98 protein-coding genes, 7 tRNA genes and 1 other annotated feature (1 of these 106 running past the window's edge) are annotated in these 115,343 nt (G+C 55.9%); of the genes, 81 read left to right on the top strand and 24 right to left on the bottom strand.

Annotation, left to right across the window (positions count from 1 at the left end; translation table 11 throughout):
• From ptsP to recD, 11 genes are all read left to right on the top strand, one after another.
• A protein-coding gene (gene ptsP, locus GVJ63_RS12510) for a phosphoenolpyruvate--protein phosphotransferase (protein WP_010248647.1) crosses the window boundary here: on the top strand, positions 1–1,226 show its 3' portion. It extends 1,021 nt beyond the left edge of the window; the window shows 1,226 of its 2,247 coding nt (coding positions 1,022–2,247); its start codon lies off the left edge, out of view; it ends in the stop codon at positions 1,224–1,226.
• Between the two features lie 327 nt (positions 1,227–1,553).
• Positions 1,554–2,435 (top strand): prolipoprotein diacylglyceryl transferase, encoded by an 882-nt coding sequence (lgt, locus tag GVJ63_RS12505; protein ID WP_010248645.1) that lies wholly within the window; start codon positions 1,554–1,556, stop codon positions 2,433–2,435.
• The gene (gene thyA, locus GVJ63_RS12500) at positions 2,432–3,226 is read left to right on the top strand and encodes a thymidylate synthase (RefSeq protein ID WP_159226956.1); all 795 of its coding nucleotides are present in this window, start codon (positions 2,432–2,434) and stop codon (positions 3,224–3,226) included. Before lgt ends, thyA begins: the two co-directional genes overlap by 4 nt.
• A 187-nt stretch (positions 3,227–3,413) precedes the next feature.
• Entirely contained in the window at positions 3,414–3,884 is a 471-nt protein-coding gene (locus tag GVJ63_RS12495; protein WP_033785646.1) for a prepilin-type N-terminal cleavage/methylation domain-containing protein, read from the top strand.
• Positions 3,881–4,408, top strand: coding sequence for a prepilin peptidase-dependent protein (locus GVJ63_RS12490; RefSeq protein ID WP_022623818.1), 528 nt, complete (start codon positions 3,881–3,883; stop codon positions 4,406–4,408). The genes GVJ63_RS12495 and GVJ63_RS12490 overlap by 4 nt, the downstream gene beginning before the upstream one ends.
• Complete coding sequence (locus tag GVJ63_RS12485; protein WP_033769930.1) at positions 4,405–4,809, top strand: DUF2509 family protein; 405 nt, start codon at positions 4,405–4,407, stop codon at positions 4,807–4,809. The genes GVJ63_RS12490 and GVJ63_RS12485 overlap by 4 nt, the downstream gene beginning before the upstream one ends.
• Positions 4,769–5,095 (top strand): prepilin-type N-terminal cleavage/methylation domain-containing protein, encoded by a 327-nt coding sequence (locus GVJ63_RS12480; protein ID WP_235038355.1) that lies wholly within the window; start codon positions 4,769–4,771, stop codon positions 5,093–5,095. The genes GVJ63_RS12485 and GVJ63_RS12480 overlap by 41 nt, the downstream gene beginning before the upstream one ends.
• A gap of 101 nt (positions 5,096–5,196) precedes the next feature.
• On the top strand, positions 5,197–8,574 hold the full coding sequence (gene recC, locus GVJ63_RS12475; protein ID WP_159226955.1) for an exodeoxyribonuclease V subunit gamma: 3,378 nt from the start codon (positions 5,197–5,199) through the stop codon (positions 8,572–8,574).
• A gap of 108 nt (positions 8,575–8,682) precedes the next feature.
• Positions 8,683–11,580 carry a pitrilysin gene (gene ptrA / locus GVJ63_RS12470; protein ID WP_159226954.1) on the top strand — a complete coding sequence of 966 codons (2,898 nt, stop codon included), beginning with the start codon at positions 8,683–8,685 and terminating at the stop codon, positions 11,578–11,580.
• On the top strand, positions 11,577–15,116 hold the full coding sequence (recB, locus tag GVJ63_RS12465; protein ID WP_159226953.1) for an exodeoxyribonuclease V subunit beta: 3,540 nt from the start codon (positions 11,577–11,579) through the stop codon (positions 15,114–15,116). Before ptrA ends, recB begins: the two co-directional genes overlap by 4 nt.
• Complete coding sequence (gene recD / locus GVJ63_RS12460) at positions 15,113–16,954, top strand: exodeoxyribonuclease V subunit alpha (protein WP_010671032.1); 1,842 nt, start codon at positions 15,113–15,115, stop codon at positions 16,952–16,954. Before recB ends, recD begins: the two co-directional genes overlap by 4 nt.
• Before the next feature lie 50 nt (positions 16,955–17,004).
• Here the strand turns inward: recD and argA are convergent, their stop codons facing one another.
• Positions 17,005–18,333: an amino-acid N-acetyltransferase gene (argA, locus tag GVJ63_RS12455; protein WP_010248624.1), complete on the bottom strand. Its 1,329-nt coding sequence runs from the start codon at positions 18,331–18,333 to the stop codon at positions 17,005–17,007.
• 232 nt (positions 18,334–18,565) lie between these two features.
• Between argA and amiC the strand changes: the two genes are divergently transcribed.
• Positions 18,566–19,810 carry an N-acetylmuramoyl-L-alanine amidase AmiC gene (amiC, locus tag GVJ63_RS12450; protein WP_010248623.1) on the top strand — a complete coding sequence of 415 codons (1,245 nt, stop codon included), beginning with the start codon at positions 18,566–18,568 and terminating at the stop codon, positions 19,808–19,810.
• 110 nt (positions 19,811–19,920) lie between these two features.
• On the opposite strand, the gene GVJ63_RS12445 is transcribed toward amiC, so the two are convergent.
• The 3 genes from GVJ63_RS12445 to GVJ63_RS12435 all read right to left on the bottom strand — a co-directional run bounded on the left by GVJ63_RS12445 (position 19,921) and on the right by GVJ63_RS12435 (position 20,270).
• Positions 19,921–19,997: transfer RNA gene (locus GVJ63_RS12445), tRNA-Met, on the bottom strand.
• A 54-nt stretch (positions 19,998–20,051) separates the two neighbouring features.
• Positions 20,052–20,128, bottom strand: a tRNA-Met gene (locus tag GVJ63_RS12440).
• Between the two features lie 65 nt (positions 20,129–20,193).
• Positions 20,194–20,270 (bottom strand) — tRNA-Met (locus GVJ63_RS12435).
• 203 nt (positions 20,271–20,473) lie between these two features.
• On the opposite strand from GVJ63_RS12435, the gene mltA reads away from it, so the two are divergent.
• Together mltA and tcdA are read left to right on the top strand one after the other, a co-directional pair.
• Entirely contained in the window at positions 20,474–21,622 is a 1,149-nt protein-coding gene (gene mltA / locus GVJ63_RS12430) for a murein transglycosylase A (RefSeq protein WP_010248620.1), read from the top strand.
• Positions 21,623–21,670: 48 nt separating this feature from the next.
• Positions 21,671–22,483, top strand: coding sequence for a tRNA cyclic N6-threonylcarbamoyladenosine(37) synthase TcdA (gene tcdA, locus GVJ63_RS12425; RefSeq protein ID WP_010248618.1), 813 nt, complete (start codon positions 21,671–21,673; stop codon positions 22,481–22,483).
• On the opposite strand, the gene csdE is transcribed toward tcdA, so the two are convergent.
• A complete protein-coding gene (gene csdE / locus GVJ63_RS12420; protein WP_045139661.1) occupies positions 22,462–22,917 on the bottom strand; it encodes a cysteine desulfurase sulfur acceptor subunit CsdE in 456 nt (151 codons plus the stop codon). The two genes, tcdA and csdE, sit on opposite strands and share 22 nt — an antisense overlap.
• A gap of 2 nt (positions 22,918–22,919) precedes the next feature.
• Complete coding sequence (gene csdA / locus GVJ63_RS12415; RefSeq protein ID WP_159226952.1) at positions 22,920–24,128, bottom strand: cysteine desulfurase CsdA; 1,209 nt, start codon at positions 24,126–24,128, stop codon at positions 22,920–22,922.
• Between the two features lie 209 nt (positions 24,129–24,337).
• Between csdA and GVJ63_RS12410 the strand changes: the two genes are divergently transcribed.
• From GVJ63_RS12410 to rlmM, 4 genes are all read left to right on the top strand, one after another.
• Positions 24,338–24,562: a YgdI/YgdR family lipoprotein gene (locus GVJ63_RS12410; RefSeq protein WP_010248613.1), complete on the top strand. Its 225-nt coding sequence runs from the start codon at positions 24,338–24,340 to the stop codon at positions 24,560–24,562.
• Between the two features lie 334 nt (positions 24,563–24,896).
• Positions 24,897–25,814, top strand: a complete 918-nt coding sequence (locus tag GVJ63_RS12405) for a transcriptional regulator GcvA (RefSeq protein WP_003854641.1) — start codon at positions 24,897–24,899, stop codon at positions 25,812–25,814.
• 50 nt (positions 25,815–25,864) lie between these two features.
• Positions 25,865–26,260: a DUF423 domain-containing protein gene (locus GVJ63_RS12400; protein ID WP_010248611.1), complete on the top strand. Its 396-nt coding sequence runs from the start codon at positions 25,865–25,867 to the stop codon at positions 26,258–26,260.
• Complete coding sequence (gene rlmM, locus GVJ63_RS12395) at positions 26,253–27,353, top strand: 23S rRNA (cytidine(2498)-2'-O)-methyltransferase RlmM (RefSeq protein WP_010248609.1); 1,101 nt, start codon at positions 26,253–26,255, stop codon at positions 27,351–27,353. Before GVJ63_RS12400 ends, rlmM begins: the two co-directional genes overlap by 8 nt.
• Positions 27,354–27,377: 24 nt before the next feature.
• Here the strand turns inward: rlmM and xni are convergent, their stop codons facing one another.
• From xni to queF, 3 genes are all read right to left on the bottom strand, one after another.
• Positions 27,378–28,133 carry a flap endonuclease Xni gene (gene xni / locus GVJ63_RS12390; protein ID WP_159226951.1) on the bottom strand — a complete coding sequence of 252 codons (756 nt, stop codon included), beginning with the start codon at positions 28,131–28,133 and terminating at the stop codon, positions 27,378–27,380.
• Between the two features lie 34 nt (positions 28,134–28,167).
• Entirely contained in the window at positions 28,168–29,532 is a 1,365-nt protein-coding gene (ppnN, locus tag GVJ63_RS12385) for a nucleotide 5'-monophosphate nucleosidase PpnN (protein WP_010672144.1), read from the bottom strand.
• 169 nt (positions 29,533–29,701) lie between these two features.
• Positions 29,702–30,547 carry an NADPH-dependent 7-cyano-7-deazaguanine reductase QueF gene (queF, locus tag GVJ63_RS12380; RefSeq protein ID WP_061901167.1) on the bottom strand — a complete coding sequence of 282 codons (846 nt, stop codon included), beginning with the start codon at positions 30,545–30,547 and terminating at the stop codon, positions 29,702–29,704.
• Positions 30,548–30,609: 62 nt separating this feature from the next.
• On the opposite strand from queF, the gene syd reads away from it, so the two are divergent.
• The 4 genes from syd (at position 30,610) to GVJ63_RS12360 (ending at position 33,313) form a co-directional block, all read left to right on the top strand.
• Complete coding sequence (gene syd, locus GVJ63_RS12375) at positions 30,610–31,158, top strand: SecY-interacting protein (RefSeq protein WP_010672142.1); 549 nt, start codon at positions 30,610–30,612, stop codon at positions 31,156–31,158.
• A gap of 587 nt (positions 31,159–31,745) precedes the next feature.
• Positions 31,746–32,075, top strand: coding sequence for a YqcC family protein (locus GVJ63_RS12370; protein ID WP_010248600.1), 330 nt, complete (start codon positions 31,746–31,748; stop codon positions 32,073–32,075).
• Positions 32,075–32,854, top strand: a complete 780-nt coding sequence (gene truC / locus GVJ63_RS12365; RefSeq protein ID WP_033769942.1) for a tRNA pseudouridine(65) synthase TruC — start codon at positions 32,075–32,077, stop codon at positions 32,852–32,854. The genes GVJ63_RS12370 and truC overlap by 1 nt, the downstream gene beginning before the upstream one ends.
• 12 nt (positions 32,855–32,866) lie before the next feature.
• Complete coding sequence (locus GVJ63_RS12360; protein ID WP_010248594.1) at positions 32,867–33,313, top strand: flavodoxin; 447 nt, start codon at positions 32,867–32,869, stop codon at positions 33,311–33,313.
• Positions 33,314–33,390: 77 nt separating this feature from the next.
• Here the strand turns inward: GVJ63_RS12360 and garD are convergent, their stop codons facing one another.
• The gene (garD, locus tag GVJ63_RS12355) at positions 33,391–34,950 is read right to left on the bottom strand and encodes a galactarate dehydratase (protein ID WP_010672140.1); all 1,560 of its coding nucleotides are present in this window, start codon (positions 34,948–34,950) and stop codon (positions 33,391–33,393) included.
• Positions 34,951–35,524: 574 nt separating this feature from the next.
• Here garD and GVJ63_RS12350 point away from each other — a divergent pair.
• From GVJ63_RS12350 to GVJ63_RS12325, 6 genes are all read left to right on the top strand, one after another.
• Positions 35,525–36,886: an MFS transporter gene (locus GVJ63_RS12350; protein ID WP_010248591.1), complete on the top strand. Its 1,362-nt coding sequence runs from the start codon at positions 35,525–35,527 to the stop codon at positions 36,884–36,886.
• Positions 36,883–38,229, top strand: coding sequence for an enolase C-terminal domain-like protein (locus GVJ63_RS12345; RefSeq protein ID WP_010248589.1), 1,347 nt, complete (start codon positions 36,883–36,885; stop codon positions 38,227–38,229). The genes GVJ63_RS12350 and GVJ63_RS12345 overlap by 4 nt, the downstream gene beginning before the upstream one ends.
• 10 nt (positions 38,230–38,239) lie before the next feature.
• Complete coding sequence (gene gudD, locus GVJ63_RS12340; RefSeq protein WP_010248587.1) at positions 38,240–39,571, top strand: glucarate dehydratase; 1,332 nt, start codon at positions 38,240–38,242, stop codon at positions 39,569–39,571.
• 45 nt (positions 39,572–39,616) lie between these two features.
• Entirely contained in the window at positions 39,617–40,387 is a 771-nt protein-coding gene (gene garL / locus GVJ63_RS12335; RefSeq protein WP_159226950.1) for a 2-dehydro-3-deoxyglucarate aldolase, read from the top strand.
• Positions 40,388–40,406: 19 nt separating this feature from the next.
• Positions 40,407–41,291, top strand: coding sequence for a 2-hydroxy-3-oxopropionate reductase (gene garR / locus GVJ63_RS12330; protein WP_010248583.1), 885 nt, complete (start codon positions 40,407–40,409; stop codon positions 41,289–41,291).
• A 75-nt stretch (positions 41,292–41,366) separates the two neighbouring features.
• The gene (locus tag GVJ63_RS12325; RefSeq protein WP_031291930.1) at positions 41,367–42,506 is read left to right on the top strand and encodes a glycerate kinase; all 1,140 of its coding nucleotides are present in this window, start codon (positions 41,367–41,369) and stop codon (positions 42,504–42,506) included.
• Positions 42,507–42,560: 54 nt separating this feature from the next.
• Here GVJ63_RS12325 and barA read toward each other — a convergent pair whose 3' ends face one another.
• A complete protein-coding gene (gene barA, locus GVJ63_RS12320) occupies positions 42,561–45,290 on the bottom strand; it encodes a two-component sensor histidine kinase BarA (protein ID WP_010248580.1) in 2,730 nt (909 codons plus the stop codon).
• 94 nt (positions 45,291–45,384) lie between these two features.
• On the opposite strand from barA, the gene rlmD reads away from it, so the two are divergent.
• The 6 genes from rlmD to queE all read left to right on the top strand — a co-directional run bounded on the left by rlmD (position 45,385) and on the right by queE (position 54,220).
• Positions 45,385–46,701 carry a 23S rRNA (uracil(1939)-C(5))-methyltransferase RlmD gene (gene rlmD / locus GVJ63_RS12315; RefSeq protein WP_159226949.1) on the top strand — a complete coding sequence of 439 codons (1,317 nt, stop codon included), beginning with the start codon at positions 45,385–45,387 and terminating at the stop codon, positions 46,699–46,701.
• Positions 46,702–46,730: 29 nt separating this feature from the next.
• On the top strand, positions 46,731–48,962 hold the full coding sequence (gene relA / locus GVJ63_RS12310) for a GTP diphosphokinase (RefSeq protein ID WP_010248576.1): 2,232 nt from the start codon (positions 46,731–46,733) through the stop codon (positions 48,960–48,962).
• A 158-nt stretch (positions 48,963–49,120) separates the two neighbouring features.
• Positions 49,121–49,909, top strand: coding sequence for a nucleoside triphosphate pyrophosphohydrolase (mazG, locus tag GVJ63_RS12305; protein ID WP_050680051.1), 789 nt, complete (start codon positions 49,121–49,123; stop codon positions 49,907–49,909).
• Positions 49,910–50,138: 229 nt separating this feature from the next.
• Entirely contained in the window at positions 50,139–51,776 is a 1,638-nt protein-coding gene (gene pyrG, locus GVJ63_RS12300; protein ID WP_010248572.1) for a glutamine hydrolyzing CTP synthase, read from the top strand.
• A 76-nt stretch (positions 51,777–51,852) separates the two neighbouring features.
• Positions 51,853–53,148: a phosphopyruvate hydratase gene (gene eno, locus GVJ63_RS12295; RefSeq protein WP_010248571.1), complete on the top strand. Its 1,296-nt coding sequence runs from the start codon at positions 51,853–51,855 to the stop codon at positions 53,146–53,148.
• 400 nt (positions 53,149–53,548) lie between these two features.
• Positions 53,549–54,220 carry a 7-carboxy-7-deazaguanine synthase QueE gene (gene queE / locus GVJ63_RS12290; protein WP_010248569.1) on the top strand — a complete coding sequence of 224 codons (672 nt, stop codon included), beginning with the start codon at positions 53,549–53,551 and terminating at the stop codon, positions 54,218–54,220.
• Positions 54,221–54,329: 109 nt separating this feature from the next.
• Here queE and queD read toward each other — a convergent pair whose 3' ends face one another.
• A complete protein-coding gene (queD, locus tag GVJ63_RS12285; RefSeq protein ID WP_010248568.1) occupies positions 54,330–54,689 on the bottom strand; it encodes a 6-carboxytetrahydropterin synthase QueD in 360 nt (119 codons plus the stop codon).
• A gap of 299 nt (positions 54,690–54,988) precedes the next feature.
• On the opposite strand from queD, the gene cysJ reads away from it, so the two are divergent.
• The 3 genes from cysJ to GVJ63_RS12270 are packed head-to-tail and all read left to right on the top strand — an operon-like array spanning position 54,989 to position 59,252.
• On the top strand, positions 54,989–56,800 hold the full coding sequence (cysJ, locus tag GVJ63_RS12280) for an NADPH-dependent assimilatory sulfite reductase flavoprotein subunit (protein ID WP_022623799.1): 1,812 nt from the start codon (positions 54,989–54,991) through the stop codon (positions 56,798–56,800).
• Positions 56,800–58,521 carry an assimilatory sulfite reductase (NADPH) hemoprotein subunit gene (gene cysI / locus GVJ63_RS12275; RefSeq protein WP_022623798.1) on the top strand — a complete coding sequence of 574 codons (1,722 nt, stop codon included), beginning with the start codon at positions 56,800–56,802 and terminating at the stop codon, positions 58,519–58,521. The genes cysJ and cysI overlap by 1 nt, the downstream gene beginning before the upstream one ends.
• Entirely contained in the window at positions 58,518–59,252 is a 735-nt protein-coding gene (locus GVJ63_RS12270) for a phosphoadenylyl-sulfate reductase (RefSeq protein WP_010248562.1), read from the top strand. The genes cysI and GVJ63_RS12270 overlap by 4 nt, the downstream gene beginning before the upstream one ends.
• Before the next feature lie 60 nt (positions 59,253–59,312).
• Here GVJ63_RS12270 and GVJ63_RS12265 read toward each other — a convergent pair whose 3' ends face one another.
• Together GVJ63_RS12265 and GVJ63_RS12260 are read right to left on the bottom strand one after the other, a co-directional pair.
• Positions 59,313–59,597: a YciI family protein gene (locus tag GVJ63_RS12265; protein ID WP_010248560.1), complete on the bottom strand. Its 285-nt coding sequence runs from the start codon at positions 59,595–59,597 to the stop codon at positions 59,313–59,315.
• Positions 59,598–59,606: 9 nt separating this feature from the next.
• A complete protein-coding gene (locus tag GVJ63_RS12260) occupies positions 59,607–60,620 on the bottom strand; it encodes an aminopeptidase (protein WP_010672132.1) in 1,014 nt (337 codons plus the stop codon).
• Positions 60,621–60,983: 363 nt separating this feature from the next.
• Here GVJ63_RS12260 and cysG point away from each other — a divergent pair, with 363 nt between their 5' ends.
• The 13 genes from cysG to rpoS all read left to right on the top strand — a co-directional run bounded on the left by cysG (position 60,984) and on the right by rpoS (position 72,356).
• Entirely contained in the window at positions 60,984–62,399 is a 1,416-nt protein-coding gene (gene cysG, locus GVJ63_RS12255) for a siroheme synthase CysG (RefSeq protein ID WP_159226948.1), read from the top strand.
• A gap of 9 nt (positions 62,400–62,408) precedes the next feature.
• Positions 62,409–63,317 carry a sulfate adenylyltransferase subunit CysD gene (gene cysD, locus GVJ63_RS12250; protein ID WP_010248554.1) on the top strand — a complete coding sequence of 303 codons (909 nt, stop codon included), beginning with the start codon at positions 62,409–62,411 and terminating at the stop codon, positions 63,315–63,317.
• An 11-nt stretch (positions 63,318–63,328) separates the two neighbouring features.
• Positions 63,329–64,756 (top strand): sulfate adenylyltransferase subunit CysN, encoded by a 1,428-nt coding sequence (gene cysN, locus GVJ63_RS12245; protein WP_010248552.1) that lies wholly within the window; start codon positions 63,329–63,331, stop codon positions 64,754–64,756.
• Positions 64,756–65,361: an adenylyl-sulfate kinase gene (gene cysC / locus GVJ63_RS12240; RefSeq protein ID WP_010672130.1), complete on the top strand. Its 606-nt coding sequence runs from the start codon at positions 64,756–64,758 to the stop codon at positions 65,359–65,361. The genes cysN and cysC overlap by 1 nt, the downstream gene beginning before the upstream one ends.
• Before the next feature lie 54 nt (positions 65,362–65,415).
• Positions 65,416–65,736 (top strand): DUF3561 family protein, encoded by a 321-nt coding sequence (locus GVJ63_RS12235; RefSeq protein WP_010248547.1) that lies wholly within the window; start codon positions 65,416–65,418, stop codon positions 65,734–65,736.
• A gap of 177 nt (positions 65,737–65,913) precedes the next feature.
• Positions 65,914–66,231 carry a cell division protein FtsB gene (gene ftsB / locus GVJ63_RS12230; protein WP_010248545.1) on the top strand — a complete coding sequence of 106 codons (318 nt, stop codon included), beginning with the start codon at positions 65,914–65,916 and terminating at the stop codon, positions 66,229–66,231.
• Between the two features lie 3 nt (positions 66,232–66,234).
• Positions 66,235–66,951 (top strand): 2-C-methyl-D-erythritol 4-phosphate cytidylyltransferase, encoded by a 717-nt coding sequence (gene ispD, locus GVJ63_RS12225; RefSeq protein WP_010248543.1) that lies wholly within the window; start codon positions 66,235–66,237, stop codon positions 66,949–66,951.
• Positions 66,951–67,433 (top strand): 2-C-methyl-D-erythritol 2,4-cyclodiphosphate synthase, encoded by a 483-nt coding sequence (ispF, locus tag GVJ63_RS12220; RefSeq protein ID WP_010248541.1) that lies wholly within the window; start codon positions 66,951–66,953, stop codon positions 67,431–67,433. Before ispD ends, ispF begins: the two co-directional genes overlap by 1 nt.
• Entirely contained in the window at positions 67,430–68,470 is a 1,041-nt protein-coding gene (gene truD, locus GVJ63_RS12215) for a tRNA pseudouridine(13) synthase TruD (RefSeq protein ID WP_124890294.1), read from the top strand. Before ispF ends, truD begins: the two co-directional genes overlap by 4 nt.
• Positions 68,471–68,661: 191 nt before the next feature.
• A complete protein-coding gene (surE, locus tag GVJ63_RS12210) occupies positions 68,662–69,423 on the top strand; it encodes a 5'/3'-nucleotidase SurE (protein ID WP_003849099.1) in 762 nt (253 codons plus the stop codon).
• The gene (locus GVJ63_RS12205) at positions 69,417–70,043 is read left to right on the top strand and encodes a protein-L-isoaspartate(D-aspartate) O-methyltransferase (protein WP_010248537.1); all 627 of its coding nucleotides are present in this window, start codon (positions 69,417–69,419) and stop codon (positions 70,041–70,043) included. The genes surE and GVJ63_RS12205 overlap by 7 nt, the downstream gene beginning before the upstream one ends.
• Before the next feature lie 162 nt (positions 70,044–70,205).
• Positions 70,206–71,306 carry a murein hydrolase activator NlpD gene (gene nlpD, locus GVJ63_RS22250; RefSeq protein ID WP_033772486.1) on the top strand — a complete coding sequence of 367 codons (1,101 nt, stop codon included), beginning with the start codon at positions 70,206–70,208 and terminating at the stop codon, positions 71,304–71,306.
• A 57-nt stretch (positions 71,307–71,363) separates the two neighbouring features.
• A complete protein-coding gene (gene rpoS / locus GVJ63_RS22245) occupies positions 71,364–72,356 on the top strand; it encodes an RNA polymerase sigma factor RpoS (RefSeq protein WP_003849090.1) in 993 nt (330 codons plus the stop codon).
• A gap of 139 nt (positions 72,357–72,495) precedes the next feature.
• Here rpoS and mutS read toward each other — a convergent pair whose 3' ends face one another.
• The gene (gene mutS / locus GVJ63_RS12195; protein ID WP_010248533.1) at positions 72,496–75,057 is read right to left on the bottom strand and encodes a DNA mismatch repair protein MutS; all 2,562 of its coding nucleotides are present in this window, start codon (positions 75,055–75,057) and stop codon (positions 72,496–72,498) included.
• A gap of 306 nt (positions 75,058–75,363) precedes the next feature.
• Positions 75,364–76,011, bottom strand: coding sequence for a two-component system response regulator NarL (gene narL, locus GVJ63_RS12190; RefSeq protein ID WP_010248531.1), 648 nt, complete (start codon positions 76,009–76,011; stop codon positions 75,364–75,366).
• A 316-nt stretch (positions 76,012–76,327) separates the two neighbouring features.
• On the opposite strand from narL, the gene GVJ63_RS12185 reads away from it, so the two are divergent.
• The 7 genes from GVJ63_RS12185 (at position 76,328) to GVJ63_RS12155 (ending at position 86,170) form a co-directional block, all read left to right on the top strand.
• A complete protein-coding gene (locus GVJ63_RS12185) occupies positions 76,328–77,719 on the top strand; it encodes a NarK family nitrate/nitrite MFS transporter (RefSeq protein ID WP_010672126.1) in 1,392 nt (463 codons plus the stop codon).
• Positions 77,720–77,820: 101 nt separating this feature from the next.
• Positions 77,821–81,582 carry a nitrate reductase subunit alpha gene (locus GVJ63_RS12180; RefSeq protein WP_064690372.1) on the top strand — a complete coding sequence of 1,254 codons (3,762 nt, stop codon included), beginning with the start codon at positions 77,821–77,823 and terminating at the stop codon, positions 81,580–81,582.
• Positions 81,579–83,123, top strand: a complete 1,545-nt coding sequence (narH, locus tag GVJ63_RS12175; RefSeq protein WP_060680820.1) for a nitrate reductase subunit beta — start codon at positions 81,579–81,581, stop codon at positions 83,121–83,123. The genes GVJ63_RS12180 and narH overlap by 4 nt, the downstream gene beginning before the upstream one ends.
• Positions 83,120–83,848 (top strand): nitrate reductase molybdenum cofactor assembly chaperone, encoded by a 729-nt coding sequence (gene narJ, locus GVJ63_RS12170; protein ID WP_010672124.1) that lies wholly within the window; start codon positions 83,120–83,122, stop codon positions 83,846–83,848. Before narH ends, narJ begins: the two co-directional genes overlap by 4 nt.
• Positions 83,845–84,522 (top strand): respiratory nitrate reductase subunit gamma, encoded by a 678-nt coding sequence (gene narI, locus GVJ63_RS12165; RefSeq protein ID WP_010248521.1) that lies wholly within the window; start codon positions 83,845–83,847, stop codon positions 84,520–84,522. The genes narJ and narI overlap by 4 nt, the downstream gene beginning before the upstream one ends.
• Before the next feature lie 149 nt (positions 84,523–84,671).
• A complete protein-coding gene (mltB, locus tag GVJ63_RS12160; protein ID WP_010248519.1) occupies positions 84,672–85,754 on the top strand; it encodes a lytic murein transglycosylase B in 1,083 nt (360 codons plus the stop codon).
• Between the two features lie 80 nt (positions 85,755–85,834).
• Entirely contained in the window at positions 85,835–86,170 is a 336-nt protein-coding gene (locus tag GVJ63_RS12155; protein WP_010248517.1) for a zinc ribbon domain-containing protein YjdM, read from the top strand.
• A 34-nt stretch (positions 86,171–86,204) separates the two neighbouring features.
• On the opposite strand, the gene GVJ63_RS12150 is transcribed toward GVJ63_RS12155, so the two are convergent.
• Complete coding sequence (locus tag GVJ63_RS12150) at positions 86,205–87,092, bottom strand: dihydrodipicolinate synthase family protein (RefSeq protein WP_159226947.1); 888 nt, start codon at positions 87,090–87,092, stop codon at positions 86,205–86,207.
• 167 nt (positions 87,093–87,259) lie between these two features.
• On the opposite strand from GVJ63_RS12150, the gene tam reads away from it, so the two are divergent.
• The 14 genes from tam to luxS all read left to right on the top strand — a co-directional run bounded on the left by tam (position 87,260) and on the right by luxS (position 98,588).
• Entirely contained in the window at positions 87,260–88,036 is a 777-nt protein-coding gene (tam, locus tag GVJ63_RS12145; protein WP_033772480.1) for a trans-aconitate 2-methyltransferase, read from the top strand.
• 105 nt (positions 88,037–88,141) lie between these two features.
• Complete coding sequence (gene pncC / locus GVJ63_RS12140) at positions 88,142–88,636, top strand: nicotinamide-nucleotide amidase (RefSeq protein WP_159226946.1); 495 nt, start codon at positions 88,142–88,144, stop codon at positions 88,634–88,636.
• A 95-nt stretch (positions 88,637–88,731) separates the two neighbouring features.
• Entirely contained in the window at positions 88,732–89,799 is a 1,068-nt protein-coding gene (recA, locus tag GVJ63_RS12135; protein ID WP_010248510.1) for a recombinase RecA, read from the top strand.
• Positions 89,800–89,922: 123 nt separating this feature from the next.
• The gene (locus tag GVJ63_RS12130) at positions 89,923–90,441 is read left to right on the top strand and encodes a regulatory protein RecX (protein ID WP_010248508.1); all 519 of its coding nucleotides are present in this window, start codon (positions 89,923–89,925) and stop codon (positions 90,439–90,441) included.
• A gap of 133 nt (positions 90,442–90,574) precedes the next feature.
• Positions 90,575–93,202, top strand: a complete 2,628-nt coding sequence (gene alaS, locus GVJ63_RS12125; RefSeq protein WP_010672120.1) for an alanine--tRNA ligase — start codon at positions 90,575–90,577, stop codon at positions 93,200–93,202.
• Positions 93,203–93,452: 250 nt separating this feature from the next.
• On the top strand, positions 93,453–93,638 hold the full coding sequence (csrA, locus tag GVJ63_RS12120) for a carbon storage regulator CsrA (protein WP_008927091.1): 186 nt from the start codon (positions 93,453–93,455) through the stop codon (positions 93,636–93,638).
• A 283-nt stretch (positions 93,639–93,921) separates the two neighbouring features.
• Positions 93,922–94,014 (top strand) — tRNA-Ser (locus GVJ63_RS12115).
• A gap of 8 nt (positions 94,015–94,022) precedes the next feature.
• Positions 94,023–94,099: transfer RNA gene (locus tag GVJ63_RS12110), tRNA-Arg, on the top strand.
• A gap of 209 nt (positions 94,100–94,308) precedes the next feature.
• Positions 94,309–94,385 (top strand) — tRNA-Arg (locus GVJ63_RS12105).
• A gap of 222 nt (positions 94,386–94,607) precedes the next feature.
• Positions 94,608–94,684 (top strand) — tRNA-Arg (locus GVJ63_RS12100).
• Between the two features lie 607 nt (positions 94,685–95,291).
• Positions 95,292–95,858 carry a fructose-1-phosphate/6-phosphogluconate phosphatase gene (yqaB, locus tag GVJ63_RS12095; RefSeq protein WP_022623783.1) on the top strand — a complete coding sequence of 189 codons (567 nt, stop codon included), beginning with the start codon at positions 95,292–95,294 and terminating at the stop codon, positions 95,856–95,858.
• Positions 95,855–96,283, top strand: a complete 429-nt coding sequence (locus GVJ63_RS12090; RefSeq protein WP_010248498.1) for a YqaA family protein — start codon at positions 95,855–95,857, stop codon at positions 96,281–96,283. The genes yqaB and GVJ63_RS12090 overlap by 4 nt, the downstream gene beginning before the upstream one ends.
• Before the next feature lie 31 nt (positions 96,284–96,314).
• Positions 96,315–97,922, top strand: a complete 1,608-nt coding sequence (gene gshA, locus GVJ63_RS12085) for a glutamate--cysteine ligase (RefSeq protein ID WP_159226945.1) — start codon at positions 96,315–96,317, stop codon at positions 97,920–97,922.
• A gap of 150 nt (positions 97,923–98,072) precedes the next feature.
• The gene (gene luxS / locus GVJ63_RS12080; RefSeq protein WP_010248493.1) at positions 98,073–98,588 is read left to right on the top strand and encodes an S-ribosylhomocysteine lyase; all 516 of its coding nucleotides are present in this window, start codon (positions 98,073–98,075) and stop codon (positions 98,586–98,588) included.
• Positions 98,589–98,649: 61 nt separating this feature from the next.
• Here the strand turns inward: luxS and GVJ63_RS12075 are convergent, their stop codons facing one another.
• Positions 98,650–99,936, bottom strand: coding sequence for an HlyC/CorC family transporter (locus GVJ63_RS12075; RefSeq protein ID WP_159226944.1), 1,287 nt, complete (start codon positions 99,934–99,936; stop codon positions 98,650–98,652).
• Between the two features lie 15 nt (positions 99,937–99,951).
• Positions 99,952–100,752, bottom strand: a complete 801-nt coding sequence (locus GVJ63_RS12070; protein ID WP_010248489.1) for an inner membrane protein YpjD — start codon at positions 100,750–100,752, stop codon at positions 99,952–99,954.
• A gap of 166 nt (positions 100,753–100,918) precedes the next feature.
• On the opposite strand from GVJ63_RS12070, the gene ffh reads away from it, so the two are divergent.
• The 5 genes from ffh to rplS all read left to right on the top strand — a co-directional run bounded on the left by ffh (position 100,919) and on the right by rplS (position 104,430).
• A complete protein-coding gene (ffh, locus tag GVJ63_RS12065; RefSeq protein WP_010248486.1) occupies positions 100,919–102,280 on the top strand; it encodes a signal recognition particle protein in 1,362 nt (453 codons plus the stop codon).
• Positions 102,281–102,422: 142 nt separating this feature from the next.
• Positions 102,423–102,671: a 30S ribosomal protein S16 gene (gene rpsP / locus GVJ63_RS12060; protein WP_003849041.1), complete on the top strand. Its 249-nt coding sequence runs from the start codon at positions 102,423–102,425 to the stop codon at positions 102,669–102,671.
• A gap of 18 nt (positions 102,672–102,689) precedes the next feature.
• Positions 102,690–103,238, top strand: coding sequence for a ribosome maturation factor RimM (gene rimM / locus GVJ63_RS12055; RefSeq protein WP_010248480.1), 549 nt, complete (start codon positions 102,690–102,692; stop codon positions 103,236–103,238).
• Positions 103,239–103,273: 35 nt separating this feature from the next.
• The gene (gene trmD / locus GVJ63_RS12050) at positions 103,274–104,038 is read left to right on the top strand and encodes a tRNA (guanosine(37)-N1)-methyltransferase TrmD (RefSeq protein ID WP_010248477.1); all 765 of its coding nucleotides are present in this window, start codon (positions 103,274–103,276) and stop codon (positions 104,036–104,038) included.
• Positions 104,039–104,082: 44 nt separating this feature from the next.
• Positions 104,083–104,430, top strand: a complete 348-nt coding sequence (gene rplS, locus GVJ63_RS12045) for a 50S ribosomal protein L19 (protein WP_003849035.1) — start codon at positions 104,083–104,085, stop codon at positions 104,428–104,430.
• A 96-nt stretch (positions 104,431–104,526) separates the two neighbouring features.
• Here rplS and GVJ63_RS12040 read toward each other — a convergent pair whose 3' ends face one another.
• Entirely contained in the window at positions 104,527–105,063 is a 537-nt protein-coding gene (locus GVJ63_RS12040) for a GNAT family N-acetyltransferase (protein WP_010248470.1), read from the bottom strand.
• A gap of 288 nt (positions 105,064–105,351) precedes the next feature.
• Between GVJ63_RS12040 and GVJ63_RS12035 the strand changes: the two genes are divergently transcribed.
• The gene (locus GVJ63_RS12035; protein ID WP_010248468.1) at positions 105,352–106,431 is read left to right on the top strand and encodes a 3-deoxy-7-phosphoheptulonate synthase; all 1,080 of its coding nucleotides are present in this window, start codon (positions 105,352–105,354) and stop codon (positions 106,429–106,431) included.
• Between the two features lie 5 nt (positions 106,432–106,436).
• Positions 106,437–107,558 (top strand): bifunctional chorismate mutase/prephenate dehydrogenase, encoded by a 1,122-nt coding sequence (gene tyrA, locus GVJ63_RS12030; protein ID WP_033758683.1) that lies wholly within the window; start codon positions 106,437–106,439, stop codon positions 107,556–107,558.
• A 56-nt stretch (positions 107,559–107,614) separates the two neighbouring features.
• On the opposite strand, the gene pheA is transcribed toward tyrA, so the two are convergent.
• The 4 genes from pheA to bamD all read right to left on the bottom strand — a co-directional run bounded on the left by pheA (position 107,615) and on the right by bamD (position 110,375).
• Positions 107,615–108,778, bottom strand: coding sequence for a bifunctional chorismate mutase/prephenate dehydratase (gene pheA, locus GVJ63_RS12025; RefSeq protein WP_010248448.1), 1,164 nt, complete (start codon positions 108,776–108,778; stop codon positions 107,615–107,617).
• A 22-nt stretch (positions 108,779–108,800) separates the two neighbouring features.
• Positions 108,801–108,925 (bottom strand) — a sequence feature (Phe leader region).
• On the bottom strand, positions 108,877–108,924 hold the full coding sequence (gene pheL, locus GVJ63_RS22240) for a pheA operon leader peptide PheL (RefSeq protein ID WP_187507180.1): 48 nt from the start codon (positions 108,922–108,924) through the stop codon (positions 108,877–108,879). Its footprint overlaps the feature before it by 48 nt.
• Before the next feature lie 101 nt (positions 108,926–109,026).
• A complete protein-coding gene (gene raiA / locus GVJ63_RS12020) occupies positions 109,027–109,362 on the bottom strand; it encodes a ribosome-associated translation inhibitor RaiA (protein ID WP_003849030.1) in 336 nt (111 codons plus the stop codon).
• Positions 109,363–109,643: 281 nt separating this feature from the next.
• Positions 109,644–110,375: an outer membrane protein assembly factor BamD gene (bamD, locus tag GVJ63_RS12015; RefSeq protein WP_010248444.1), complete on the bottom strand. Its 732-nt coding sequence runs from the start codon at positions 110,373–110,375 to the stop codon at positions 109,644–109,646.
• 129 nt (positions 110,376–110,504) lie between these two features.
• Between bamD and rluD the strand changes: the two genes are divergently transcribed.
• From rluD to clpB, 3 genes are all read left to right on the top strand, one after another.
• The gene (rluD, locus tag GVJ63_RS12010) at positions 110,505–111,482 is read left to right on the top strand and encodes a 23S rRNA pseudouridine(1911/1915/1917) synthase RluD (RefSeq protein ID WP_064690415.1); all 978 of its coding nucleotides are present in this window, start codon (positions 110,505–110,507) and stop codon (positions 111,480–111,482) included.
• A complete protein-coding gene (yfiH, locus tag GVJ63_RS12005) occupies positions 111,482–112,210 on the top strand; it encodes a purine nucleoside phosphorylase YfiH (RefSeq protein WP_159226943.1) in 729 nt (242 codons plus the stop codon). Before rluD ends, yfiH begins: the two co-directional genes overlap by 1 nt.
• A gap of 113 nt (positions 112,211–112,323) precedes the next feature.
• Complete coding sequence (gene clpB, locus GVJ63_RS12000; protein ID WP_029519628.1) at positions 112,324–114,909, top strand: ATP-dependent chaperone ClpB; 2,586 nt, start codon at positions 112,324–112,326, stop codon at positions 114,907–114,909.
• Positions 114,910–115,343: the final 434 nt, after the last annotated feature.

Here is a 115,343-nt window from a genome sequence, read left to right as displayed (position 1 = left end):
AGCGGCTGGCGGGCGTGGTGGTGCGTGACGGCGCAGCCAACTCCCATGCGGCGATTCTGACCCGCGCGATGGGGATCCCGACGGTCATGGGCGCTGACATCCAGCCTCATCAGCTCAACAAACGTTTGCTTATCGTCGATGGGTATCGCGGTGAGCTGTTGATCGATCCCGAGCCGGTGCTGGTGCAGGAGTACCAGCGTTTGATCAGCGAAGAGAATGCGCTTAGCAAAATGGCGGAAGGCGTGGTCGATCAGCCCGGTGAGCTGAAAAGTGGCGAGCGCGTGCAGGTGATGCTGAATGCCGGCTTAAGCCCGGAGCATGAGCAGACGCTGGGCAACTGGGTGGATGGCATCGGTCTCTACCGCACCGAAATCCCGTTTATGCTGCAGAACGGCTTCCCGTCGGAAGAGGAGCAGGTGGCACAGTATCAGGGCATGTTACAGCTGTTTCACAACAAGCCTGTGACGCTGCGTACCCTGGATGTGGGAGCAGATAAACAGCTACCCTACATGCCTATCAGTGAAGAGAATCCCTGTCTGGGCTGGCGCGGCATCCGCCTGACGCTTGATCAGCCGGAAATTTTCCTGGTGCAGGTGCGCGCGATGCTGCGTGCCAACGCCGCATCCGGCAACCTCAGTATTCTGCTGCCGATGATCAGCCATATCGATGAGATCGACGAAGCGAAAAAGCTGATCGATCGCGCAGGACGCGAAGTCGAAGAGATGCTGGGCTATACGATCCCCGCGCCGCGCATCGGCATCATGATTGAAGTGCCGTCGATGCTGTTTATGATCCCGCATCTGGCGTCAAGGGTCGATTTTGTCTCGGTTGGCACCAACGATCTGACCCAGTATCTGCTGGCGGTGGATCGCAACAACACCCGCGTGGCCAATCTCTACGACTCGCTGCATCCGGCGATGCTGCGTGCACTGAATACGATTGCGCAGGAAGCCCGTCTGGCCAATCTGGAATTGTGCCTGTGTGGTGAAATGGCCGGCGATCCAATGTGCGTGGCGCTGCTGGTCGGGCTGGGGTATCACCATCTCAGCATGAACGGCAAAAACGTACCACGGGTGAAATACCTGCTGCGCCATCTGGATCACGAAGAAGCACAGCAGCTCAGCGAGCAGGGGATGAATGCTCATACCGCCACTGAGGTTCGTCATCTGGTCTCGACCTTTATGGAGCGTCGCGGGCTGGGTGGATTAATCCGCGGCGGTCGCTAAGCGCTACTTCAGGCTATTTTATTTGCCATTCTGGCCCCGGGCAGTGCTCACACAGGCTGCTTTAGCAACCTGAACGCCCGTCAGGGCGGCCCTGAAGGGGCGAGCACAGCGAGTAATCCTCACGTACTACGTGTACGCTCCGGTTGTTGCGCGCTGTCCGTGACCAGTCTGGCTGCAACAATGTATGCCTGACGAGTCAGACTCTGGGCGTTATCCGCGTTTACATTTGCGGGACAATTCACAAAACCGGCTGTGCTATGATGCGCAGCCTTAATTTATGTGCCTGACAACACCCCCTTTTCAGGGTTGAAAAATAGACGGTGAATGATGAATAACGGCTATATTGCATTTCCGCAGTTCGATCCGGTGATCTTCTCGATTGGACCGGTTTCGCTTCACTGGTACGGTCTGATGTATCTGGTGGGCTTTGTTTTCGCCATGTGGCTGGCTGTCCGCCGCGCCAATCAGCCGGGCAGCGGCTGGAAAAAAGAGGAAGTGGAGAACCTGCTTTATGCCGGTTTCCTGGGGGTCTTCCTGGGTGGACGCATCGGCTATGTGCTGTTCTACAACTTACCGCTGTTCCTGGAAAATCCACTCTATCTGTTCAAAGTCTGGGATGGCGGCATGTCGTTCCACGGTGGCCTCATCGGGGTGATTGTCGTCATGCTGGTCTTTGCCCGCCGCACCCGACGTAATTTCTTCCAGGTGGCTGATTTCATCGCGCCGCTGATCCCGTTCGGTCTGGGTGCCGGTCGTCTCGGCAACTTCATTAACGGTGAGCTCTGGGGCCGTGTCGATCCGGGCTTCCGCTATGCCATGCTGTTCCCTGGCTCCCGCAGCGAAGATGTCGCGCTGGCCGCCACCAATCCGCAATACCAGGCGCTGCTCAACACCTACGGCGTGCTGCCGCGTCATGCTTCGCAGCTCTATGAACTGGTGCTGGAAGGGATAGTGCTGTTTATCATCCTGAATCTGTTTATTCGTAAGCCACGCCCGATGGGCAGCGTCTCTGGCCTGTTCCTGATTGGCTATGGCGCCTTCCGTATTATCGTTGAGTTCTTCCGCCAGCCGGATGCCCAGCTTGGCCTGTTTGAAGGCGGAATCAGTATGGGACAGATTCTCTCTGTGCCAATGATTATTGCCGGTATTATTATGATGATCTGGGCGTATCGTCGTCGCCCGCAGCCACAATTTCGCGAGGAAAAATGAAACAGTATCTGGATTTAATGCAGCATGTGCTGCACGAAGGCACGCCAAAAGCTGACCGTACCGGCACCGGTACGCTTTCAATTTTTGGTCACCAGATGCGTTTCAATCTGCAGGATGGTTTTCCGCTGGTCACCACCAAGAAATGTCATATCCGCTCGATTATTCATGAGCTGCTGTGGTTTCTGAAAGGCGATACCAACATCGGTTATCTCAAAGAAAACAACGTCTCCATCTGGGATGAGTGGGCGGATGAGAATGGCGATCTCGGCCCGGTGTATGGCAAACAGTGGCGCAGCTGGGGAACGGCCAGCGGCCAGGAGATTGACCAGCTAAGCCAGGTGATGGAGCAGCTGAAGCGCGATCCCGACTCACGCCGGATTATCGTTTCTGCCTGGAACGTCGGCGAGCTGAACGAGATGGCGCTGGCTCCTTGCCACGCGTTCTTCCAGTTCTACGTGGCGGACGGCAAACTCTCCTGCCAGCTCTATCAGCGCTCATGCGACATCTTCCTGGGCCTGCCGTTTAACATCGCCAGCTATGCGTTGCTGGTACATATGGTGGCGCAGCAGTGCGATCTGCAGGTGGGCGACTTTGTCTGGACCGGCGGTGATACCCACCTCTACAGTAACCATCTGGAGCAGGCGCGCCTGCAGCTGACCCGTGAACCGCGTCCGCTGCCATCACTTGTTATCAAACGCAAACCATCGTCGCTGTTTGACTATCAGTTCGAAGATTTTGAGATTGAAGGCTACGATCCGCATCCCGCGATCAAAGCCCCTGTCGCCATCTGATTCGCGATAAAAGATAACGCCCTGGCTTCATCGCCGGGGCTTTTTTTTGCCCGCCAACCGGTAAATCTACGGCAACGCTCGCACGCTTCTGCCAATTCATGCTGTTGGGGAAGATTCTCTGCGACGTGCTTTCCAGCCTGCCAAACCGCGCCTTGTTTCATCTGTTCATCACCCGCATTCTGACGCTATGAAAACAGCACACTTACGCGGTTTTACCCTGCCGGAACTGCTGCTGGTGATGGTGATTGCCGGCATGCTGAGTCTTGCCGCGCTGCATGGCTGGCAGCGCTGGCAACAGCGGCTGCAACTGCGCGACAGCGTCCAGCAACTGCAGGGATTCCTGCTTCGGCTGCGTGCCCAGGCCAACCGGCAAAATAGCGATCTGGTTTTATGGTCACGGCCTGGCGATCCCTGGTGCATCGGTGCCGGAAGTCCCCCCGTTGCAGGGTGTGATAGCCGAAAACGGCTGCAATTCGTGGCGCCGCACGCTGGCGTTTCGCTCTATGGCATCCGGGGTGAACCGGGCTTCTATGGCCGACGTAATGTGGCCCGGGCGGGCAGCATTGAGCTGGGTAACAGCGCCGGACGAATGCGGCTGATTATCTCGGCCAGAGCCCGTATTCGCCTCTGCATGACGGATGAGGAGACGTGTCGTTGAAAATGGCCGGATTCAGCCTGCTGGAGATGCTGATCGCCCTGGCAATCAGCGCCGTCGTGATGTTAAGTGCTGGCCGTTTTCTGCCGCTGCTGCTGGCAGAGAACGCCGGCGTGATGCAACGGGCGCAGCTGCGTCAGGAGTTACAGCAGATGATGGCGACGCTGGAAAAAGCGGTGCGGCGTGCCGGTTATTGTCACGGTGAGTGTGGCAGTGGGGCGCTGCAAATCAGAGAGAACTGCCTGCTGCTGCGCTGGGATGAGAACAGCAACGGTAAATGGGAAGGGGTGAGCCATGCAGAGAGTGACTATTACGGTTATCGCCTGCGACAACAGCAGCTTGAGATGCAGCGAGGTGTTGATCAGTGTCAGTCAGCGGGCTGGGAGCGGCTCTCCGATCCCGTGTTTATGACGCTGGAGCAGTTCAGCGTCAGCCAGCAGGGCACGCAGGTCAGGATAGTGCTGCAGGCACGGGCCGGACGCTGGCTTGAAACGATGGAGAGCTGGGTTGAGGCAGATAACCTGTGAAGCAGCGAGGCAGCAGCGCTCTGGGCATGGTGTTGATGATTATGGTCATCGGCAGCTTTACGCTGCATGCCAGCCGTAAGATGTCTGAGCAGGGAATGCGACTGCTGGCGGATGAGCAGCAGTTTATTCAGGGTTTCTGGCGGGCGCAGTCTGCGCTGCAATGGGGCTTCTCCCTGAGCTGGTCAGCCAGTGAGGCGGCCAGCTGTCAGCAGGATGATCGCCAGGGCTGGCGCAGCTGTTTACAACGAGGTGAAAAGGATGAAGGTCTGCTTAAAGGGGAGGCCAGCGGCAGTGGCATGGCAGTCTGGCAGTGGGTGCGGTTACGGGGCAATCAGATTACCGCGTTGCCGCACGGCTGGATTGACTACTGCCCGCTCACGCCCCCGGCCACCTGCCAGTAAGCGCGGTGGATTCAGCCTGCCGGAAGTGTTGTTTGCTCTGCTGTTAATGGCATTAAGCAGCAGCACGCTGTTGCACTATCATCGCGCACTGGCACTGGGATTCAGCCAGCAGTGGTATCAGCGTGAGGCATGGCGGGTGGCTGAGCAGCAACTGATGGGACATGAGAGTCCCGGCTGGACCTCAATACTGCAACAGCAGAGCAGCCCTTCAGGTTGCACACTGGATCGGGCTGACGTGACGGGACCTTATCAGCGCCGTGCCACCCTGACGCGGCTGCGATGTTAACTCTCCCCGGTCGCCCTTTTGATGGGTTTCAACCGCGATACGCGGTAAAGTGACAGAGCCGCAATACCGCAGTCACGTTCTGAGTTATCACAGGAGTTTTCATGTTTCACGTTTATCACTCAAATCAGCTTGATGTGCTGAAGATTCTGGCGGCTGCGGTGATTAAACATGACCCTCTTGATGATCCTTTCGCCTCAGAAATGGTGCTGGTGCAGAGTCCGGGTATGGCGCAGTGGCTGCAGATGGAGCTGGCGCAAACCTTTGGTATTGCTGCTAATATCGAATTTCCGCTGCCCGCCAGTTTTATCTGGGAGATGTTCGTCCGCGTACTGCCCGATATCCCGGTAGAGAGTGCTTTCAGTAAGGCCAGCATGGGCTGGAAGCTGATGCACCGGCTGCCGGAGATGCTGAAGCATGAAGAGTTTACCTCTCTGCGCCACTATCTCCATGACGACGGCGACAAGCGTAAACTGTTTCAGCTCAGCTCCCGCGTGGCCGATCTGTTCGACCAGTATCTGGTCTATCGTGCCGACTGGCTCAACAGCTGGGAGCGCGGCGAAACCATTGAGGGGCTGGGCGAGGCGCAGCGCTGGCAGGCCGCACTGTGGCGCGATCTGGTGAGTTATACCCAGGCCCTGCGCCAGCCTGAATGGCACCGCGCCAACCTCTATGCGCGATTTATCCAGACGCTGGATCAGGCGAAAAGCACGCCGGAAAATCTGCCCAAACGGGTCTTTATCTGTGGCATCTCTGCGCTGCCGCCGGTCTATCTGCAGGCGTTGCAGGCGCTGGGACGTCACATCGACATCCATCTGCTGTTCACCAATCCCTGCCGCGATTACTGGGGCGATATTCAGGATTATGCGTTTCTGGCGAAACTGCAAAGTCGTCAGCGCCGACGCCATGGTGCTGATGAATCACGCGGACTCTTCCGGGATGCAGAGCAGGCACCGGCGCTGTTTAACGACGCTGGTGAACAGCAACTGACCAACCCTTTGCTCGCCTCCTGGGGCAAGCTGGGGCGTGACAACCTGTTTCTGCTCAGTCAGATGGAGTCAAACGACGACATCGATGCTTTTGTCGATGTGGAGCCGGACAACCTGCTGCACTGTATGCAGCACGATCTTCTTAATCTGCAGGATAACGCCATCATCGGACTGAATGCGGCGGAACTGGCACACAGCGATCAGAAGCGCTGCCTGGATCCGGAGGATCGATCAATCGCGGTGCAGGTCTGCCACAGTGCCCAGCGCGAAGTTGAAGTGTTGCAGGATCATCTGCTGGCGATGATGGAGGCCGATCCGACGCTGAAAGCGCGTGACATCATCGTCATGGTGGCGGATATCGACGCCTACGCCCCTTTTATTCAGGCGGTGTTCGCCAATGCACCTGCCGATCGCTATCTGCCGTTTGCGATTTCAGATCGCCGTGCCAGTCAGGCTCATCCGGCCATTGTGGCGTTTTTGCATCTGCTGGCACTGCCGGACAGCCGTTTTGTCTCGGAGGATGTGCTGGCGCTGCTCGATGTCCCGGCGCTCGCTTCCCACTTCGCCATTGATGAAAGCGGCCTGCGTTTACTGCGGCGCTGGGTCAGCGAATCGGGGGTACGCTGGGGGCTGGATGATGCCAGCGTAGAAGCCCTGTCACTTCCGGTTACCGGCCAGCACACCTGGCGCTTTGGCCTGCAGCGTATGCTGCTGGGTTATGCAATGGAGAGCCACAACGGTGACTGGGAAGGAATTCTGCCTTATGACGAGTCGGGTGGTCTGGTGGGGGAGCTGGCGGGACATCTGGCTGAGCTGCTCTCCCGGCTTAATCACTGGCGGCAGCTGCTTGCCGAACCCCGGCCACTGGCGGCCTGGCTGCCCATGTGCCGGGAACTGCTCAATGCCTTTTTCAGCCCCGATGCAGAAACCGAGGCCGCCTTACTGTTGGTGGAAGAGCAGTGGCAGCAATTGATTGAATATGGCATGGATGCGCGGTTTGAAGAGGCGATTCCGGTGGCGCTGTTGCGCGATGATCTGCGTAGCCGGCTTGATCAACAGCGCATCAGTCAGCGTTTCCTGGCGGGGCAGATTAACTTCTGTACCCTGATGCCAATGCGCTCCATTCCTTTTCAGCTGGTCTGTTTGCTGGGCATGAACGACGGCGTCTATCCCCGTACTTTAGCACCGTTAGGTTTTGATCTGATGCAGCAGCAGTCCCGCAAAGGCGACCGCAGTCGCCGCGATGATGACCGCTATCTCTTCCTGGAGGCGATGATTTCGGCGCAGCAGCAGCTCTATATCAGTTATATCGGCCGGGCGATTCAGGATAATACGGAACGCTACCCCTCGGTGCTGGTCACAGAACTGCTGGATTACATTGGACAGAGTTTTTATCTGGACGGTGATGGCCATCTTGAGCTGGATGAGAGTGCCGAACGGGTGCGGATGCACCTGCAGCACCTGCACAGCCGGATGCCGTTTGCCGCCGAGAATTTCCAGCCTGCTGCCAGACTGCAAAGTTTCGCCCGTGAGTGGCTGCCTGCTGCGCGAGGCGCGGGGCAGCCGCAGCCCGATTTTGTGCAGCCGCTGGAGGCGCCGTTAATTGACGCGCTGACGCTGGAGGCGTTCCTGCGCTTCTGGCGACATCCGGTCCGGGCCTGGTTCCACCAGCGGCTTGGCGTGAGTTTCTGGCTGGAGGAGAACGAACTGCCCGACAGCGAGCCGTTTGCGCTCGACAACCTTGAGCGTTATCAGATCAACGCGCAGTTGCTGAATGCGCTGGTCGAAGGCGAGGATACTCAGCGGCTTTATGCGCACCATCGTGCGGCCGGTAATCTGCCTTATGGCGCGTTCGGTGAGCTGTTCTGGCAGGCGCAGCGCGATGAAATGCAGGAAGTGGCGGCAGAAGTGGTCACCCAGCGCAGCGACGGCGAGAGCTGGGAAGTGAATCTGCAACTGGAGCAGGTCAGCTTAACCGGGTGGCTGACGCAGGTTCAGAGTGATGGATTGCTGCGCTGGCGGCCTGGCATACTCAACATGAACGACGGACTGCTACTCTGGCTGGAACATCTGGTCTACTGCGCGCTGGGCGGCACCGGCAGCAGCCGGATGTTTGGCCGGCAGCAGAGCCGCTGGTGCTTCCTTGCCGTGCCGCAGGCAGAGGCGATTACAGCGCTGAATGAGTATGTCACGGGATATCTCGCGGGTATGCGTCAGCCGCTGATGCTGCTTAACAAAAGTGGCGGCGCGTGGCTGACCGCCAGCTACGATAAAAAAAGTCAGCAGTTACTGACCGATGAGGCAACCCAGCTTAAGGCGCGTAATCGCCTGCTGACGGCCTGGTCAGGCAGCTATCAGGTTGAGGGTGAAGGCAGCGATCCCTATCTGCAACGTCTTTGCCGGGTGCTGGATGAGCCACAACTACAGCAGATAACTGAGGCGGCACAGCGCTGGTATTTACCGGTGCTGGCTGCACATCAGGATGATGAATAGCCGATCAGAAGGCGTTTTTGCTGACTGACTCATTACACAGAAATTTTGCTCTGCTTTGAGCCGCCGCGTCCGACATTGGCGGTTTATCGGGAAACGAGAGGGGTTTACATGCGGGTACACGCACGCTGGATAGCGGCGCTAATGTTAAGCCTGATGGCTTGCACAGCGCAGGCGCAGGAGCAGGCATCATCAGGCTGGCAGCCGGTTAACGACACTATTCGCAAAAGTGAACAGGATCCCCGCCACTATCAGGCTATCCGGCTTGATAATGGGATGACGGTATTACTGGTTTCCGATCCTGTGGCACCGAAATCGCTGGCGGCGCTGACGCTGCCGATAGGATCGCTGGACGATCCCGATCAGCAGGCGGGACTGGCGCACTACCTTGAGCATATGGTGCTGATGGGTTCAAAGCACTACCCGCAGCCCGACAACCTGGCTGAATTCCTGAAAAAGCATGGCGGCAGCCACAACGCCAGCACAGCCTCTTACCGCACCGCCTTTTATCTGGAAGTGGAAAATGACGCGCTGGAACCGGCGGTTGATCGCCTGGCGGATGCGGTGGCTGAGCCGCTGCTGGATCCGGTTAACGCTGACCGCGAGCGCCACGCCGTGAATGCCGAGCTGACCATGGCGCGCTCGCGCGATGGCCTGCGTATGGCACAGGTCGGCGCGGAAACCCTGAACCCGGCGCATCCGGCGTCACGTTTCTCGGGCGGCAATCTTGAGACCCTGAAAGATAAGCCAGGCAGCAAACTGCATCAGGCGCTGCAGGACTTTTATCATACGCATTACTCCGCCAATCTGATGAAAGCGGTGATCTACAGCAACAAACCGCTGCCGGAGATGGCGTCGATTGCGGCTAAAACCTTTGGCCGGGTACAAAATCATGACGCCAGCGTGCCGGAGATTACGGTGCCGGTGGTGACCGATGCGCAGCAGGGCATCATCATCCATTACGTTCCGGCTCAGCCGCGCAAGCAGCTCAAAATTGAATTCCGCATTGCCAACAACAGCGATCGGTTCCGCAGTAAAACCGACACGCTGATCAGCTATTTAATCAGTAACCGCAGCAAAAACACGCTGACTGACTGGTTGCAAAAACAGGGGCTGGCCGACGGGGTGAATGCGGGCGCTGACCCGATGACCGAGCGTAACAGCGGCGTGTTTGCGATTACCGCGTCACTGACTGATAAAGGTCTGGCGCAGCGCGACCAGGTCGTGGCGGCGATATTCAGCTACATCAATCTTCTGCGTCAGCAGGGGGATGATAAGCGCTATTTCGATGAAGTTTCGCATGTGCTGGCGCTCGACTTCCGCTATCCCTCAATTACCCGCGATATGGATTACATTGAATGGCTGGCCGACACCATGCTGCGCGTACCGGTTGAACATACGCTGGATGCACCTTATCTGGCGGATCAGTACGATGCCGCCGCGATTAATGCCCGGCTGAAAGAGATGACCCCGCAGCATGCGCGTATCTGGTACATCAGTCCGCAGGAGCCGCACAACAAAAAAGCCTATTTTGTGGATGCGCCTTATCAGGTTGAGAAGATCACTCCACAAACCTTTGCAGACTGGCAGCAGCGCGCCAGCCAGATTACGCTGGCGATGCCCGTGCTGAACCCCTATATCCCGGACGACTTCACCCTGTTACCGTCAGACGGCAAAACGTATCAGCATCCGGTGAGACTGGATAACCAGGATGATATGCGTATTTACTGGATGCCCAGTCGTTATTACGTCAGCGAGCCAAAAGCGGCGATCACCCTGGCGTTACGCAATAAGCACACCATCAGTGATGCCCGTCAGCAGGTGCTGTTTGGCCTGAATGACTACCTTTCCAGCCTGGCGCTGGACGAGCTTAATTCACAGGCTTCAGTGGGCGGCATCAGCTTCTCAACGGGTGAAGATGAAGGGCTGGTATTCAGCGCCAACGGCTTCACTCAGCGTCTGCCGACCCTGCTGAAGAAACTGGTGGAAGGTTACGCCACTTTCCAGCCGACAGAACAGCAGCTGGAGCAGGCGAAATCCTGGTATCTGGAGCGGCTGGACGCGGCGGAAAAGGGCAAAGCGTTTGAACAGGCGATTCAGCCGATGCAACTGCTGTCGCAGCTGCCATATACCCAGCGCGAGGCTCGCCGCAAGCTGGTAAGCACACTCTCACTTAAGGATGTCACTGACTATCGCGATACGCTGTTCCGCGACGCGACGCCGGAGATGCTGGTAGTGGGCAACCTCAGTGCTGACAGCGTGACGCAGCTGGGGCATGAGCTCAAACAGCAGATGCAGAGTCATTCGACCCGCGACTGGCATAGTCAGTATGTCTTGATTAAAAAACCGCTGAAAGCCAACCTGCAACAAAAAGGCAGCAGCACCGACTCCGCCCTTGCCGCGCTCTATGTTCCACTGGGATACAGTGAATATCAGAGCATGGCGCACAGCTCCATGCTGAGCCAGATTGTGCAGCCGTGGTTCTACAATCAGCTGCGGACCAAAGAGCAGCTCGGCTACGCGGTGTTTGCCTTCCAGATGCCAGTGGGTCGCCAGTGGGGGATCGGCTTCCTGCTGCAAAGTAACAGCAAACAACCGGGCTGGCTGTTGCAGCGCTATCAGGCCTTCTACCCGCAGGCGGAAAAACGTCTGCGCAGTATGAGCCAGGCAGACTTTGCCCAGTATCAGCAGGCGATGATCAATGATTTGCAGCAGCGTCCTCAGACGCTCTTTGAGGAAGCGGATCGCTTTAGCCGCGACTTTGATCGGCAGAATGATCAATTTGATACCCGGCAAAAAATGACAGAGCAGGTTCAGCGGTTAACCCCGGCGAGCCTGGCAGACTTTTTCCGGCAGGCCGTGATCGAACATAAGGGCATGGTGATGACCTCGCAGATTGCAGGCACCGGCAATGGCAAAGTTGAGTTTGCCCGTCAGCCTGGCTGGAAAACCTGGAGTGAAGTGGCACAACTGCAGCAGTCGCTGCCGGTAAAGAGTGAGACCCAATGACGCAGTTACCTCCCGTATCGCTGAATCCTTTAACGCTGCCGCTCAGAGGCGAGCGGCTGATTGAGGCGTCAGCGGGCACCGGAAAAACCTTTACCATTGGTCTGCTCTATCTGCGCCTGCTGCTGGGGCTGGGCGGTGAAAACGCCTACAGCCGGCCGCTCTCTGTCGAAGAAATTTTAGTCGTGACCTTTACCGAGGCCGCGACCGCCGAATTGCGCGGGCGCATCCGCGAGAATATTCATCAGCTACGTCTGGCCTGTATCCGCGGCAAAAGCAGCAATCCGATGCACCAGTTACTGCTGGAGCAGATGCCTGATCTGGCTCAGGCCGCCGCGCAGCTGCTGGCTGCCGAGCGGCAGATGGATGAAGCCGCCATTTTTACCATTCACGGCTTCTGTCAGCGGATGCTGAATCTCAATGCCTTTGAGTCGGGCATGCTGTTCGAGCAGGAGTTGATTGAAGATGAGCAGGCGCTGCTGAAGCAGTCGGCCGCCGATTTCTGGCGTCGTCAGTGCTATCCACTGAGTCTGGATGTGGCACGGATCATCGCCGCAGAGTGGAGCGGGCCGGACAGCCTGCTGACCACGCTGCGCCCCTGGCTGCAGGGGGAGTCGCCGGGGCTGAAACGTCCGCCTGCCGCCGATGAGACGCTGGCATCACGCCACGCACGCAATCTGGCGCGCATCGAGGCCATCAAGCAGCAGTGGCAGGCGCTCAGCGCCGATGTTGAGGGCATTATCACTGCATCTGGCGTTGATAAGCGCAGCTACAGCAGTAAACATCTGCCCAACTGGGTCGCCCGCGTCACGCAGTGGGCCAGCAGCGACACGCTGGATTATCAGCTGCCCAAAGAGCTGGAGCGCTTTGGACAGCAGGTGCTGGAGGAGAAAACTAAAAAGGGTGAAGCGCCGCGTCATTCGCTGTTTGAGGCGATCGATCAGTTTCTGGCAGAACCGCTGTCGCTGCGGGATGTCATCATTGCGCAGGCGCTGACCGATGTGCGCGCCACGGTGCAGCGCGAGAAACGGTTACGTGCACTGTTAGGCTTCGACGATCTGCTCAGTAAACTGGATGAAGCGCTGCAGCAGCCAGGTGGCGTTTTGCTGGCAGAAACCATCCGGGCGCGTTACCCGGTGGCCCTGATTGATGAATTCCAGGATACCGATCCGCAGCAGTACCGCATCTTCCGCACGCTCTATATTAATCAGCCTGAACAGGCACTGTTTCTGATCGGCGATCCTAAGCAGGCGATCTATGCGTTTCGCGGTGCGGATATTTTTACCTATCTGCGGGCCAGAAACGAAGTCAGCGCTCACTACACGCTCGATACCAATTGGCGTTCATCACCTGAGATGGTCGGGAGCGTCAACCGCCTCTTTTCTCAGCTCGATTCGCCTTTTCTGTTCTCGGCGATCCCCTTTCAGCCAGTTAAGCCTGCTGCGCCCAATCAGTCGCTGAAACTGATTTTTGACGAGCAGCAGCAACCGGCGTTACGGTTCTGGCTGCAGCCTGGCGAGGGCGTGGGTAACAGCGATTACCAGCAGTTTATGGCACAGCAGTGTGCGGCCGATATCAGCCGCTGGCTGGTGGCCGGACAGCAGGGGCGCGCCCGCCTGGGCAAAGGCGAGGCGCTGCAGCCGGTGCGGGCTTCCGATATCACCGTGCTGGTGCGCAGTCGTAATGAGGCCGGTTTAATCCGCGACGCGCTGAATGCGCTGTCGATTCCTTCGGTCTATCTCTCCAGCCGGGACAGCGTCTACACCACGCCGGAAGCGCGCGAACTGCTCTGGTTACTGCAGGCGATACAGGCACCTGAGCAGGAACGTCTGCTGCGCAGCGCGCTGGCGACCTCAATCTTTGCTATTGATGCAGCAACGCTAGACGCGCTGACACAGAATGAACGCGAGTGGGATGCGCTGGTGGAGCAGTTTGCCGTCTGGCAGCAGCTCTGGCATCAGCGCGGCGTGTTACCGATGCTGCGTGACGTGATGATCAGGCGGCAGCTGGCAGAGAATATGCTGGCCTCGGAGAACGGTGAACGTCGCCTGACCGATCTGATGCATCTGGGTGAACTGCTGCAGGAGGCTTCGGTGCAGCTGGAGAGTCCGCACGCCCTGGTGCGCTTCCTGGCGCAGCAGATTGCCCGGCCAAACAGCCAGGCCTCCAGCCAGCAGTTGCGTCTGGAAAGCGACCGCCATCTGGTGCAGATCATCACCATCCATAAATCGAAAGGACTGCAATATCCGCTGGTCTGGCTGCCATTTGCTGCCGGGTTCCGCGAGGCGGCCAGCTCGCTTTATCACGATCGCGACACGTTCACGGCACTGCTGGATGTGCAGGGTGATGCACAAAGTCTGGCGCTGGCCGAAGAGGAGCGCCTGGCGGAGGATCTGCGTCTGCTCTACGTGGCGCTGACCCGTTCGGTCTATCACTGCAGCGTCGGCATTGCGCCACTGATCAAAGGCACCCGCAAAAAAGAGGGCGAAAGCGATCTGCACAAGAGCGCGCTGGGCTACCTGGTGCAGCAGGGTGAGGCGGCGGATGCGCAGCAGCTCAGTCAGCGATTGAATGCGTTAACCGGTGAAGGGATTGCGCTGGTTGAAGAGGCTCTGCTGCCGGGAGAAATGTGGCAGGATGCGCAGCAGGGCGATGAGGTTTTAAGCAGTCGCGACATTACGCGCGCGCTGGCTGACGTCTGGCGGGTAACCAGTTATTCAGGCCTGCAACAGCATCACAGCTCGCCGCTGCTGGATGCGATGCCCAATTTTGATATTGATGCAGCGGGCGAAGAAGAGAAGGGTGAAGAGGCTGCATTGACACCCCACCACTTTCCGCGCGGAGCGGCACCCGGTACGTTTTTGCACGGTCTGTTTGAGTCGATCGACTTTACCGAACCGCCGGACAGCGTCTGGCTGGAAGATCAGCTGCAGCATAATGGCTATCCGCTGACCTGGTTGCCGGTTCTGGAACAGTGGATTGACCGGGTCTTACATACGCCGCTCAATGCTGAGGGGCTGACGCTGTCGGCGATAAAAAGCAGCGAACGCCTGATTGAGATGGAGTTCTATCTGCCGATCAACAATCTGCTGACTGCGGCGGATCTTGACGCTCTGCTGCGCCGGCACGACAGCCTCTCTCAGCAGGCCGCCCCCCTGGATTTTCGTCAGGTGCGGGGCATGCTGAAGGGCTTTATCGATCTGGTCTTCCGCTGGCAGGGAAAATATTATCTGCTCGACTACAAATCGAACTGGCTGGGGGATAGCCACGCCGCTTACACGCCAGAGGCGATGGCGCAGGCGATGATTGGCCACCGCTACGATCTGCAGTATCAGCTCTATACGCTGGCGCTGCATCGCTATCTGCAGCATCGCCTGCCGGACTACGACTATCAGCGTCACTTTGGTGGGGTGTTTTATCTGTTTTTGCGCGGGATGGATGGCAGCTCGCCGGACAACGGCATTTTCGCCACCCGACCTGCTGAAGCCTTTGTGGAAGAAATTGATGCACTGTTTGGTGAAACCGGGGAGATGTTATGAGTGACATGCTGAGTCTGCTGCTGCAGGCGGTAGAGAAGCGTCTCCTGCGGCCGCTGGATATACAGTTTGCCCAACTGGTGGCCCCGGAATCACAGCCTGGGCTGCTGCTCGCTGCGGCCTGCGTCAGCGCTGACGCGGGTGAGGGGCACGTCTGTTTACCGCTGAGCAACCTCTGCGAAGCGAATCTGTTCGCTGGTCGCCAGCCTGCGCTGGCTCAGGCGATCTGGCACGCTGCTGGTGCGCCGGAAGACTGGACAGCACGCTTTGCTGACTGGTCGGCTGTGAGTGATGGCAGCCTGGTTACGCCGCTGGTGCTGAGCAATCAGCGTTTATATCTGCATCGGCTGTGGCAAAGCGAAGGCCGGGTCGCCGACTTCTTCGCTGCGCAGGAAGTGAAAACTGCGTTTGATATGCATGCTGCAGGCGACGTGCTGAACAGCCTGTTTGACGACCAGCCGGAGAACTGGCAGAAAATTGCGGCGGCCGTGGCGCTGACCCGCAAGACTGCGGTTATTTCCGGCGGGCCGGGTACCGGTAAAACCACCACAGTGGCGAAACTCCTCGCTGCCCTGATTCGCCTGAATCCCGGTGCACTGCGGATTCAGCTGGCGGCACCGACCGGCAAAGCCGCCGCGCGACTGACCGAGTCACTGGGCAGTGCACTGCAGGAACTGGCGGTCAGCGACGAAGAACGCCGGCGTTTTCCTGCCGAAGCCACCACGCTGCATCGCCTGCTGGGCGCACAGCCCGACACTCAGCGGCTGCGCTACCATGCCGGTAACCCACTGCACCTTGATGTGCTGGTGGTTGATGAAGCGTCGATGGTCGATCTCTCAATGATGGCAAAACTGATCGCCGCGCTGCCTGCCCATGCCCGCGTCGTGTTTCTGGGCGATCGCGATCAGCTGGCCTCGGTCGAAGCCGGTGCGGTGCTGGGCGACATCTGCCGCTGCACCGAAAGCGGCTACAGCCTGGCACGGGCTGAACAGCTCGCGCTGCTGACCGGCTGCACACTGCAGGGCAGTGACGATGTGCAGGCACCCGCAGTCCGCGACAGTATCTGTCTGCTGCAGAAGAGTTATCGTTTTGATGACTCATCAGGCATCGGCCAGCTGGCAAAAGCGATCAATCGTGGCGATGCAGAGCAGGTCAGGGCGGTGTTTGCTGCGGCTTATGAGGATATCAGTTACCAGCCGCTGAACAGCGCTGACGCTTATCAGGCGATGCTGGATGAGGTAGCCCAGGGTTATCAGCCCTTCCTGCAGTTGATCAGACAGCAGTCGTCGCCCGCAGAAGTGATTGCCGCTTTTGGCCGTTATCAGCTGCTGTGTGCATTACGTGACGGGCCATTTGGCGTGCAGGGTCTGAACCAGCGTATTGAGCAGCGACTGATGCAGCTGCAGCGCATCCGTCGTCCTGGCATGGGCAGCCGCTGGTATGAAGGGCGTCCGGTGATGATCACCCGAAATGACAGCGCGCTCGGCCTGTTTAATGGCGATATCGGCATGACGATGCGGGATGAAGAGGGCAACCTGAAGGTCTTTTTCCCGCTGCCGGATGGATCGATCAAGGCGATTCAGCCGAGCCGGTTACCCTCACATGAAACGGCCTGGGCGATGACGGTGCACAAATCACAGGGCTCGGAGTTTGATCATACCGCGCTGGTGATGCCCACGCAGTTTCTGCCGGTGCTGACCCGTGAACTGGTCTATACCGCGATTACACGTGCACGGCGGCAACTGACCATCTACAGCGAACCCGGCGTATTTCAGCGTGCCGTGCAGCTGCAAACGCAGCGACGCAGCGGTCTGGTGGAGCGACTGGGGGAATCTGGCTGAGAAGAGAGGGGACAGACCACGCGGGGGGTGCCTGTCCCTTACGGATTGAATCAGGTGAGATCGGCCATCAACACTTTTGAACGGCGCTGATAGTTATACATCTCTTTCTTACTCTCGGGCAGGGACTCAATATCTACCGGCGTAAAGCCGCGTTCCTGGAACCAGTGGATGCTGCGGGTGGTTAACACAAACAGTTTTTCCAGCCCCATCTGGCGTGCCTGAAGTGCCACGCGTTGCAGCAACATCTCACCGCGTGAAGAGCTGCGATAGTCAGGATGAACCGCCACACAGGCCATTTCGCCAATCTTCTCATCCATAAACGGATAGAGTGCTGCACAGGCGATGGTCAGATTATCGCGCTGAATGATGGTGAACTTATCAATTTCCATTTCCAGCTGCTCGCGCGAGCGACGCACCAGAATACCCTGCTGCTCCAGCGGACGGATCAGTTCGAGGATGCCGCCGATATCATTGATATTGGCGCGACGGATCTGCTCTGCCGACTCCATAACGATCTGGGTACCGATACCGTCGCGTGAGAAGAGTTCCTGCAACAGCGCGCCATCTTCCTGATAACTGATTAAATGGCTGCGGCGTACACCACTGCGGCAGGCTTTCACCGCCCCACGCAGGAAGCGGACAGTCCCGGAAAGATAATCGCCTTCCTTTTCAATCTCATCGATACGGGCCTGCGCATCATTCGGGAAAAGCTCGGAGATGATTTCACCTTCGCTGTTCAGCACGCCCTGCTCAGAGCAGAAGCCGATCATTTTTTCCGCTTTGAGTTTAATCGCCAGCTGGGTAGCCACTTCTTCCGAAGTCAGGTTAAAGCTTTCGCCGGTAACAGAAACCGCAACCGGGCCCATCAGCACAATCGCATCGTTATCCAGCTGACGATGAATGGCCTCTTCATCAATACGACGGATACGGCCGCTGTGACAGTAATCCACGCCATCATCCACGCCCAGCGGCTGTGAAATAATGAAGTTGCCGCTGACCACGTTGATATGCGCGCCCTGCAGCGGCGTGTTGTTGAGACTCATTGAGAGGCGGGCCGTGATATCTAACTGCAGTCGGCCAGCGGCCTGCTTCACTAACTCCAGCGATTGCGCGTCGGTGACCCGGGTAAACTTATGGTAAACCGGCTCCAGCTGCTGCTGAGCCAGGCTGGCATCAATCTGCGGTCGTGCGCCATACACCACGACGAGGCGAATGCCCAGGCTGTGCAGCAGGCCGATATCATTAACGATGCCAGAGAAGTTCTCATGCTCAATCGCTTCGCCACCCAGCATGATGACAAAGGTTTTACCCCGGTGGGCATTGATATAGGGAACGGTATGGCGAAAACCCTGAACCAGTTCGGTACTACGTTCCTTCACGGCCAACCCTCAGTGAATGTTTATTCGTATTTTTTGTATTTTTATGCTTTTACGTCCGGTTTTGCAAGTCTTAATCCTGACGAAAATTTACGTTTTTCTGGGTGTCAAAGCCGCTAACAGCCTGCATTATTTAGGGTTTCCGGGGTGACATCATGCTGCGGATTGGATAAAGTTTTCGCCGCCATTTTAGTAACTGGCGCTTTTTTAGACATTACACAGCAGCTGGAGCGGCATGTCAGACGTTAATTCCCATTTTTCACGCAGACGATTTTTACAGGGGACGGGCGCCTTACTGCTGTTAAGCGTCAGCCGGACAGGGTTGGCGGCGAAGAACCACATTGTGGCGGTGCGTATCTGGCCCTCATCGACCTACTCGCGGATGACGCTGGAGTCCAATGTCGCGCTGAAGTACAAGCAGTTTGCGCTGAGCAATCCCGAACGCCTGGTGATTGATATTCAGGGGCTGCATCTCAATCCGGTTCTGAAAGGGGTAGATAAGCAGGTTCGGGTCGACGATCCCTTTATTAAAAATGCCCGTGTCGGTCAGTTCGACAGCAACACGGTGCGCGTGGTACTGGAATTAAAGCGCAACGTCGCGCCGAAGATCTTTAATCTCTCGCCGGTCGCCGGGATCAATCACCGGCTGGTGGTCGATCTCTATCCGAGCCAGAACCAGGTTGAGGACGATCCTCTGCTGGCCCTGCTGAAAGATTACAACCAGGGCGATCTGGAGAAAGATGAAGGGGTGCAGGCGCCCTTACCCGGCAAAGCGGGGCGCGATCGTCCGATCATTATCATGATCGATCCCGGTCACGGTGGGGAAGATCCGGGCGCGCACGGCAAATATAAGACCCGCGAGAAAGATATTGTGCTGAAGATTGGACGGCGACTCAAAGCGCTGATCGATAAAGAGTCCAATATGAAAGCCTATATGACGCGTAATGAAGATGTCTTTATTCCGCTGCGCGTCAGGGTTGCCAAAGCCCGTAAACAGCGTGCCGACCTTTTTGTGTCGATCCATGCGGATGCCTTTACCAGCCGCGCGGCACGTGGCTCTTCAGTGTTTGCCTTATCAACCAGCGGCGCCACTTCGGCGGCGGCTCGTTTCCTGGCTCAGACTCAGAATGAATCAGACCTGATTGGCGGCGTCAGCAAAAGCGGTGACCGCTATCTCGATCACACCATGTTCGATATGGTGCAGCGTCAGACGATTCATGACAGCCTTAAATTCGGCAAAGAGGTGCTGCATCGCATGGGGCGCATCAACCATCTGCACAAACGCACCGTGGATCAGGCCGGATTTGCGGTGCTGAAAGCGCCTGATATCCCGTCAATTCTGGTCGAGACGGCGTTTATCAGTAATGTGGAGGAGGAGCGCAAGTTGCGAACCACCCGTTACCAGCATCAGGTGGCAGAGGCGATTCTGAACGGCATCAAAGCGTATGTGGAGAGTGGGGCGGCACTGGCTCATCGGTAAAAGAGTGCGGGTAGCCGGGCTATCCGCGCGCTTTTCAGGGCAGAAAGAGGCTAAAGCGGCTTTTGGGAACGTCAGAAACAAAAAAACACCCTTTCAGGTGTTTAAATGATTGGTTGCGGGGGCCGGATTTGAACCGACGACCTTCGGGTTATGAGCCCGACGAGCTACCAGGCTGCTCCACCCCGCGTCCGTATCATACTTTTTTCACATTGTGACTTCTGTAAAACAACTGCAGAAGTATTGGTTGCGGGGGCCGGATTTGAACCGACGACCTTCGGGTTATGAGCCCGACGAGCTACCAGGCTGCTCCACCCCGCGTCCGTATTGCTTCTATTACTTTTACTTCTCACATTGTGACTTCTGTAAAACTGCTGCAGAAGTATTGGTTGCGGGGGCCGGATTTGAACCGACGACCTTCGGGTTATGAGCCCGACGAGCTACCAGGCTGCTCCACCCCGCGTCCGTGGAAGCGCACTATACTCTCCGCGCTAATTCATGCAACCCCTTTTTGCAGATAAAAGCCAAATTAACAGCCAGTTGCTGAAGGATTCAACCATCTGGTTAATTATTAAACTGATATGCGTGACGTCTGAGCGGATGCATTTCATTCTGTCGGGGGCTTTGCTATCGTCGCGGGGCGAACAGTTATAAAAAGAGAAGATAATGAAATCACATTGGGTGAAGTATGCACTCACTGGCGCGTTAATTACGCTGCTGGCGGCCTGTAGCTCCAAACCGACCGATCGCGGTCAGCAATATAAAGATGGCAAACTGGAACAACCGCTGGCGCTGGTGAATCAGCCCAATGCCAAAGGCGCACCGGTTAATGGCAGAGACTTTGGCGAGCAGGTCCGTCAGATTCAGTCCGCCTCATCCGCCCTGTATAGCCGTCAGAACGGCACCTATAGCGCGATTGAGAGCTGGCTGATGGCGGGTGCCGATACCCGACAGCTTCGTCAGTATGGGCTTAACGCCTGGCAGATGGAGGGTACGGATAACTACGGTAACGTGCAGTTCACCGGTTACTACACGCCGGTAGTGGAAGCGCGCTACACCCGTCAGGGTGAATTCCAGTATCCCATCTACCGCATGCCACCGCGCAAACGCGGAGAAAAATTACCGAGCCGCGCCTCTATCTATAGTGGCGGACTCGATGACCGCTACATCATCGCCTACAGCAATTCCCTGATTGATAACTTCATGATGGATGTGCAGGGCAGTGGTTATGTCGACTTTGGCGATGGCCGCCCGATGACCTTCTTTGGTTACGCCGGTAAAAATGGCTGGGGTTATCACAGCATTGGCAAAGAGCTGATCGATCGCGGTGAAGTGAAGCGCGAAGATATGTCGATGCAGGCGATTCGTCAGTGGGCGCAGGAGCACTCACCGCAGGAGGTCCGTGCGCTGCTGGAAACCAACCCATCATTTGTCTTCTTTAAGGCTGAGCCGTTTACGCCGGTGCGCGGTGCCAGCGCAGTTCCGCTGGTGGCGAAAGCCTCCGTTGCGTCTGACCGCTCAATTATTCCGGCGGGCACCGTACTGCTGGCTGAAGTGCCGCAGTTAAATGAGAAGGGCAAATTCAACGGCAAATATGAGATGCGCCTGATGGTGGCACTCGACGTGGGTGGCGCGATTAAAGGCCAGCACTTTGATATCTATCAGGGTATCGGCCCCGACGCTGCGCATCTGGCGGGCTTCTATAATCACTACGGACGCGTCTGGGTAATTAAAGCCGCGCCGGGTGCCGGACAGCCGCTGTTCTCCAGCCCGCAAAACGGTAATAATGGTTCACTGCTTCTCGGCGCTAACTAATTTCTTCTCTGCGGGCCTTCGGGCCCGCACGACGTAACAGGTTCAACTATGAAAGTGTTAAATGACGCCTGGCATCAGCGCTTTGGCGGCACGGCGCGTCTCTATGGCCAGGATGCGCTGCAACGTTTTGCTGACGCACACTTCTGCGTCATCGGTATTGGCGGTGTCGGATCCTGGGCGGCGGAAGCGCTGGTGCGCACCGGGATTGGTAAAATCACCCTGATTGATATGGATGATGTCTGTATTACCAACACCAACCGACAGCTTCATGCGCTGCAGGGCAACGTCGGCAAAGCTAAAACAGAAGTGATGGCAGAACGGCTGCGTGCGATTAATCCTGACTGCGAAGTGATTTGTATTGATGACTTTATTACGCCAGAGAACACCGCCGAACTGATGGCAGCCGGTTTCGACTATGTGATCGACGCTATCGACAGCGTGCGACCGAAAGCGGCGCTGATCGCCTGGTGCCGCCGGAATAAGATCCCGCTGATCACCACCGGTGGCGCGGGTGGGCAGATCGATCCGACTCAGATCCAGGTCGCCGATCTGGCGAAAACCATCCAGGATCCGCTGGCGGCGAAGCTGCGCGAACGACTGAAAAGCCTGGGCGTGGTGAAAAACAGCAAGGGCAAACTTGGCATCGACTGCGTCTTTTCTACCGAAGCGCTGGTCTATCCGCAGGCTGATGGCAGCGTCTGTGCTTCACGCAGCACAGCGGAGGGGCCGAAGAGAATGGATTGCACATCCGGCTTTGGCGCGGCCACCATGGTAACCGCCACCTTCGGCTTTGTTGCCGTCTCGCATGCGCTGAAGAAGTTTCTGGCGCGTGCTGCCCGTCAGGACGCCGTCAGCGCCTGACGCGCGGCGTGCTCCACAGCGGCGGCCAGCGCCTGCAGGCCGCTGCTGCGGGAGGCACTGAGCTGGGCGCGCAGGCCCAGTTCATCAAACAGTTTTAAGGGATCCATCGCCAGCAGCTGTTGCGGCGTCTGGCCCTCAGCGGCGGTCAGCAGCACGGCCAGCAGGCCGCGCACAATACGTCCTTCACTGTCACCATAGAAATGCAGCGTGCCATCTTCGCGTAACTGGCTGCCCAGCCAGACCCGATTTTCACAACCGCTCAGTTCAATTTCTGCTGTTTTCAGTTCCCCGGGTAAGGCAGGCAACTGGCGGCTCAGCTGGATCAGCTGACGATAACGATCTTCCCACTGATGAAAGCGGCCAAAGCTCTCTTTCAGGCTGGCAACGGTAATCTCTTCGCCAAACGGGTGTGGCGCTAACGGCGATGAATGCATAATCAAAACTCCGATAACAGCGAGATGGCGCTCTTCATGGCGCGCACCAGCGCATCAACATCCTGCAGATTATTATAGGGTGCAAAAGAGGCCCGCAGCGTGCCGCTGACGCCCAGCGCCGCCAGCAACGGCTGCGCGCAGTGCTGGCCAGCGCGCAGGGCGATTCCCTGCTCAGCCAGCAGCGTCACCAGATCGCTGTGATGCAGGCCAGCGAATTCAAATGCCAGCAGGCTGGCATTTGAACAGCGGAAGCTGCGGAAACCGGGTAATTCCGCCAGCTGCTCTTCCGCCAGCGTCGCAAGCTGCTGACTCCAGCGCTCCGCTTCGGGCAGATCGTACTGCACCAGCCAGCTCAGTGCTGCACTCAGGCCCACCACGCCCGCCACATTCGGGGTGCCAGCCTCAAAACGCCACGGCACCGGCTGCGGCGTAAATCCGTTGAAATCGACATCCGTTATCATTTTACCGCCGCCCTGCCAGGGCTCCATCGCCTCCAGCAGTTCCGCTTTGCCATATAACGCGCCAATGCCCATCGGACCGTAAATCTTATGTCCGGAAAAGGCGTAAAAGTCGATATCCAGTGCCTGTACGTCAGGCGGACAATGCACCACACCCTGTGCGCCATCGACCATCACTTTCGCGCCCACGGCGTGAGCCAGCGGGATCGCCTGAGCGAGTGCGGGACACCCGCCGGTGACGTTCGACATCTGTCCGACCGCCAGCAGGCGGGTACGGCTGTTGAGCAGGGCGGGCAGCTGGCTGATATCCGGCAGGCGATCCGCGCCTAACGGCCATTTTACGACGCGGGCACCGCACGCCTGCGCGGTCATCAGCCAGGGCACCAGGTTGGCGTGGTGTTCTGCCTCGCTGACCACAATCTCATCACCAGGCTGTAAGCGCGGGCGCAGCCAGCTGTTTGCCACCAGGTTTATCGCTTCGGTGGTGCCGCGCGTCCAGACAATCTCACGATCGTCAGCGGCATTAAGCCAGCGGGCAACCTGGTTGCGCGCCTGCTCATAGCGATGGGTTAAGGCCTGGGCGGCGGCAAACTGGCTGCGATGGACTGTACCCGCGCTGAGGCTGTAAAACTGCTGCGTGCTGTCAATGACGGCCTGCGGCTTCAGCGTGGTCGCTGCGCTGTCGAGATAAACGCCTGCATCGGCGAGTGCGGGAAACTGCTGGCGAAATGCGGTGGGATTAAATGCGGTCATGCCTGGTCCATGATAAGAAAAATTAGGACCACACTGAAAGAATGGTCTGCGTCTGGCAAAGCTGGAAAAGCGCGTTATGCTGAATATTGCAAGGTTTGAACCAAACCCGCATAACGATCGGACGTTTACTAGTCGATCTCACTTATCGGCTGCCTCTGGTTAGCGTAACGCGGGTGGTTTGATGCAATCAATCTACAAGGAGATAGCAGATGAAAAAATTAACCGCAGTACTGGCCGTGTGTACCCTGGCTTTTACCCTGAGTGCCTGTTCTAGCAATTACGTGATGCATACCAATGATGGTCGCACCATTGTGGCTGCCGGCAAGCCTAAAGTCGATAACGATACCGGCATGATCAGCTATAAAGATGCGAATGGCAACGAGCAGCAAATCAACCGCTCTGATGTCAAAGAGATGGTAGAGTCTGGCAACTAAGCAGCAAAAAAAAAGCACCGCAATTTGCGGTGCTATTTAAAAATCACTATGGACAGACAGGGTAAATCTACAGGAATTAAGAGTTCGATCCGCAATCGTCGGATCAAAAATTGCAAACACAACATCACGACCACAAGCCAAAAGCTTTCAGAAAATCTGCGAACTCACTCACAAATCTAAAAACTTTTCGTTCCGGCTCAGGAAGTGCGGCAACTATAGGTATTTGCTGGAGGTTCCTCAACGGACAAATTATAATGCCTCGGATTAAAAATTCTAATACGTAAACGCTTTGTATAAGCCAGCGTATTTTTTGCCGATCCGGATACGGAAAACCATGTCGAAACGCCTTCCTCCTCTCAACGCACTGCGTGTTTTTGATGCAGCTGCACGCCATTTAAGCTTTACCAAAGCCGCAGAAGAGCTGTTTGTCACCCAGGCTGCTGTAAGCCATCAGATTAAATCTCTGGAAGATTTTCTGGGGTTAAAGCTATTTCGCCGGAGGAATCGTTCGCTATTACTGACCGAAGAAGGACAAAGCTACTATCTCGATATCAAAGAGATTTTCTCGGCAATCAACGAAGCGACCCGCAAACTGCAGGCACGCAGTGCCAAGGGTGCGCTGACCGTTAGTTTACTGCCGAGCTTTGCCATTCAGTGGCTGGTTCCCCGCCTCTCCAGCTTTAATATGGCTTATCCGGGAATCGACGTGCGTATCCAGGCGGTTGACCGCGACGAAGAGAAACTGGCCGACGATGTCGACGTGGCGATTTTTTACGGCCGGGGTAACTGGCCCGGCCTGCGGGTTGAAAAACTTTATGCCGAATATCTGCTGCCGGTCTGTTCACCGTCGCTGATGACCGGGGATAATCCGCTGAAAACACCGATGGATCTGTCGCGTTTTACTCTGCTGCATGATGCCTCCCGCCGGGACTGGCAATCTTATATCCGGCAACTGGGCCTGCAGCATATCAATGTGCAGCAGGGGCCAATCTTCAGCCACAGCGCCATGGTATTGCAGGCGGCGATTCATGGTCAGGGCGTGGCGCTGGCGAATAACGTCATGGCGCAGAGCGAAATAGAAGCCGGGCGATTAATCTGCCCGTTTAATGATGTATTAGTCAGTAAAAACGCTTTTTATCTGGTTTGTCATGACAGTCAGGCAGAACTGGGTAAAATAGCCGCCTTCCGGCAGTGGATCCTGGAAAAAGCTGCAACCGAACAAGAAAAATTCCGCTTTCGCTATCAACAATAACATATTGATTTATTTGCATTCAGATGCAAAAGGACTCTGAGGATCGGTTAATGTCCAGTCGTGCCATGTTTGTTTTTTCGGCTATCAGCGGATTTCTGCTGGTGGCTTTTGGCGCATTTGGTGCCCACGTTTTAAGTCAGTCGCTTGGTGCGGCTGAAATGGCCTGGATTCATACCGGGCTGGAATATCAGGCTTATCACACCTTAGCGGTGATGGGGCTGGGTGCTGCGATGTTACGCCGCGCCAATATCTGGTTTTACTGGAGCAGTGCGCTGATGGCGCTCGGCACCGTGCTGTTTAGTGGCAGCCTCTATTGTCTGGCGCTGTCACATCTGAAGTTTTGGGTTTTTATCACACCCGTGGGCGGGGTCTGTTTCCTCGCCGGTTGGGTATTGATGTTGATTGGCGCGCTGCGTCTTAAACGAAAGGCAGAACGCCATGAATAAAGTTTTACTCTATTGTCGCCCCGGTTTTGAAAAAGAGTGTGCGGCGGAAATCAGCGCCAAAGCGGCTGAACGTGAAATCTACGGCTTTCCACGGGTTAAAGATGACTCTGGCTACGTGCTGTTTGAGTGCTATCAGTTTGAAGATGCCGAGCGGCTGGCACGTGAGTTGCCATTTGACGAGCTGATTTTTGCCCGTCAGATGCTGGTCGTCGGCGAAATGCTGCGTGACCTGCCGCAGGAAGATCGCATTACCCCGATTGTCGGCATGCTGACCGGCGTAGTGGAAAAGGGCGGCGAACTGCGTGTTGAAGTGCCAGACACCAACGAAGCCAAGGAGCTGACTAAGTTCTGCCGCAAGTTCACCGTGCCGCTGCGCTCGGCACTGCGGGAAAGCAAAATCCTGTTGAATTATGAGAGCCCGAAACGCCCGGTCGTGCATGTGTTTTTCATCGCGCCGGGCACCTGCTACGTCGGCTACTCCATCCGGGAAAACAGCTCGCCGTTTTACATGGGTATTCCACGCCTTAAGTTCCCCTCCGATGCGCCAAGCCGTTCCACCCTTAAGCTGGAGGAGGCGTTTCACGTCTTTATCCCTGCGGATGAGTGGGATGAGCGTTTAGCCAGCGGCATGTACGCCGTGGATCTCGGTGCCTGTCCGGGCGGCTGGACTTATCAGCTGGTGCAGCGCAGCATGATGGTATATGCGGTGGACAACGGACCGATGGCACCGAGCCTGATGGATACGGGCCAGGTGATGCACGAGAAAGCGGATGGCTTTAAATTCCGTCCGCCACGCACCAACATCAGCTGGCTGGTGTGTGACATGGTGGAGAAGCCGGTGCGCGTGGCTAACCTGATGACCGACTGGCTGGTTAACGGCTGGTGCCGTGAAGCGATCTTCAACCTTAAGTTGCCCATGAAAAAGCGCTATGAAGAGGTGACGCAGAATCTGGCCATGATGCAGGAACGATTCGATGATAATGGTATTAACGTGCAGATTCGCGCTCGTCAGCTTTACCATGACCGCGAAGAGGTGACGGTACATGTGCGCCGAATCTGGGCGGCTGCCGGTGGTCGTCGCGACGAACGTTAATCGCAGGGCTGAGTGCAAGGGCACTCAGCCGGTATAACGCAGCGTATTCAGATTGCCCTGCAGCACCAGATCCCGCTTCAGGGTTGCGACCTGACGGCTGGTCTCTGCCATCTGCCGACCCTCAGCGAGCTTCTCCCGCCATCTGGCTGGCACCTGATCCAGTTGCTGATAGATTCCCTCAAGCGTGTGAAACTCTGTCAGCAGCTGTTTCGCGCTTTTCGGACCGATGCCGGTGATGCCCGGAATTTTACTGCTGCTGATGCCGCACAACCCCCAGTAGTCGGGTAACCGCTGTGGCGCCACACCAAATTCAGCCTCAATAAAAGGCAGATCAAGCCAGCGTTTCTGGAAGTAGTCGCGGATGCGGATCTCGGGTGCCAGCAGCTGACAGTAGCCTTTGTCGGTTGAAACAATGGTGGCCTGATGTCCGGCCTGAGCCATTTTCACCGCCAGCGTCGCCGCTAAATCGTCCGCTTCATCCTCGCCCGCTATCCAGCAGCTTACGCCTGCGGCGCGAAAGGCCTCCTGTAACGCCGGCATCTCTGCCTGTAAATCGTCTGGCATCGGCGGGCGACCGCTTTTGTAATCGGGTAGCAGCTGATGACGCCAGCCCTGATGACGCGCTTCGCCATCAAATACCGCCACCGCATGAGTCGGATGGGCGTGACCCAGTATCTGGCGCAGCGCGGCCAGGCAGCCTTCGACACAGGGTGAGCCCTGTACCGCATGCAGACGGCGAATCAGATTCAACGCGTCAACAATAACAAGATGAAGAGCCATGAGAGTATGGGCAGCCCGGGGGCTGCCTCCTGGTTTATTTGATAATTTCGTAGCAGGGAATGTAGGCGGTGCCTGGCAGTTTCATGCGTTGCTGTGCAACGAATCCCTGAAGCAGCTCATCCATGCGGTGCATGATGTCGGGGTCGCCATGGAGTTTGTAGCGTCCCTTCTCACGGATTTCGCGGATGCCCATCTCTTTGACGTTACCGGCTACGATACCTGAGAAGGCGCGGCGCAGGTCAGCAGCCAGCTTTTCGGGTGGCTGATTGGTGTAGAGATTGAGATTCGCCATATTTTCATGGGTTGGCAGGAACGGCACCTGCAGATCGGGTTCAATGCGAATCGACCAGTTAAAGCTGTAAGCATCGCCGGTTTCGCGACGATTCTCTTTTACCTGCGGCATCGCTTTCTTCATCAGACGCGCCACTTCGGCTGCATCGTTGATGATGATCTGATAATGCTTACGCGCCTGTTCGCCCAGGGTGTTAACGATGAAATCATCCAGCACGCGGAAGTAGTCGGCGCTCTCTTCCGGCCCGGTCAGGATCAGCGGTAATACCTGATCGCTGTTCTGCGGATTCATCAGGATGCCCAGCAGATAGAGCAACTCTTCTGCGGTCCCTACGCCGCCCGGGAAAATGATGATGCCATGGGCAATGCGCACAAAAGCTTCCAGACGTTTTTCGATGTCCGGCATGATGATCAACTCATTCACCAGCGGATTCGGCGGTTCTGCCGCAATGATGGAGGGTTCGGTCAGGCCGATAAAGCGGCTGTCACGATAGCGCTGCTGAGCATGGCCTACGGCGGCCCCTTTCATTGGCGCTTCCATCACGCCCGGCCCGCAGCCGGTACAGATGTTCAGTTCACGCAGTCCAAGCTGAGTTCCGACATTGCGGCAATACTGGTACTCAACGGCGTTGATCGAGTGACCGCCCCAGCAGACCACGGTGTTGGGATACTCGCCGATATGCAGCGCCCGCGCGTTACGCAGAATGGAAAACACGGTGTTGGTGATAGTGGCGGAGTCATTTTCTTCAGCCGCAGTGAACCGACCCGGCATGTTGAGCTGACCGCTGACAAACAGGATGTCACGCAGCACCGCAAACAGGTTAGCCTGCAGTGAACGGATGATGCGGCCATCCACAAACGCCTCTTCCGGTGGATTGATCAGCTCCAGTTTGACGCCGCGCTCACGGCGCAACACATTGATGTCGAAATTTTCAAAGCGGGAGAGCAGCTCCTGGCTGCTGTCAGTCTGGCTGCCGGAGTTAAGCACGGCAAGAGAGCAGTTGCGAAACAGCTGGTAGAGGTCGCTGCTGGCTGTGCGCTTGAGCATATCGACTTCCAGCTGTGAAAGCAGATCCATTGAGCCAAGAGGGCTGATATGGGTAATCAAATGAACTCCTTTACACCCGCCTGGGTGCGTGTTGGCACTGCAACGGCAGTGACGAAAATCCCTGGTCGGCCACCCGCAGGTAGCCGCCATCACCAGAGTAGCCTTGTCGGCCCGCACAGCTCAAGCGGAACTGCGCTTAGTGCATGCAGCCTGCGAGAAGTCTCGCAAACTACTGACGGACCAGCCGCGAAAAACCGGGCGAGAAGGGCACATTAGTGCGCCATGGATTGATATCCAGCCCGCCACGACGGGTGTAGCGTGCATACACCGTCAGCGCTTCCGGATGGCAGAAACGCATCAAATCATTAAAAATACGTTCGACACACTGCTCGTGAAATTCGTTGTGCTGGCGGAATGAGACCAGATAGCGCAGCAGCGCTTCACGGTCGATACGCGGGCCTTTATAACGAATCATCACGGAGCCCCAGTCGGGCTGATTGGTAATCAGACAGTTTGACTTGAGCAGGTGGCTGACCAGCGTCTCTTCAACGATTTCGCTGCCCGCAGCATCGGCCAGATAGTCAGCATTGAAGCGGTAATCCTCTATGGCGATATCCTGCTCATCAATACAAACCCCCTCAAAATGGCCGATGGGCTGACCTTCCACTTCATTGAGACGGAACAGCGCGACCCGCGCTTCACCTTCAGCACAGGCACTCAGGTCCCGCTCCAGCGTCTGACGAACCTCGCCCCAGTCGGCAAAGCGGGTCTGGTTGAAACTGTTAAGGTAGAGCTTGAAGCTTTTTGACTCGATAAGGTTGCGGCTCTGCGCATCGAGCACCACTTCGCCAACGGCAACCTGTGGCAGACCTTTGCTGTTGAGCCACGAGAGTTCATACAGGGTCCAGATATCACTGCCGGTAAAGGGCAGGCTGTCGGGAAACAGGCCAAGGGGTTCACGATTCAGGCTGCGCGGTACCGCCTGCAGTAAGCTGTTGTCATAATGATCGTGATAGGCTGTGGGTTTGCCCAGCGTCAGGTTGCTGAGTGCCTGATCCTGTTCGTGAGTAGTCATTGCGGTTACCACCAAAATTAATCAAAGTGGCTAAGTGTAACCCATCAGAAGTGAGAATATGAATGATGCAGCAAACTGCCGCCGCGTTGCGCGACTTTACCACCCGATACTGCCAGCACTGGCTTCAGCAGGCCGGGCATGCGCCGGCCAGCAGCGATCTCTTTGGTGTACCTTCGCCCTGTGCCCTGGAGGATCGCGATCAGCGGGTCGTCTGGCAGCCGCAGCCTTTTACTCTGCCACAGACGCTGGATGCGGTTGAGCGGGCGATCGACATCCAGCTCCAGCCGCAGATTACAGCTTTCTATACCACGCAGTTTGCCGGCGATATGCAGGCCAGTTTTGGTGAGAATCAGCTGACACTCTTACAGGTCTGGAGTGAGGATGATTTCCTGCGGTTACAGGAGAATCTGATCGGGCATCTGGTGATGCAGCGACGCCTTAAACAGTCGCCTACGCTGTTTATCGCCACCACCGAGTCAGAACAGGAGATCATCTCGCTTTCTAATCTCAGCGGCGAAGTTATTCTGGAGCAGCCCGGCGGTAAACAGCGTGTGAAATTAGCGGAAACGCTTGAGATATTTCTTAAGTCATTACAACCGGTTATCATCTGAGTTGCAGTGATTTGCCTCTGACCTTGTGAGACATCTCTTACATGTGATGTGAGAGATCGCTATATAACAGGTGAGACTTCCGGAAGGCTGAGATGTAAAAATATTGTGAATCATCAACTTAATGGCGTTTATCTGAATTTACGCCGCACATTTCGTAAAGTTCTGCTGTGAGTACCTTGTGCGCGTAACGAGTTCTGTCAAAATGTTTCGCACTGCAGGAGGCTCAGGAAAAAGATATCGTCAGGATGATGATAAGCCATGAGGCAGGAACGTAACGGAGCTTACGGCACAAGGAAGGTTTCAGGATGAAACAGGATCGCTCAGGATTGAGCAAGGGACACCTCCAGGATGGAGAATGAGAACCCCCTCAGAAGAGGTGGTGGGCCAGGATGCTAAGGATACATCAGGACGATGCGCGACAGGAGTTCGCACTGGACAAGTTGTCATGGAAGAGCAGGGAGCATTAACGTGGCGGGATGGCTGCAAACGAACCGGGAGCACTGTTTATACAGTGCTCCCTTTTTTTGTGCCTGTGCCAACAAGTGATATGCTTGCCGCCCATTTTTGACTGCTCGCGGAGGTGGCGCATGGCGCATGAACAATTGATTACGCAACGGCTGGAACAACTGGAAGCAGTGATGCGTGAGCATCATCTCTGGCAGAGTACCCCGCCGGCCGAGGGCGCGCTCGAGAGCCGCGAACCCTTTTGCCTGGATACGCTGGAGCCGCTGCAGTGGCTCCAGTGGGTGTTAGTCCCGCGGATGCATGCCCTGATTGCGGCCCGACATCCGTTACCACAAAATTTTGCCGTGGCCCCCTATTATGAGGTGGCTCTGGTGCCTGACCAGCCGGGTATTGCGCCGCTGTTGCTGACCCTGCGTCAACTTGATGCGTTAATCACGGATGCTGCCCACTGATGCTGGAGATACTCTATCAGGATGAGTGGCTGGTTGCCGTCAACAAGCCCAGCGGCTGGCTGGTTCATCGCAGCTGGCTGGATCGCCATGAAACGGTGTTTGTGATGCAGACCGTTCGTGATCAGATTGGGCAGCATGTGTTTACGGCGCATCGTCTCGACAAGCCCACGTCAGGGGTACTGCTGATGGGGCTCTCCAGTGAAGTCGGACGTCTGCTTTCCCAGCAGTTTGAACAGCACCAGATGCAGAAAACCTACCACGCTGTGGTTCGCGGCTGGCTGGAGAGCAGCGGGACGCTCGATTATCCGCTGGTGGAAGAGCTTGATAAGATTGCCGATAAACACGCCACGGAAGCGCGCACCGCACAGCCCGCGGTCACCGATTATCAGTCACTGGCAACGGTCGAGATGCCGGTCGGCATTGGCCGTTATCCCACTTCGCGTTATAGCCTGGTTGAACTGGCTCCTAAAACCGGTCGCAAGCATCAGCTGCGTCGTCATATGTCACACCTGCGTCATCCGATTATTGGCGATTCGGCGCACGGCGATCTGCGTCAGAACCGGGGTGCTGCCGAACATTTTGGCGCTAACCGCCTGATGCTGCACGCCAGCAGCCTGGCATTAACTCATCCGGTAACCGGTGAACCGTTGCTGCTTCGCGCCGGACTGGATGGCGTCTGGCAGAATCTGATGAACCAGTTTGGCTGGCAGGATCGCATTCCTGAGGTGCCGCGGGTTGAGTTTGACGCAGCGCCAGGACAGGATAACGTTTCAGAATAAGGGAGAAAGCAGATGGCAAAGATTGGCATTTTTGTAGGTACGGTATATGGCAATGCGCTACTGGTCGCGGAAGAAGCAGAGCCCATTCTGCAGCAGCAGGGGCACAGCGTAACGGTGTTTGACGATCCGACGCTGGCTGACTGGCAAAACTATGCCAGCGACGTGGCGTTAATTGTCACTTCTACTACCGGGCATGGCGATTTTCCCGACACGATTTCAGGTCTGTTCCATGCGATTAAAGATCAGCTCGGTCATCAGCCCGCGCTGCGCTATGGCGTGATTGCGCTGGGTGACAGCAGCTATGACCATTTCTGTGGCGCGGGTAAAACCTTTGACGCGCTGCTGCAGGAGCAGGGCGCTCAGCGGGTTGGTGAGGTGTTACTGGTTGATGCCACTGAAAATCCGGAACCGGAGGCGGTAACCTCGCCGTGGGTTGAAGCCTGGGGCGCGCAGCTCTGATTGCAAGGCCAGGCTTATCTCTGCCTTACAGAGATAAGCCTGTAGTGTGCGCACGGCGATATCCGTTGAGTGCACTGTCAGGTGACAGGCGCCGGGTTAAACACCGCCAGCTGATTACGAATGCCCCAGCGATCGGACCAGGTCTGCTTCCTGCCACTGGCGATATCCAGAATCAATTCAAACAGTCGCCAGCCCACCTGCTCAATACTCTCTTCACCGGTAGCAATCGTCCCGGCATTGATGTCCATCAGATCGTGCCAGCGCTCTGCCAGCGCATTACGCGTCGCCATCTTGATCACCGGAATCGCGGCCAGACCGTAAGGCGTACCGCGACCAGTAGTAAACACCTGCAGGGTGATACCGGATGCCAGCTGCTGTGTACCGCAGACAAAATCGCTGGCGGGCGTGGCCGCGTAGATCAATCCGCGTCGCGTGGGCCGCTGGCCGGGCGAGAGCACTTCAACAATGGCGCTGCGTCCCGATTTTGCGATCGAGCCAAGCGCTTTTTCCACCACGTTCGCCAGCCCGCCTTTCTTATTGCCCGGCGACGGGTTAGCGCTGCGATCGGTCTGGCCCTGGTCGAGGTAATTATCATACCAGGCCATCTCCTCCAGTAAGCGCTTACCGACTTCCTGATTAATCACCCGCGGCGTCAGCAGGTGAATCGCATCACGCACTTCCGTGACTTCCGAGAACATCACGGTGGCACCGCAACGCACCAGCAGATCAGAGGCGAAGCCCACTGCCGGATTTGCCGTCACGCCCGAAAACGCATCGCTGCCACCACACTGCATGCCGACAATCAGTTCTGCTGCGGAGCAGGTTTCGCGCTGGCGCTGATTCAGCCGCTGGAGATGACGCTCCGCCACCTGCAGAATCTCATTGACCATCGCGCCAAAGCCCACCAGCTTTTCATCCTGCAGACGCACGATGTCATGATCGTCCAGCGAAATCGCCTGCACGTCGGGGGTGCCAGTCAACAGACGCTCTGGCTGTAACTTTTCACAGCCGAGGCTGACGATCATCACTTCGCCGCCGAAATTCGCATTCAGCGCCAGGTTATGAATGGTGCGAATCGGCACGACCGCCGCCGGTGCGTTGATCGCCACACCACAGCCATAAAGGTGGTTCAGGGCAACCACACCATCCACGTTCGGATAGCGCGGCAGTAAATCCCGTTCAATGATCTGTACGACATGATCCACCACACCGGCCACGCAGTGGACGCTGGTGGTGATGCCGAGCAGGTTACGCGTGCCTACGCTGCCATCCGCATTGCGGTAACCTTCAAAGGTATAGCCCTCCAGCGGCGGCAAATCAGGCGGAACCTGAGTGGCTAACGGCAGACTCTCCAGCGGAGGGGCTTCCGGCAGCGCAACCAGTGACTCGTCAATCCAGCTGCCCTGGGCAATATCCCGCAATGCATAGCCAATGACTTCGCCATAACGCACGATCTCTGCACCCTGATTAATCGCGCTCAGCGCCACTTTGTGGCCCTGCGGCACATGCTCTGTGAGGGTCAGGCCATCCGCAAACTGCGTACCGGCTGGCAGACCGAGGCTGTTAACCACAATCGCCACATTGTCGTGCTCATGGACTTTGATATAGAGCGGTTGTTCATCTGTTTTTGGGTTCATCGCTCACCTTCCCGTCTGTCGTACCGTACTTGTGCGGCACGCTGTAATGATCTGACCTGTCACGCCCTTGTTTGCCAGCTTCAGTATAGGGAGGCGGGGCGGGTCGCGCATTGTGCAAATGACCACCATTAAGGCAATTCGTCTCGCTGTTTTGGGTCGATTATCCAAAAGCAAGTGAAGACCCTCACAAACAGCGTGGGAAAGCGTTATCCGGGGCGGATTTTGCACGGGTATTTGCCACTTTCGTGAGCTATACCGCAGGCTTTTGTGCATCCGCAAGACAATCACTTCAATAAGGCGATTATTCCAGGGCGATGCGCCAATGTGATCGCCACAGGCTGTTCTTATACTGAGTTCCGTTAGCCAAAGTCAGGTTATCTGTCACGACGTATTATTCATCCGAAAGAGGTTGCCTGGAGTTATTACCGGCCGCGGCTGCCAGACGCCGGATGGATAAATAAAGTTTGCCAAAACAAAAAGATCGCCGTGTTTAACCCAACTTCTCTCTGATACCCAACGCGATGTGTATGCAGTCAGAGCGAATGTAGCTCACGCTATATTTCAGGAGTGCATCATGAATAGTTTCAGCCAGACCGCGGAAACGGTGCAGAAACGCACCAATGCCCGTTACTGGATTGTGGTGATGTTATTTATCGTCACCTCATTCAACTACGGTGACCGCGCAACGATTTCGATTGCCGGTTCGGCGATGTCAAAAGATATTGGCCTCGATTCGGTCGGACTCGGCTATATCTTCTCTGCCTTCTCATGGGCGTATGTTATTGGTCAGATTCCGGGCGGCTGGCTGCTTGACCGCTTCGGCTCAAAACGCGTCTATTTCTGGAGCATCTTTACCTGGTCGCTCTTTACCTTTTTGCAAGGGTTCGTCGATCTGTTCAGCGGCTTCGGCATCATCATGTCGCTGTTTATTCTGCGCTTCCTGGTGGGACTGGCCGAAGCGCCCTCTTTCCCTGGCAACAGCCGCATCGTCGCGGCCTGGTTTCCGGCGCAGGAGCGCGGCACGGCCGTGGCGATCTTCAACTCGGCCCAATACTTCGCCACCGTTATCTTCGCGCCCATCATGGGCTGGCTGGTCTCTTCCGTGGGCTGGGCGCACGTGTTCTGGTTTATGGGCGGCCTGGGCATCATCCTCAGTTTCATCTGGCTGAAAGTGATCCACGATCCCACCGATCACCCTGGCGTGAATAAAGCCGAACTGGAGTACATGGAGCAGGGCGGTGCGCTGATCAACATGGATGTCAAAAAGGATAGCCGCAAAGTGAGCTGGAGCGAGAAGTGGTTCCAGATCAAACAGCTGCTGACGTCACGCATGATGCTGGGTATCTACCTCGGTCAGTACTGCGTTAACGCCTTAACCTACTTTTTTATCACCTGGTTCCCGGTCTATCTGGTACAGGCGCGCGGCATGTCGATTCTCAAAGCGGGCTTTATTGCCTCGATTCCGGCGGTGTGCGGCTTCCTCGGCGGCGTACTGGGCGGGGTGATCTCCGACTGGCTGATGCGTAAAACCGGCTCGCTGAATATCGCGCGTAAAACGCCGATCGTGCTCGGCATGCTGCTCTCTATTTCGATGGTGATGTGTAACTACACCGATACCGAATGGGTGGTGGTGTTCTTCATGGCACTGGCGTTCTTTGGTAAAGGCATCGGTGCGCTGGGCTGGGCGGTGATGGCAGATACCGCACCGAAAGAGATCAGTGGCCTGAGCGGCGGTCTGTTCAACATGTTCGGTAACTTCTCTGGCATCGTGACGCCTATCGCCATCGGTTACATCATCGCCACCAGCGGCTCCTTTGAAGGCGCGCTGATCTATGTCGGTATTCACGCCTTTGTCGCCGCATTCAGCTTCCTGGTGATCGCGGGCGATATCAAACGTGTCGAACTGAAAACCTGGCCCGGTAAGGATGCATTATGAATACGCAAAGTTCGCCGGTGATTACTGAGATGCAGGTTATCCCGGTCGCCGGTTATGACAGCATGCTGCTCAATATTGGCGGTGCGCACAACGCCTGTTTTACCCGTAATATTGTGGTTCTCACCGACAGCGCCGGTCACACCGGCGTCGGTGAAGCCCCCGGCGGCGACACCATCTATCAGACGCTGGTTGAGGCGATTCCGCAGGTGAAAGGCCAGCAGATTGCGCGAATGAACCGTCTGGTGCAGCAGGTGCACAAAGGCAATCAGTCGGCTGACTTCACCACCTTTGGCAACGGTGCCTGGACTTTTGAGTTGCGGGTCAACGCGGTAGCCGCGCTGGAAGCAGCGCTGCTCGATCTGCTGGGACAGTGTCTGGGCGTACCGGTGGCTGAACTGCTGGGGCCAGGTAAACAGCGTGATGAAGTGACGGTGCTGGGCTATCTGTTCTATCTCGGTGACCGCCGCAAGACCGATCTGCCCTATCTGAGTGGTGAGCAGGCCAGCCACGACTGGTATCACCTGCGTCATCAGGAAGCGCTGACCAGCGATGCCGTGGTGCGGCTGGCTGAGGCGGCTGCGGATAAATATGGCTTCAAAGATTTTAAGCTCAAAGGCGGCGTGTTGCCGGGCGAGCAGGAGATTGCCACCGCGGCGGCGCTGAAGCAGCGCTTTCCCGACGCCCGCATTACGGTCGACCCGAACGGCGCCTGGCTGCTGGACGAGGCGATAGCGCTGTGTAAAGGGATGCAGGATGTGCTGAGCTACGCCGAAGATCCGTGCGGCGCGGAGCAGGGCTATTCGGGACGTGAAGTGATGGCCGAGTTCCGGCGCGCAACCGGCTTACCGGTGGCCACCAATATGATCGCCACCAACTGGCGCGAGATGAATCACGCGGTGATGCTTAATGCGGTCGATATTCCACTGGCGGATCCTCACTTCTGGACGCTGAGCGGCGCCGTGCGGGTCGCGCAGCTCTGCGATGAGTGGGGCCTCACCTGGGGCTGCCACTCCAATAACCACTTCGATATTTCGCTGGCGATGTTCACCCATGTGGGTGCGGCGGCGCCAGGTAATCCTACCGCGATTGATACCCACTGGATCTGGCAGGAGGGCGATCAGCGCCTGACGAAAAATCCGCTGCAAATCCGCAACGGGAAAATTGCCGTACCGGATGCGCCGGGTCTGGGCATTGAGCTCGACTGGGAGCAGGTAAACAAAGCCAATCAGCTTTATCAGTCACTGCCCGCCGGTGCGCGTAACGACGCTACGGCGATGCAATATCTGGTCCCCGGCTGGACATTTGATCGCAAACGCCCGGCATTTGGCCGTGCAACAGCATAAGGAGCAGGAGATGAGTTCAACACCGAAAGTCACCGCCATGCAGGTTATTCCGGTCGCAGGCTACGACAGCATGCTGCTGAACCTCAGCGGCGCTCACTCGCCATTCTTTACCCGCAACATTGTGATTATCAAAGATAACGCCGGACACACCGGCGTCGGCGAAATCCCGGGCGGCGAAAAAATCCGCCAGACGCTGGAAGATGCAGCGTCGCTGGTGATTGGCAAAACCGTGGGCGAATACAAAAACATTCTCAGCCTGGTGCGCAGCACCTTCGCCGACCGCGATGCCAGCGGGCGCGGCACCCAGACCTTCGATCTGCGCACCACTATTCATGTGGTGACCGGCATTGAAGCGGCGCTGCTCGACCTGCTGGGTCAGCATCTGGAGGTTAATGTGGCCTCGCTGCTGGGCGACGGACAGCAGCGCGACCGCGTTGAGATGCTCGGTTATCTCTTCTACATCGGCGACCGCCGCAAAACGTCCCTCTCTTACCAGAGCCAGGAGAGCGATCCCTGCGACTGGTATCGCCTGCGCCACGAAGAAGCGCTAACCCCGGAGACGGTGGTGCGACTGGCGGAAGCGGCGTATGAGAAATATGGCTTCAACGATTTCAAACTCAAAGGCGGCGTACTGCGCGGCGGCGAAGAGGCCGAAGCGGTCACAGCGCTGGCTAAGCGTTTTCCTGAAGCCCGTATCACCCTTGATCCCAACGGGGCCTGGTCGCTCAACGAGGCGATCATGCTCGGCAAACAGCTCAAAGATGTGCTCGCCTACGCAGAAGATCCCTGTGGCGCGGAGCAGGGTTACTCCGGCCGTGAAGTGATGGCGGAGTTCCGCCGCGCCACCGGCATGCCAACCGCCACCAATATGATCGCCACCGACTGGCGTCAGATGGGCCATACCCTGTCGCTGCAGTCGGTGGACATTCCGCTGGCGGATCCGCACTTCTGGACCATGCAGGGTTCGGTGCGGGTAGCACAGATGTGTCACGACTTCGGCCTGACATGGGGCTCGCACTCCAATAACCACTTCGATATTTCTCTGGCGATGTTCACCCACGTCGCCGCTGCCGCGCCGGGCGCGATCACCGCCATTGATACCCACTGGATCTGGCAGGAGGGCAATCAGCGCCTGACCAAAGAGCCATTCCAGATCAAAGGCGGCATGGTGCAGGTACCGCAGAAGCCCGGTCTCGGCGTCGAGCTGGATATGGATCAGGTGATGCAGGCCAACGCGCTCTATCAGAAGCAGGGGCTGGGCGCGCGTGACGATGCCGAAGCGATGCAATTTTTAGTGCCGGGATGGACCTACGACAACAAACGTCCCTGCCTGGTACGTTAACCTTTTCGGCTCCCCACGGGGAGCCATCGTCACAGGAGTTTAACCATGAGTAATGCAGCCTGGCCAAATGGATTTCGTCGTCGTTTATTAGCGGGTGAAACCCTGATCGGCAGCTGGTGTGCGCTTGCCAGCCCGATCTCTACCGAGATTTTAGGGCTGGCCGGTTTTGACTGGCTGGTCCTGGATGGCGAACACGCGCCCAACGATATCACCACGTTTGTGCCGCAGATGATGGCGCTTAAAGGCAGCCACAGTGCGCCCGTGGTGCGTCCGCCCTGCAACGAGCCGGTGATTATTAAGCGTCTGCTGGATATCGGGTTTAACAACTTCCTGGTGCCATTTGTCGAGACCGAAGAGGAAGCAGTGCGTGCCGTCGCCTCAACCCGCTATCCGCCAGCCGGCATTCGCGGTGTCTCGGTTTCGCATCGCAGCAACATGTACGGCACCCTGCCGGATTACAACAGCACCATCAATGACAACGTCACGGTGCTGGTGCAGATCGAAACCCAGCAGGCGGTCGATAACATTGACGCCATCGCGGCGGTGGACGGTGTCGACGGTATTTTTGTCGGGCCGGGCGATCTCTCTGCTGCGCTGGGCTATCTCGGTCAGCCTGCGCATCCTGAAGTGCTGAAAGTGATTAAACACATTTTTGAACGCGCCAAAGCCGCCGGTAAGCCGAGCGGCATTCTGGCACCGGTGGAAGCGGACGCGCGTCGTTATCTGGAGTGGGGTGCCACTTTTGTCGCCGTCGGCAGCGATGTCGGTATGTTCCGCAACGCCTCTCAGGCGTTATGCGACAAATTTAAGCGCTAATCAATCAAGGGGAAACGCAATGAAAATTGGATTTATCGGCTTGGGTATTATGGGCAAACCAATGAGTAAAAATCTGGTGAAAGCCGGTTATTCGCTGGTGGTGCGCGATCATAACGCTGACAACGAAGCGGAACTGACTGAACTGGGCGCGACCGTGGCGAAATCGCCAAAAGAGGTGGCTGAGCAGTGCGATGTGGTGATTACCATGGTGCCCAACTCGCCGCAGGTCATCGAAGTCTGCCTGGGTAAAAATGGCATTATCGAAGGGGCGAAGCCAGGCCTGGTGGTCATCGACATGAGCTCAATTGCGCCGCTGGCGAGCCGTGAAGTCCACGATGCGCTGGCAGAAAAAGGGATCAAAATGCTGGATGCGCCGGTCAGTGGCGGTGAACCCAAAGCGATTGAAGGCACGCTCTCTGTGATGGTCGGCGGTGATAAAGCGGTGTTCGATACCTGCTACGACATCATGAAATCGATGGCGGGATCGGTGGTGCATACCGGCGACATCGGTGCGGGTAACGTGACTAAGCTGGCCAACCAGGTGATTGTGGCACTGAATATTGCGGCGATGTCCGAGGCGTTATCATTGGCGACCAAAGCGGGTGTGAATCCGGATCTGGTTTATCAGGCGATTCGTGGCGGCCTGGCCGGCAGCACGGTACTGGATGCCAAAGCGCCCATGGTGATGGATCGCAACTTCAAACCCGGCTTCCGCATTGACCTGCATATCAAAGATCTGGCGAACGCGCTGGATACCTCGCACAGCATCGGCGCGCATCTGCCGCTGACGGCGGCTGTGATGGAGATGATGCAGGCGCTGCGTAACGACGGGCAGGGTAGCGCCGACCACAGCGCGCTGGCCTGCTATTATGAGAAGTTAGCGAAGGTTGAAATCGCCCGCTAAAACCCGGTGTCGGTCTCTGCGGAAACCGGACTGGTTCAGAGCCGTTTCAATTACTCAACTGCGCTCGGATTGCCTATGAAAATCGTAATCGCACCGGATTCATATAAAGAGAGTTTATCCGCCCTGGATGTGGCATCGGCGATTGAAGCGGGTTTCCGTGACATCTTTCCCGATGCGCATTACGTGAAAATACCGGTCGCCGACGGCGGTGAAGGAACGGTAGAAGCGATGGTGGCGGCGACGAAGGGAAAAATCGTCAGGCTGAAGGTGACGGGGCCGCTGGGAACAGAGGTTGACGCCTTCTATGGCCTGTCCGGCGATGAGTCCACCGCCTATATCGAAATGGCAGCGGCCAGTGGACTGGAGCGGGTGCCTGCATCGCAGCGTGACCCGCTGATAACGACCTCATTTGGCACCGGCGAGTTGATCAGACATGCGCTGGATAAGGGGGTCGGCCACATCATCATTGGTATCGGCGGCAGCGCCACCAATGATGGCGGAGCCGGCATGATGCAGGCGCTGGGCGCCCGGCTGCTGGACGACCAGGGCTGCGAGATCGGTCACGGTGGCGGTGCACTCGCCGATCTTGCCAGCATCGATATTGACGCGCTGGACGCCCGCATTCATCAGTGCCGCATTGAAGTGGCCTGTGACGTCACGAATCCGCTGACGGGCAAAGAGGGTGCATCGGCCATTTTCGGCCCGCAGAAAGGGGCGACACCGGCGCTGGTGCAGCAGCTCGATCAGGCGCTGGCCCATTACGCCGCGATTATTCACCGCGATCTCGATATTGATGTGCTGCATATTCCGGGCGGCGGCGCAGCGGGCGGTATGGGGGCGGCGCTGCACGCCTTCTGTCAGGCAGAGCTGCGGCGCGGCATTGAGATTGTTACTGAAGCGCTGGGGCTGGCGGAAGAGGTAAAAGATGCTGACCTGGTAATTACCGGTGAAGGGCGTATCGACAGCCAGAGTATTAATGGCAAGGTGCCGATCGGCGTCGCCAGCGTGGCAAAGCGCTTTAATAAGCCGGTGATTGGCATCGCCGGAAGCCTGACGGCCGATGTCGGCGTGGTGCATCAGCACGGGATCGATGCGGTATTCAGCGTGCTCTACAGCATCTGTACGCTGGATGAGGCACTCGCCAGCGCCGGAAAGAATGTTGAGATGACGGCACGTAATGTGGCAGCCACGTTAAAGCTGGCCGGGTTTAACTAACCACCAGCATTACCCGGCCACTCCACATCGGCCGGGTTTAACTCACCGCCAGCCTTATCCAATCCCTAACAGCTGGCGGGCTTCTCGGGCGACGTTCTCCATCTCATCCTGCAGCTCCAGCAGCTCCGGCTCCAGCGCAGCGATATCGCTGGCCTCCAGCAGCTCTCTTTCCAGCTGATGGCAGAGTTGCTTCATGCGCGGCACGCCGCTGTAGCTGGCACTGCCGTGCAGCTTGTGAATAATCTCACGCAGGGCGTTGACCTCATTGGTCGACATAAACTGCGCCATCTTCGCATGCACTTCCGGTAAAAATTCCAGCAGCATCCGCAGCAGATCGCGCGCCAGATCGGCTTTGTTCGCCGCCTGTCGCAGCGCCAGTTGCCAGTCCAGCGTGGGTAATATTGGCAGCAGTTCCGGCACGGTGACCACCGGTGGTGGCGTATAGCGCGCCAGCAACTGTCTTAACTTGCTCTCATCAATCGGTTTGGCAAGATAGTCATTCATGCCCGCCTTGATCAATTGCTCACGCTCGCCATCAATTGCATGGGCGGTGACCGCCACAATCGGTGTACTGGCATGATGCGGCATGCTGCGGATAATTTCGCTGGCGCGAATGCCATCGATGTCCGGCATCTGAATATCCATCAGAATCACATCCAGCGACTGCTGACGTGCTTCGCGGATGGCGTGTTCGGCGCTGCTGCACAGCAGGATGTTCTGCACCTGCTCCTCCAGCAGCGCGCCAATCAGCTTGAGGTTGGCGGGATTATCATCCACCGCCATCACCGTCAGCGGCAGCCGGGGTGAAAGCGGCAGTTCACTGATCTGACGGGTATGCAGATCCAGTAACATCGGCAGGAGTCGCGTCAGGGAGATCGGTTTAGCGATGCAACCGTCGATGCCGCGTACCTTCAGCTCATCCGCCAGCAACATCATCGGGCTGGGGAGCGCCATCAGCACGTTGTCGGCCCGATCCAGCAGCGCATTAATCATGCGTTCATTGAGCAGCTCGGGCTGGCTGATGTCGACCGGCATCGCCATCAGCAGCAGCGGATAGTGAGACGCTTTTAATCCCTCCAGCGTTTCGCTGTAATCGATCTGCAATGGTGTGGCGCTCAACATCTCCAGTGCTGCGCTGGCAACGTTAGCATCCGCTTCAACATAGGCAATGCGCGCATGTGACAGCGCATCCAGCACGCGTGGCATGCCGGGCGCATTGGGATTGAGATCCAGCTGCACGCGAATCACAAAGGTGGAGCCCTTGTCCGGCTGGCTGCTGAAGGTGATTTCGCCGCCCATCTCCCGCACCAGTTTCTGGGTGATCACCAGCCCCAGCCCGGTGCCGCCATGACGGCGCGAAATGCTGGCGTCAGCCTGACGGAACGCCTGGAACAGCTGTGTCTGTTGCTGCTCAGAGATGCCGATACCGCTATCTTCAACCTGAATCTCCAGCTCGACGCGCGACTGCGTAATCACCCGCTGTCCGACGCGCAGGCCGATATATCCTTTCTCGGTAAACTTGATGGCGTTACCGATCAGGTTAATCAGAATCTGTTGCAGGCGCAGCGCATCGCCAATCACGTTGTCCGGCACGCTGCTGTCACACACCACCGTCAGCTCCAGCCCTTTGTCATGCGCCGACGGGGCCAGCAGCACCAGCGTTTCATCCAGTGTGGCACGCAGCGGGAAGGGGATCGCCTCCAGCATCAGTTTGCCCGCTTCCAGCTTCGAGAAATCGAGCACGTCATTGATAATACTGAGCAGGTTATTGGCTGAACGTTCAATGGTCTGCATATAGTCGCGCTGGGTGGTGCGCAGCTGGGTTTTCAGCATCTGCCGGGTAAAGCCCAGCACGCCATTTAGCGGCGTCCGCAGCTCATGCGACATATTGGCCAGAAACTCAGATTTGATGCGCGCCGCTTCCTGGGCGCGTTTCTTCGCCAGATCCAGCTCAACGTTCTGAATCTCCAGCTGTTCCAGCGTCTCTCGCAGATCGTAGGTCGCCTGATCGATATTGTGCTGCATCTCTTCGTGATAGGCGGTCAGCGACATCGCCATCGCATTAATCCCGTTTTTCAGAATGCTGAGTTCACCCAGCATGTATCCCTCAACGCGGCTGTCGAGCTGGCCGCGACGGATGCGGTCAACGGTGGTGACCATATTGCGGATAGGGCCGGTGACATCGCGCATCAGACGATAGGCAAATAGCATGGCCAGGCAGAGACAGAAGAGCAGCATCAGCGTGGCGACAAACACCTCTTTGTACTGCTGCAGGCGCACCGACTGCAGATCCAGCTCTATCGCCACGTAGCCCAGCGGATTGCCCGACGGCTTGGCATCTTCGTCCGGCAATTCATCCACATCGTAACGCTCGGTGGTGATCGGTGTGCGCAGAATCAATACGTTACCGTGACGTTCCATTGAGACATCGTCGGGCAGGGCGCGGATATCATCCTGTTGCAGCAGGCTGAGGTTCTGCTTGTGATTGGAGGTGACGTAGAGCTGGTTGTGATTATCAAACACCGAGATCGCCCGGACGATGCCCGAATGGCGGCGGTGCAGCAGGCTGACCAGTTCACGCATGGCGTCACGATTGTGCCAGGTCATGCTGTATTCGCTGGAGATCGCCAGCGGTTCAATGATATTGGCTCCGGCATCGATAACCTGGCGCTGCAGTTCATTGTAGCGGTGCACCACAAAAAATGAGCTGAGCAGCAGGCCAACCATCAGCGTGGGTGCCAGAATTAAAATCATCATTCGCGCCCGCAGGCTGTATTTGGTCATAATAGTCGCCTGGCTACTCCGGCATTAACGCCCCTGTGCATGCTGTCGACAAAAACAATGCAGGTCGTTTTCGATAAAGAGAATTAATAACACTATGGCGCAATTTTACGTTGCAAAACAGCGCGTGACGACGCAACAACGGATCACCGTCACCATTGAGGCGCTTGATCCGTTCGGACAAGGGGTGGCGCGTCACAAGGGCAAAACCCTTTTTGTCGCCGGTGCCCTGCCTGGGGAACAGGCGGAGGTCATGCTGACAGAGGATAAACGTCAATTTGCCCGGGCGAAAGTGACACGACTGATTAGCCGCAGTCCGGCGCGCGTCACGCCGCGCTGCCCACATTATGAACGCTGCGGCGGCTGCCAGCAGCAGCATGCCGATGTGGCGCTGCAACAGCAGAGCAAAGCCCAGGCGCTGAGCCGGATGCTGCGCCAGGCCGCCGCACAAGATGTGGCGGTAGATGAGGTGATTGCCGGTCAGCCCTGGGGCTATCGTCGTCGCGCCCGTCTGGGGCTGCAATGGCAAAATAAGGCGCAGCGGTTGCAGATGGGCTTCCGTCAGGAAGCCAGCAACGATCTGGTCGATATTCAGCAATGCCCCATTTTAGTGCCCGAACTTGAGGCTTTACTGGTTCCACTGCATCAGTGTCTCAGTGACTTACGCGCCGTCAGGCGTCTCGGGCATGTGGAGCTGGTGCTGGCAGACAACGGGCCGCTGATGATTCTGCGCCATCTTGATGCGCTGCATGCGGATGACCGTGAAAAACTGGAACAGTTTTCGCATAAGCATCAGCTGATGCTGTTCCTGGATGCGGGCGAGGAAGAGTTGAGTGCGTTAAATGAGTCGACGCCGTTTTATCAATCTCACCAGCTTAAGCTAACCTTCAGCCCACAGGATTTTATTCAGGTTAACGACAGTGTTAATCAGCAGATGGTCGCGAAGGCAATTGCCTGGCTCGATCTGCAGCCGGAAGACCGGGTGCTGGATCTGTTTTGCGGCATGGGAAACTTCACACTTCCTATAGGAATCTTCGTACATAATGTGGTTGGTGTGGAGGGGATTGCAGCATTAGTGCGGCAGGCAGCGTATAATGCTGATTTGAATAATCTTAAAAATGTCAGTTTCTTTCAGCATAATCTGGAAGAAGAAGTGTCGCGCCAGCCGTGGGCGGCACAGGGATTTAACAAGGTATTACTCGATCCGGCACGCGCCGGGGCTGCGGGCGTAATGGCGCATGTGGTTAAACTTGCACCAGATCGCGTGGTCTATGTTTCGTGTAATCCCACCACACTCGCCCGCGACAGCCAGACATTGCTGTCGGCAGGCTACCAATTGGAAAGGGTCGCGATGCTGGATATGTTCCCACATACCCGTCATCTCGAATCCATGGTGCTGTTCAGAAAAACATAAGCGATGTATGTCGTTGTGCAGGAGAGGTTATGGTTGCGGTCAGAAGTGCGCATTTAAATACTGAGGGGGATTTCGCCCTCGACCAGTGGATCGCCAGTCTCGGTATTGCCAACCCGCAATCATGTCAACGTGTGGCCGAGACTTGGCGCTACTGCGAAGCGCAGACGCAGGGCCATCCTGATCAGTCGCTGCTGCTGTGGCGCGGTATTGAGATGGTTGAAATCCTCTCAATGCTCAGCATGGATATCGAAAGCCTGTGTGCGGCGCTGATTTTCCCGCTGGCTAACGATGAAGTGGTGAGTGAAGAGGAGCTGGAAACCGCCGTCGGCAAAGGCATTGTTTCGCTGGTACACGGCGTGCGCGATATGGACGCCATCCGCCAGCTGAAAGCGATCCACAACGACTCCATGGCCTCTGAACAGGTGGATAACGTTCGCCGCATGCTGCTGGCGATGGTGGAAGATTTCCGCTGCGTAGTGCTGAAGCTGGCTGAACGCATCATGAACCTGCGCGAAATGAAAGATGCGCCGGAAGATGAGCGGGTACTGGCCGCCAAAGAGAGCACCAATATCTATGCGCCACTGGCCAACCGTCTCGGTATTGGTCAGCTCAAATGGGAGCTGGAAGATTACTGCTTCCGCTACCTGCATCCCGACGAATATAAGCGCATCGCCAAATTACTGCATGAGCGGCGTATTGACCGTGAGCAGTACATCGAAAACTTCGTCAGCAATCTGCGCAAAGAGATGGTCAAAGAGGGCGTGCGCGCTGAAGTCTATGGCCGTCCGAAACATATCTACAGCATCTGGCGCAAGATGCAGAAAAAATCGCTGGCCTTTGATGAGCTGTTTGACGTGCGGGCGGTGCGCATCGTCGCCGATCGCCTGCAGGATTGCTACGGTGCGCTGGGTACGGTGCACACGCTCTATCGCCATCTGCCCAGCGAGTTTGATGACTACGTCGCTAACCCCAAACCCAACGGCTACCAGTCGATTCATACGGTGGTGTTAGGGCCGCAGGGCAAAACGGTGGAGATCCAGATCCGTACCCGCCAGATGCATGAAGATGCTGAGCTGGGCGTGGCGGCGCACTGGAAATATAAAGAGGGGCCAACTTCCAGCAGCGCGCGTGGCGCGGCCGGTCATGAAGAGCGGATCGCCTGGCTGCGTAAGCTCATCAGCTGGCAGGAAGAGATGGCGGACTCCGGCGAACTGCTGGAAGAGGTCCGCAGCCAGGTGTTCGATGACCGGGTCTACGTCTTTACCCCGAAAGGCGACGTGGTGGATCTGCCCGCTGGATCGACGCCGCTCGACTTTGCCTATCATATTCACAGCGACATCGGTCACCGCTGCATCGGCGCGAAAATCGGTGGCCGTATCGTGCCGTTCACCTACCAGCTGCAGATGGGCGATCAGGTTGAGGTGATCACCCAGAAGCAGCCGAACCCGAGCCGCGACTGGCTCAATCCGAATCTGGGCTACATCACCACCAACCGTGGACGCTCGAAGATCCACAACTGGTTCCGCAAGCAGGATCGCGACAAGAATATTATCGCCGGACGGCAGATTCTGGATAACGAACTGAATCAGCTGGATATCAGCCTGCGTGAAGCCGAAAAACTGCTGCTGCCGCGCTATAACGTGACCTCGCTTGAAGAGCTGCTGGCGGCGATTGGCGGCGGCGATATTCGTCTTAACCAGATGGTTAACTTCCTGCAGGCGAAGCTCAATAAGCCGAGCGCCGAAGAGGAAGATCGCGAAGCGCTGCGTCAGCTGACCCAGAAATCGTACACTCCCTCTTCACGCAAAGAGAGCGGACGCGTCGTCGTGGAAGGCGTGGGCAACCTGATGCACCACATTGCCCGCTGCTGCCAGCCGATTCCGGGGGATGATATTGTCGGCTTCATCACCCAGGGGCGCGGCATCTCTATTCACCGCGCCGACTGCGACCAGCTGGCTGAACTCATTTCGCATGCGCCGGAACGTATCGTCGATGCGGTGTGGGGCGAAAGTTACTCCAGCGGCTATTCGCTGGTGGTGCGCGTGACCGCCAACGATCGCAGCGGCTTACTGCGTGACATCACCACCATTCTCGCCAACGAGAAAGTGAATGTCCTGGGCGTCTCAAGCCGCAGCGACACCAAAAAACAGCTGGCGACCATCGACATGGATATCGAGATCTACAACCATCAGGTACTGGGACGTGTCCTGGCGCGTCTGAACCAGGTCTCTGATATCATTGACGCCCGTCGCCTGCACTGATATTCAGGCAGGCACTGAGGCAACCGGCGGCAGGAGGTTGCGCAGGCGTTTTCTGCACCACCAGACACGGCCGGACGCGGTGAATAGCGTCCTGCCGTGTTGTACGCTTTGCCTCTTCGCCCGTTGCCTGTCATCTCACTAATCAAGGATCCTCCTGAATGAACGCTATTGAGCGCCTGCTTGGCATAATGAAAACCCTGCGCGATCCACAACATGGCTGTCCGTGGGATCGTGAACAGACCTTCGCCACCATCGCGCCCTATACGCTGGAAGAGACCTACGAAGTGCTGGACGCTATCCAGCGCGAAGATTTTGACGATCTGCGCGGTGAGCTGGGCGATCTGCTGTTTCAGGTGGTGTTCTATGCGCAGATGGCCAGCGAACAGGATCGCTTTAATTTTGAGGATATCTGCCACGCAATCAGCGACAAGCTGGAGCGCCGTCATCCACACATTTTTGGCGATGCCACAGCAGAAACCAGCAGCGAAGTGCTGAAAAACTGGGAAGCGATAAAAACCGCTGAGCGGGCTGACAAAGCCCAGCATTCGGCGCTGGATGATATCCCTAAGGCACTGCCCGCACTGATGCGCGCCCACAAGATTCAGAAGCGTTGTCACAATGTCGGATTCGACTGGACCACGCTGGGACCGGTGGTGGCTAAGGTGCATGAAGAGATTGATGAAGTGATGCACGAGGCGCAGCAGAGCGTGGTGGATGGTGAGAAGCTGGAAGAGGAGATTGGCGATCTGCTGTTCGCCACGGTTAACCTGTCGCGCCATCTGGGCAGCAAAGCGGAAACTGCGCTGCAAAAGGCCAACGACAAGTTTGAGCGCCGCTTCCGCGAAGTCGAAGCGATCATCGCTGCACAGGGGTTAAGTATGCCGGGTGCCACGCTGGAGCAGATGGAAGCCGCCTGGCAGCAGGTGAAACGGGGCGAGAAGCGCTGATTATTCCAGCGCTGTGCATAAAGTCACCGCTTTCGCTTACTCGATTCAGCCTGGCGACAACTTTGTGACGCACGTCAACATTTCATTGGCGGCTATCGGCTATGTTAGCCGCAGCAATGCGTTGGAGGATGGCGGTGATTCATCAATTGTGGCTGATAGCGGTTTCCAGTATACTGTTTTCCCGTCCTGGTTATTCCACCGTCTTTAAACCTAAACTCTCAGGTTCAGCATGACAACGAATTATATTTTTGTGACCGGCGGGGTCGTTTCCTCTCTGGGTAAAGGCATTGCCGCAGCCTCCCTCGCAGCCATTCTCGAAGCCCGTGGTCTGAACGTGACCATCATGAAGCTGGACCCGTATATCAACGTGGATCCAGGCACCATGAGCCCGACGCAGCACGGTGAAGTTTTCGTCACTGATGACGGCGCTGAAACCGATCTGGATTTGGGTCACTACGAGCGCTTCATCCGTACCAAAATGTCGCGTCGTAACAACTTCACCACTGGCCGTATCTACTCAGAAGTCCTGCGCAAAGAGCGCCGTGGCGACTATCTGGGCGCAACCATTCAGGTTATTCCGCACATCACCAACGCCATCAAAGAACGCATTATTGAAGGCGGTGAAGGTCATGATGTGGTACTGGTCGAAATCGGCGGCACGGTCGGGGATATCGAATCACTGCCGTTCCTGGAAGCGATTCGCCAGATGGCCGTTGATGTGGGCCGCGAACACACCATGTATATGCACCTGACGCTGGTGCCGTATATGGCGGCTGCCGGTGAAGTGAAAACCAAACCGACCCAGCACTCGGTGAAAGAGCTGCTGTCGATTGGTATTCAGCCAGACGTGCTGATTTGCCGTTCTGACCGTGCCGTACCGGCCAACGAACGCGCTAAAATCGCCCTGTTCTGTAACGTCCCTGAAAAAGCGGTTATCTCGCTGAAAGACGTTGATTCCATCTACAAGATTCCAGGCATGCTGAAATCGCAGGGCCTGGATGACTATATCTGCAAGCGCTTCAACCTGAATGCACCGGAAGCCAACCTGGCCGAATGGGAGCAGGTGATCTACGAAGAAGCCAATCCAGGTGGTGAAGTCACCATCGGTATGGTGGGCAAGTATGTGGAATTGCCGGATGCCTACAAGTCGGTCATCGAAGCGCTGAAACATGGCGGCCTGAAAAATCGCGTCACCGTGAACATCAAACTGATCGATTCGCAGGATGTTGAATCACGCGGTGTCGAATTACTGAAAGATCTGGATGCGATTCTGATCCCGGGTGGCTTCGGTTACCGTGGCGTGGAAGGCAAGCTGATGACCGCGCAGTATGCACGTGAAAACAACGTGCCGTACCTGGGCATCTGCCTGGGCATGCAGGTTGCGCTGATGGAGTTCGCCCGCAATGTCGCCGGGATGCCGGGCGCCAACTCCACGGAATTTGTGCCAGACTGTAAATATCCGGTGGTGGCATTAATCACCGAATGGCGTGACGAAGATGGCAACGTCGAAGTCCGCAGCGAGCAGAGCGATCTGGGCGGCACCATGCGTCTGGGCAGCCAGCAGTGTCAGTTAACGCCGGGCAGCCAGGTTCGCCAGCTCTACGGCTCTGACACTATCGTTGAGCGCCATCGCCACCGCTATGAAGTGAACAATATGCTGTTAAAGCAGATTGAAGCAGCCGGTCTGCGCGTAGCAGGTCGCTCTGGTGATGATCAACTGGTTGAGATTATCGAGATCCCGAACCATCCATGGTTTGTGGCCTGCCAGTTCCATCCTGAGTTTACCTCGACCCCACGCGACGGCCATCCGCTGTTTGCCGGCTTTGTTAAAGCCGCACATGAGCATCAGAAGCGTTTAGCGAAGTAAGTTTCACAGGCAGCGCGCGAACTTTTCGCGCGTTGCTTGTCTTAGGATTGACTAACTTGTACTGAGGAAAATCGTAATGTCCAAAATCGTAAAAGTCATCGGTCGCGAAATTATCGACTCACGTGGTAACCCGACTGTTGAAGCTGAAGTGCATCTGGAAGGCGGTTTCGTAGGCCTGGCAGCTGCACCATCAGGTGCCTCTACCGGTTCACGCGAAGCGCTGGAACTGCGTGACGGTGACAAATCACGTTATCTGGGCAAAGGCGTAACCAAAGCCGTTGCTGCAGTAAACGGTCCGATTGCTGAAGCGGTAAAAGGCAAAGACGCGAAAGATCAGGCGAACATCGATAAGATCATGATCGACCTGGACGGTACTGAGAACAAATCTAACTTCGGTGCTAACGCCATTCTGGCTGTTTCACTGGCAGCTGCTAAAGCTGCTGCTGCCTCTAAAGGTCAGCCGCTGTATGAGCACATCGCTGAACTGAACGGCACCCCAGGCAAATACTCTATGCCACTGCCAATGATGAACATCATCAACGGCGGCGAACATGCCGACAACAACGTCGACATCCAGGAATTCATGATCCAGCCGGTTGGTGCTCCGAACCTGAAAGAAGCCATCCGTATGGGTTCTGAAGTGTTCCACAGCCTGGCAAAAGTGCTGAAAAGCAAAGGCATGAGCACTGCAGTGGGTGACGAAGGCGGCTACGCGCCTAACCTGGGTTCCAACGCCGAAGCGCTGGCTGTTATCGCTGAAGCGGTAAAAGCAGCAGGCTACGAGCTGGGCAAAGACATCACCCTGGCGATGGACTGTGCGGCATCTGAGTTCTACAAAGATGGCAAATACGTTCTGGCCGGTGAAGGCGGTAAATCGTTTACCTCTGAAGAGTTCACCCACTTCCTGGAAGATCTGACTAAACAGTATCCGATCGTTTCTATCGAAGATGGCCTGGACGAATCTGACTGGGACGGCTTCGCTTACCAGACCAAAGTACTGGGCGACAAAATCCAGCTGGTGGGTGATGACCTGTTCGTTACCAACACCAAAATCCTGAAAGAAGGTATCGATAAAGGTATCGCTAACTCCATTCTGATCAAATTCAACCAGATCGGTTCTCTGACCGAAACTCTGGCTGCGATCAAAATGGCGAAAGACGCGGGCTACACTGCCGTGATCTCTCACCGTTCAGGCGAAACCGAAGATGCGACCATCGCTGACCTGGCGGTAGGTACTGCAGCGGGCCAGATCAAAACCGGTTCAATGAGCCGTTCTGACCGTGTTGCTAAGTACAACCAGCTGATCCGTATCGAAGAAGCGCTGGGTTCTAAAGCGCCATTCAACGGTCTGAAAGAAGTTAAAGGTCAGTAATGACTGTGCGTTGATGTCGCGCTAAGTGATATCATCGACCCCTGAAGCCCCGCCTTGTGCGGGGCTTTTTGTTGGTGGCGGTGTGCAAACGCAGATGGCAAGGCCCGATCGCCAAAGCGGCATCTCTGCCGGCCGGGTCCGCGCGATTACGCACCTCATCCCTGAGGTACGCCCGTTACCGGGACAACGTTTTGCGTTGTTCAAAAACGCTTCCGGCGTTTTTGTCCTGAGCGCGGGACGCTTTGCTCTTCGGTCCTGGCCATCCACGTTCTGAGCCTGTCAGCCGTCTGAAGCCTCTCTTTTGTGTTTTGTCCGGCGCGGAGAAAAGGCACAACGCGTGGTTGAGCTGCGCGGCAAATCTGCCATAATCAGCGCCCTGTTTTTTTCAAGCGAGTCCGTAATGCAATACCCGATTAACGAAATGTTCCAGACACTGCAGGGCGAAGGTTATTACACCGGCGTGCCTGCCATTTTCATTCGTTTGCAGGGATGCCCGGTGGGCTGTAGCTGGTGCGATACCAAACACACCTGGGAAAAGCGGACAGATCGGGAAACGTCGCTGGGCGATATTTTGATCAAGACGGTGGAAAGCGACGCCTGGGGTGATGCCGACGCGGCGACCCTGGTGAGTGCCATTGCGCAGCAGGGCTGGACGGCGCGTCATGTGGTCATCACCGGTGGTGAACCGGCGATTTACGATCTGCGTCCGTTAACCACTGCGCTGGAGCAGCACGGTTTCCAGTGCCAGATTGAGACCAGCGGAACCCACGAGATTCACTGTTCCGAACGGACCTGGGTGACTGTCTCGCCGAAGGTCAACATGCGCGGCGGCTACGATGTTCTGCCCCAGGCGCTGAGCCGGGCCGATGAAATCAAGCATCCGGTAGCGCGCGAGCGTGATGTGGAAGCGCTGGATCGGCTGCTGGCAGGCATTGATGACACCAAAGCGCGTATCATCGCCCTGCAGCCAATCAGCCGCAAAGATGATGCGACCCGGCTCTGTATTGAGACCTGCATTGCCCGTAACTGGCGTCTGTCGATGCAGACCCATAAATATCTCAATATCGCCTGATCCTGATAAAGCGGCACGCAATGAGCCGTTAACCACAGGAAAGCGTTGAGCGTCAGAGGCAGAACGGAGAGAAAAGCCGCGTCGGATCGAAGGGTTCGATCCGACAGGGTTAGCCGCGGTAAACGCAGCCTGCGGTGCAGGTTTCTTTGATCATCACCGCGCTAAGCAGCGGCAGTTGCGGCTTCATCTGATCCCAGATCCATTTCGCCAGCACTTCGCTGGTGGGATTTTCCAGGCCGGGAATATCATTCAGATAGTAGTGGTCCAGCCGATTGTAGACCGGCTTAAACGCAGCCTTCAGCTCAGCAAAATCCATAACCCAGCCGGTATGCGCATCCACTTCGCCGGTAATCTCCAGACGAACCAGGAACGAATGACCGTGCAGACGGCCACATTTGTGTCCGGCCGGCACATTCGGTAGATGATGCGCGGCTTCGAACTGGAACTCTTTAAACAAGGTGGTAGACATAATGGTTCTCAGACATTAAAAAACCGCTGAATTCTACCTGATTACCGCTTTTTTCGCACCCGAACCGCACAAACCGAACCTTTTCCTGCGCGTTTATACAGTGGCGTCCAGCTAATTAACTGATATATCACCGCTTTGCTTACCACTTTTAACGATTATTCCTACCTGGAAAACCATTTAGTCATTTTGGTTATTTGATATGTCGAAGGTGTATTTAATCGTTAATATACGGACCGGTAACCTACGCACTCTTCCGCCATTTTACGGTCCGGACTTCTGATACTGGAATTTTTAACGCGATGACGACTCAGGCACCTGGTTCAATGCTTCCGCTCTCCCCGGAACAACTCGCTCGCTTACAGGCGGCGACGACAGATTATTCCCCGACTCAACTGGCGTGGCTGTCAGGCTATTTCTGGGGCAGGGTGGAACAGACCCCGGGTAGCGCCGTCGCCAGCACTGCATCTGCTCCGGCTCCGGCCGAAGCGCCCGCCATTACGCTGCTTTCTGCCTCCCAGACCGGCAACGCACGTCGTCTGGCTGAGCAGTTACGTGATGACCTGCTGGCCGCAAAGCTGAACGTAAACCTGGTGAATGCCGGTGATTACAAGTTCAAACAGATTGGCCAGGAAAAAATGCTGGTGGTTGTAACCTCCACCCAGGGCGAAGGCGAACCGCCAGAAGAGGCGGTAGCGCTGCATAAATTCCTGATGTCGAAAAAGGCACCGAAAATGGAGGGTGCCGCCTTCGCAGTGTTTGGCCTGGGCGACACCTCTTATGAATTCTTCAGTCAGGCGGGTAAAGATTTTGACAGCCGACTGGCGGAGCTGGGCGGCGAGCGTCTGCTGGATCGCGTTGATGCGGATGTTGAGTATGCGGAGCAGGCCGCCGCCTGGCGCAATGCACTGACGGAAATTCTCAAGAAACGCGTTCCCACTGAATCCCCGGCGCAGGCTGCGGCGACAGCAGCCGGCAGCGTCAACGAAGTCACCACCAGCCCCTATACTAAAGAGTCGCCGCTCAGCGCGAGTCTGGCGGTGAATCAGAAAATTACCGGACGGGACTCAGATAAAGATGTGCGCCATATCGAAATCGATCTGGGCGATTCCGGTCTGCGCTACCAGCCTGGCGATGCGCTGGGCGTCTGGTATGAGAACGACGCGGCGCTGGTCAGCGAACTGCTGGAGCTGGTATGGCTGAAAGGCGATGAGCCGGTAGAGGTTCAGGGGAAAACCCTGCCGCTGGCAGAGGCGCTGCAGAAGCATTTCGAGCTGACGGTTAACACCGCGCAGATCGTGGCGCAGTATGCCCAGCTGTCACGCAACGCGGAGTTGCTCTCACTGGTGGATGATAAAGCCAGGCTGCAGCACTATGCGCAGCACTATCCGATTGTGGATATGGTGCGCCTGGCACCGTCCGAACTCAGCGCTGAACAGCTGACCGGACTGCTGCGACCGCTGACGCCGCGACTCTACTCTATCGCCTCTTCGCAGGCTGAAACCGATACCGAAGTGCATATCACCGTCGGTGCCGTTCGCTTTGATATTGAAGGTCGCCAGCGTGGCGGCGGTGCATCGACCTGGCTGGCCGATCGCATCGAAGAAGAGGGCGAAGTCCGGGTCTTCATCGAACACAACGACAACTTCCGCCTGCCGGCTAATCCGGATGCGCCGGTGATCATGATTGGCCCGGGCACCGGCATCGCGCCGTTCCGCGCCTTTATGCAGCAGCGCGACAACGACGGTGCCGGCGGCAAAAACTGGCTATTCTTTGGTAATCCGCACTTCACCGACGATTTCCTCTATCAGGTAGAGTGGCAGAAATATGTTAAGGATGGTCTGCTGACCCATATCGACCTCGCCTGGTCACGCGATCAGGCAGAGAAGATTTACGTACAGGATAAGATCCGCGCGAAAGGGGCCGAAGTGTGGCGCTGGATTGAAGAGGGCGCGCATCTTTATGTCTGTGGCGACGCGAATCGTATGGCAAAAGACGTCGAGCAGGCATTGCTGGATGTGGTGGTCGAACACGGCGGAATGGATCGTGAAACGGCCGACGAATTTTTGAGTGAGCTGCGCATTGAGCGCCGTTATCAGCGAGACGTTTACTAATGAGCGATAAACACCCTGGACCGCTGGTTGTAGAAGGCAAATTAGCAGACGCTGAGCGTCTGAAGAAGCAGAGCAACTATCTGCGCGGCACCATTAAAGAAGATCTGGAAGAGGGTCTGACCGGCGGTTTTACCGGCGACAACTTCCTGCTGATTCGTTTTCACGGCATGTACCAGCAGGACGATCGCGATATTCGTGCCGAACGTGCGGAGCAGAAGCTGGAGCCACGCCACGCCATGATGCTGCGTTGCCGGTTGCCGGGCGGCATCATTACGCCGACTCAGTGGCTGGCCATCGACAAATTTGCCACCGATAAAACTATCTATGGCAGCATCCGTCTGACTAACCGTCAGACCTTCCAGTTTCACGGCATTCTGAAGAAGAACGTTAAGCCGACGCATCAGATGCTGCATGAGGTGGGGCTGGATGCGCTGGCGACCGCCAACGACGTTAACCGTAACGTGCTCTGTACGTCGAACCCGGTTGAGTCGGAGCTGCATCAGGAAGCGTATGAGTGGGCGAAGAAACTCTCTGAGCATCTGCTGCCACGCACCCGTGCCTATGCGGAGATCTGGTGGGATAAAGAAAAAGTCGCCACCACCGACGAAGAGCCGATCCTCGGTGAAACGTATCTGCCGCGTAAATTCAAAACCACCGTGGTGATCCCGCCGCATAACGACGTGGATCTGCACGCCAACGATCTGAACTTTGTCGCTGTCGCCGAGCACGGCAAGCTGGTGGGCTTTAACCTGCTGGTGGGTGGCGGGCTGTCGATTGAGCACGGTAACAAAGCGACCTACGCGCGCACCGCCAGCGAGTTTGGTTACTTCCCGGTGGAGAAGATCCTCGACGTTGCCGAGGCGGTGGTCACGACGCAGCGCGACTGGGGCAACCGTACCGACCGTAAAAACGCCAAAACCAAGTACACCCTGGAACGCGTTGGCGTCGAGACCTTTAAAGCCGAAGTTGAAAAACGGGCAGGCGTGACGTTTGAGCCGATCCGTCCTTATGAGTTCACCACCCGTGGCGATCGCATTGGCTGGATTAAAGGCATCGACAACAAATGGCACCTGACGCTTTTTATCGAAAATGGTCGCCTGCTCGACTATCCGGGCCGACCGCTGAAAAGCGGCATCGCTGAAATTGCGAAAATCCATCAGGGCGATTTCCGCCTGACCGCTAACCAGAACCTGATTGTGGCGGGCGTGCCGGAAAGCGAAAAAGCGCAGATCGAAGCAATCGCGCGCGAACATGGTCTGATGGATCACGTTACGGCACAGCGCGAAAACTCGATGGCCTGCGTGGCGTTCCCGACCTGTCCGCTGGCGATGGCAGAAGCCGAGCGCTTCCTGCCTGCCTTTGTGACCAAAGTGGAAGGGATCATGCATGCGCATGGCGTTGGTGATGAGCACATAGTGTTACGCGTTACCGGTTGTCCCAACGGCTGTGGCCGTGCCATGCTGGCTGAGCTGGGTCTGGTGGGTAAAGCGCCAGGTCGCTACAACCTGCATCTGGGTGGAAACCGCAGCGGAACGCGTATTCCCCGCATGTACCGTGAAAACATTAACGAAAGCGAAATTCTCGCCACCATTGATGAGCTGGTGGGACGCTGGGCCACTGAGCGCCAGGCCGCTGAAGGCTTTGGTGACTTCACCATCCGCGCGGGCATTGTTGCGCCGGTGCTGGACCCGGCACGCGACTTTTGGGAGGAAGCAAAATGAGTCACCCCGACCTCGCAGCACTGAATGAGATGTCCAAAGTCCAGCGTGCTATGGCGCTGGCCGCGACCAATGCGCAGCTGGAGAAGTCATCAGCGGAAGAGCGGGTCAGCTGGGCGCTGGAGAATCTGCCGGGTGCCTATGTGCTCTCCTCCAGTTTCGGTATTCAGGCCGCGGTGTCGCTGCATCTGGTGACGCGTCAGCAGCCCGATATTCCGGTGATCCTGACCGACACCGGCTATCTGTTCCCGGAGACCTATCGTTTTATTGATGAGCTGGCGGACCAGCTCAATCTCAACCTTAAAGTGTTCCGCGCCGAAACCTCACCGGCCTGGCAGGAAGCGCGCTACGGCAAACTGTGGGAGCAGGGCGTCGAGGGGATTGAGAAATATAACGAGATCAACAAAGTTGAGCCGATGAATCGCGCCATTGAAACCCTGGGCGCGCAGACCTGGTTTGCCGGATTGCGCCGCGACCAGTCGGGCAGTCGGGCGAATCTGCCGGTGCTGGGCGTCCAGCGTGGCGTCTTTAAGCTGCTGCCGATTATCGACTGGGATAACCGCCAGATTCATCAGTATCTGGAGCAGCATAAGCTGAAGTACCATCCGTTGTGGGATGAAGGCTATCTCTCGGTGGGCGATACCCATACCACCCGCAAGTGGGAGCCGGGTATGGCAGAAGAAGAGACGCGCTTCTTCGGCCTCAAGCGCGAGTGTGGTCTGCACGAAGGCTGACGCAGGACTTCTCTCCCCGCACACAGGGAGAGAAGTTTTTGGCTGCAGTCAGGCGGAAAGCTAAGCGCCTTTTAATCCGGCAAACGCCTCTGCTGCACGGGTCACATTCACTTTCGTCACCTCATACTCTGCCACCGTGACAAACGGATCTTCCGCTAAAATTGCATCCAGCTCTTCTCGTTCCATCTCCCTGACCAGTAACATGCCGCCCGTGCGCGGATCTTTACGTCCCGCTGCAATAAAAAAGCCCGCGTCAAAATAGCGATCCAGCCATTCGATATGGGCTGCCAGCAGCGCTTCAACTTCTTCTACCGGACGAACGTAATTCAGAAAGACCACGTACATGTCAGATCCTTACACTTTGGGATTGGTCAGTTCACTGAGCAGCGGCAGCAGCACGCGAACGCTGTCGCGGGTTCGCAAGGTTATCTGCCCCGGCAGCCAGCGGTCGAGATAGCTCAGATTATCCAGGTCAGTCTGATGGCGGGTAACGCCATCAGGAAAGTGGGGACTACGATGACGCTGCAGCGCACCATCTTTATTACCCAGCGTCCAGTTGCTGGCGGTCACATCCAGCAGCGGAAAGCCCGCCTTGTCGAAGGCATTAAGAGCGTCAAAGTCTTTACGATTCAGCTGATGACTGGCGGCGGGAATGCCCTGCTGGCGTGCCAGTAACAGGGCTCGTTCGCTGGTCTGCTTGCGCACCGCCCGGGGCGTATTCATGCCGCTGTTAAAATAGAGATGATCGCCGGTGATCAGGCTATTCAGATCGATGACCAGCAGGGTATTCTTCTTCTCACGCGTGCTCATCCGCTCAACATAATCATCCATGCCGTGCAGATCTGCCTCTCCGGCGCTCAGCGCCACAAAGCGTATGCCGTAGTGCAGCGGTTTGCGGCTCAGCTGCTGCGCCAGCTCCAGCATCACGCCAAGACCCGATGCATTATCATCGACGCCCTGCAGGCGTAAGCCGCCCAGGTTGTGCTGGGCCTGGCTGCTATTTTGCGGCGTCCAGGTATCCAGATGTGCCACGATCAGAATCTCCTGCGGCACGCTGCCTGCACGCGCGGCAATCACCGAGGTTGCCGTGAGCTTATGCCAGCGCTGCGTGCCGTCCTCTTCCTGCCACTTATAGCCGGTCCTGAACTGGCGGGTATTGGTCTTATACCCCAGCGCGGTAAATTGCTGTTGCAGGTAGTCGGCTGCCATCAGCTCAGCCGGGCTGCCGCTCATCCGGCCAGGAAACAAGGTGGCGATGTGCCGGACCTGCTGTTCGGCAAACTGGCCAGGCGGAGTGGCCAGAGCCAGCGGGGAAATGAGTGCGCCAAATAAAATTGTCGCTACCCTCAAGCGGAGGGAATAAAACATAGTGCATCCTTTTTCATTATTCGGGAGCCGTTCCGCATGGGGACCAGGGCCAGCCATGCCGCGCGCATTATATCCTTTTTGTCCCGTGACTTTGTTAGTGGAATCGGGCGCTGTCACTACCGAAAGGCGTAACGGACCATTATCGCTGGCACTTATCTGCTTTTGCTGCCGCAGGTGTGGCTTTCAATATGTGAGCCTGTTCACGAAAAAGCCATTAAATTTCATCTGTTAAGACCAAATTGTTCTGTGCTTTGCGGCGTCGTTATTCCATTCGGTAACTACTCATTCCAATTCGTAATTTCATCTGGATAAACCCAGCGACGTATAGTCGCGTTAATACAAAGTTAAAACATCAGGGTTAACGTGGACTATTTGCCTCTTTTTGCCGATCTTTCTGGCCGCCCGGTTCTGGTTGTCGGCGGGGGAGATATTGCGGCGCGAAAAATTGAACTGCTGCGCCGTGCACGCGCGCGCGTTCTGATCGCATCTCGTGAACTCTGCCCTGAACTGCAGGCACTGCTGGATAAGCAGGAACTGGAGTGGCTGGCGACCGAATTTGACCCGGCCCAGATGGATGGCGTTTTCCTGGTGATTGCCGCCACCGACGACAACCATCTCAACACCCAGGTGTTTGAAGCCGCCAATGCGCGGCATAAGCTGGTTAACGTGGTGGATGACCAGCCAAAATGCACCTTTATCTTCCCCTCGATTGTTGACCGCTCACCGCTGGTGGTGGCGATCTCCTCCAGCGGCACCGCACCGGTGCTGGCACGCATGCTGCGCGAAAAAATCGAAACGCTGCTGCCTGCCAGTCTGGGTCAGATGGCTGAAGTGGCCGGACTCTGGCGCGATAAAGTTAAACAGCGCTTCAGCCGCATGTCTGACCGTCGGCGCTTCTGGGAACGCGCTTTCGATGGCCGGTTCGCCAGTGAGATGTCTGCCGGTAACGTCGAAGAGGCGAAACGCACGCTGGACCGTGAGCTGCTGGAAGAGCCGACCCGTCAGGGCGAGATCTTTCTGGTGGGCGCCGGGCCGGGCGACAGCGGTCTGCTGACGCTGCGTGGCCTGCAGGTGATGCAGTTAGCCGATGTGGTGCTCTACGACCATCTGGTCAGCGAAGAGGTGCTGGATCTGGTGCGCCGCGATGCCGATCGCATCTGCGTCGGCAAACGGGCCAGCGCCCACACGTTGCCGCAGGAAGAGATCAATCAGATGCTGGTTTCACTGGCGCTGAAAGGCAAGCGCGTCGTGCGCCTCAAGGGCGGCGATCCCTTTATCTTTGGCCGCGGCGGCGAAGAGCTGCAGGCGGCTCAGCAGGCGGGTGTGCCGTTCCAGGTGGTGCCGGGCGTCACCGCGGCTGCCGGTGCGACGGCCTATGCCGGTATTCCGCTGACCCACCGCGACTACGCGCAGAGCGTGATGTTTATTACCGGTCACTGCCGTCCCGATGGGGATGACATTGACTGGCCATCGCTGGCGCGTGCGCGTCAGACGCTGGCGATCTACATGGGAACCGTTAAAGCCGCTGCCATCAGCGAGGCGCTGATTCAGCACGGTCGCGCGCCATCAACGCCGGTGGCGGTGATCAGTCGCGGCACCCGTCAGGATCAACAGGTGCTGACCGGCACCTTGGAACAACTTGAGGCGCTGGCCGCCTCGGCACCCACTCCGGCGCTGCTGGTGATCGGAGAGGTGGTTAATCTGCACGGGCAACTCGCCTGGTTTAAACATTCAGCACAGCAGGGGGCTCGCGAGTCCGCCGTTGTCAATCTGGCTTGAGGGAAAATCATGGACCAAAAACGACTCACTCATCTGCGTCAGCTGGAGGCGGAGAGTATCCACATCATTCGCGAAGTGGCGGCGGAGTTCAGCAATCCGGTGATGATGTACTCCATCGGCAAAGACTCCTCGGTCATGCTCCATCTGGCGCGTAAAGCCTTCTACCCAGGCACACTGCCCTTCCCGTTGCTGCATGTGGATACCGGCTGGAAATTCCGTGAAATGTACGAATTTCGCGACCGCACCGTGAAAGCGATGGGCGCAGAGTTGCTGGTTCACCGCAACCCGGAAGGCGTGGCGATGGGCATCAACCCCTTTGTTCACGGCAGTGCCAAACACACTGACATCATGAAAACCGAAGGGCTGAAGCAGGCGCTGAACAAATATGGTTTTGATGCAGCCTTTGGCGGCGCACGTCGTGATGAAGAGAAGTCACGCGCCAAAGAGCGTATCTACTCATTCCGTGACCGCTTCCATCGCTGGGATCCGAAAAACCAGCGCCCTGAGCTGTGGCACAACTACAACGGTCAGATCAACAAGGGTGAAAGCATCCGCGTCTTCCCGCTGTCGAACTGGACCGAACTGGATATCTGGCAGTACATCTTCCTGGAAAACATCGAGATCGTGCCGCTCTATCTCGCCGCACCGCGTCCGGTGCTGGAGCGTGATGGCATGCTGATGATGATCGATGACGATCGCATCAACCTGCAGCCGGGTGAAGAGATCACCGAACGGATGGTCCGTTTCCGTACGCTCGGCTGCTGGCCTCTGACCGGCGCGGTAGAGTCTGAGGCGCAGACGCTGCCGGAGATCATCGAAGAGATGCTGGTTTCCACCACCAGCGAGCGTCAGGGCCGCATGATCGATCGCGATCAGTCCGGTTCGATGGAACTGAAAAAACGTCAGGGTTATTTCTAAGGAGACGCCAGATGAATACCGTAATTGCACAACAGATTGCCGACCAGGGCGGCGTTGAAGCCTGGCTGACCACGCAACAACACAAGAGCCTGCTGCGTTTTCTGACCTGCGGCAGCGTTGACGACGGAAAAAGTACCCTGATTGGACGTCTGCTACACGACACCCGTCAGATCTATGAAGATCAGCTCTCGTCGCTGCACAACGACAGCAAACGTCACGGCACCCAGGGCGAGAAGCTCGATCTGGCGCTGCTGGTGGATGGTCTGCAGGCTGAGCGTGAGCAGGGCATTACCATTGATGTGGCCTACCGCTACTTCTCGACCGAAAAGCGTAAATTTATTATCGCCGACACGCCGGGACATGAGCAGTACACCCGTAACATGGCGACCGGCGCGTCAACCTGCGATCTGGCGATCCTGCTGATCGATGCGCGTAAAGGCGTACTGGATCAGACCCGCCGCCACAGCTTTATCTCGACGCTGCTGGGGATCAAACACCTGGTGGTGGCGATCAATAAGATGGATCTGGTGGAGTACAACCAGGAGCGCTTCGAACAGATAAAACAGGATTACCTCGACTTTGCTGCGCAGCTGCCGGAAGACCTCGATATCCGCTTTGTGCCGATGTCGGCGCTGGAAGGGGATAACGTCGCCTCTGCCAGTCAGACCATGCCGTGGTATAGCGGCCCGACGCTGCTGGATGTGCTGGAGACCGTGGAGCTGAAGCGCGTCGTCGATCATCAGCCGATGCGTTTCCCGGTGCAGTATGTCAACCGTCCGAACCTCGATTTTCGTGGCTATGCCGGCACCCTGGCGTCGGGCAGCGTGCAGGTAGGCCAGCGCGTTAAAGTGCTGCCTTCTGGCGTGGAGTCGACCATTGCCCGCATTGTGACCTTCGATGGCGATCTGCAGGAAGCGGGTGCAGGCGAAGCGATTACCCTGGTGCTGCAGGATGAGATTGATATCAGCCGTGGCGATCTGCTGGTGGATGCCAGTGAAGAGCTGGCAGCGGTTCAGTCTGCCAGCGTTGACGTGGTCTGGATGGCAGAACAGCCGCTGCAGGCCGGTCAGAGCTATGACCTGAAAATCGCCGGTAAGAAAACCCGTGGCCGGGTAGAGAAGGTGCTGCATCAGGTCGAGATCAACTCGCTGGAGACGCGTCAGGTCGATACGCTGCCGCTGAACGGTATCGGTCGCATTGAGATCACTTTTGATGAACCGATGGTGCTCGACAGCTATCAGCAGAACCCGGTAACCGGCGGCATGATCTTTATCGATCGCCTGAGCAACGTCACCGTGGGTGCCGGCATGATCCATCAGCCAAACCATGATGCCCCGGTTAATACCGGTGAGTTCAGCGCGTTTGAGCTGGAACTGAATGCGCTGGTGCGCCGCCACTTCCCACACTGGAATGCGCGCGACCTGCTGGGCGGTCAGTAATGGCTCAGCACGACGATAACGTGGTGTGGCATGATCATCCGGTGACACGCGCCTCACGCGAACAGCAGCATGGCCATCAGGGCGTGGTGCTGTGGTTCACCGGCCTTTCGGGCTCGGGGAAATCCACCGTTGCCGGTGCGCTGGAGCAGGCGCTGCACCGCATCGGCGTCAGCACCTATCTGCTGGATGGTGACAATGTGCGTCACGGCCTCTGCCGTGACCTCGGTTTCAGCGATGATGACCGTAAAGAGAATATCCGTCGCGTCGGTGAGGTGGCGAAACTGATGGTGGATGCCGGACTCGTGGTGCTCACTGCCTTTATTTCGCCGCATCGCGCCGAGCGTCAGATGGTGCGCGATCTGCTGGAGCCGGGACAGTTTATCGAGGTATTTGTCGATACGCCGTTAGCCGTGTGTGAAGCGCGTGATCCGAAAGGGTTGTATCGCAAAGCGCGCGCCGGTGAACTGCGTAATTTCACCGGCATCGACAGCGTCTATGAGGCGCCCGATAGCCCGGAAATCCAGCTGGATGGCGAACAATTGGTTACAAAACTCGCCGCCCAATTGTTAGACCTGCTGCGTGACCGCGATATCATCAAATCCTGAAGAGACAGCGGCAAATCGTTTCTGATTTGCCGCCCTCGCGCCAACAGGATGCCTATGCAGAACATTACCCCAATGCTCGCTCGAAAAGATGACTCCTCCCCGGATGAGCCGCGCTCATTGCTGCCGGGCGGCGTTATCGGCTTTCTCGCTTACTGGTGCGCGCTGGCGATCCCTTTCCTGCTGTTCGGCTCTAACACGCTGTTCTTCTTTCTTTATACCTGGCCATTTTTTCTGGCGCTGCTGCCGGTTGCGGTGGTTACGGGTATCGCGCTGAATACGCTGCTGAGTGGACAGTGGCTGTGGGCCGCGCTCGCCACGGTGATCATGGTGGTCACGCTCTTCTGGTTAATGTTCTCTTTTCTCTCCGGCTGGTAAGCCGTCAGTGCGCCCGCGCTGATGTGCAAACGCATCGGCAGGTTACAAATCTTTTCCCGTCTGAATCGGTACTGATTCATATTTTGCGCAGACGCGCAGCAAAGCGCGGCATTTTTTCCGCTGGTGTGGAGTCCTGTGCAAAGTTATGGGATGATTGGGCCGTTTTTAGGGGGCGGGATGGGAAAACTGACGTTACTGTTATTGGTGCTGCTTGGCTGGCTGCAATATTCATTGTGGCTGGGGAAAAATGGCATCCATGACTATACGCGCGTCAATGATGATGTCGCGGTGCAACAGGCAAACAATGCCAAACTGAAATCGCGAAACGATCAGCTGTTTGCCGAAATTGACGATCTCAATGGCGGCTCGGAAGCGATCGAGGAGCGTGCACGCAATGAACTGGGCATGATTAAGCCCGGTGAGACTTTCTATCGTCTGGTGCCTGACCAGAACAAACGCAACGCGCAACAAGCAGCGCTTAACCAACAACGATAAAACATGAACACTCTGGCCTCCCTTGCGGATGTGATTGCCGTGGTGCCCGCTGCCGGGATCGGCAGCCGCATGCAGGCAACCTGTCCGAAGCAGTATCTGACGATTGGTCAGCACACCCTTCTGGAACACAGCATTGCGCGTCTGTTTTCCCATCCCGCTATCAAACAGGTGATTGTCGCCCTCAGTCCTGATGACCAGCACTTCGCTTCACTGCCGCTGGCACGCGATCCGCGCGTGCTCAGGGTGACAGGCGGAGAGACCCGCGCCGAATCGGTGCTGGCCGGATTGCAGGCCGCACAGGGTTCCGCCTGGGTGCTGGTCCATGATGCCGCGCGTCCCTGTCTGCATCCCGACGATCTCCAGCAACTGCTCAACGTGCGTGAACAGAGCCACGTTGGCGGGATTCTGGCCGCGCCAGTGCGTGACACCATGAAACGGGGCGAGCCGGGCAAAGCCGCGGTGGCCCATACCGTAGAGCGCGACGATCTCTGGCACGCCTTAACGCCGCAATTTTTCCCTCATGCGCTGCTCACCGCCTGCCTGACGCGGGCGCTGGCAGAAGGCGCGACCATCACCGATGAAGCCTCGGCGCTGGAGTATTGCGGCTACCACCCGCTGTTAGTCAGCGGACGCAGTGATAACATCAAAGTCACCCGGCCAGAAGATCTGGCGCTGGCGGCTTTTTATTTGAGTCAGATTCAATTAAAGGAGAGCGCATGATGCGTATCGGTCACGGTTTTGACGTTCACGCCTTTGGCGGAGAGGGTCCGTTAGTGATTGGCGGTGTGCGGATCCCGTTTGAGCAGGGTTTTATCGCCCATTCGGATGGCGATGTGGCACTGCATGCGCTGACTGACGCGCTGCTGGGCGCAGTGGCGATGGGCGATATCGGCAAGCTGTTTCCTGACACCGATCCGGCCTTTAAAGGGGCGGACAGCCGCGGCCTGCTGCGTGAGGCCTGGCGCCGTATCGAAGCCAAAGGCTATCGCATCGGTAATGTCGACGTCACGATTATTGCTCAGGCACCGAAAATGCTGCCGCACGTGCCACAGATGCGGATCAATATTGCAGAAGATCTGGGCTGCCATATGGATGCGGTCAACGTCAAAGCGACCACCACCGAAAAGCTGGGCTTTACCGGGCGCGGCGAAGGCATCGCCTGTGAAGCGGTGGCGTTAGTCCTGAAAGCTGACAGCCAATGATGCTGAATTACCTGCACGGCACACCCGTGGCCTCCGGCGTGATCAAAGCCAATCCGGAAGATTTCGTGGTGGTTGAGGATCTCGGTTATGGCGCGGATGGTGAAGGTGAGCACCTGCTGGTGCGCATACGTAAAGTGGGGGCCAATACCCGCTTTGTGGCTGAGGCACTGGCGAAGTATCTCGGTATTCATCAGCGCGACATGAGTTATGCCGGAATGAAAGATCGCCATGCGGTGACGGAACAGACTCTCTGTTTTCGCCTGCCGGGTAATGCGATGCCCGATCTGCGCGGTTTTGAGCTGGAAGGGGTCGAGATTCTGCAGGCGGTGCGCCACAAACGTAAGCTGCGCATCGGCGCACTGGCGGGGAACGCGTTCCGGCTGATCATCCGCCAGATCAGTGACCGTGATGCGGTTGAAATGCGTCTGGCGCAGATTCGCGATGCGGGCGTGCCGAACTATTTTGGTGAACAGCGCTTTGGCCGCGGCGGCAATAACCTCGTGATGGCAGAAAAGTGGGCGCGCAATGAGATCATTATTCGCGACCGCAACAAGCGCAGCCTGATGCTCTCTGCCGCGCGCAGTGCGCTGTTTAATCAGGTGACCAGTGCGCGTCTGCAACAGCAGGGTAGGCTGACTCAGGTGCTCAACGGCGACGCGTTGCAGCTGACCGGACGAGGCAGCTGGTTTGTCGCGCAGCCTGATGAACTGGCAGAGTCACAGCGTCGGGTTGAGCAGCATGAGCTGCGCATCACCGCGCCGCTGCCGGGACGGGGCGAGCCTGGCCCGCAGGCTGACGCGCTGGCCTTTGAACAGCAGGCGCTGGCTGATGAGACGCTGCTGCTGGGACTGATTGAACGTGAAAAGGTCGATGCTGCACGCCGTGCCATGTTGATGGTGCCGCGCGATATGCAGTGGAGCTGGTGGGATGATGTTACGCTGGAACTGGCATTCTGGCTGCCAGCGGGCAGCTTCGCTACCAGCGTGGTCCGGGAGCTGCTGACCCACGCGGACTCGCCCGATCAGATTGATGAGTAATCTTCGCCGCAACCTGACCCGCAGTGTGGGTAATGTTGCGGCAAACCCCCACCGTCGTGTGATTTACGCCTACCACTTCCTTGCGCGCCTCGCTAGAATGCAAAAATCGCCGTCTATTCCTCACCTGTTGCCATGCCGTTAAAACAGGTTCCGTCACGGCGACCAGTCGAATAAAAAAAGGTCAGAACGAAATGCGGATATTGCTCAGTAACGATGACGGCATTCATGCGCCAGGCATTCAGACTCTGGCGAAAGCCCTGCGGCAGATTGCTGACGTGCAGGTTGTTGCCCCCGATCGTAACCGAAGCGGTGCCTCGAACTCATTAACGCTGGAAACGCCTCTGCGCACCTTCACCCATGAAAACGGCGATATCGCCGTCCAGATGGGGACGCCGACCGACTGCGTCTATCTGGGGGTGAATGCGCTGATGCAGCCGCGTCCCGACATTGTGGTGTCGGGCATCAATGCCGGCCCCAATCTGGGCGATGATGTGATCTACTCCGGCACGGTGGCGGCAGCGATGGAAGGGCGACATCTTGGCTTGCCGGCTATCGCGGTTTCGCTCAATGGCCATCAGCACTACGCCACCGCGGCGGCCGTGACCTGCGCGCTCCTCAGGGCGCTGACGCATGAACCGCTGCGCACCGGCCGCATTCTCAACATCAACGTTCCCGATCTGCCGTTGTCAGAACTCAAAGGCATCCGCGTGACGCGCTGTGGCAGTCGCCATCCGGCGGATCAGGTGATTGCGCAGCAGGATCCGCGTGGCAATACACTCTACTGGATTGGTCCGCCAGGCGAAAAACTGGATGCGGGCCCGGATACGGACTTCGCCGCCGTGGATCAGGGCTACGTCTCTGTCACGGCACTGCATGTCGATTTAACGGCGCACAGCGCGCAGAACGTGCTCAGTGACTGGCTGGCTAAAGCTGAGGTGAACCTGGCATGGTGAATCGGCGTATTGAGACGTTGCTGTCACAACTGCGTCAGCAGGGCATCGATGATGAAAACCTGCTGAAAGCCATCAGCGAGGTGCCGCGCGAACGTTTTATCGACGAAGCGTTCGAGCATAAAGCCTGGGACAATGTTGCCTTGCCCATCGGCTCCGGTCAGACGATATCACAGCCCTACATGGTCGCGCGGATGACCGCGCTGCTCGGACTTAATCCGCATTCGCGTGTGCTGGAGATTGGTACGGGTTCAGGTTATCAGACGGCGATTCTTGCCCATCTGGTGGACCATGTTTATTCAGTGGAACGCATCAAAGGGCTGCAGTGGCAGGCCAAGCGCCGTCTGAAACAGCTGGATCTGCATAATGTCTCAACCCGTCATGGTGATGGCTGGCAGGGCTGGCCTTCACGTGGCCCCTTCGATGCCATCATCGTCACGGCTGCACCGCCTGAAATTCCGATTGCGCTGATAGCACAACTGGCAGAAGGCGGCATCATGGTGCTGCCGGTTGGCGAAGATCAGCAGGTACTGAAGCGCCTGCGTCGTCAGGGCGAAGAGGTGATGGAAGAGACCATCGAACCAGTGCGTTTTGTCCCGCTGGTGCAGGGCGATCTGGCCTGACCCTCTTCGTATTTCTTCACAACTGTTTCATAGCACCACGTACCTGATGTTGTTACTATCCAGTTTATTCATCGAAAACGCAGATTTTATCGCGCCGCGCAGAGTATCCTGCTGGCAGATACAGTGAAACAGATAGATCAGAGTTGCCATCACGGGGGATTAATGAGCACGGGAAGCACACTTTTTCAGTTACGCCGTCTGGCGGCGCTTTCACTGGTAGGTTTTTGGCTGGCAGGCTGTAGCTCCAGCGACAACTCACAGGCACCCATCAGTCGCGTTGGCGACAATGGTGGCATGAACACTAACCAGTCTGGAGCAGACACGAGTTCAGGCGGCGTTCCTGCCACGCCAGCCCAGGGACAAATGTTAAGCAAAAATTCAGCATCTGCCCCCGCTAGTGGTGGAATGATTAGTACCAACAGCAATGTTGAGACGCAGAATGGCCGGATTGTTTACAATCGCAGTTATCAGAACATTCCTAAGGGTAGCTACTCCGGTGAAACTTATACCGTTAAGCGTGGCGACACATTGTTTTACATCGCCTGGATTACCGGCAACGATTTCCGTGATTTAGCCCAGCGCAACAATGTTCCTGCGCCATATGGCCTGAATGTCGGCCAGACTCTGCAGATTGGCAATGGGTCGGGTCAGCCGATTACCGGCGGCAATCCCATTACCGTTGCTGATGCAACGCAGGGCGGCGTTCCGGCGGCGCCACAAATTAAATCGCCTGCTGTTGCACAGCAACCTGTTATTACGTATTCTGATGATTCAGGTAATTCGGGTGGCAGCAAAATGTTGCCTTCGAATGGAGCAAATGTTGCAACGACAACAGCTCCAGTCGTTACCGCACCCCCAACGGTTAGCAGTACAACCAACAGTTCAACGCCGGTCGGAAGCTGGCGCTGGCCGACTGACGGGAAGATCATCGATAACTTCTCTGCCGCCGAAGGTGGCAATAAAGGTATCGATATCGCCGGGACGCGCGGACAATCTGTGGTCGCCACTGCTTCAGGACGAGTGGTTTACGCAGGTAACGCACTCCGGGGTTACGGTAATTTAATCATCATTAAACACAACGATGATTACCTGAGCGCCTACGCCCACAACGATACAATGCTGGTCCGGGAACAACAGGAAGTTAAGGCGGGGCAAAAGATCGCTACCATGGGTAGCACCGGAACCAGTTCAGTCAGATTACACTTTGAAATTCGTTACAAGGGGAAATCCGTAAACCCGTTGCGTTATTTACCGCAGCGATAATCCGGCAGAACAAAACAGGTTTATGTTCTGCCCTGGAATCACGGGTAGGAGCCGCTTATGAGCCAGAATACGCTGAAAGTAAACGAGTTACATGAGAACGCGGAATTCGATGAGAACGGAGCTGAAATTTTTGACGAGAAGGCACTCGTTGAAAATGAAGCCAGTGATAGCGACGTAGCGGAAGAAGAGTTGCTATCACAGGGTGCGACGCAACGTGTGTTAGATGCGACGCAGCTCTATCTCGGGGAGATTGGCTATTCTCCGTTGTTAACGGCAGAGGAAGAAGTCTTTTTCGCTCGCCGTGCATTGCGGGGTGATATCCCTTCCCGTCGCCGTATGATCGAAAGTAACTTACGCCTGGTGGTGAAAATCGCTCGTCGTTACAGCAATCGTGGTTTAGCTCTGCTGGACCTGATTGAAGAAGGTAACCTCGGCCTGATTCGCGCCGTAGAGAAATTTGACCCGGAGCGCGGGTTCCGTTTCTCAACGTACGCCACCTGGTGGATTCGTCAGACTATTGAACGGGCGATCATGAATCAAACCCGTACCATCCGTCTGCCGATTCACATTGTGAAAGAACTGAATGTTTATCTGCGTACTGCGCGTGAACTTTCCCACAAGCTCGACCATGAGCCGAGTGCGGAAGAGATCGCAGAGCAGCTTGATAAACCGGTTGATGACGTAAGCCGCATGTTACGTCTCAACGAACGCATTACCTCGGTTGATACGCCATTAGGCGGTGATTCTGAAAAAGCGCTGCTGGATATTCTGGCCGATGAGAAAGACAACGGCCCGGAAGACACCACGCAGGACGATGATATGAAACAAAGCATCGTTAAATGGCTGTTCGAACTGAACGCCAAGCAGCGTGAAGTGCTGGCACGTCGTTTCGGCCTGTTGGGCTATGAAGCGGCAACACTTGAGGATGTGGGTCGTGAAATCGGCTTAACCCGCGAGCGTGTACGCCAGATTCAGGTTGAAGGTTTACGCCGTCTGCGTGAAATCCTGCAGGCGCAGGGCCTCAGCATTGAAGCACTGTTTCGTGAATAATTGTTAACAGTAAATCTGAGTTTGAATGCGAAAAGCGATGGTGAAAACCATCGCTTTTTTTATGTCTGCAGAAAAGTGATTTGCGGGCAAGCAAGCATCGCACCGCGCATTAACGCGGTGCGATGTACGGGATGTAATATCAGACCAGCGATTTAAGACGATAAATCCAGTCGAGTGCCTGACGCGGTGTCAGCGTATCCGGATCCAGCGCCTCAAGCGCCTCCATGGCAGGCGAGGTCTCTTCAACCAGCAGCGGCAGCTGAGAGCCATCGACCGTCGATGACGCGGAGTGGTTTGAAACGGTCTCAAGTTCCTTCAGCTTATTGCGTGCCCGCTTAATTACCTCTTTGGGTACGCCGGCCAGCGCCGCCACCGCCAGACCATAGCTCTTACTTGCCGCACCCTCCTGGACGCTGTGCATAAAGGCGATCGTGTCGCCATGCTCAACGGCATCCAGATGGACGTTGACCACGCCTTCCATTTTTTCCGGCAGGGTTGTCAGCTCGAAATAATGGGTGGCAAACAGCGTCATCGCCTTGATACGGTTCGCCAGGTTTTCGGCGCAGGCCCAGGCGAGCGATAAACCGTCGTAGGTGGATGTTCCGCGTCCAATCTCATCCATCAGCACCAGGCTATTTTCGGTGGCGTTGTGCAGGATGTTAGCGGTTTCGGTCATCTCAACCATAAAGGTCGAGCGCCCGGAGGCGAGATCGTCAGCGGCACCGACACGGGTAAAGATGCGATCCAGCGGGCCGATCAGCGTCTCATCGGCAGGAACAAAACTGCCAATCCATGCCATCAGCGCAATCAGCGCCGCCTGGCGCATATAGGTACTTTTACCGCCCATGTTGGGGCCGGTAATAATCAGCATTCTGCGCTGGGGTGCCAGTGACAGTGGGTTGGCAATAAACGGCTCTTTCAGAACCTGTTCCACCACCGGATGGCGTCCGCCGCTGATTTTAATCCCGGCTTTATCCTGCAATACCGGGCGGCAATAGTTCAGGGACCAGGCACGTTCTGCCAGGTTGCTTAACACATCCAGCTCTGCCAGCGCGGCGGCACTCAGCTGCAGCGCTTCAAGATGCGGCAGCAACTGATCGAACAGCGCCTCATACAGGCTTTTTTCCAGCGACAGCGCTTTACCCTTTGAGGTGAGTACTTTGTCTTCGTACTCTTTCAGCTCCGGAATGATATAGCGTTCAGCATTTTTCAGGGTCTGACGACGGACATAGTGCATCGGTACCTGATGGCTCTGTCCGCGGCTTACCTGGATGTAATAACCATGCACGCCGTTAAAGCCGACCTTCAGGGTATCCAGTCCCAGCTTCTCGCGTTCGCGGATCTCCAGCCGGTCAAGATAGTCGGTTGCGCCATCTGCCAGTGCACGCCACTCATCCAGCTCCGCGTTGTAGCCGGGCGCAATCACTCCGCCATCGCGGATCAGCACAGGCGGTGACTCAATCACCGCCTGTTCCAGCAGCTCACGTAACGCAGTGAACTCGCCCATCTGCGTGCGCAGCTTCTGCAACTGGGGCGCCTCAACATCGGCCAGCAGCTGGTTAAGTTCCGGCAGTTGCTGAAACGCATGACGCATGCGAGCCAGATCGCGCGGACGTGCGGTGCGCAGGGCCAGGCGAGCCAGGATTCGCTCCAGATCGCCGACCTGACGCAGCACCGGTTGCAGCACGTCGCTGAGATTTTGCAGCTCAGCAATCGACTCCTGACGCTGGTTAATGATGCGCGCATCGCGCAGCGGCATATGCAGCCAGCGTTTCAGCATCCGGCTACCCATCGGGGTGACCGTTTTATCCAGCACCGCCGCTAAGGTGTTGTCAGTGCCGCCTGCCAGGTTCTGTGTGATCTCCAGATTACGGCGGGTGGCCGCATCCATGATGATGCTGTCCTGCTGCCGCTCCATGCTCAGCGAGCGGATGTGGGGCAGCGTGGTGCGCTGGGTATCTTTAACATACTGCAGCAGGCAGCCCGCCGCGCTCAGTCCGAGGTGCGCATTCTCCACGCCGAAGCCATTGAGATCGCGGGTGCCGAACTGCAGGTTCAGCTGCTGGCGCGCGGTATCGATCTCAAACTCCCACAGCGGACGGCGTCGCAGGCCGCGTCGCTGATCGATTAGCGACATCGCCTGAAAATCTTCGGGGTAGAGCAGCTCCGCCGGATTGGTACGCTGCAACTCTGCCGCCATGGTTTCAGCATCGGCAGGTTCGCTGAGGCGAAAACGGCCTGAGCTGATATCCAGCGTGGCGTAGCCAAAACCACGCGGGCTTTGCACGATCGCCGCCAGCAGATTGTCGTGCCGCTCCTGCAACAGCGCCTCATCACTGATGGTGCCTGGGGTAACGATGCGCACCACTTTGCGTTCGACCGGGCCTTTGCTCAGCGCCGGATCGCCTATCTGCTCGCAGATGGCAACGGATTCGCCCAGCTGCACCAGTTTAGCCAGGTAACCTTCAACCGCATGATAGGGCACACCCGCCATCGGGATCGGTTCGCCCGCTGACGCACCGCGCTTGGTGAGTGAAATCTCCAGCAGCTGCGAGGCACGTTTTGCGTCGTCATAAAACAGCTCGTAGAAGTCACCCATACGGTAAAACAGCAGAATGTCAGGATGCTCCGCCTTGAGACGCAGGTACTGCTGCATCATCGGCGTGTGGGAAGGAAAGTCCTTTTCGGTTGGCTCTTGCATAAGGTTTTAGCTCATTTTTAATGCGGTAAATTTCTGGCGGTCAACGCCCATGAAACCGAAAGGGATTCCAGGCGCGCAGGATAATCAGATGATAACGAATAGGGCAGGGCATATGCCAGCGTGATGCACAGCCGCGATCCTGACCGGGTGTAACCTGACAGGCATCCTGGCAAATGTGGCGGCGGCTGGCGACAAAAAAGTGCCTGTTCTCATGACGCTGATGCGGGGCTGCGAGGCGGCTCGCGATTTCTGCGGCAGTTTATGGCCGGCAGGAGGGCACTGCGCCGCATCGGGAAGGGGGAAAGGTCAGTGCAGCCCGTTCTGCAGCGCCCAGACGGCGGCTTCAAGTCGGGATTTAAGGTTCATCTTCTTCAGCAGATATTTAACGTGAACCTTAACCGTGCTTTCACTGATGGCCAGCTTGCGGGCAATCGCTTTATTGGTCATCCCGTCGCTGATCAGTTGCAGAATATCGCGTTCGCGCCGGGTCAGCTGATTGATGTCGCGCGTCTGAGCAGGCTGCGCTTCACGCAACCGGGCGACCAGAATCGGGGTTAACGCCTCGCTCAGCACGATCTGACCGGCAGCAGCCTGATGCAGCGCTTTCAGTAAGGCTTCCGGTTCCATATCTTTCAGCAGATAACCATCAGCGCCGCGCTTCAGCGCGCTGACCACATCCTCTTCATTATCTGAAACGCTGAACACCACCACCCGGCCAGAAAGGGCTATCTCACGCAGCTGGGTCAGGGTATCCAGTCCGTTCAGACCTGGCATATTAAGATCAAGCAGGATCAGGTCGGGATCATGCTGCTGTGCCAGCGCCAGGCCATCAATGCCATTACCCGCTTCGGCAACCACCTGCAGTCTTTCATCCAGCGCAATCAGCTGCTTCAGGCCATTGCGTAGCATGGGATGGTCGTCGATCAATAAAAGCGTAAATTTCTCTGCCGTCACAATGGCTCCTGTTCCTGTCACATACGCCAGCCCTGAGCGGGCGGAGAGCCTATCTTACCGGTGAAGCGGGGTCGCTATATACCCCCAATGGACTACTCCTTTATTTCCAGTCGGACACCCTTTTACAGAAGGCATGGGCGGCCGTGTTTAAACCCTATGATTTATAAGGTTTATCTGAATTCAGTCAACTACTTAACCGGGGTGAAGAGAGGGCGGCGTGCCTCTGTAACCTGCATTGCCGTTGATTTGTATCAAGCCCGACACCACGCCGGATGCGCAGGATACGCACAATTATTATTCTGCTGATGAGAGATTTATGACCCAATCCACCTCTTTGCAAACCCCGACGCGCGGCGCGTTAATTCAGGACTGGCAACCGGAAAACGACGCGTTCTGGCAGGCGCGTGGTAAACGTATCGCCAGCCGTAACCTGTGGATTTCTGTCTTCTGTCTGCTGCTGGGCTTCTGCGTCTGGATGCTGTTCAGCACCGTTGCGGTTAACCTGAATAAAGTTGGCTTTACCTTCAGCACTGAGCAGCTCTTTTTACTGACCGCACTGCCGTCGGTTTCTGGCGCGTTGCTGCGTGTGCCTTACTCTTTTGTTATTCCCATCTTTGGAGGACGTCGCTGGACCGCCTTCAGCACCGGCATCCTGATCATTCCCTGCCTTTGGCTCGGCTTTGCCGTACAGGACAGCCAGACCTCATTCACCACTTTTATGGTGATTTCCCTGCTGTGCGGTTTTGGTGGCGCTAACTTCGCGTCGAGCATGGGCAATATCAGCTTCTTCTTTCCCAAAGCCCGTCAGGGCGGCGCGCTGGGTATCAACGGCGGCCTCGGTAATCTTGGCGTCAGCGTAATGCAGTTTGTCGCCCCGCTGGCGATCTCCTGTGCCATTTTTGGTTTTGCCGATGTGGGTCAGACCACCGTCACCGGCGACAGCATCTGGCTGGAGAATGCCGCCTGGATCTGGGTGCCGTTCCTGGCGATCGGCACGCTGGCGGCCTGGTTCGGCATGAACGACCTGGCGGCGGCGAAATCCTCGCTGCGTGAGCAGTTGCCGGTGCTGAAACGTCCCCACCTGTGGGTTATGGCGCTGCTCTATCTGGCCACCTTTGGCTCATTTATCGGTTTCTCTGCCGGTTTTGCCATGCTGACGAAGACGCAATTTCCTGATGTCGTGATCATGCATTACGCCTTTTTCGGCCCCTTTATTGGCGCGCTGGCCCGTTCAGCAGGCGGCATCATTTCTGACCGCTTCGGCGGTACCCGCGTCACGCTTGTCAACTACGTGCTGATGGCGCTGTTTGCTGCGCTGCTGTTCCTTACCCTGCCGGGTGCAGGACATGATGGCTCGTTCGTGGCCTTCTTCGCCGTGTTTATGGGCCTGTTCCTGACGTCCGGGCTGGGCAGCGGCTCCACCTACCAGATGATTGCGGTGATCTTCCGTAAGCTGACGCTGGAACGTATCAAAGCTGAGGGCGGCGACGATGCGCTGGCACAGCGCGAAGCGGCAACAGAAACCTCTGCTGCGCTCGGCTTTATCTCCGCCATTGGCGCGCTGGGCGGTTTCTTTATTCCGCAGACTTTTGGCCTGTCGCTCGCCATGACCGGTTCACCCGCCGGCGCGATGAAAATCTTCCTGGTCTTTTATCTCTGCTGCATCGCGGTGACCTGGCTGGTTTACGGCCGAAAATCACGCGCCTGATAACGACAAAGCCGGTGTGGCGCACCGGCACAATTTCACTTTCTGTGTCGGGACAGATGCAGAGTCAGCAATGTCACATTAAGCCTTCAGGAGTATTCCGGATGAGCAAGTTTCTAGATCGGTTTCGCTATTTCAAACAGCTGGCCGAACCCTTTTCCGGCCAGCATGGCCAGACGTTAAACAGCAACCGCGACTGGGAAGATGGCTATCGCAGTCGCTGGCAGCACGATAAAATCGTGCGCTCCACGCACGGCGTTAACTGTACCGGCTCATGCAGCTGGAAAATCTACGTCAAAAATGGACTGGTCACCTGGGAGACCCAGCAGACCGACTATCCGCGTACCCGTCCCGATCTGCCAAACCATGAGCCGCGTGGCTGCCCACGCGGTGCCAGCTACTCGTGGTATCTCTACAGCGCTAACCGCCTGAAATATCCGTTAATGCGCAAGAAGCTGATTCAGCTCTGGCGCGACGCGAAAGCGCAGCACAGCGACCCGGTGGACGCCTGGGCATCCATCATCAGTAATCCTGAAAAGGCCAGAAGCTACAAACAGGCGCGTGGACGCGGCGGCTTTGTCCGCTCCAGCTGGCAGGAAGTCAACGAGATGATCGCCGCCGCGAACATCTGTACCGCGAAGACTTACGGCCCTGACCGCATTATGGGATTCTCACCGATTCCGGCGATGTCGATGGTCTCTTACGCTGCGGGCGCACGTTACCTGTCACTGATTGGCGGAACCTGTCTGAGCTTCTACGACTGGTACTGCGATCTGCCGCCGGCCTCACCGATGACCTGGGGCGAGCAGACCGACGTGCCGGAATCGGCTGACTGGTACAACTCCTCCTACATTATTGCCTGGGGCTCTAACGTGCCGCAGACCCGTACCCCGGATGCGCACTTCTTTACGGAAGTCCGCTATAAAGGGACGAAAACCGTGGCGATCACGCCGGACTATGCTGAGGTCGCGAAGCTGTGTGACCAGTGGCTGAGTCCGAAGCAGGGCACCGACAGCGCGATGGCGCTGGCGATGGGCCACGTGATGCTGAAAGAGTTTCATCTTGATCGCGAAGTTGGCTATTTCCGCGACTACGTGCGCCGTTACACCGATATGCCGATGCTGGTGCTGCTGGAACCCCGTGAAGGCGGGTTTTACGCCGCCGGCCGTCAGCTGCGCGCCAGCGATCTGGTGGATGGGCTCGGTCAGGAGAATAACCCGGAGTGGAAAACCGTCGCGATTAACGAGGCGACCGGGGAACTGATTGCGCCGCAGGGATCTATCGGCTTCCGCTGGGGCGAAAAAGGCAAATGGAACCTCGAGCAGCGTGATGGGGCATCACATCAGGAAGTTGAACTGCAGCTCAGCCTGCTCGGCAGCCACGATGAGGTGGTCGAGGTCGGTTTCCCTTACTTCGGTGGCATTACCAGCGAGCATTTCAACAGCGTTGCGCTGGACGAAATCCTGCTGCATAAGCTGCCGGTGAAACGCCTGCAACTGGCGGATGGCAGTGAAGCGCTGGTCACCAGCGTCTACGATCTGACGCTGGCGAATTATGGTCTGGATCGCGGTCTGGATGATGCCAACTGCGCGCAAACCTACGACGACATCAAAGCGTACAGCCCGGCCTGGGCGGAGCAGATTACGGGTGTCTCCCGTCAGAACATCATTCGCATTGCCCGTGAATTTGCCGAAAACGCCGAGAAAACCCGCGGTCGTTCGATGATCATCGTCGGTGCCGGTATGAACCACTGGTATCACATGGACATGAACTATCGTGGCCTGATGAACATGCTGATTTTCTGCGGCTGCGTTGGTCAGAGCGGCGGTGGCTGGGCGCACTATGTCGGCCAGGAGAAACTCCGTCCGCAGACCGGCTGGACCCCGCTGGCCTTTGGCCTGGACTGGCAGCGTCCGCCACGCCAGATGAACAGCACCTCCTTCTTCTACAACCACTCCAGTCAGTGGCGCTATGAAACCCTGGCCACCAGCGAATTGCTCTCCCCGCTGGCGGATAAAAGTCGCTACAGCGGCAGCCTGATCGACCTTAACGTCCGTTCCGAACGTATGGGCTGGCTGCCTTCAGCGCCGCAGCTTAACGTCAACCCGCTGCACATCGCGGCGCAGGCGAAAGCCGCCGGTCAGTCGCCGCTGGATTACACCGTGGAAAGCCTGAAGCAGGGCACCATGCGGTTTGCCGCTGAACAGCCGGACGATCCGCAGAACTTCCCGCGTAACCTGTTTGTCTGGCGCTCCAATCTGCTCGGCTCATCCGGTAAAGGGCATGAGTACATGCTGAAGTATCTGCTGGGCACGGAAAACGGCATTCAGGGCAAAGATTTAGGCCAGCAGGGCCGCGTGAAGCCGGAAGAGGTGGAGTGGCTGGATCAGGGTGCCGAAGGCAAACTGGATCTGGTGGTCACACTCGACTTCCGCATGTCGAGCACCTGTCTCTACTCCGATGTCGTGCTGCCAACGGCGACCTGGTATGAAAAAGACGATATGAATACCTCGGATATGCATCCGTTTATTCATCCGCTTTCGGCGGCCGTCGATCCTGCCTGGGACTCAAAAAGTGACTGGGAAATCTACAAAGGCATCGCCAAAGCCTTCTCCGATCTCTGCCCGGGTCATTTAGGCGTTGAAACGGACGTCGTTACTCTGCCGGTGTTGCATGACTCACCCGCGGAACTGGCGCAGCCTTTTGAGGCGAAAGACTGGAAAAAAGGCGAATGCGATCTGATTCCGGGTAAAACCGCGCCACACATTATGGTGGTGGAGCGCGACTATCCGGCGACCTGGGAGCGCTTTACCTCGCTGGGACCGTTGCTGGAGACCCTGGGTAACGGCGGCAAAGGTATCAGCTGGAACACCAGCAAAGAGGTCGATTTCCTCAAGCAACTGAACTACGTCAAAGCGGATGGCCCGGCAGCGGGGCGGCCGAATATCGACACGGCGATCGATGCGGCAGAAGTGATCCTGGCGCTGGCACCGGAAACCAATGGTCAGGTGGCGGTGAAAGCCTGGCAGGCACTGGGCGTGATTACCGGTCGTGACCACACCCACCTGGCGCTCAATAAAGAAGATGAAAAGATTCGCTTCCGCGATATCCAGGCGCAGCCGCGCAAAATTATCTCTAGTCCGACCTGGTCAGGGCTGGAAGATGAACATGTCTCTTACAACGCCTGCTACACCAACGTTCATGAGCTGATCCCGTGGCGAACCCTGAGCGGCCGTCAGCAGCTCTATCAGGATCATGAGTGGATGCGCGCCTTTGGCGAGAGCCTGATGGTCTATCGTCCGCCAATCGATACCCGCGCGGCGAAGCCGTTGCTGAACAGCAAACCCAACGGTAACCCGGAGAAGGCGTTGAACTTCCTGACGCCACACCAGAAGTGGGGCATTCACTCCACCTACAGCGACAACCTGCTGATGCTGACACTGTCGCGCGGCGGACCGATTGTCTGGATGAGTGAAGATGACGCTCGTGAGCTGGGTATCGTGGATAACGACTGGATCGAGGCGTTCAATGCCAACGGTGCGCTGACCGCACGTGCAGTAGTGAGTCAGCGCATCCCGGCGGGTATGACCATGATGTACCACGCGCAGGAACGTATCGTGAATATCCCTGGCTCGGAGATCACCAGCCAGCGCGGCGGGATCCATAACTCGGTGACGCGGACCTGCCCGAAACCGACCCATATGATCGGCGGTTATGCGCAGCTCTCCTGGGGCTTTAACTACTACGGCACCGTCGGCTCTAACCGCGATGAGTTCGTGGTAGTGAGAAAAATGAACAACGTTAACTGGTTAGATGGGGAAGGCAACGATGCCTGCCAGGGCAGCCAGCAGGAGGTAAAACCATGAAAATTCGTTCACAGGTCGGCATGGTGCTGAACCTCGACAAATGTATCGGCTGCCACACCTGCTCGGTGACCTGTAAAAACGTCTGGACCAGCCGCGAGGGCATGGAGTACGCCTGGTTTAACAACGTTGAAAGCAAACCTGGTGTTGGCTATCCGCACGCCTGGGAAGATCAGCAGAAGTGGAAGGGCGGCTGGATCCGTAAGATCAACGGTAAGCTGGAGCCGCGCATGGGCAGTCGCATTGGCCTGCTGTCGAAGATCTTCGCCAACCCGGATGTGCCGGCGCTGGATGATTACTACGAACCGTTCGATTTTGATTATCAGCATCTGCACAATGCGCCCGCCGGTAAGCATCAGCCGATTGCGCGTCCGCGCTCGCTGATCACCGGTCAGCGGATGAAAAAGATCGAAAACGGCCCGAACTGGGAAGAGATCCTCGGCGGCGAGTTTGCCAAACGTTCGCAGGATAAGAACTTCGATAACATCCAGAAGGAGATTTACGGTCAGTTTGAGCACACCTTCATGATGTACCTGCCGCGCCTGTGTGAGCACTGCCTCAACCCGGCGTGTGTGGCGACCTGCCCAAGCGGCGCGATCTACAAACGCGGCGAAGATGGCATCGTACTGATCGACCAGGATAAATGTCGCGGCTGGCGGATGTGCCTCACCGGCTGTCCGTACAAGAAGATCTACTTCAACTGGAAAAGCGGCAAATCAGAAAAATGCATTTTCTGTTATCCGCGCATTGAAGCGGGCCAGCCCACCGTCTGTTCAGAAACCTGTGTCGGCCGTATCCGCTATCTCGGCGTGTTGCTCTATGACGCTGACCGCATTGAACAGGCGGCCGCAGCGGAAAACGAGAAAGATCTCTATCAGAGCCAGCTGGATATCTTCCTTGATCCCAACGATCCGGCGGTGATTGCGCAGGCGCTGAAAGATGGCGTTGCGCAGAGTGTAATCGACGCAGCACAGCGTTCACCGGTCTATAAAATGGCGATGGAGTGGAAGCTGGCGCTGCCACTTCACCCTGAATACCGCACGCTGCCGATGGTCTGGTATGTGCCACCACTGTCACCGATTCAGTCGGCGGTGGATGGCGGGGCGCTGGCGCACACCGGCGTGCTGCCGGATGTGGAAAGCCTGCGCATTCCGGTTGAGTATCTGGCGAACCTGCTGACCGCAGGCGACACCGCACCGGTGCTGCTGGCACTGAAGCGGATGCTGGCTATGCGTCATTACAAACGCGCAGAAAGCGTGGACGGTGAGCATGATATCCGGGCGCTGGAGCAGGTCGGCCTGACCGAAGCGCAGGCGCAGGAGATGTACCGCTATCTGGCGATCGCGAACTATGAAGATCGCTTTGTGGTGCCCTCCAGCCATCGCGAACTGGCGCGTGAAGCCTTCCCGGAAAGCAAAGGCTGCGGCTTTAGCTTTGGCGATGGCTGTCACGGCAGCGACAGCAAATTCAACCTGTTCAACAGCCGCCGTATTGATGCCATCGACATCAGTAAGAAAACCATCCGTCCGGAGGATGCCTCATGATGACGTTACGGATTCTTTCGCGGCTGCTGGACTACCCGGACGAGGCGCTGTTTACCCACTCTTCCGACCTGATCGCGGCGCTGGATGACGCCTCTGAACTCAACCTGCAGCAGAGCGCACGGCTGGTGCGGTTTATCAATCAGCTCTGTGCCCGGCCACTGCTCGACGTACAGGCTGACTACTGCGAACTGTTTGATCGTGGCCGCGCCACCTCGCTGCTGCTGTTTGAACACGTGCACGGTGAGTCACGCGATCGCGGTCAGGCGATGGTTGATCTGCTGGAACAGTATCGTGCCGATGGTCTGGAGCTGGACAGCAAAGAGCTGCCCGATTTCCTGCCGCTCTACCTGGAGTATCTCGCCTGTAAAAGCGATGAGGCCGCGCGTCAGGGACTGGACGACATCGTGCCTATCCTGGCCTTGCTGGCGGCGCGGCTTGAAGAGCGTCAGAGCCCCTACGCCGATCTCTTCACAGTGTTACTGACGCTGTCCGGTAGCGCAGTTGATCCTGCGGCCCTCAAGCCACAGGTGGCGCAGGAAGCGCGCGACGATACGCCGGCAGCACTGGATGCTGTCTGGGAAGAGGAGCAGATTAAATTTCTCGGCGAACAGGGCTGCGCCTCGGCGCAGCAGGCGATGCATCAGCGTCGCTTCGCCGATGCGGTCGCGCCGCAGTATCTGGACATCGCCGCGGCGACGGCGCGTACCACAGGAGAATCAGCATGAATTTTATTAACACTTTCTTCTTCGATATTTACCCCTACCTCGCCGGAACGGTCTTCCTGGTGGGAAGCTGGCTGCGCTATGACTACGGGCAATACAGCTGGCGTGCCGGTTCCAGTCAGATGCTGGACAAAAAAGGGATGCGTCTCGCCTCCAACCTGTTTCACATCGGCATCATCGGTATTTTCTTCGGTCATATCGTCGGGATGCTGACGCCGCACTGGATGTATGAATCCTTCCTGCCGATCGACGTAAAGCAGAAACTGGCGATGATTGCCGGTGGCCTGTTCGGGGCGATGACACTGCTGGGCGGTGGACTGCTGCTGAAGCGCCGTCTGACCAATCCACGGGTGCGGGCGACCAGTAGCGTCGGTGATATTCTGATCATGACCCTGCTGGTGGCTCAGGCGACGCTGGGCCTGCTGACCATTCCCTTCTCCGCCCAGCATATGGACGGCAGTGAAATGATGAAGCTGGTGGGCTGGGCGCAGGCGGTGGTGACCTTCCACGGTGGCGCTTCGCAGCATCTCGACGGCGTGGCGTTTATCTACCGCGTGCACATGGTGCTGGGAATGACGCTGTTCCTGCTGTTCCCGTTCTGCCGGCTGGTGCACATCTGGAGCGCGCCGGTTGAGTATCTGACCCGTCGCTATCAGCTGGTGAGAAATCGCCGCTAAGCGCATGATGGCTGCGGGACAGAGAGAGTCCCGCAGCCATTTTAGCCCACGGCTGCCTTGACGTTTTTTTAAGATTTTGCCCTGTATGTCATTGCGCTGAACGTCTACTATTACCGCATCTGAAATTACCCCTCGTTTATGGATAACCGATGCGCCTCAAGTTAGCCTTCCTTGCGTTCATCCCGCTTCTGGCCTCCTGCAGCAGCAAACCTGAAGTCCCGTCCCAGCAGAAGATGCTGGCTGCGCCACAGGGCGGTTTTTTACTGCAGCCGTCGCACAGCGGACAGGCGATGTTTGGCGACTTTGCCGGTAACCCGGCAGCAGAGCAATTTATCGATAAGATGGTAGAGAAGCATGACTTTGACCGTCAGCAACTGCACAACATCATCGGTCAGGCCAAACGACTGGATTATGTGCTGCGACTGATGGATCGTCAGGCACCAAGCTATACGCCAGCGCCAGGACCTAATGGCGCCTGGATCCGCTATCGCAACAAGTTCATTACGCCCGATAACGTGCAGAATGGGGTGGCGTTCTGGAATCAGTATCAGGATGCCCTGCAACGCGCACAGCAGGTTTATGGCGTGCCGCCAGAAATTATCGTGGGCATCATTGGCGTGGAAACCCGCTGGGGTCGTGTGATGGGGAAAACGCGGATTCTGGATGCGCTTGCGACCTTATCCTTTAACTATCCGCGCCGCGCAGAGTACTTCAGCAGCGAGCTGGAAACCTTTCTGTTGATGTCGCGCAAAGAGCAGGATGACCCGCTGGCGCTGAAAGGCTCCTTTGCCGGGGCGATGGGCTATGGTCAGTTTATGCCCTCCTCTTACAATGATTATGCGGTTGATTTCAACGGCGACGGTCATGCAAACCTGTGGGATCCGGTGGATGCTATCGGCAGCGTGGCGCACTATTTTCAGAAGCATGGCTGGCGTAGCGGCGAAAACGTGGCGGTACCGGCCAGCGGTCAGGCACCGATGCTGGAAGATGGCTTCAAAACCCGTTACAGCGTGAGCATGCTGGCGGCGTCAGGATTGTCCCCACAGGGCTCGCTGAACGGTAACGATCAGGTCAGTCTGCTACGCCTGGATTTGGGCACCAGCTACCAGTACTGGTATGGCTTACCCAATTTCTATGTCATTACCCGCTACAACCACAGTACCCATTATGCGATGGCGGTGTGGCAGCTGGGTGAGGCGGTGAGCAAGGCACGCCAGGGCGGCCTGTTATAAAGGCTATCCTTGTTAACTGTAAGGTTATATGATGACGCCCTTTTTCAGGCCACACAGCCACTGATATTTCTGGAGTCACTATGTCTTTACCTGCCTGCCCGGCTTGTCACGCCGATTACACCTGGCAAGATGGCGATAACCTTAACTGCCCCTCCTGCGGTCACATCTGGACCGAGGGAGAAGGTGACAGCAGCAACGCAACACTTGAAGTGCGTGATGCCAACGGCAATCTGCTGGCAGATGGCGACAGCGTCACGGTGATCAAAGATCTCAAGGTGAAGGGCAGTTCTTCATCGCTGAAGATCGGTACCAAAGTGAAAAGTATTCGTCTGGTTGAAGGGGACCACAACATCGATTGTAAAATCGACGGTTTTGGCCCGATGAAATTAAAATCTGAGTTTGTGAAAAAGAACTGAGATCGGGGGCGCAGGGATGCGCCCGCTTTCCTGCTTAGCTGAACAGCTTATCAATTGCGGCACACTGTTCCGCATTCAGCGTGCCACCGTAGTTTCGTGAGCCGCTGCTCATCGAGTCATAGCGCCGTGCCACGGCCGTTTTAATTGTCGTTACGAAATCATCTCCAATACTGTAAATCGCCATCAGACGGCCGATCTGCTGCTGCAGGTGCGTCAGCTCCGGCAGATTGCCACTTCGCCACGCCGTCATCATCTGCGCAAAGTACTCCGGCACAATATTATTCAGTCCTGAAATGACACCGGCACCGCCCGCCAGCAGGTTCGGGAGCAGGTACTCGTCATACCCCGACAGTACGGCGAAATCGCTACGCACCTTGCGGGTCTCTTCAATCATCATCCGGTTGTGCGACAGGCAATCCACCGTATCTTTAATGCCGGCGAAGTTGGGCAGCTTTGCCGCCAGGGCGGCAATCAGCGCGGGCGTCAGATCGCAGCCGGTGCGGGCCGGAAAATTGTAGGCAAACCATTTACCACCCAGTTGGGCGTCCAGTGCTTCGAAGTAGTGCATCAGCTGGTTTTGCGTCTGGCCATAATAGTAGGGCGGCAGCACCATCACCGCGTCAAAGTCATTTTTCCAGGCGGCTTCAGCCAGCTCCAGCATGTCAGGAATGCTGGTTGCCGAGACGTTTGCGACCATCTTCAGCGATGACAAGGGTCTGGCTTCCTGAATCAGTTGTAAGCGTTCCTGCTGCGTCAGTGAGGCGAACTCGCCAATGCTGCCCATCACCAGTAAGGTATTGATACCGGAGTCATTGAGGCGGGAGAAATGTCGCCCGAGCGCATCAATATCGACCGCACCCTGCGCATTGAACGGGGTGACTGAAGGGCACCAGACACCGGCAAAGGGCGATTTTTCACTCATAAATGACTCCTGAATCGGATGTTAAAAAAATGAAACAGTGTTTTAACTTAATGACTCCGGCCGGTCTCTGCCAGCGCATGATTCAAAAATGAGCAACGGGTCGCACTTTTTCCTCTTTCATCCGTCTCAGTAAGCGGATGCATCTGATAACTGAGCGAGAGGTCATGATGAAAGAGTGGGATCCTGTGCTGTACCGTAAGTTTGAAGCAGAACGAACCCGTCCAGCCCGCGAACTTCTGGCGCGCCTCAGCCTGGAACAGGTTGAGCAGGTGACCGATCTGGGATGCGGGCCCGGTAACAGCACCGAGCTGCTCGCTGATGCCTGGCCACTGGCGCAGATTACCGGGCTGGACAGTTCCGCCACGATGTTAACTCAGGCCGCTGAACGCCTGCCGCACTGTCGTTTTATCCAGGCGGACATCCGCAACTGGCAGGCCGATGTGCCGCAGCAGGTGGTCTACGCCAACGCGTCTCTGCAATGGCTGGATAATCACGCAACGCTGTTTCCCCATCTGGTCAGCCAGCTGGCACCCGGTGGCGTGTTAGCGATCCAGATGCCTGATAACCTGAATGAGCCGTCGCACCGGCTGATGCGCGAGGTGGCGGCAAAGGATCGCTGGCGTTCACGCATCAATGCCGATGCCGCTGAACGTACACAGCTGCTTTCCACGGGCGAGTATTACGATCTGCTGACGCAGGCCGGCTGTGAGGTGGATATCTGGCGTACCACCTATTATCACGTGATGGCCGATGCGCAGGCGATTATCAGCTGGCTGCAGGCGACCGGTTTACGGCCTTTTCTGGCAACGCTGGATGAGACCGAACAGACGGCGTTTCTGACCGATTATCATCAGCGTCTGCTCGCGGCTTATCCGGCTCAGGCCGATGGTCAGGTGTTGCTCGCCTTCCCGCGTCTTTTTATGGTTGCGGTGAAAAACCGGTAAGCGCAGTGGAAAGCTGGCCGCAAAAACAGCGTAATAATGGTGAGTGACCTTGAAAAAGCAGTTTTTCTGCACCACCTTCAACCCACAGCCAAAGGGAGAGTCGCAATGGATGATCAGCAATTGCAGGCGCTTAGTGCGCAGATAGGTGAGAAGCTGAAGCAGCACAATGCCACCGTAACCTGTGCGGAATCCTGCACGGGGGGATGGATTGCCAAAGTCTTTACCGATATCAGCGGCAGCTCCGCCTGGTTCGAGCGGGGTTTTGTGACCTACAGTAACCAGGCCAAACAGCAGATGGTCAGTGTTCAGGCTGCTTCGCTGTTGCAGTATGGTGCGGTAAGTGATGTGGTGGTGCGGGAGATGGCGCTGGGTGCCCGCAGGGCGGCCCATGCTGACTACGCGATCTCCGTCAGCGGTATTGCCGGTCCGGGTGGCGGCAGTGAAGAAAAACCGGTGGGCACGGTGTGGTTTGGCTTTGCCGGGCCACAGGATAACGTATTGACTTTTCAGCAGCATTTTAGCGGCGATCGTGATGCCGTACGCCGCCAGTCGGTGGCATGGGCCCTGCAGAAACTGTATGGCGAATTTCTGACAAATTAAACTTGATACTGTATGACTATACAGTATAATTGTCGGCAACAGAAAGAGTACAGGCACCCTGAGTGCGTGTTTACCCGGCTTGATTAGGAGTTGAAATGGCGATTGATGAAAACAAACAGAAGGCTTTAGCTGCCGCGCTTGGCCAGATTGAGAAGCAATTTGGTAAAGGCTCCATCATGCGCTTGGGTGAAGACCGCTCAATGGATGTGGAAACTATCTCTACCGGCTCGCTGTCGCTGGATATCGCATTAGGCGCAGGCGGTCTGCCAATGGGCCGTATCGTTGAGATCTACGGACCTGAGTCTTCAGGTAAAACCACGCTGACTCTGCAGGTTATCGCATCTGCACAGCGTAAAGGTAAAACCTGTGCCTTTATCGATGCCGAGCATGCGCTTGATCCGGTTTACGCCAAGAAACTCGGCGTAGACATTGATAACCTGCTCTGCTCCCAGCCAGACACTGGTGAGCAGGCGCTGGAAATCTGTGATGCGCTGGCGCGCTCTGGTGCCGTTGACGTGATCATCGTCGACTCCGTCGCGGCGCTGACGCCTAAAGCGGAAATCGAAGGTGAAATCGGTGACTCACACATGGGCCTCGCGGCACGTATGATGAGCCAGGCGATGCGTAAACTGGCCGGTAACCTGAAGCAGTCCAATACCCTGCTGATTTTCATCAACCAGATCCGTATGAAAATTGGTGTGATGTTTGGTAACCCGGAAACCACCACTGGTGGTAACGCGCTGAAGTTCTACGCCTCTGTCCGTCTTGATATCCGCCGTATCGGTGCAATCAAAGAGGGCGATAACGTGGTCGGCAGTGAGACCCGCGTTAAAGTGGTGAAAAACAAAATCGCCGCGCCATTCAAACAGGCTGAGTTCCAGATCATGTACGGCGAAGGTATCAATACCTTTGGTGAGCTGGTCGACCTGGGCGTGAAGCACAAGCTGATTGAAAAAGCGGGTGCATGGTATAGCTACAATGGCGACAAGATTGGTCAGGGTAAATCGAATGCCGGCAACTTCCTGAAAGAGAATGCTGCTGTGGCAAACGAGATTGATCTGAAGTTACGTGAGATGTTGCTCAACGGCGCGGATGAAAAACTCGCAGCAGCCGACAAGGCTGCTGAGAAAGAAGACGCGGCTGAAGCGAACGAAGACTTCTAATCTCTGATGCGGGAGGGGCGAAAGCCTCTCCCGTAGTTTTTATCCCCCTCTATTGCCTTTCTTGCCTTCCCTCTGTCCTGTTCTGTCGCCATAATCTCCCTCTGTTTGTACAAGGTGCGCAGTATGACTGAACCCTCTCAGCCCCAACCTAATGTCGTCTCTTACTCTCGTCTGCTTGACCGTGCGATGCGTATTCTGGGTCAGCGCGACCACAGCCGTGCAGAGTTAGCGCGTAAACTGCAACAATCAGCGCAGCGTGCTGCGTGGGCGCAGAAAAAAGAGCCCGAAATTGTTACCGAAGCTTTGCTGGAACAGGTTCTTAACTGGTGTCAGGAAAGCGGCTGGTTAAACGACGAGCGTTTCACCGAACGATTTATTCAGAGCCGGAGCCGTAAAGGCTTTGGATCGCAGCGCGTGCGCCTTGAACTGGGCCAGAAAGGCATCGACCGTGAAGCCATTGATCTTGCAATGGAAGAGACAGAGGTAGACTGGGCGGCGTGTGCGGCTCAGCTGGCTGAACGAAAATTCGGACACCCGCTGCCCACAGAGTGGAAAGAGAAAGCGAAAGTACTACGCTATCTGCAGTCAAAGGGTTTTATGAGCGAAGATATCCAGTCCATTTTCAGAAATTTTGATGACTAAAAGCCGATGTAATTTTACTTCCCACTGAAGAAAATTTATCTTATTCCCACTTTTTGTTCCGCTAATCAGGCACCACCAGAATGTGGTCGCGCCGATCAGAGGGAACGTTCGTTAGCGTGATTCCAGGATATATATGAGCAAGAGCACTGCTGAGATCCGTCAAGCGTTTCTCGACTTTTTTCATAGCAAGGGACATGAGGTTGTAACCAGCAGCTCCCTCGTACCGAATAACGATCCAACGTTGTTGTTTACTAACGCCGGGATGAACCAGTTTAAAGATGTGTTCCTCGGTCAGGACAAACGTGACTACACACGTGCGACCACGTCACAGCGGTGCGTACGCGCAGGCGGCAAACACAACGATCTTGAAAACGTCGGTTACACCGCACGTCACCACACCTTCTTTGAAATGCTGGGTAACTTCAGCTTTGGTGACTATTTCAAGAGAGAGGCGATTGGTTTTGCCTGGGAACTGCTGACGAGCGAGCAGTGGTTCAGCCTGCCAAAAGAGCGTCTGTGGGTGACGATCTATGAAACCGACGATGAAGCCTTTGATATCTGGGCGAACGAAATCGGTGTGCCACGTGAACGCATTATTCGCATCGGCGACAACAAGGGCAGCGCGTATGCGTCAGATAACTTCTGGCAGATGGGCGATACCGGTCCTTGTGGTCCGTGCAGCGAGATTTTCTACGATCATGGCGATCACATCTGGGGTGGCCCGCCGGGCAGCCCGGAAGAAGATGGTGACCGTTACATTGAGATCTGGAACATCGTCTTTATGCAGTTCAACCGTCAGGCTGATGGCACCATGCTGCCGCTGCCAAAACCGTCGGTTGATACCGGAATGGGCCTTGAGCGTATTTCTGCCGTTCTGCAACACGTCAACTCCAACTATGAAATCGACCTGTTCCAGAAACTGATTCAGGCCGTGGCGCAGGTTACCGGTGCCACTGACCTCAGTAACAAATCGCTGCGTGTCATTGCCGACCACATTCGCTCCTGTGCTTTCCTGATTGCCGATGGCGTCATCCCGTCTAATGAGAACCGTGGCTACGTGCTGCGTCGTATCATTCGTCGTGCCGTGCGTCATGGCAACATGCTGGGCGCTAAAGAGGCCTTCTTCTATAAGCTGGTTGCGCCACTGGTTGAGGTCATGGGTGCCGCAGGCGAAGAGTTACAGCGCCAGCAGGCTCAGGTTGAGCAGGTGCTGAAAAGCGAAGAAGATCAGTTTGCCAGAACCCTGGAGCGCGGACTGGCGCTGCTGGACGAAGAGCTGGAAAAACTGCAGGGCGACACGCTGGATGGCGAAATCGTCTTCCGTCTCTACGATACCTTTGGTTTCCCGGCTGATTTAACGGCTGACGTCTGTCGCGAACGCAATCTGAAAATCGATGAAGCTGGCTTTGAGCGGGCGATGGAGCAGCAGCGTCAGCGCGCACGTGAAGCGAGTGGCTTCGGTGCTGACTACAGCAACGTTATTCGTATTGATGCCGCCTCATCCTTCAAAGGCTACGACCAGCTCGATTTAGCTGCCACGGTGAAAGCGCTCTATGTTGCAGGCGAGGCGGTTGATGAAGTGACCGCGGGTCAGGATGCCGTGGTCGTGCTGGATGAAACGCCATTCTATGGCGAATCGGGTGGCCAGGTAGGCGATACTGGTCTGCTGAAAGGGAAGAATGCTGAATTTAGCGTCCAGGATACACAAAAATATGGTCAGGCAATCGGTCATGTCGGTAAGCTGACCGCAGGGCAGTTGCGTATCGGTGATCGCCTTGAGGCACAGGTTGATGCGGCACGCCGTGCGCGCATCCGTCTTAACCACTCTGCTACTCACTTACTGCATGCCGCCTTGCGTCAGGTTTTAGGTGAGCATGTGGCGCAGAAAGGCTCGCTGGTTAACGACAAGTACCTGCGTTTCGATTTCTCGCATTTCGAAGCGATGAAACCTCAGGAGATTCGTCAGGTCGAAGATATCGTCAATGCGCAAATTCGTCGCAACCTGCCGGTTGAAACCGAAGTGATGGATCTGGATGCGGCGAAGTCTAAAGGGGCAATGGCACTGTTTGGCGAGAAATATGATCAGCGCGTGCGCGTTCTGACCATGGGTGATTTCTCTGTTGAGCTGTGTGGTGGTACCCATGCTGCGCGCACGGGTGACATCGGGCTGTTCCGTATTCAGGCGGAGTCAGGTACCGCAGCCGGTATTCGTCGTATCGAAGCGATTACGGGTGAAGGCGCGCTGGCGCAGGTCAATGCGCAGAGCAGCCAGCTGCAGGATCTTGCGCAGCTGGTAAAAGCGAACAGCAGCAACCTGAATGAGAAAGTGCGTGGTCTGGTCGATCATGTACGGGCTCTGGAGAAAGAGTTGCAGCAACTGCGCGATCAGCAAGCCGCGCAGGAGAGCGCTTCACTGAGCAGCAATGCTATCGACATTAAGGGAGTGAAACTGCTGGTCAGTGAGCTCAACAATGTTGAACCTAAAATGTTGCGTACCATGGTTGATGATCTTAAGAATCAGCTGGGTTCGGCGATTATTGTGCTGGCAACGGTTACTGAAGGTAAGGTGTCGCTGATTGCGGGTGTGACCAAAGATCTGACTGACCGTGTTAAAGCGGGTGAGTTGATTGCCGGTCTGGCTCAGCAGGTTGGCGGGAAGGGCGGTGGCCGTCCTGATATGGCACAAGCTGGTGGTAACGATGCGGGTGCTCTGAAAGGCGCATTAGCAGGGGTTGAGGACTGGGTCAGCAGCCGTCTGTAAGTGAATTAAAACAAGGCATCGTAAAAAGCGTCAGAACGGTTGTTCCGGCGCTTTTTAATACGATGCTAAAGCAGCAAATGACAAAGTCAGGTTGATGTAGTGTATTTCGGCTAAACTAACTATCAGCAGAATGTATTGGCGCATCGATGTGCATTGGTGTATTTCTCATACACATTGTGCAGCGTTAAATGATGGATAATGCCGGGAGCCTGTACAAGCCCGACTCTTTTAATCTTTCAAGGAGCAAAGAATGCTTATTCTAACTCGTCGAGTTGGTGAAACCCTCATGATCGGTGATGAGGTAACTGTAACGGTGCTGGGTGTTAAGGGTAACCAGGTTCGTATCGGTGTTAACGCGCCGAAAGAAGTGTCTGTGCATCGCGAAGAGATCTATCAACGCATCCAGGCTGAAAAAACGCAACAAACCAGCGTTTAACGGATTCAGCGTCTCGCACCTGTGCGAGGCGCTACCGCTTTCTGTAAAAATCCTGCCTTTTCTTTCTACCTGTTCCTCCTCTGTTTTGTTAACGCCATCATCTTTCATTGTTGATAATTCACTCTTTTTGTCGCCATTTTGTCCCAATTGTGTGTGATTTGCTCAATCAAACAAAGTTTCGGAAAAATTGTTTGACTTAAAAGTCCGGGAAAGTAATATGTGCGCCACGCAGTGCCGATGAGCAGAAACAACGTTCAGACGCACAGTTCGAAAGAAAGCGTAAGGTGAGGTGGCCGAGAGGCTGAAGGCGCTCCCCTGCTAAGGGAGTATACGGTCAAAAGCTGTATCGAGGGTTCGAATCCCTCCCTCACCGCCATTTTCGATGCATCCATAGCTCAGCTGGATAGAGTACTCGGCTACGAACCGAGCGGTCGGAGGTTCGAATCCTCCTGGATGCACCATATTTTCGAATATGGAGAAGTGCCTCGGTGTGACATGACGCATTAGCGTACAGGCCGCACTAAGGAGGATAACGTTGCATCAGCAACGGCCCGCAGGGCGAAGCGCAAGCTGAGTAATCCTCCTGGATGCACCATCGAAACAAAGCGAATTAGCAATTCCTTTCATGGTGAGTAGTTAGCACCCTGCGTTGTACAAGAATTTGATTTATGCATCCATAGCTCAGCTGGATAGAGTACTCGGCTACGAACCGAGCGGTCGGAGGTTCGAATCCTCCTGGATGCACCATATTCTTCCCGAATATGGACAGTGCCTCAGTGTGTCATGACGTGATTATCGTTCAGGCCGCACTAAGGAGGATAACGTTGCATCAGCAACGGCCCATAGGGCGAAGCGCAAGCTGAGTAATCCTCCTAGATGCACCATTCTTTGTAACATCCTCAGGTTGGTTTCTGTAAGTCCATAAAAAGTTGTACCTCAAAAGATAGACCCCAAAAGATAGACCCCAATGCATCCATAGCTCAGCTGGATAGAGTACTCGGCTACGAACCGAGCGGTCGGAGGTTCGAATCCTCCTGGATGCACCATCTTCTCGAATGTTGGCAGTTCCTCAGTGTGACATGACGCAATAAGCGTTCCGGCCGCACGAAGGGGGATAACGTTGCATCAGCAACGGCCCGCAGGGCGAAGCGCAAGCTGAGTCATCCTCCTGGATGCACCATCTTCTTCTTTAGTTTCAAATCCAGTCTTACAATCCCTCAAAGTATCATGGCGCGATGATCGCTAAGACCTCACTAAACACGATAGCGTTACTTCCGTAACCGCCCGTACAGCAAACGCTGAGTGAGTATCCTGAAAAACCTCTGCAGTTTCCCTCTGGCTTCACACGCACTCTTTTCCTGTTTAATCTGCCCCATTGATTCATCATCCTGACTTAAGCGATCCGAAACGCCTGTTTCCCGCATCAACGCCTTCTGTTTTGCTGCCCATGCCCGTCCGCCGCCGCTTGTCTGCCAGAAGAATGTTAAAAAACGCTGGAATTTCGTACGTTTATCGCTGGCCGTGCACGATCACCTTTATCTGAAAACAAAAATTGTTAATGCTTTCAAAGCATTTGCTGTTCATCCCCCCTGGCGACAACCTGTCCACATTAGGCTAAAGTAATGTCTCATTTGATGAATGTCCGGAGTGACAATGTACGATCAATATGACGCCCTGATTTTCGATATGGACGGCACGATTCTGGATACTGAGCCGACACATCGAAAAGCGTGGCGTCAGGTGCTCCAGCGTTATGGATTAACGCTGGATGAAGCTCGTATTATCGACTTCAATGGCGCACCAACCTGGCGGCTGTCGCAGTTCATCATTGAATCCAATCAGTCGTCACTCGACCCTCATCTTCTTGCCGCAGAAAAAACCGCTGCCGTGAAAGCGATGCTGCTGGAAAACGTGAAGCCACTGCCTTTAATGGAGGTGGTGAAAGCGTATCACGGGCGTCGTCCGATGGCGGTCGGTACCGGAAGCGAACACAGCATGGCAGAGGCGTTACTGACGCAGCTGGGCGTACGTGAGCTCTTTTCGGCCGTCGTCGGTGCTGACGACGTACAGCGTCATAAACCTGAGCCTGAAACCTTCTTACGCTGCGCTGAGCTAATGGGTGTGACGCCGGCACGTTGTGTGGTGTTTGAGGATGCGGACTTTGGTATTCAGGCAGCGAAGGCGGCAGGTATGGCTGTGGTGGATGTCCGCTTACTGTGAGTGACGTTCTTACCTATGCCTCGATGTTCGGCAGCAGCTTTTTAAGTGCAACGCTCCTGCCGGGAAGTTCTGAAGCACTGCTGATAGCACTATTGATAGCAAAAAAGACATCAGTTTACGGGTTGCTTTTGGCCGCATCACTGGGAAACACCTTGGGCGGCTTAACCAACATTCTTATTGGTCGCTTGCTGCCGTTAAAACGTCAGGGGCGATGGCATGACACAGCAATGACGTGGTTGCACCGACTGGGACCTGCAGCACTGTTATTCAGCTGGCTGCCAGTGATAGGTGATCTGCTCTGCGTTCTGGCAGGCTGGTTACGTTTCGCCTGGCTACCCGCGATGCTGTTTCTCGCTGTCGGCAAAACACTGCGTTATATCGTTATCGCGACTGCCACATTACAGGGTATGCAATGGTGGCATTGATTCGCACAGATTCGAGGCTACGGTTAACATTATGCTGAACAAAAATAAATTATTATCACAGCGGGGGGGTAATGTGATCCCGGACGTATCTAAAGCGCTCTCCTGGCTGGAAGCGCATCCCAATGCCCTTAAAGGTATTGGCCGTGGCATCGAGCGTGAAACGCTGCGTGTACAGGCAAATGGCGAGCTGGCAAAAAGCGGCCACCCGGAATCTCTGGGGTCGGCGCTGAAACATGACTGGATCACCACTGACTTTGCCGAAACGTTGCTGGAGTTTATTACGCCAGTGGATCACAGCATTGATCATATGCTGGCATTCCTGCGCGATATTCATCGTCACGTTGCCCGTGAACTGGGTGATGAACGCATGTGGCCGTTTAGTATGCCGTGCGTGATTGACGATGCGGACAATATTGAACTGGCGCAATATGGCACGTCCAATATTGGTCAGATGAAGACGCTCTACCGCGAAGGACTGAAAAACCGCTACGGCGCGTTGATGCAGACCATCTCCGGCATTCACTATAACTTCTCACTGCCACTCTCATTCTGGCAGGAGTGGGCTGACGTGAAAGATAAGGAAAGCGGAAAAGAGACGATCTCGGCGGGCTATCTGCGGCTGATCCGCAACTATTATCGCTTCGGCTGGGTGATCCCCTATCTGTTTGGCGCATCGCCTGCTATCAGCTCCAGCTTCCTGCAGGGCCGTGAGAGCGCGCTGCCGTTCGAAACCAACGACAAAGACACGATGTGGCTGCCGTATGCCACCTCACTGCGTCTGAGCGATTTAGGCTACACCAATAAATCGCAGAGCTCTCTGGGCATCACGTTTAACTCACTGGAAGGCTATGTCACTGCGCTGAAGAAAGCGATCAAGACACCGTCAGAAGAGTATGCAGCGATGGGCACTAAAGATGCCGACGGTAACTGGCTGCAGCTCAACACCAACGTGCTGCAGATTGAAAACGAGCTCTATGCGCCAATCCGGCCTAAGCGTGTGACACGCTCGGGTGAAGCGCCTTCTGATGCGCTGCTGCGTGGTGGTATTGAGTACATTGAAGTGCGTTCGCTGGATATCAACCCGTTCTCTGCGATCGGCGTAGATGAGAATCAGGTTCGCTTCCTCGACCTGTTCCTGATCTGGTGTACCCTGGCCGATGCGCCGGAAATGAGTGCAGATGAGTTGCAATGCACCCGTATAAACTGGAACCGGGTTGTGCTGGAAGGTCGTAAACCGGACCAGAAAATTGCCGTAGGCTGCGGAGAAGCGGAACATTCGCTGGTTGAAGTGGGCAAAACCCTGTTTGCCGATCTGCGTCGGGTTGCTGAAGTGTTAGACAGTCATAATCAGGACAGCACGGAATATCAGCAGGTTTGCGATCAACTGGTAGCATCGTTCGACGATCCTGAGCTAACCTACTCGGCGCGCATCCTTCAGGCAATGAAGGACAACGGTGTAACCGGAACCGGCGTGGCGCTGGCTGAACAGTATCGCCATCTGCTCTGCGAAGAGCCGCTGGAAGTGCTGACAGAAGAAGATTTCACGCGTCAGGCGCAGGCGTCTGTTGCTGCACAGCAGCAGCTGGAAGCGAATGATAAGCTGAATTTTGAAGCGTATCTGGCGAGCCGGGAAGGGTAGAAAAGAAAAAGGCCACATCAATGTGGCCAAATTAACATCTCTGTTGTCAGGGATGATGATAACAAATGCGCGTCTTTCATATATTCAGACGTTGGGCGAACAGAAAAGTTTCATCGTTTTAAAAAAAATTCTCAGAACAGGAGGTGACGTATGCCACTACTGGACAGTTTTACCGTTGATCACACCATCATGGGCGCACCGGCAGTTCGCGTGGCGAAAACCATGAAGACTCCGCATGGCGATACGATTACCGTTTTTGACCTGCGTTTTTGCCGCCCGAACATTGATATTCTCACTGAGCGTGGCATTCATACGCTGGAGCATCTCTTTGCCGGCTTCATGCGTGATCACCTGAATGGTGATGGTGTGGAAATCGTCGATATCTCGCCAATGGGTTGCCGCACCGGCTTCTACATGAGCCTGATTGGTACACCAGACGAGCAGCGCGTTGCCAAAGCGTGGAAAGGGGCGATGGAAGATGTTCTGAAAGTGAAAGATCAGAACCAGATCCCTGAGCTGAACGAATACCAGTGCGGCAGCTACAAGCTGCACTCACTGGATGAAGCGCAGCAGATCGCCCGCAATGTGCTGGCGCATGAGATCGGCGTTAACCGCAACGAAGATCTGAAACTGCCTGCTGACAAGCTGAAAGAACTGCACATCTAGTCAGAGCTTTGCTGCTAAAAAAAACGCCGCATCATGTCGATTGCGGCGTTTTTTTATCGCTTCAGGACCCTACCGATTTTTTCAGTGGCGTCTTCGGCGTGATGCGCACCTGTTTAATCATGTTGTCCTGCACGTCCAGAATATCGACGTTGTAGTGGCCGATCTGAACACGGGTGGCGATGGCAGGGATCTCTTCCAGCGCTTCCAGCAGCATGCCGTTGATGGTGCGCGCTTCCTGCTCTGGCAGCTGCCAGTTAAACGCCTTGTTAATTTCACGCACACTGGCGCTGCCTTCAATCAGCACGGACCCATCATTCTGCGGCATCACTTCTTCTGCCAGTGACGGTGACATGGAGGTGGTGAAGTCACCCACGATCTCCTCCAGAATGTCCTCTATCGTCACCAGCCCTTTGATGTCGCCATACTCATCCACCACCACGCCCGCTTTCTCTTTGTTGCGCTGGAACTTCACCAGTTGGGTGTTCAGCGGTGTCCCTTCCGGGATGTAGTAGATCTCATCGGCGGCGCGCAGCAACGTCTCTTTGGTGAACTCTTTTTTCTCCGTCATCATGCGCCAGGCTTCGCGCACCCGCAGCATGCCGACGCAGTCATCCAGTGAGTCCCGGAACAGCACAATGCGGCCGTGTGGCGAGTGGCTCAACTGGCGCACCACCGACTTCCAGTCATCGTTGATATTAATGCCGACGATCTCGTTACGCGGAACCATGATGTCATCAACGCTGACTTTCTCCAGGTCGAGCACGGAGAGCAGCATGTCCTGATTACGGCGTGACATCAGGCTACGCGATTCATAGACGATGGTACGCAACTCCTCTTTGCTCAGCGCGGAGTTGATGGCACCGTCAGCGCGGATACCCGCCATCCTCATCAGCAGACGGGTAATGGTGTTGAGTAGCCAGACCAGCGGCAGCATGATGTATTGCAGCGGGACCAGCAGCAGGCTGCTGGGAAAGGCGACGCGTTCGGGATAGAGGGCCGCCACTGTTTTCGGCAGCACTTCAGCAAATACCAGCACCACAAAGGTCAGGATACCGGTTGCGATCGCAACCCCTTCGTCACCGTGAATACGCATGCCAACAATGGTGGCAAGTGCGGAAGCCAGAATATTCACCAGGTTATTGCCGATTAATACCAGGCTGAGCAACCGGTCGGGGCGACGCAGTAACTTCTCCACCCGGCGTGCGGGGCGACTGCCGTTTTTGGCCTGATGGCGCAGCTTATAGCGGTTAAGCGTCATCATTCCGGTTTCCGACCCGGCAAACCAGGCGGAAACCAGTACCATGACGGAGAGAATAATAATCAGCGTGGTGGTTGAAACATTCTCCAACGCAGAACTTCCTTTTTAACGAGAGGTGGGGACAAGCAGATGCTGCAGGATGCGACTGCCGAAGTAAGCCATGGTTAACAGCACCGCACCGCTGCAGTTAAACCAGACGACGCGGCGACCACGCCAGCCTTCATGATAGTGCCCCCAGAGCAAAACGATATAAACAAACCACGCGATGATAGAGAGCACGGCTTTATCGACGTTTTCTGCGCTGAAGAGATCCTGCATATAAAACAGACCGGTGCAGAGCACCAGCGTCAACAGCACGACGCCCACCTGGGTGATGTGAAACATCTTACGTTCAATGGTCAGCAGCGGCGGCATATCCTGTGTGAACGCCAGACGCTTGTTTTTTAACTGGTAATCGATCCACGCCAGCTGCAGTGCATAGAGTGCGGCAATAATCAGCGTCGCATAAGCGAACAGCGACAGGCCGATATGGATCATCATGCCTGGCGTGGTTTCCAGATGGGTGATGAAGGCATTGGGCACAAAGGTGGCGAAGGCCAGATTGATCAGCGCGAAGCTGTAGACAATCGGCAGCAGCAGCCAGCCACGGTTACGTGACGCCACAATGGTCATGATGGCGCAAATCAACAGGCTGACCAGCGAGCCTATGTTGAGCAGGCTTAAATTCTGTCCGCTATCAACAGCAAATATGCGTTGCTGCAAGGCCACCGCGTGTGTCACCAGCGCCACACAGGCAGAGAGCATCGCCATTCGCCGCCAGCCGCCGTTACGTTTCAACAGGCTGGGAATGATCAGGGCAAGACTTAAGGAGTAGGCGAATAGCGCCACTATCGCGAAAACGAACATAGATCCTTTCAGGTTCAGTCAGATAAGGAAAAAGGCAGTATAGCGCCAGCCGAAGCAGGCTCCAAACGATCTGAGGGGCAATTGCAGAGATCGCTGAGGCTTCGTGTTATAATCCGCCGCATTCTGCCGATCAGGCGCCTCGCGATCTTTTTTTTAGTGAGAGACCATGTTTGATAATTTAACCGATCGTTTGTCGCAAACCCTGCGAAACATCAGCGGCCGCGGAAGGCTGACTGAAGAGAACATCAAAGAGACCCTGCGTGAAGTGCGCATGGCACTGCTTGAGGCTGACGTTGCGCTGCCGGTGGTGCGTGACTTCATCAACCGTGTGAAAGAGAGTGCGGTCGGCCATGATGTGAATAAAAGTCTGACTCCAGGTCAGGAGTTTATCAAAATCGTTCGTAACGAGCTGGTTACGGCGATGGGTGCAGAGAACAATGCTCTCGACCTGGCTGCTCAGCCGCCAGCTGTGGTGCTGATGGCGGGTTTGCAGGGTGCCGGTAAAACAACCAGCGTCGCTAAGCTGGGTAAATTCCTGCGCGAGAAGCACAAAAAGAAAGTCTTAGTGGTTTCTGCCGACGTCTATCGTCCGGCGGCAATCAAACAGCTGGAAACGCTGGCACAGCAGGTGGGCGTGGATTTCTGCCCATCCGATCTCAGCCAGAAGCCGGTCGATATCGTTAACAATGCGCTGCGTGAAGCTCGCCTGAAGTTCTACGATGTACTGCTGGTGGATACCGCCGGTCGTCTGCACGTTGACGAAGCGATGATGGACGAAATCAAACAGGTTCATGCCGCGATCAATCCGGTAGAAACGCTGTTTGTGGTCGATGCCATGACCGGTCAGGATGCGGCAAACACGGCTAAAGCTTTTAATGAAGCACTACCGCTGACCGGTGTTATCCTGACCAAAGTCGATGGTGATGCACGAGGCGGTGCGGCGCTGTCGATTCGTCATATCACCGGTAAGCCGATTAAATTTATGGGTGTCGGTGAAAAAACCGATGCACTTGAGCCGTTCTATCCGGAGCGTATTGCTTCGCGTATCCTCGGCATGGGTGACGTGCTGTCACTGATCGAAGATATCGAAAGCAAGGTTGACCGCGATCAGGCTGAGAAACTGGCTAAGAAGCTGAAAACCGGCGACGGTTTTGATCTCAACGATTTCCTTGAGCAGCTGAAGCAGATGCGCAACATGGGCGGCATGGCCAGCCTGATGGGCAAACTACCCGGTATGGGTCAGCTGCCTGACAATGTGAAGTCACAGATGGATGACAAAGTGCTGGTGCGCATGGAAGCGATCATCAACTCGATGACACGCAAAGAGCGTGAAAAACCAGAGATCATCAAAGGCTCACGCAAGCGCCGCATTGCGACCGGCTCCGGTATGCAGGTGCAGGACGTTAACCGCTTATTGAAGCAGTTTGACGACATGCAGCGTATGATGAAGAAAATGAAGAAGGGCGGTATGGCGAAAATGATGCGCGGCATGAAGGGTATGATGCCGCCAGGTTTTCCTGGCCGCTAAAGCGTTCCACAAAAAAGCCCGAAATGGCACGGTTTAGGTTGCTTTTTTCGCCAAAATGAGTAAAATTTTCGGGCTTTTTATACAGCACCCGGACCCCGTTCCTCGATGGGGGCCGGGTGTTTTATTAACTGAAGAGGATGTTATGGTAACAATTCGTTTGGCACGTCACGGCGCTAAAAAGCGTCCGTTCTATCAGGTCGTCGTCACTGACAGCCGCAATGCACGCAACGGTCGTTTTATCGAGCGCGTTGGTTTCTTCAACCCGATCGCATCTGGTCAGGCTGAAGGTCTGCGTCTTGATCTGGATCGTATCGAGCACTGGGTTGGCCAGGGCGCAACGCTTTCTGATCGCGTTAACGCGCTGGTCAAAGAAGCTAAGAAAGCAGCTTAATCTGTCACGGTGGTGAGCATGAGCAGACAAATTGCCGCACAGCCTCCTGTTAACCCGATTGTATTGGGTAAGATGGGAGCCGCCTACGGTATTCGCGGCTGGCTCAAAGTGTTTTCCTCCACTGAAGACGCTGAAAGCATCTTCAACTACCAACCCTGGTTCATCCAGCGCGCCGGTAAATGGCAGCAGGTCGAACTGGACGGTTGGAAGCACCACAATCAGGACCTGATCATCAAAGTCAAAGGCATTGAAGATCGGGATGCGGCGGCTCAGTTAACCAATTGCGAAATTCAGGTTGACTCGACGCAGTTGCCATCGCTGGAAGAGGGCGACTACTACTGGAAAGACCTTATGGGCTGCCAGGTAGTTAACCTTGAAGGCTACGAGATGGGTAAAGTCATCGATATGATGGAAACCGGCTCGAACGACGTTCTCGTCGTTAAGGCAAACCTGAAGGATGCATTCGGTGCTCAGGAGCGGTTAATTCCGTTTCTTGATGAACAGGTTATCAGGAAAGTCGATCTCTCTACTGGCATCATTGAGGTAGATTGGGATCCTGGTTTTTGATCTCCGAATCGAACGGTAACGTAACGGCGAATACAATGTGGATTGGTGTTATTAGCCTGTTTCCAGAAATGTTTCGCGCTATTACCGATTACGGGGTAACTGGCCGGGCTGTAAAAAACGGTCTGCTCAGCATTCAGAGCTGGAGTCCTCGTGACTTCACGCACGACCGGCACCGTACCGTGGATGATCGTCCTTACGGCGGCGGACCGGGAATGCTGATGATGGTACAACCCTTACGGGATGCCATCTCCGCAGCGAAAGCAGCGGCAGGTGATGGGGCCAGGGTGATATATCTTTCACCTCAGGGTCGCAAACTGGACCAACAGGGCGTTTGCGAACTGGCGGCACGGGACAAGTTAATTCTGGTCTGTGGCCGTTATGAAGGGATTGATGAGCGCGTAATCCAGACCGAAATTGATGAAGAATGGTCAATCGGTGATTACGTTCTCAGCGGCGGGGAACTGCCAGCGATGACGATGATTGACGCAGTCGCCCGGTTTATTCCTGGCGTGCTCGGCAAGCAGGCGTCAGCCGATGAGGATTCGTTCTCGGAAGGTTTGCTGGATTGTCCGCACTATACCCGACCTGAAGTGTTAGACGGCGTGGAGGTCCCGGCAGTATTACTGTCAGGCAACCATGCTGATATTCGCCGCTGGCGTCTGAAGCAGTCGCTAGGCCGTACCTGGCTGAGAAGACCTGAACTTCTGGAAAACCTGGCTCTGACTGAAGAGCAAGCAAGGTTGCTGAATGAGTTCCAGCGGGAATCTCAGCAGCAACAAAACGATGATGTGGAAGAGTAAGCTCTTCCCCGACTATCAGTTTACCCAGGATATGAGATTTAATTATGAGCAACATTATCAAGCAAATTGAACAAGAGCAGATGAAACAGGACGTACCTTCCTTCCGCCCGGGTGATTCCGTGGAAGTGAAAGTATGGGTCGTTGAAGGTTCTAAAAAACGTCTGCAGGCATTCGAGGGCGTGGTTATCGCTATCCGTAACCGCGGTCTGCACTCTGCATTCACTGTTCGCAAAATTTCTAACGGCGAAGGCGTTGAGCGTGTATTCCAGACTCATTCACCTGTAATTGACAGCATCGCTGTTAAACGTCGTGGCGCTGTGCGTAAAGCCAAACTGTACTACCTGCGTGAGCGTACTGGTAAGTCTGCTCGTATTAAAGAGCGTCTTAACTAAGGTATCGCTAACGCGACATCTAAAAGTTAATAGCAAACAAGGGGTTGGCATGTGCCAGCCCCTTTTTTATGTCACAGTCAACCTTACTGCCTGCAGTTAACCGTCGTCCGGCCGCTGAAAATGATAAATCGCGGTATTAACCGGCCCTTCCTCTAATACGATCAGGCCATAGCGACAGCCAATGAACTGACCACCGCACTTCTCAGCCACGCCCCGACTGGCCAGGTTATCCTCTGCTGCCAGAATCTCAATCACCCGGGTCTCTGGGCGTGAAAACCCCAGCGGCAGCAACGCGGCCACCGCGCGGCTGGCGATTCCCTGACGCTGTGCATCACTGCGAACCCAGTAGCCAATTGCGCTGGTGTCACCCGGATGACGGGCAAAGCGTATTCCTGCGCCCCCCAGCAGCTGGTCATGCTGATCAACGATGGCAAACTCTTCCGCTTCCTCTTTCATCCGTTGCCAGTGGGTAAAGCGGATCCAGCTTTCTGCTTCATGAGGCTGATAATCGTGATGCGCCCAGACCATCCATGGGATAAGGCTATCCAGCGAGGCATTAACCGCAGTGGTAAACGCAGATACGTCGCTGAGCTCAAAAGGTCGCAGATAAATATTTTGTGGTGATGGGTACATAACTCTCTCAGCGCGAACAGAATGATTCTTTTATTCTGCCTGTGGGTAGAAGAAAGGCAATAACCTTAACTGTAAACTTATTTGTACAATTGTCTTTGGTTTTTTGTGGTTGAGGTTTTTATTATATGCATGATTTTATTGTTTATTTTAAGTATATTTCGCACCCTTCTTCATCCGTGGTAATAAAACTGTACATATAATATTGCGCTATGTATTGCCTGTGATACAGTATTTGCATTCCTCAGTGAGGAGTCCATGACTGCCAATACGAGCCAAAGGATCGCCATCATGCAAAAAGACGCGCTGAACAATGTGCATATCGCCGGTGAACAGGTATTAATCACGCCTGAAGAGCTGAAAGCGAAGTTTCCACTGACCACTGAACAGCAGGATCAGGTCGCGGCGTCGCGCCAGACCATCTCTGACATTATTGCCGGCCGCGATCCGCGTCTGCTGGTAGTGTGCGGACCCTGCTCAATTCACGATACCGAAGTGGCACTGGACTATGCTCGTCGTCTGCAAACCCTTTCCGAAGAGCTGAAAGATCAGCTCTTTATCGTGATGCGCGTCTATTTTGAAAAACCTCGTACCACCGTCGGCTGGAAAGGGCTGATCAACGATCCTTTCATGGATAACTCGTTTGATATGGAAGCGGGTCTGCACATTGCGCGCCAGCTGCTGGTGAACCTGGTTGAAATGGGTTTGCCTCTGGCCACTGAAGCGCTGGATCCCAATAGTCCGCAATATCTGGGCGACCTGTTCAGCTGGTCTGCCATTGGCGCCCGTACCACTGAATCGCAGACGCACCGTGAAATGGCCTCGGGCCTGTCGATGCCGGTAGGCTTTAAAAATGGCACCGATGGCAGTCTGGGAACGGCAATCAACGCCATGCGTGCAGCCGCAATGCCACACCGTTTTGTCGGGATTAATCAGGCCGGTCAGGTCTGCCTGCTGCAGACTCAGGGCAATCCGGATGGTCACGTGATCCTGCGTGGCGGCAAAGCGCCGAACTACGGTCCTGAAGATGTCGCGCAGTGTGAAAAAGAGATGCTCAAGGCGGGACTGCGTCCAGCCTTAATGATAGATTGCAGCCATGGTAATTCGAACAAAGACTACAGCCGTCAGCCTGGCGTAGCGGAATCCGCTATTGCGCAGATCAAAGACGGGAACCGTTCAATCATTGGTTTGATGCTGGAAAGCCATATCAATGAAGGTAACCAGTCTTCTGAGCAGCCACGCAGCGAAATGAAGTATGGCGTTTCCGTAACCGATGCATGCATCAACTGGGAAGTGACCGAAACGTTGCTGCGTGAAATGCATCAGGATCTGCAGGGAGTGCTGTCGGCGCGTCTGTCACAAGAGGTGTAAGAGCAATGGTGGCTGAACTGACCGCGTTACGCGATCAAATTGACAGTGTTGATAAAGCGTTGCTGGATCTGCTGGCTAAGCGACTGGAACTGGTGGCCGAGGTAGGTGAGGTGAAGAGCCGTTACGGCCTGCCTATTTATGTGCCTGAGCGTGAAGCGACGATGCTGGCTTCCCGTCGTAAAGAGGCCGAAGCGCTCGGCGTCCCACCGGATCTGATTGAGGATGTGCTGCGTCGCGTGATGCGGGAATCCTATACCAGCGAGAATGATAAAGGCTTTAAAACCCTCTGTCCTGAACTGCGCCCGGTGGTGATTGTCGGTGGTAAGGGCCAGATGGGCCGGCTGTTTGAAAAAATGCTCGGGCTATCAGGCTACACGGTTAAAACGCTGGATAAAGAGGACTGGCCTCAGGCTGAGACTCTGCTCAGCGATGCCGGAATGGTGATCATTAGCGTGCCGATTCACCTGACCGAGCAGGTGATTGCCCAACTGCCACCACTGCCGGAAGATTGTATTCTGGTCGATCTGGCGTCGGTCAAAAACCGGCCTCTGCAGGCAATGCTGGCTGCCCATAACGGGCCTGTGCTGGGTCTGCATCCGATGTTTGGCCCGGACAGCGGCAGCCTGGCAAAACAGGTGGTGGTCTGGTGTGATGGAAGACAACCGGAAGCGTATCAGTGGTTCCTGGAGCAGATTCAGGTCTGGGGTGCGCGTCTGCATCGTATCAGCGCTGTTGAGCATGACCAGAACATGGCATTCATTCAGGCGCTGCGTCACTTTGCTACCTTCGCTTATGGTCTGCATTTAGCCGAAGAGAACGTCAATCTGGATCAGCTGCTGGCGCTCTCGTCGCCCATTTACCGGCTTGAACTGGCGATGGTGGGGCGGTTGTTCGCTCAGGATCCGCAACTCTATGCGGATATCATCATGTCTTCAGAGAGTAATCTGGCGCTGATAAAACGCTATTACCAGCGGTTTGGTGAAGCGATTGCGCTGCTGGAGCAGGGCGACAAGCAGGCGTTTATCGCCAGCTTTAACCGGGTTGAACAGTGGTTTGGCGATCACGCAAAACGCTTCCTGGTCGAAAGCCGAAGCCTGTTGCGATCGGCCAATGACAGCCGCCCATAAATGACAGCCATCCATCAATGAAAAAGGCATCCAGTTGGATGCCTTTTTTCTTCTTTTTATTCGCCAGGTTCAGCGGGCACCACATTTTCACTGGGGTAACAGCCCAGTACCTTCAGAGAGCGGGTCATGGTCTGTAATTCCTGCAGCGCCTGCTGCATCCGCTCTGATTGCAGGTTGCCCTGCACATCAATGTAAAACATCTCTTCCCACGGATTACCATTAATCGGGCGGGACTCCAGCTTGCTCATAATCAGGTTGTGCTGACGCAGTACCAGCAGCGCGTCGACCAGCGCACCCGCCTGCTGGCCGGTTGCCATAATCAGCGTGGTTTTCGCTGGCACCTGGTCAGAAACCTCGATTGCTTTGCGGGCCAGCACGATAAAGCGGGTGTGGTTCTGCTGCTGATTCGCCAGATTACGTTCCAGCACCTGCAGCTGATAGAGTTCGCCGCCGGCCTCACTGCCCAGCGCCGCCACCTTAGGTGAGTTGAGCGCAGCCACTTTCTCCATCGCTGCCGCGGTACTCTCGGTGTATTCGATTTTCCAGTGCGGGAAACGATTAATAAACTGGCTGCACTGCTGGAACGGTTGAGGATGGCTGTAAACCGTCTCAATCTGCTGAAGATCGGTGGGGCCATTCACCAGCACGCAGTGGTCGATAGGCAATGTCAGCTCGCCCACGATTGAGAGGCTGGTCTGTTGCAGCAGATCGTAGACATCGTTGATCGAGCCTGAACTGGTATTCTCAATCGGCATCACGGCGTAATCAGCTACGCCATTTTCGACCTGTTTGATGATGTCGTGAAACTTCAGGCAGCCACACTCCACCATGCTATCGAAATGGCGCGACGCGTAGTTGCGTGCTGCAAGATGCGAATAAGAGCCTTTCGGGCCCAGAAAGGCGATACGGGCGGCATGCGCATGGGGATGGTTGAGGTTTTTTTGCAGCAGCGCTTGCTGAGTCAGCACGGAATCTTCAATTACCAGCTGGAACAGACGGGTGATGTAGTGCGCATCCAGGTTGTGTGCCTTACCCAGTACGATGAGATTCTCCAGTAGCGCGCGTTCGCGCTCCACATCCCGAATCGGGCGATGCGTCGCCAGTTTCGCTTGTGCAACTTCCACTGCCAGCAAACGACGCTCGGCCAGCAGCGTCAGAAGTTTTTTATCCACGGCGCTGATTTTGTCGCGTAGCGCCAGCAATGGATTATCGGGATTCATAGGGCTCACCTGTATGCTATCCAAAAAAAAAGCCTCCCGGTTGGGAGGCTTCGGTGTTCGTCTTCGCTTTCATTTTCACACGACGAATGGCCTCCCGTTCAGGGGAAGGTAAAAAAGAAAGCGAAGAAAAACAGATCAAGTTTCATGGTAATGTCCGAAAAGAGAGTGACCTGAGAGTAACCGTACTGCTTAAAAGCTGTCAATAAAAAACGCGCCCGGAGGCGCGTTAAGAAACAGCGTTAAGAAAATCAGGACTCTTCGTCGGCGGGAATGATGTCTTTCACGCTAGCACTGGCGCGGCGTGCTTCAGACTTGTGCTGAACTTTATTCAGCTGACGCTCGAGCTTGGCAATCAAATCGTTGATAGCGGTATACATATCATCGTGCTTGGCGCTGGCCACCAGAGTCCCGTTAGGTGTGTTAATAGTGGCGTCAGCCACGAATTCTTTGGGCTCTTTGGAAAGGACAATATGTGGATTAATCAGGTCGGTTTGCCATTTTTCGAGCTTGGCGAGACGGTCTTCAACATGGCTTCGGATTGCCGGAGTGATGTCCATTTGTTTACTGGTAATGTTCAGAATCATCGTTCTTACCTCTCTGTCATTTCCGTCTTGGTCTTCTCAGCATAGCGCGAAAAAGCGTTCAATGTGGGATTTCGATCACGAAAAAATGTCACTTTTTGTCAGTCACAACATTCTGTGAGAAAGGCAGAGAAACTGGCCGAAATGGCTTGAAGCGAAACGATTAACACGGCATGCTTGATGAGTTAGCTCGCTGAGAACAGATCCAAATCTGACTGTTCTGTGAGCAAAAAAAAGCAGCCCTGAGAGGCTGCTTTTTTTATGGCTGAAAATCCTTCGAACGATCAGCTTTTGTTAGCTGCAATGATTTTCGCCACTTTATCGGCTTCAGCGTTCAGCTGCAGATTGCGGTAAGCATTCTCCATCAGCGGCAGGGCATCGTGTGTTGCCTGCGTATCCGGATAATCGCGCATCATACCTTCGACACGGTTAACAACCGCGACATAAGCCTCACGCTTAGTATAGAATTGCGCCACTGACAGCTCATATTTAGCCAGACGGTCTTTCAGATAGACCAGGCGTTTCTGAGCATCAGCCGCATACTGGCTGTTCGGGTAACTCCGCAGCAGCTGAGAGAAGTCGCGGAAAGCATCACGAGCGTGCGTCGGATCGCGGTCAGAACGATCAATACCAAAGAAGCCCTGCAGCGCGGAGTCATCCAGCGCCATGTCCGTCAGACCTTTCATATAGATGACATAGTCAATGTTCGGATGCGTGGGGTTCAGACGCATAAAGCGAGCAATGGCAGCCTGCGCCAGGGGCAGATCGGCATTTTTATAGTACGCGTAGATTAAATCCAGCTGCACCTGCTGCGAATAAGGACCGAACGGATAACGATTATCCAGCGCTTCCAGTTGCTTAATCGCAGCTTTAAAGTTACCGTCCTGCAGCTTTTGCTGCGCTGTAGCATAGATTTCAGAAGGCGGGCTGTCCGGTACCGCGTCATTTGAGCCGGAACAACCAACAAGTGCCAGGCTCAGTGTGGCAGCAGCCACCAGATGTTTCATACGCGTCATGACGAAGTGATTATCCTCAAATGTTATGGCGGAAGCTGTCCGTATAGCTCCCGGTAATGACCAGGTACGATAGCACATTATATTAAACGGCATCGCCGTGAAAACCCAACGTTAACGAAGAAGCTGTATATGGCACAACAAGTTCAACTCACCGCAACGGTATCCGAATCACAACTCGGACAACGCTTAGATCAGACTTTGGCGGAATTGTTCCCTGATTATTCACGTTCTCGCATAAAAGAGTGGATCCTCGATCGTCGCGTTACTGTAAACGGCGTCATGGTCGATACACCCAAAGAAAAAGTGCTGGGCGGCGAGCTGGTCGCGATTGACGCTGAGATCGAGGAGGCGCAGCGCTGGGAACCGCAGAATCTGCCACTCGACATCGTTTATGAAGATGAAGACATTATTGTCATCAACAAACCACGCGACTTCGTGGTTCACCCTGGCGCTGGTAATCCGGATGGCACGGTGTTAAACGCCTTACTTCATCACTATCCGGCGATTATGGATGTGCCGCGCGCGGGCATCGTACACCGCCTGGATAAAGACACCACCGGTTTAATGGTGGTCGCGAAAACCGTTCCGGCTCAGACGCATCTGGTGGACTCGCTGCAGCGTCGCGAAATCACCCGTGAATATGAAGCGGTTGCGATTGGCAATATGACTGCGGGCGGCACCGTTGAGCAGCCTATCAGCCGTCACTCAACCAAACGCACCCACATGGCGGTACACCCAATGGGTAAACCGGCGGTCACTCATTACCGCATCATGGAGCACTTCCGGGCCCATACCCGTCTGCGCCTGCGTCTGGAAACCGGTCGTACCCACCAGATCCGTGTGCATATGTCTCACATCAGCCATCCGCTGGTGGGCGATCCGCTTTACGGTGGCCGTCCGCGTCCGCCAAAAGGGGCGTCTGAAGCATTTATTGCTACGCTGCGCGGTTTCGATCGTCAGGCACTGCACGCCACGATGTTGCGCCTCTATCACCCCATCAGTGGTATTGAAATGGAGTTCCATGCTGCGCTTCCGCAGGACATGGTTGATCTCATCGCGGCGTTAAAAGCAGACACTGAAGAATTTAAAGACCAGTTGAATTGGTGATGAATCTGATTACTCCTCAATGGCCCGCTCCGTCACGCGTTCGGGCCTGCTCGACGCAGCGACAGGGCGGCATCAGCACATCGCCCTGGGATGCACTGAATCTTGGCGGGCATGTGGGAGATAATCCGGATGCGGTGGCGCGTAACCGGCAGTTGCTGTTGGAAGAGGCGGGTTTGCCTGCCATGCCGCAGTGGCTGGATCAGGTTCATGGCACTGAGGTTGTGCGTCTGACTGCAGGGGAAAGTACGCCATTACGTGCTGATGCCTGTATTACCGATCAGCCCGGTGTCGTCTGTGCCATCATGACCGCTGACTGTCTGCCGGTCCTGTTCTGTTCACAGGATGGGACGGAAGTGGCGGCGGCACATGCAGGCTGGCGCGGACTTTGTGCGGGTGTACTGGAAAATACGCTGGCGCAGTTTCGTTCGCCGCCTGATCAGATTCATGCCTGGCTTGGACCGGCAATCGGACCTGATGCGTTTGAGGTCGGCGAAGAAGTCCGTCAGGCCTTTATGGCTCAGGAACCCCGGGCTGTGCAGGCTTTCCGTCCATCAGGTGACCGCTTTTACGCCGACATCGGCCTGCTGGCGCAGATGCGACTACAGGCAGCGGGCGTGAATTCAGTCAGCGCCAGCAGCCTTTGTACCTTTACGCAGCGCGACGATTTCTTCTCTTTCCGCCGCGATGGGATCACCGGGCGTATGGCAACTTTGATCTGGCTGTTATAACCTTACGCCATAAGACGGTCCAGTTAGCGTATTTTTTACTCAAATCTCAGGTCATTAACCTTGAAATTTTGAGGGATGACCTCATTTAATCTCCAGTAGCATTTTGACCTGTAATGGGAGGAATTATGCGTCTGGATCGTCTTACTAATAAATTTCAGCTGGCTCTCGCCGACGCGCAGTCCCTCGCTCTGGGACACGACAATCAATTCATTGAACCTCTGCATCTGATGAGCGCATTGCTCAAACAGGAAGGCGGATCGGTTTCACCTTTACTGACTTCGGCCGGTGTCGACGTTACGCCATTTCGCGCTCAGGTTGAGCAGGCTATTGATCGCCTGCCACAAGTTGAAGGCAGCGAAGGCGATGTACAACCCTCATCTGACCTCGTCCGGGTATTAAACCTGTGCGACAAGCTGGCACAGAAGCGCAACGATAACTTTATTTCATCCGAATTATTTGTTCTGGCCGCCCTGGAATCGCGGGGCTCACTGGCCGATCTGCTCAAAGCAGCGGGCGCAACGCGTGAAAAAATCACCAGTGCGATTGAACAGATGCGGGGAGGAGACAACGTGAACGATCAGGGGGCTGAAGATCAGCGCCAGGCATTAAAAAAATACACTATCGATCTGACCGAGCGAGCAGAGAAGGGCAAACTCGATCCGGTCATCGGTCGTGACGAAGAGATTCGCCGCACCATCCAGGTTCTGCAGCGCCGTACCAAAAACAACCCGGTACTGATTGGTGAACCTGGCGTGGGTAAAACCGCGATTGTCGAAGGGCTGGCGCAGCGCATCATCAATGGTGAAGTGCCTGAGGGTCTGAAAGGACGTCGGGTACTGGCACTGGATATGGGTGCGCTGGTGGCCGGGGCGAAATATCGCGGTGAATTCGAAGAGCGTCTGAAAGGCGTACTGAGTGACCTGTCGAAACAGGAAGGCAACGTCATTCTGTTTATCGACGAGCTGCACACCATGGTGGGAGCCGGTAAAGCGGACGGTGCGATGGACGCCGGCAATATGCTTAAACCTGCGCTGGCGCGTGGTGAACTGCACTGTGTGGGTGCCACTACGCTTGATGAGTATCGCCAGTACATTGAAAAAGATGCCGCGCTGGAGCGTCGTTTCCAGAAAGTCTTTGTGGCTGAGCCAAGTGTGGAAGATACCATCGCCATTCTGCGTGGTCTGAAAGAGCGTTATGAACTGCATCACCATGTGCAAATCACTGACCCGGCGATTGTCGCGGCGGCGACCCTGTCTCATCGTTATATTGCTGACCGGCAGCTGCCGGATAAAGCGATTGACCTGATCGATGAGGCAGCTTCCAGCATTCGTATGCAGATGGACTCGAAGCCGGAGTCACTGGATCGCCTTGAGCGTCGTATCATTCAGCTGAAGCTGGAGCAGCAGGCGCTGAAGAAAGAGGCGGACGATGCCAGCATCAAGCGTCTTGAAATGCTGGAAACCGAGCTCAACCAGAAAGAGCGCGAATACGCCGAGCTGGAAGATGAGTGGAAGACAGAGAAAGCCTCGCTGTCCGGCACGCAGAACATTAAAGCGGAACTTGAGCAGGCGCGTCTGAATTTAGAGCAGGCACGTCGCCAGGGTGACCTCGCTCAGATGTCAGAGCTGCAGTACGGTAAAATTCCGGCACTGGAAAAACAGTTAGCCGCAGCGACTCAGGCGGAAGGCAAGACCATGAAGTTACTGCGTAACCGGGTAACCGATGTGGAGATTGCCGATGTTCTGGCACGCTGGACCGGTATTCCGGTCGCACGAATGATGGAAGGTGAGCGCGATAAGTTACTGCGCATGGAGCAGGACTTACATGGCCGGGTCATCGGACAGGATGAAGCGGTTGAGGCGGTATCAAATGCTATTCGCCGTAGTCGCGCAGGCCTTTCTGATCCAAACCGGCCTATCGGTTCCTTCCTGTTCCTGGGGCCAACCGGGGTCGGTAAGACCGAACTGTGTAAAGCGCTGGCTAATTTCCTGTTCGACAGTGACGATGCGATGGTTCGTATCGACATGTCTGAATTTATGGAAAAACACTCAGTATCACGGCTGGTGGGTGCACCTCCGGGCTACGTCGGCTATGAAGAGGGCGGTTATCTGACCGAAGCTGTGCGCCGTCGGCCTTATTCGGTCATCCTGCTGGATGAAGTAGAGAAAGCGCATCCTGATGTCTTTAACATTCTGCTGCAGGTGCTGGATGATGGGCGTCTGACGGATGGGCAGGGCCGGACGGTCGATTTCCGTAACAGCGTGGTGATTATGACCTCTAACCTGGGATCAGATTTAATCCAGGAGCGGTTCGGCAATCTCAGTTACCCGGAAATGAAAGATATCGTGATGGGTGTGGTCGGACAGCATTTCCGTCCTGAGTTCGTCAACCGTATTGATGAGGTGGTGGTGTTCCATCCGCTGGCTGAGAAACATATTGCGTCCATTGCGCAGATTCAGCTGCAGCGGCTGTACAAACGTCTGGATGAACGGGGTTATCAGCTGCACATCTCTGATGATGCGATCAAACTGCTGGCGGAGAACGGATATGATCCGGTCTACGGTGCACGTCCGCTGAAACGTGCGATACAGCAGCAGATCGAGAACCCGCTGGCTCAGCAGATCCTTGCTGGTTCACTGGTGCCAGGCAAAACCATCGAAATGGATGTGGAGAACAACATCATTACTGCACATCAGTAAGGGTGTGGAATGAAAAACGGGCCTCTGGCCCGTTTTTTTTGCCCTTTTGAGGGGTTTTTGCTTATTTAATACTCCTTTTGAGTGCAAAATGAACGGTCAGTAAAAAAGTCTCAATTTGCACTTGCGCTATCTGAGCCGTTCCCTATAATGCGCCTCCACTGACACGGCAAACCGGAAACGGAAAACGGGTCAGGAGGCACAGGAGACTGCGCCGCCGGAGAAAAACTTCTGAAATAGAGGTTGACTCTGCAGGAGGAAAGCGTAATATACGCCACCTCGCGACAGGACGCTAACGCACTGTTCGCACTGCTCTTTAACAATTTATCAGACAATCTGTGTGGGCACTCGCAGGATTGATATCAGCGTCTCCGGACGTAAAAAATATCAAGCCTCACGAGTGAACACATAATGAAATTCATTATGACGTTTTACAG

The organism is Pantoea sp. 18059, from assembly GCF_902706165.1.
Lineage (GTDB): Bacteria > Pseudomonadota > Gammaproteobacteria > Enterobacterales > Enterobacteriaceae > Pantoea > Pantoea agglomerans.
Note: the sequence above shows the minus strand (reverse complement) of the source record. Positions and strands in the feature narration are given on the sequence as shown.

What these genes read in the sequence shown, in the direction of transcription:
- lgt (WP_010248645.1), top strand. Translation starts at nt 1,554, where the DNA reads ATGAATAACGGCTATATTGCATTTCCGCAGTTCGATCCGGTGATCTTC.
- thyA (WP_159226956.1), top strand. Translation starts at nt 2,432, where the DNA reads ATGAAACAGTATCTGGATTTAATGCAGCATGTGCTGCACGAAGGCACG.
- GVJ63_RS12495 (WP_033785646.1), top strand. Translation starts at nt 3,414, where the DNA reads ATGAAAACAGCACACTTACGCGGTTTTACCCTGCCGGAACTGCTGCTG.
- recC (WP_159226955.1), top strand. Translation starts at nt 5,197, where the DNA reads ATGTTTCACGTTTATCACTCAAATCAGCTTGATGTGCTGAAGATTCTG.
- ptrA (WP_159226954.1), top strand. Translation starts at nt 8,683, where the DNA reads ATGCGGGTACACGCACGCTGGATAGCGGCGCTAATGTTAAGCCTGATG.
- recB (WP_159226953.1), top strand. Translation starts at nt 11,577, where the DNA reads ATGACGCAGTTACCTCCCGTATCGCTGAATCCTTTAACGCTGCCGCTC.
- recD (WP_010671032.1), top strand. Translation starts at nt 15,113, where the DNA reads ATGAGTGACATGCTGAGTCTGCTGCTGCAGGCGGTAGAGAAGCGTCTC.
- amiC (WP_010248623.1), top strand. Translation starts at nt 18,566, where the DNA reads ATGTCAGACGTTAATTCCCATTTTTCACGCAGACGATTTTTACAGGGG.
- mltA (WP_010248620.1), top strand. Translation starts at nt 20,474, where the DNA reads ATGAAATCACATTGGGTGAAGTATGCACTCACTGGCGCGTTAATTACG.
- tcdA (WP_010248618.1), top strand. Translation starts at nt 21,671, where the DNA reads ATGAAAGTGTTAAATGACGCCTGGCATCAGCGCTTTGGCGGCACGGCG.
- csdE (WP_045139661.1), bottom strand. Translation starts at nt 22,917, where the DNA reads ATGCATTCATCGCCGTTAGCGCCACACCCGTTTGGCGAAGAGATTACC.
- csdA (WP_159226952.1), bottom strand. Translation starts at nt 24,128, where the DNA reads ATGACCGCATTTAATCCCACCGCATTTCGCCAGCAGTTTCCCGCACTC.
- GVJ63_RS12410 (WP_010248613.1), top strand. Translation starts at nt 24,338, where the DNA reads ATGAAAAAATTAACCGCAGTACTGGCCGTGTGTACCCTGGCTTTTACC.
- GVJ63_RS12405 (WP_003854641.1), top strand. Translation starts at nt 24,897, where the DNA reads ATGTCGAAACGCCTTCCTCCTCTCAACGCACTGCGTGTTTTTGATGCA.
- GVJ63_RS12400 (WP_010248611.1), top strand. Translation starts at nt 25,865, where the DNA reads ATGTCCAGTCGTGCCATGTTTGTTTTTTCGGCTATCAGCGGATTTCTG.
- rlmM (WP_010248609.1), top strand. Translation starts at nt 26,253, where the DNA reads ATGAATAAAGTTTTACTCTATTGTCGCCCCGGTTTTGAAAAAGAGTGT.
- xni (WP_159226951.1), bottom strand. Translation starts at nt 28,133, where the DNA reads ATGGCTCTTCATCTTGTTATTGTTGACGCGTTGAATCTGATTCGCCGT.
- queF (WP_061901167.1), bottom strand. Translation starts at nt 30,547, where the DNA reads ATGACTACTCACGAACAGGATCAGGCACTCAGCAACCTGACGCTGGGC.
- syd (WP_010672142.1), top strand. Translation starts at nt 30,610, where the DNA reads ATGATGCAGCAAACTGCCGCCGCGTTGCGCGACTTTACCACCCGATAC.
- GVJ63_RS12370 (WP_010248600.1), top strand. Translation starts at nt 31,746, where the DNA reads ATGGCGCATGAACAATTGATTACGCAACGGCTGGAACAACTGGAAGCA.
- truC (WP_033769942.1), top strand. Translation starts at nt 32,075, where the DNA reads ATGCTGGAGATACTCTATCAGGATGAGTGGCTGGTTGCCGTCAACAAG.
- GVJ63_RS12360 (WP_010248594.1), top strand. Translation starts at nt 32,867, where the DNA reads ATGGCAAAGATTGGCATTTTTGTAGGTACGGTATATGGCAATGCGCTA.
- garD (WP_010672140.1), bottom strand. Translation starts at nt 34,950, where the DNA reads ATGAACCCAAAAACAGATGAACAACCGCTCTATATCAAAGTCCATGAG.
- GVJ63_RS12350 (WP_010248591.1), top strand. Translation starts at nt 35,525, where the DNA reads ATGAATAGTTTCAGCCAGACCGCGGAAACGGTGCAGAAACGCACCAAT.
- GVJ63_RS12345 (WP_010248589.1), top strand. Translation starts at nt 36,883, where the DNA reads ATGAATACGCAAAGTTCGCCGGTGATTACTGAGATGCAGGTTATCCCG.
- gudD (WP_010248587.1), top strand. Translation starts at nt 38,240, where the DNA reads ATGAGTTCAACACCGAAAGTCACCGCCATGCAGGTTATTCCGGTCGCA.
- garL (WP_159226950.1), top strand. Translation starts at nt 39,617, where the DNA reads ATGAGTAATGCAGCCTGGCCAAATGGATTTCGTCGTCGTTTATTAGCG.
- garR (WP_010248583.1), top strand. Translation starts at nt 40,407, where the DNA reads ATGAAAATTGGATTTATCGGCTTGGGTATTATGGGCAAACCAATGAGT.
- GVJ63_RS12325 (WP_031291930.1), top strand. Translation starts at nt 41,367, where the DNA reads ATGAAAATCGTAATCGCACCGGATTCATATAAAGAGAGTTTATCCGCC.
- barA (WP_010248580.1), bottom strand. Translation starts at nt 45,290, where the DNA reads ATGACCAAATACAGCCTGCGGGCGCGAATGATGATTTTAATTCTGGCA.
- rlmD (WP_159226949.1), top strand. Translation starts at nt 45,385, where the DNA reads ATGGCGCAATTTTACGTTGCAAAACAGCGCGTGACGACGCAACAACGG.
- relA (WP_010248576.1), top strand. Translation starts at nt 46,731, where the DNA reads ATGGTTGCGGTCAGAAGTGCGCATTTAAATACTGAGGGGGATTTCGCC.
- mazG (WP_050680051.1), top strand. Translation starts at nt 49,121, where the DNA reads ATGAACGCTATTGAGCGCCTGCTTGGCATAATGAAAACCCTGCGCGAT.
- pyrG (WP_010248572.1), top strand. Translation starts at nt 50,139, where the DNA reads ATGACAACGAATTATATTTTTGTGACCGGCGGGGTCGTTTCCTCTCTG.
- eno (WP_010248571.1), top strand. Translation starts at nt 51,853, where the DNA reads ATGTCCAAAATCGTAAAAGTCATCGGTCGCGAAATTATCGACTCACGT.
- queE (WP_010248569.1), top strand. Translation starts at nt 53,549, where the DNA reads ATGCAATACCCGATTAACGAAATGTTCCAGACACTGCAGGGCGAAGGT.
- queD (WP_010248568.1), bottom strand. Translation starts at nt 54,689, where the DNA reads ATGTCTACCACCTTGTTTAAAGAGTTCCAGTTCGAAGCCGCGCATCAT.
- cysJ (WP_022623799.1), top strand. Translation starts at nt 54,989, where the DNA reads ATGACGACTCAGGCACCTGGTTCAATGCTTCCGCTCTCCCCGGAACAA.
- cysI (WP_022623798.1), top strand. Translation starts at nt 56,800, where the DNA reads ATGAGCGATAAACACCCTGGACCGCTGGTTGTAGAAGGCAAATTAGCA.
- GVJ63_RS12270 (WP_010248562.1), top strand. Translation starts at nt 58,518, where the DNA reads ATGAGTCACCCCGACCTCGCAGCACTGAATGAGATGTCCAAAGTCCAG.
- GVJ63_RS12265 (WP_010248560.1), bottom strand. Translation starts at nt 59,597, where the DNA reads ATGTACGTGGTCTTTCTGAATTACGTTCGTCCGGTAGAAGAAGTTGAA.
- GVJ63_RS12260 (WP_010672132.1), bottom strand. Translation starts at nt 60,620, where the DNA reads ATGTTTTATTCCCTCCGCTTGAGGGTAGCGACAATTTTATTTGGCGCA.
- cysD (WP_010248554.1), top strand. Translation starts at nt 62,409, where the DNA reads ATGGACCAAAAACGACTCACTCATCTGCGTCAGCTGGAGGCGGAGAGT.
- cysN (WP_010248552.1), top strand. Translation starts at nt 63,329, where the DNA reads ATGAATACCGTAATTGCACAACAGATTGCCGACCAGGGCGGCGTTGAA.
- cysC (WP_010672130.1), top strand. Translation starts at nt 64,756, where the DNA reads ATGGCTCAGCACGACGATAACGTGGTGTGGCATGATCATCCGGTGACA.
- GVJ63_RS12235 (WP_010248547.1), top strand. Translation starts at nt 65,416, where the DNA reads ATGCAGAACATTACCCCAATGCTCGCTCGAAAAGATGACTCCTCCCCG.
- ftsB (WP_010248545.1), top strand. Translation starts at nt 65,914, where the DNA reads ATGGGAAAACTGACGTTACTGTTATTGGTGCTGCTTGGCTGGCTGCAA.
- ispD (WP_010248543.1), top strand. Translation starts at nt 66,235, where the DNA reads ATGAACACTCTGGCCTCCCTTGCGGATGTGATTGCCGTGGTGCCCGCT.
- ispF (WP_010248541.1), top strand. Translation starts at nt 66,951, where the DNA reads ATGCGTATCGGTCACGGTTTTGACGTTCACGCCTTTGGCGGAGAGGGT.
- truD (WP_124890294.1), top strand. Translation starts at nt 67,430, where the DNA reads ATGATGCTGAATTACCTGCACGGCACACCCGTGGCCTCCGGCGTGATC.
- surE (WP_003849099.1), top strand. Translation starts at nt 68,662, where the DNA reads ATGCGGATATTGCTCAGTAACGATGACGGCATTCATGCGCCAGGCATT.
- GVJ63_RS12205 (WP_010248537.1), top strand. Translation starts at nt 69,417, where the DNA reads ATGGTGAATCGGCGTATTGAGACGTTGCTGTCACAACTGCGTCAGCAG.
- nlpD (WP_033772486.1), top strand. Translation starts at nt 70,206, where the DNA reads ATGAGCACGGGAAGCACACTTTTTCAGTTACGCCGTCTGGCGGCGCTT.
- rpoS (WP_003849090.1), top strand. Translation starts at nt 71,364, where the DNA reads ATGAGCCAGAATACGCTGAAAGTAAACGAGTTACATGAGAACGCGGAA.
- mutS (WP_010248533.1), bottom strand. Translation starts at nt 75,057, where the DNA reads ATGCAAGAGCCAACCGAAAAGGACTTTCCTTCCCACACGCCGATGATG.
- GVJ63_RS12185 (WP_010672126.1), top strand. Translation starts at nt 76,328, where the DNA reads ATGACCCAATCCACCTCTTTGCAAACCCCGACGCGCGGCGCGTTAATT.
- GVJ63_RS12180 (WP_064690372.1), top strand. Translation starts at nt 77,821, where the DNA reads ATGAGCAAGTTTCTAGATCGGTTTCGCTATTTCAAACAGCTGGCCGAA.
- narH (WP_060680820.1), top strand. Translation starts at nt 81,579, where the DNA reads ATGAAAATTCGTTCACAGGTCGGCATGGTGCTGAACCTCGACAAATGT.
- narJ (WP_010672124.1), top strand. Translation starts at nt 83,120, where the DNA reads ATGATGACGTTACGGATTCTTTCGCGGCTGCTGGACTACCCGGACGAG.
- narI (WP_010248521.1), top strand. Translation starts at nt 83,845, where the DNA reads ATGAATTTTATTAACACTTTCTTCTTCGATATTTACCCCTACCTCGCC.
- mltB (WP_010248519.1), top strand. Translation starts at nt 84,672, where the DNA reads ATGCGCCTCAAGTTAGCCTTCCTTGCGTTCATCCCGCTTCTGGCCTCC.
- GVJ63_RS12155 (WP_010248517.1), top strand. Translation starts at nt 85,835, where the DNA reads ATGTCTTTACCTGCCTGCCCGGCTTGTCACGCCGATTACACCTGGCAA.
- GVJ63_RS12150 (WP_159226947.1), bottom strand. Translation starts at nt 87,092, where the DNA reads ATGAGTGAAAAATCGCCCTTTGCCGGTGTCTGGTGCCCTTCAGTCACC.
- tam (WP_033772480.1), top strand. Translation starts at nt 87,260, where the DNA reads ATGAAAGAGTGGGATCCTGTGCTGTACCGTAAGTTTGAAGCAGAACGA.
- pncC (WP_159226946.1), top strand. Translation starts at nt 88,142, where the DNA reads ATGGATGATCAGCAATTGCAGGCGCTTAGTGCGCAGATAGGTGAGAAG.
- recA (WP_010248510.1), top strand. Translation starts at nt 88,732, where the DNA reads ATGGCGATTGATGAAAACAAACAGAAGGCTTTAGCTGCCGCGCTTGGC.
- GVJ63_RS12130 (WP_010248508.1), top strand. Translation starts at nt 89,923, where the DNA reads ATGACTGAACCCTCTCAGCCCCAACCTAATGTCGTCTCTTACTCTCGT.
- alaS (WP_010672120.1), top strand. Translation starts at nt 90,575, where the DNA reads ATGAGCAAGAGCACTGCTGAGATCCGTCAAGCGTTTCTCGACTTTTTT.
- csrA (WP_008927091.1), top strand. Translation starts at nt 93,453, where the DNA reads ATGCTTATTCTAACTCGTCGAGTTGGTGAAACCCTCATGATCGGTGAT.
- yqaB (WP_022623783.1), top strand. Translation starts at nt 95,292, where the DNA reads ATGTACGATCAATATGACGCCCTGATTTTCGATATGGACGGCACGATT.
- gshA (WP_159226945.1), top strand. Translation starts at nt 96,315, where the DNA reads ATGCTGAACAAAAATAAATTATTATCACAGCGGGGGGGTAATGTGATC.
- luxS (WP_010248493.1), top strand. Translation starts at nt 98,073, where the DNA reads ATGCCACTACTGGACAGTTTTACCGTTGATCACACCATCATGGGCGCA.
- GVJ63_RS12070 (WP_010248489.1), bottom strand. Translation starts at nt 100,752, where the DNA reads ATGTTCGTTTTCGCGATAGTGGCGCTATTCGCCTACTCCTTAAGTCTT.
- ffh (WP_010248486.1), top strand. Translation starts at nt 100,919, where the DNA reads ATGTTTGATAATTTAACCGATCGTTTGTCGCAAACCCTGCGAAACATC.
- rpsP (WP_003849041.1), top strand. Translation starts at nt 102,423, where the DNA reads ATGGTAACAATTCGTTTGGCACGTCACGGCGCTAAAAAGCGTCCGTTC.
- rimM (WP_010248480.1), top strand. Translation starts at nt 102,690, where the DNA reads ATGAGCAGACAAATTGCCGCACAGCCTCCTGTTAACCCGATTGTATTG.
- trmD (WP_010248477.1), top strand. Translation starts at nt 103,274, where the DNA reads ATGTGGATTGGTGTTATTAGCCTGTTTCCAGAAATGTTTCGCGCTATT.
- rplS (WP_003849035.1), top strand. Translation starts at nt 104,083, where the DNA reads ATGAGCAACATTATCAAGCAAATTGAACAAGAGCAGATGAAACAGGAC.
- GVJ63_RS12040 (WP_010248470.1), bottom strand. Translation starts at nt 105,063, where the DNA reads ATGTACCCATCACCACAAAATATTTATCTGCGACCTTTTGAGCTCAGC.
- GVJ63_RS12035 (WP_010248468.1), top strand. Translation starts at nt 105,352, where the DNA reads ATGCAAAAAGACGCGCTGAACAATGTGCATATCGCCGGTGAACAGGTA.
- tyrA (WP_033758683.1), top strand. Translation starts at nt 106,437, where the DNA reads ATGGTGGCTGAACTGACCGCGTTACGCGATCAAATTGACAGTGTTGAT.
- pheA (WP_010248448.1), bottom strand. Translation starts at nt 108,778, where the DNA reads ATGAATCCCGATAATCCATTGCTGGCGCTACGCGACAAAATCAGCGCC.
- raiA (WP_003849030.1), bottom strand. Translation starts at nt 109,362, where the DNA reads ATGATTCTGAACATTACCAGTAAACAAATGGACATCACTCCGGCAATC.
- bamD (WP_010248444.1), bottom strand. Translation starts at nt 110,375, where the DNA reads ATGACGCGTATGAAACATCTGGTGGCTGCTGCCACACTGAGCCTGGCA.
- rluD (WP_064690415.1), top strand. Translation starts at nt 110,505, where the DNA reads ATGGCACAACAAGTTCAACTCACCGCAACGGTATCCGAATCACAACTC.
- yfiH (WP_159226943.1), top strand. Translation starts at nt 111,482, where the DNA reads ATGAATCTGATTACTCCTCAATGGCCCGCTCCGTCACGCGTTCGGGCC.
- clpB (WP_029519628.1), top strand. Translation starts at nt 112,324, where the DNA reads ATGGGAGGAATTATGCGTCTGGATCGTCTTACTAATAAATTTCAGCTG.